The following is a 115343-nucleotide window of genomic DNA, read 5'->3' on the forward strand; positions in this document are numbered from 1 at the left end:
ACGTGAATGCGGGCACCACGGGCAACGCCGGAGGCGAATCCTAATCCCCACCGCGCGGGAGTTTTTGTCCAGATAATCCCCACCCGCACCCTCGCCTCGCAAGCTCGGCCAGGGAACCCTGCGGGCGTGGCCCCAGCCTAAAATGAACGACGGCGGTCCCCACCCACGGTGGGGGCCGCCGTCGTCCGTTTGGGGTGCTTCCCCAGCGCCGGAGGGGTTGTGATGCAGCACAAGCGAAGTTGTAGCCTTTGCACAAAATGGAGCTTGTCCCGCAGGCACCGTATGCTCGGATTATGCCCGAGCCGTCCCCTGCCCCTGCACCGCGCAAACCGTCCTCCCGCACCATGTCTCCGGAGAAGACGGAGACCCTGAAAAAGCTCAGGGCCAGCGTCGGCCAGTTGTCCACCACCACCATGCGCCAGCTGGAGAAATCGCTGCCGTGGTACAGCCGGCTCAGTTCGGACGAGCGCTCCGCGCTGGGACTCGTGGCGCAGAACGGCATCGCCGCATTCGTCACTTGGTACGAGCGCCCCAGTTCCCCGTCCTGGATTCTTTCCGACGTTTTCGGTACTGCCCCGACGGAACTGACCCGGTCCATCAGCCTGCAGAAGGCGCTTCAGCTCATCCGGATCGTCGTGGAAGTGGTGGAGGACCAGGTCCCGGTAATCGCTCCCGAAGCGGACCAGCCCTCCCTTCGCGAAGCAGTCCTCCGGTACTCGCGCGAAGTGGCATTTGCCGCCGCCGACGTGTACGCCCGGGCCGCGGAATCCAGGGGATCCTGGGACACGCGGCTCGAAGCCCTGATCGTGGACGCCATCCTGCGCGGCGAAAACACCGACGCGCTGCGTTCCAGGATCGCCGCGCTCGGCTGGAAAGCACAGGAACGCTTCACCGTGATGGTGGGAAACTCGCCGTCGGAACCCAGCGCCAGCTACGTGAGCGAACTGCGGCGCATGGCGGGCCGGTACGCGGAGGATGCCCTCGTGGGGATCCAGGGCGACCGCCTCATCCTGATCCTGGGCGGCGTGCACGACCGGGAGACCGCGTATGTGAAGCTCAGCGAGATGTTCGCGCCCGGTCCGGTGGTTTACGGCGCGGAGGCCAGCTCCCTGCTCGAAGCCAGCGGCTCTGCGCAGTCAGCCTTCGCCGGGCTCACCGCCGCCCGGGCGTGGCCTGCCGCCCCGCGCCCGGTGGCAGCCGACGATCTCCTGCCGGAACGGGTCATTTCCGGGGATGATGCTGCCCGGCGGTCCCTGGTGAAGAACATTTACCGGCCGCTCCTCGCGGCGTCGAATGGGCTGGTGGAAACGCTCGGCACCTATCTGGAGCTGGGGCATTCACTCGAGGCGACAGCGCGTGAACTCTTCGTCCACGCCAACACCGTGCGGTACCGGCTCAAGCGGGTTTGTGACGTGACAGGCTGGGATCCGCTGCTCCCCCGGGAAGCTTTCGTGCTGCAGGCAGCCCTTGTGGTGGGGCGGCTTTCCACTCCCCCGAAGCCCGCCGTCGAGCGTGTTGCCGTGCGGAACACGAACTGAACCGTTGTAGACTTCCTACAATCTGACCCCGTGAGGTTGGTGTACGCAAACACCAATGAATCACCCGGTAATTTGGAAAGCTGGATACGTGCTTGCAATCGTCTGCCCTGGACAGGGCTCACAGACCCCCGGTTTCCTGGCCCCGTGGCTGGAACTGCCTTCCGTAGCAGGCCATCTGGCCTCCCTGAGCGAAATTGCAGGCATCGACCTCACGGCGCACGGGACCACCTCTGACGAGGAAACCATCAAGGACACTGCCGTCGCGCAGCCGCTGATCGTGGCGGCCGGACTGGTGGCCGCCAAGTCGCTGTTCGACGTCGAACTCAGCACGCTGCCGGTCATCCTGGCCGGACACTCGGTGGGCGAGATCACGGCGTCCGCACTGGCCGGCGTGCTCACCGAAAAGGAAGCCATGACGTTTGTGCGCGAACGCGCCAACAGCATGGCCGCAGCCGCTGCCGTTACCCCCACCGGCATGAGCGCCGTGGTGGGTGGCGACCCCGCCGAGGTCCTCGCCGCCATTGAGGCCGCCGGCGCGACGCCCGCAAACGTCAACGGCGCGGGCCAGACCGTCGCCGCGGGCACCTTCGAACAGCTCAAGGCCCTGGCCGAGAATCCGCCCGCCAAGGCGCGCGTGATTCCGCTGAAGGTCGCCGGCGCATTCCACACCTCGCACATGGCTCCCGCGGTGAGCGCCCTCGAGGCGCTCCGCCCGGAACTGCAGCCGCAGGCACCTGCCGTGCCGCTGCTGTCCAACTTCGACGGCCAGGAGGTCACCGCGGGCAACGCCGCCGTCGACAGCCTGATCGCCCAGGTCTCGCGCCCGGTCCGCTGGGACCTGTGCATGGAGACCCTCGTGAACCGCGGTGTCACCGGCGTGATCGAACTCGCTCCGGCGGGCACCCTGGCCGGACTGGCAAAGCGGGGCATGCCGGGGGTCAAGACCGTTGCTGTCAAAACGCCGGACGACCTGTCCGCGGCCCTTGCACTCTTCGCAGAACTGGAAGGACAGGCATGAGCACGCCGGTACTGAAGCAGACCCCGGTCAACGAGCACACCCGGATCCTGGGCATCGGCGCGTACCGCCCCGACGTCCTGGTCACCAATGAGGACGTGTGCCAGTGGATCGATTCCTCCGATGAGTGGATCCGCCAGCGCACCGGCATCGTCACCCGCCACCGCGCACCCGCCGACGTCAGCGTGATCGACATGGCCGAGGGCGCGGCCCGTGAGGCCATGGAGAAGGCAGGGATCGAGGCATCCCAGCTTGGCGCCGTCATCGTCTCCACGGTGACCCACCCGTACGCCACGCCGTCGGCTGCCGCGAGCCTCGCCGACCGGCTGGGCGCCACGCCTGCCCCCGCCTTCGACATCTCCGCTGCCTGTGCCGGCTACTGCTACGGCATAGCACAGGGCGATGCGCTGGTCCGTTCGGGGGCCGCCAACTACGTCCTCGTAGTGGGCGCCGAAAAGCTCTCCGACGTCATCGACAACCGCGAACGCACCATCTCGTTCCTGCTGGGTGACGGCGCCGGAGCCGTTGTCATCGGCCCGTCGGACACCCCCGGCATCGCTCCCTCGGTGTGGGGTTCGGACGGCAGCAAGTGGGATGCCATCGGCATGACCCGCTCCATGCTGGACGTCCGCGACCTTGGCATGGCGGCACGCCGGTCTGACTCCACCGGTGACCTCGCGCTCCTCGAAGAGGCGCAGGAGCTCTACCCGACCCTCCGCCAGGACGGCCAGACGGTGTTCCGCTGGGCGGTCTGGGAGATGGCCAAGGTGGCCCAGCAGGCGCTGGAAGCCGCCGGCGTCCAGGCCGAGGACCTGGTGGCCTTCATTCCGCACCAGGCCAACATGCGGATCATCGATGAGATGGTAAAGAAGCTCAAGCTGCCCGAGACCGTTACGGTCGCGCGGGACATCGCCGATGCCGGCAACACCTCGGCGGCATCGATCCCCCTGGCGACGCACCGCCTGCTCCAGGAAAACCCCGCACTCAGCGGCGGACTGGCCCTGCAGATTGGCTTCGGCGCCGGACTGGTCTTCGGCGCCCAGGTGGTTGTCCTTCCGTAGCAATTCCGATAACCAAGCCGCAACCGCGGTTTGCCCCATTTCCGGCATCCCCTGCCGGCAATAACAAGAAAAGGAGCCATCAATGGCTAGCAACGAAGAAATCCTGGCCGGACTGGCTGAAATCGTCAACGAAGAGACCGGCCTGGCCCCCGAGGCTGTCGAGCTGGACAAGTCCTTCACCGAGGACCTGGACATCGACTCCATCTCCATGATGACCATCGTCGTCAACGCCGAAGAGAAGTTCGGCGTCCGCATCCCCGACGAAGAGGTCAAGAACCTCAAGACCGTCGGCGACGCCGTGGACTTCATCTCCGGCGCCCAGGCGTAAGCAGGACACGCCTTCGTTGGCGTCAGCCTCTACAGGCTCCAGCCCTCGCGGCTGAACCCGGCTGGCCGGACCGGACGCACGTATTCCGGACCGGCCAGCCGATGCACCACCCCTAAATTTTCTTGCAGAATTCCCCGCACGCCACCCACTCAGGCCTCCGGCCAGCAGCACAGGACACGGCAGGCGCACCGACAGAGAGTGATCCCATGACACGCAAAGTAGTCATTACAGGTCTGGGTGCCACCACGCCCATCGGCGGCGACGTACCCACTATGTGGCAGAACGCGCTGAAGGGGGTTTCCGGAGCCCGCACCCTCGAGGATGAGTGGGTCGCCAAGTACGAACTGCCGGTCCACTTCGCTGCCCGGTGCACCACGCCCGCCCTTGACGTCCTGTCCCGCGTTGAAGCCAAGCGCATGGACCCCTCAACGCAGTTCGGCGTCATCGCCGCCCGCGAGGCCTGGGCCGACTCCGGCATCACCGAAATCGACCCCGACCGCCTGGCCGTCGCGTTCGCGACCGGCATCGGCGGCGTCTGGACGCTCCTGGACGCGTGGGACACGCTGAAGGAGAAGGGCCCCCGCCGCGTCCTGCCCATGACGGTTCCGATGCTCATGCCCAACGGCGTGGCCGCCGCTGTCAGCCTGGACCTGGGCGCCCGTGCCGGTGCGCACACCCCTGTCTCCGCCTGCGCATCCGGTACGGAAGCCATGCACCTCGGACTGGACCTGATCCGCTCCGGCAAGGCCGACGTCGTGATGTGCGGTGGCGCCGAAGCCGCCATCCACCCGATGCCGCTGGCGGCGTTCTCCTCGATGCAGGCACTCTCCCGCCGCAACGACGATCCCGAGCACGCCTCGCGTCCGTACGACCTTGACCGTGACGGCTTCGTCATGGGCGAAGGCGCCGGCGCGCTGGTGCTTGAAGCCGAGGAGCACGCCCTCGCCCGCGGCGCGCGCATCTACGGCGAACTCGCCGGCACGTCCGTGACCGCCGACGCTTACCACATCACGGCACCGGACCCCGAAGGCCTGGGCGCCACCCGCGCACTCAAGGCAGCCATGTTCGATGGCCGCATCCAGGCGGAGGACGTGGTCCACGTCAACGCCCACGCAACGTCCACGCCGGTCGGTGACAAGCCGGAGTACACGGCCCTGAAGGCAGCGCTCGGCAGCCACGTCGAGAACGTTGCCGTCTCGGCTACCAAGTCGCAGATGGGCCACCTGCTCGGAGCCTCCGGCGCCGTCGAGGCCGTCCTCACCGTCCTGGCGGTGCACGAACGCAAGGCCCCTGTCACGATCAACCTCGAGAACCAGGACCCGGAGATCCCGCTCGACGTCGTGACTTCCGTCCGCGCCCTGCCGGCCGGCGACATCGTTGCGCTCAGCAACTCCTTCGGCTTCGGCGGGCACAACGCCGTCGTTGCCATCCGCAGTGTGTGATGTGACCTGATTGGACGCTGAAGCAGCCCCCGCCAGTTAACTGGCGGGGGCTGCTTCGTTGCTATGGGGGATTGCTGCTGGCTGTCGCGTCAGCCTGCTCAGCAGTGTTAGCCGGGCTGCCCTCAGCCGACCTGGTGCAGCCAGCGCACCGGCGCGCCTTCGGCGGCGTGCCTGAAGGGTTCCAGCTCCTCGTCCCACGCCTCGCCGAGGGCAAGCGACAGCTCGTGGTAGACGGCGGAGGGATCGCCGGCGCCGGCCTCGTAGGCGTAGCGGATCCGGTCCTCGGACACCATGATGTTGCCGTGCACATCGGTCACGGCATGGAAAATGCCCAGTTCAGGTGTGTGGGACCAGCGTCCGCCGTCCACGCCCTGGCTGGGTTCTTCGGTGACCTCGAAACGCAGATGCGCCCAGCCCCGGAGGGCAGACGCGAGCTGCGCACCGGTCCCCTGCGCGCCGGTCCAGGACAGCTCCGAGCGGAACATGCCGGGCGCGGCGGGCTGAGGGGTCCATTCCAGGTCCGTTCGCTTGTCCACGACGGATCCAATGGCCCACTCAACATGAGGGCACAGTGCGGTAGGGGCCGAGTGAATAAACAGCACACCGCGGGTCATTGCAACAGACATTCCATCCTCCATAGCTGTAGGTACGTCTTCCCCAACGACCTGCATGGACGGGATACTTGCTGCTTTGGGCGCCGCGTGGTGCCGGTGATTCCTGCCAATCTATGAAATTACCTGCCGGGCTGACAAGAAGCGCCTGAAGACAGGTGCTTCAAGCACAACTTGAAAGTTGCCGAACTTGGATCTTATTGTGCCGTACACCGTCTAATTACGCCAGTGCAATTCGGCGTGGTGTAGAAGACGCGCCGGTGTAAAGCGCCTAGGCGCGCGGATGGGCCTGCTGATAGCTCTTCCGCAGCCGGTCCACCGACACGTGGGTGTAGATCTGGGTGGTGGCAAGGCTGCTGTGACCGAGGATCTCCTGGACCGCCCGGAGGTCGGCTCCGCCATCGAGCAGATGCGTGGCGGCGGTGTGCCGCAGGGCGTGCGGGCCGGTAGCCGATGTATCGCCCAGCGCCTCGAACAGTCCCTTCACCACGCTCCGGACCTGGCGCTGGTCCACGCGGCGGCCGCGCATGCCGAGGAACAGGGCCGGGCCGCTGTCCGGGACTGCTAGGTTTCCCCGCCCGCGGCGGAGCCAGTCGTCGACGGCGAGCGCAGCCGGGAGCCCGTACGGCACCGTCCGTTCCTTGTTGCCTTTGCCGAGCACACGGAGGGTTCTGCGGTCGGGGTCGAGGTCATCGACGTCCAGACCCGCCAGCTCACCGACCCGGACACCCGTGGCGTAGAGCAGCTCGACCATGGCCCGGTTGCGGAGGGCCACGGGATCACCGTCTTTCGCTGCTTCATTGAGGTCGTCCAGCAGCCGGGCGAGCTGCTGCTGCTGCAATACCCCCGGCAGTGAGCCGTCGCGCTTGGGGGCCTGCAGGCGCAGGGCAGGATCAGTTTGGATAAGTTCTTCCCGCAACGCCCAAGCGGTGAAGCTCCGCGCCGTCGCGGCGCGGCGCGCAAGGGTGGAACGTGACGCTCCAGCCTCGCTCTGGCTGCCCAGCCAGCGCCGCAGGGTTCCAAGCTCGAGCCCCCCGGGATCTGTGACGCCTTCGCCTGCCGCATAGCCCAGCAGACTGGAGACATCGGACAGGTACGCACGCACCGTGTGCTCGGACCGGGCCCGCTCACCCGTCAGGTACCGTCCGAACCCCGTGACGGCCTGGGCGAGGGCCGCCGGCAGTTCCTGTTTCTCCACTCCCTTACTGTCCCAGCATTTGGCATGGAACCAAGGAACGGCACGCCAATCATGAAACCGCAGCATTCATGTAACGGCGCACCGCCCGGCGAGGGGACGTCGCCGGGCGGCAGGCGCTATGTTGATTGCTTGGTGCGCTTCCAGCCTCCCTTCTCGGATTTGGCCAGCCCCAGCAGCGACAGCCTGCCAAGGCCCGCGCGCACCGATTCAGCACCCAGTCCGGCCACACTGCAGAGTTTTTCGACGGAGCTGGCGGACCGCAGCGGGAGCGCGTCCAGCAAGATCAGGTCCTCGAGCGTCAGGCCGTCGTGATCGGCGGACTGCCCGCTCTTCTCATCAGGCAGGGACTGGCCGCTGGGCGCCGCAAGCTCGGCGATCTCCCCCGCATCGGTGACACAGACAGCGCCGCCCTCGCGCAGGAGCCGGTGGCAGCCGGCCGAGTTGGCACTGTGGACAGATCCGGGGACAGCTCCGACCGCACGGCCCAAGGTTTCCGCGTGATGGGCGGTATTCAGGGCCCCGGACCGCCACCTGGCCTCCACCACAACCGTGACGGACGCAAGGGCAGCGATCAGCCGGTTCCGCTGAAGGAACCGGTAGCGGGTGGGGGCGGAGCCGGGCGGAACTTCGGCGAGCACGGCACCCTGGTTGGCTACAGCACGCAGCAGATCCTCGTTGCCGGAGGGATAGAAACGGTCCACGCCCCCAGCCATCACGGCTATGGTCGGCATGGCATCCGAGCCCCCTGCCAGTGCTGCCCGGTGCGCGTGGGCGTCAATTCCGTATGCGCCGCCGGACACCACAGTGAAGCCACGCTGCGCCAGCGAGTAGGCAAGGTCACCGGTGACTGACGCGCCGTAGCTGGTACTGTCGCGCGAGCCAACCAGGGCCACCGCCTTGGCTGCCGGGGGAAGTTCGAGCTCCACGCCCCGCCACCACAGGCAGATCGGCTGGTGCAGGCCAAGGTCGTCAAGTTGCCGCGGCCAGAGCCCGTCGGCCGGGATGATCATTCGGCCGCCCAGTCGCTGCATGGTTGCCACGTCGCGCTCCGGGGCGAGGTCAGGAATTCTCGGCGCCCAGCGTTTCAGCGCCGCACCGAGGCCTGCCCATGAATTCACGGAACTGTGCTCTGCCAGCAACCCGGTGATGTCCTGTTCCAGCCCGGGCCCGTAGCTGACCTGGCCGGTGGCGATCCGCAGGGCGTCCTCGGCCCCGGCGAGATGCACCAGGGCCAAGCCCGCCACGTCCTGCGGCTCCATCAGCCTGGACAGCGCTGCCCGGGCAAGTCTCTCGTTGTGCATGTGGCATTCCTTTCACGCCGCCGCTGAGGCGGTCTGGCGGAGGCTCAGGGCCTGTCCGATATCGTTCCCGTCCGGCTGCTCCCGGCCAGCGAGGTCAGCCAAAGTCCATGCGAGCCGGAGGACACGGTCGTAGCCCCTGGCTGTGAGGACGCCCCGTTCCAATGCATGGTCCAGGATCCGGGTTGTGGCGGCCGGGAGTCTCAGCTCGCCGCGCAGGATGCGTCCGGGCACCTGGGAGTTGGTTTCCATGCCCCAGGGCTGAAGCCGCTGCAGCTGGCTTGCCCGGGCAGCCAGGACGCGGGCACCGACAGTTGCGCTGTCCTCCGCTCCCCCGGACTGGCCAAAGTCCGCCAGCGACACCCGGTCCACCTGCAGCTGGATGTCCACGCGGTCCAGGAGCGGGCCAGACATGCGCGACATGTAGCGGCGCCGCATGAAGGGGGTGCAGGTGCATTCAATGCCCTTCCCCGAGGCCTTGCCGCACGGGCACGGATTGGCTGCCAGCACCAGCTGGAACCGCGCCGGGTAGGCCGCTGCTCCGGCCGAGCGGTGGATGACGAGCTCGCCGCTCTCCAGAGGCTGCCTGAGTGCATCGAGGACCCTGCGTTCGTACTCGGGCGCCTCGTCCAGGAACAGGATTCCGCGGTGGGCCCGCGACGCCGCGCCGGGGCGGGGGAGCCCCGACCCGCCGCCGATGATCGCCGCCGCTGTGGCCGAGTGGTGGGGATTCTCGAACGGCGGCCGCCGGACCAGCTGCACCCCGGCTGAAGGGAGCTGGCACAGGGAATGGATCGCCGTCACCTCCATCGCCTCGGTATCGCGCAGATCGGGCAGAAGCCCGGGAAGCCGCTCGGCCAGCATGGTCTTGCCGGCTCCGGGCGGGCCGGTCAGCAGCAGGTGGTGCGCACCGGCGGCGGCTACCTCAAGGGCACGCCGCGCCTCTGCCTGGCCGGACACGTCACACATGTCGGGGACAGGCGCATCCACGGACACCGGCTCAGTCCCGGCTGGTTCATCCTCGGGTGCAAAGTCGAGGACAAGTTCCTGCGGGTCAGCCCCGAAATCGAACACCAGCCGCGCCAGGGTCCGGTAGCCGCGGACCCTGGCACCCGGGACGAGTTCGGCCTCGGCTGCGTTCGCATGGGCGACCACGATGTCATGGAACCCGGCCTGCACCGCGGACATCACGGCCGGCAGTATGCCGCGGACAGGCCTGAGGCGTCCGTCCAGTCCCAACTCGGCGATGAAGACGGTGCGCCCGGTGGGCCTGATGTCCTCCGCGGCACGCAGCACAGACATCGCGATGGCAAGGTCGAAGCCGGAACCGCGCTTGGGCAGGGACGCCGGAATGAGGTTGGCGGTGATCTTGCGCCGGCTCAGCGGAACACCGGAGTTCTGCGCCGCCGAGCGGATGCGGTCACGGGCTTCGTTGAGGGAAGCGTCCGGCAGGCCGAGGAGCACAAAGGCCGGCAGTGTCTGGCCGATGTCAGCCTCGACCTCCACGATGTAGCCGTTCAGGCCGACGAGGGCCACCGAATAGGCTCGCCCCAGCGCCATCACAGCACCTCCCTGAGGTGCTCAACCGTGGGTTTGCCCACGCCGTCGTCCAGCACGGCAATGACGTCCACCCGGCGCAGCGGCAACCGCAGTCCGTGGTCCCGGCACCAGGCGGAACCCAGGCGGTGCAGCCGGGCGAGCTTGTCTGCACCGACTGCTTCAAAGGGGTGACCGTAGGCGAGCGAACGCCGCGTCTTCACCTCGGCAATGACAAGGGCATCGCCGTCCAGGGCGACGATGTCGATTTCGCCGTCCGGGCAGCGCCAGTTGCGCTCCACGATCAGCATCCCCACCGATTCCAGATACTCCGCCGCGAGCTCTTCCCCGCGCCGGCCCAGCAGATCCTTGGCTTTCATATCCACCTCCGCATCAAGACTGCGGGGGCGGGATCACACGGAACAGGGCAGGGTCACGCTATGTGGGAAAGGTCGCGGGGATCATGGGGAAGGCGGCCGGAATGCCGGAGAAACACCGGCTGTGGAGGAGCAGTGCCCCGGGGAGGCCCGGGAGGGTCAGGAACCTCAGTTGCCGAGGTCGACGTCCTTGGGCAGCGCGAGCTCCTCGTTGCGGGGCAGTTCCTCGACGTTGACATCCTTGAACGTGATGACCCGGACACTCTTCACAAACCGCGCTGAACGGTAGACGTCCCAGACCCAGGCGTCCTGGAGCGTGAGGTCGAAGTAGACCTCGCCGTCGGCGCTGCGGGCCTGCAGGTCCACGTGGTTGGCGAGGTAGAAGCGCCGCTCGGTCTCGACCACATAGCTGAACAGACCCACGACGTCGCGGTACTCACGGTAGAGCTGGAGCTCCATGTCGGTCTCATAGTTCTCAAGGTCTTCGGCACTCATGGTTCCATCTTGCACCATGCAGCGGGAACCCGCGCACCGCGCTGCCCGCAGAGCAGGTTCGCTACTCGGACAGCAGGTTCCAGCTGACTCGGTGGTAGGGGCTCGGGCCGCGGGCGCGGATCGCTTCCCGGTGCAGCGCGGTGCCGTAGCCCTTGTTGACGTCCCAGCCGAAGTCCGGGTACTCGAGGTGGAGCTGCTGCATGTGCTGGTCGCGCTCGACCTTGGCCAGGACACTCGCGGCGGCGACGCTGAGGCATTGCATGTCCGCCTTGACGAGGGTGTGGACGGGCGCATCGCAGCCGGGATCAGTGACGACTTCGTCGAACAGCGAGGGCTGAACGGCGGGTGAGAGCCAGTTGTGGCTGCCGTCCAGCAGGACGACGTCGGGCGTGATGCCGGCGCCGAGGATCTCGAACCAGGCCCTGTTTCCGGCAGCCCGCAGGGCACCCATGATGCCGAGGTCATCGATTTCGCGCGCAGTGGCATGTCCGACGGCGGAGGCGACGCTCCAGGCCCGCACCAGCGGATCGAGCCGTTCGCGGTCTGCCGCCTTGAGCAGCTTGCTGTCCCGGACATCGGCCAGCAGTTCCATGTGCTGCAGGTCCACGACGGCGATTCCCACGCTTACCGGCCCTGCGAGGGCGCCGCGGCCTACTTCGTCGACGCCGGCCAGGAACCGCGCCCCGCGGGGAAGGAAGCGCTTCTCGTAGTCAAGGGTGGGTGCAACGGACATGGCTAACCTGCCGACGGCACATTCTTGAAGACGTCAGGATAGTTGTTCAGGGCGGCCCAGCGGTTCATCGGCCAGGCGATGACCGCTGCCTTGCCTTCGATGTCGGCGATGTCCACGAAGCCCCCGTTGGTGTCGGTGTGGGCACGGGAGTCCGCCGAGTGGTTGCGGTTGTCCCCCATCACCCAGACTTTGCCCTGCGGCACCACGACGTCGAAGGTCCGCACTGCGGGAACTTCGGCTGGATTGACGTACGCCTCGTCCAGCCCGGCGCCGTTGACGGTGATCTTCCCTCCGGCGTTACAGCAGACGACGTGGTCGCCAGGCAGCCCGATAACCCGCTTAACCAGATGCTGCTCGGAGTTGTCCGGCAGCAGGCCAACGAAGGTCAGCCCGTCCTCAACAACGCTGAACGGCCCGTCCGCCTTCTGCGGTGTGGGTGGCAGCCAGCCCTTGGTGTCCCTGAAGACAACGACGTCGCCGCGCTCGAGGGCAAACGGTTCCGGCACGAGGAGGTTCACGAAGATGCGGTCGTTGATGTCCAGCGTGTTCACCATCGACTCGGACGGTATGTAGAAGGCCCGGAACAGGAAGGTTTTGATGAGGAAGGACAGCACGACGGCGATCACCACCACCGTGGCGATTTCCTTCAGCCACAGCAGGAAGGGGTTGCGGGGACTGCCCTTTTCCTGACGGCGGGCACCCGCGGGAGCGGGTGACCCGGGTCCGGTTCCGCCGGGAGCGGGTACATCCGAAACGGGCTCGTGGGCGGCATGCCGTCCCGGCCCCGCAGAAGTCTGCTGCGGCTCGGAGCTCCCGGGATCGATTTCCGGCATCTACTGTCCGTCCTTTGTTGTTGTTATGGCCGCCAACGGCGGCCGCGCCACTGACGCAAATCTATCAAGCGGCCAGAGAATCTGTACCGGCCTGCCGATCACCCTGTCCAGCCGCACCATGCCGCCGCCTGGCGCCCCCAGGAGGCTGCGGGAGTCCGCGGACACCGACCGGTGGTCCCCGAGCAGCCACAGCCGGCCCTCTGGAACAACGACGTCGAACTTCTGGCTGCTCGCCGCATCACCGTCATAGAGGTAGGGTTCCACGAGCGGCTGACCGTTGACTGTGAGGCGCTTGCCGGCGTCGCAGCACGCCACGTGGTCGCCGGGAAGCCCGATGACCCGCTTTACGTATGTGGTATCACTGCCGGACAGACCCAGCCAGTGTCCTGCCGCGGCCGCCGCTTCCTGCAGCGGACCGGCCCCGCTGTTGAGCGGGGCGAACGAGCCCCGGCCGTCGAACACGACGACGTCGCCGCGGCGGATCGGTTCCGACTGGAAGGCCGTGCGGGACACCAGGATCCTGTCACCCGCGCCGAACAGCGGCTCCATTGAGGCGGACGGAATGTAATAAACGTCCAGCCACAGGGAGCGGATCAGCCCGCTGACCAGGACGGCAGCCAGCACTGCCAGCAACGCAAAACGCCAGCCCGGTTTCCCTGGCTGGCGTTTTGTGTGGTCCATGATCCGTATCCTGTGGCGCTGTTGCGGATGACTCCGGCGTTGGCCGGACACGGGTCGGGGACCCGCCGTGAAAGTCCGTTGGACTTACTTGGCGGTGCTGAAGTCGCGCTTTTCCTTGATCTTCGCAGCCTTACCGCGCAGTGCACGCATGTAGTAAAGCTTGGCGCGGCGGACGTCACCCTTGGTGACAACCTCGATCTTTTCGATGATCGGGGAGTGCACCGGGAAGGTACGCTCAACGCCGACACCGAAGGAAACCTTGCGGACGGTGAAGGTCTCGCGAATGCCGTCGCCCTGGCGGCCCAGGACGAAGCCCTGGAATACCTGGACACGGGAGTTCTTGCCTTCGATGATGTTCACGTGAACCTTGAGGGTGTCACCCGCGCGGAACTCGGGAACGTCAGTGCGCAGCGAGGCTGCATCTACGGAATCGAGGATATGCATTGATCCACTCCTGGTGAACGCCACAGGTCATCCACTTTGGGTCACGGCGGCCAAGCCCGGATATTTCCGGGAATCGCTGCCGAAGTGTTGAGGTCCGGTCCCGCCACCCTTTGGCGGTACCGGGGTGTCTTGCTGTTGGTTACGCTCCCCCTGTGGCAGGCGCGGACCCAGCAGACACAACGACTAATTTTGCCACATATGGCACGAATTGGTTAATTATGGAACGTTCCGCGCTGTACGGCTCCGCGGCTGGGCAGCGGGAGCAGCTCAGGCTTCCGGCCGGAGCCTGAGGTGACCGTCGACGACGTCGTACCCCAGATCCGCGAGGGCGGTGCGGTCCGCGCGGGGCAGGGTGCCGGCGTCGAACGTCTGCAGCAGGTCAGGACGGCGTTCCGCCGTCCTGCGGTACTGCTCGTGACGGCGCCACTGCGCGATCTTGCCGTGGTTGCCGCTGAGCAGGACGGCCGGGACCTCCCGGTCGCGCCAGACCGACGGCTTGGTGTAAACCGGGTACTCAAGCAGGCCGTCCGAATGCGACTCTTCAACGAGTGACTCGGGGTTTCCCACAACGCCGGGGAGCAGCCGGCCGATGGCTTCCACCATGGCCAGTACAGCCACTTCGCCGCCGTTGAGGACGTAGTCGCCGAGGCTGACCGGGCGGACCGTGAAGTGCTCCTCGGCCCACTCGATGACGCGCTCGTCAATGCCCTCGTACCGCCCACAGGCGAACACCAGCTGCTCCTCTTCGGCAAGCTCGTAGGCCAGCGCCTGGTTGAAGCGCTCCCCCGCCGGCGACGGGACGATCAGCACGGGTTTGGCCGCACCGGCCGGCCGGGCAGCGGCCACGGATTCGAGCGCCTGGGCCCACGGCTCGGCCTTCATCACCATGCCGGCGCCGCCGCCGTACGGGGTGTCGTCGACGGTGCGGTGGCGGTCGGTGGTGAAGGTGCGGAGGTCGTGCACGTTCAGGTCCAGCAGCCCGTCCTGGCGGGCCTTGCCGATGAGCGACAGTTCCAGCGGTGCCAGGTACTCGGGAAAGATACTGACGACGTCGATTCTCATCTACGCTTTGGCCTCCGGCTCAGCCTCTTCCCCGGCGGAGTCCTCGGCGGAGTCCGAGCCACTGGTCTCCGGGTCCTCAGCGCTCTCCTCGTTGACCTCGAACAGGCCCGCCGGCGGAGTGAGCAGGACGTAGCCCTCCTCGGTGTTTACCTCGGGGACGATCTGTTCCACGAACGGGATGAGGATTTCCTTGCCGTCGGCCGTTTCGATGACGAGCAGGTCCTGCACCGGCATGGTGTTGAGGGCGGTGACTTTACCCACAGCCTGGGAACCGACGCGGGCCTCGAGGCCCACGAGCTCGTGCTCGTACCAGCCCTCGTCGTCGTCCTCGTCGAGCTCTTCGGTCTCGATGAACAGCTTGGCGCCGCGCAGGGTCTCGGCGCGGTTCCGGTCGGCCACCTCGTCAAAGCCGAGCAGGAGGATGTCCTTGTTCCATCGGGCACTGCGCAGGGTGAGCGGCCCGGCTGAGGCGGGTTCCACCACAAACTCGGTGCCGGGGACGAACCGGTCCTCGGGCGCGTCGGTGAGCACCTGTACTGTCACCTCGCCGCGGATTCCGTGGGGCTTGCCGATACGGGCCACCTGAAGCTGCATGTGTTCCTCTGTTTTGGGCTGCGTGTTGATGTACGACTTTTGGCGGGCGTCCTGAAGACGTTCAGGGCCCAAAGCAGTCCGGCCCCTCCACCGTTACTGGTGGAGGGGCCGGACGTTAAGGCAAGTGTTGCAGGCGCGTTACCGGCGGCGGTCGGTGTCGACGACGTCGACCCTGACCTGCTCGCCATCTGCCAGCGCCGCCACGACCGTGCGCAGTGCACGCGCGGTGCGGCCCTGACGTCCGATTACCCGTCCCAGGTCTTCCTGGTGGACGCGCACCTCGAGGGTATCCCCGCGGCGGTTGTTCTTGGCACTGACTTTGACATCCTCAGGGGAGTCGACAATGCCGCGGACAAGGTGTTCGAGCGCTTCTGCCAGCAACTTACTCAGCCTCGGTGGTCTCTGCTTCAGCCTCGGCGGGGGCTTCCGATGCCTTGGCCTTCTTAGTGATGGCTTCCGGGATGATCACGGAACCCTTTTCCGGAGCAACGAATGCTTCCTTGTCGGCCTTGGTCTTCAGGGTGCCTTCCTGGCCCGGCAGACCCTTGAACTTCTGCCAGTCACCGGTGATCTTCAGGATCGCGGCGACCTGCTCCGACGGCTGGGCGCCGACGGAGAGCCAGTACTGTGCACGCTCGGAGTTGACCTCGATGTATGAGGGCTCTTCGGTGGGGTGGTACTTGCCGATCTCTTCGATGGCACGGCCATCACGCTTGGTGCGTGAATCGGCGACAACGATGCGGTAGTACGGTGCGCGCATCTTGCCGAAGCGCTTAAGGCGAATCTTTACGGCCACTTTTGTGGTCACTCCTGTTTCTGAAACGGGGTTGAACCCGCGTTCTGCACCCGTGGGGCGGGCCGTACTGGGGGGTTCGAAAAGGACAGGATCCGGACGCGGAGAGAGGGGCCACGCGGATCGAGTACCTGTTTATTGTGCCAGATCGTCCGCGTTATTTCGACTTGACATGCGGACGGGGTCTTTTTGAGTGCTAGGAAGACCAGACATAGAGGCCGGTCCGGCTGCCTTCGTCCACGGTGCCGGCGAGTTCTGCCAGCTGCTGGACGTAGTTCCTGGCTTCCCCGGCACCAAAGGGCATGTCATCCTCGGCGGCCCAGCGCTCGGCCACCTCATCCAAAACGTTGCCCTCACCCTCGGATTCGTAAGTGAGGAGCTCGGCCAGCGCCCGGACCATCGCCGCCGGTACGCCCAGAAGCGAATCGCTGGCCACGTCAACCATGGCCAGCTCGTAGTCCGCGCCCGCGGCGTGCACCGCGGCACCCGCAAGGTCGCCGAGCTGTTCGATCTCAAAATCACTGATGCCGGCAATCCGGATGCCGTCTCCGGCGGCGGCACCGCCCTCCAGCGCCTCTGCACGCTTGAGGGCGTCATTGTGGGTGGCGACAAACACTTCGGTGAAGCCCATGGATGCGTCCTCATTCCGTCGGCGGTGCATGCCCCGGCAGCGGCAGTACCGGCCGGGGCTCTTCGAAATCAGCCTAACCCAACCGCGTTCACACGACTTAGCGCACGGCGACGCGGAGGCGGTTGCGCCACGGATCGTCAAACCGGAGCTCGGCGCCGGTGTGGTGCGATTCGACTCCGGCGACCCTGAGGCGGTCGGCGAGGGCGCCGACGTCGTCACCGGACGGCACCTCGATGAGCACCTCACCCAGGCCCAGCGTGTCCCGGCGCGGGCCGGCACCCCGGCTGTTCCAGACGTTCATGGCCATGTGGTGGTGGTAGCCGCCAGCCGACACAAAGAGGGCCTGGCCGTGCCAGCCCGCCGTTTTTTCGAATCCCAGGGTGCCGACGTAGAAGTCGTGGGCCGACTGGACGTCACCCACCTGCAGGTGGACGTGCCCCACCTCCGCGTCGGTGCCGCGCTGGCCTTCCACGGACTGCTGCGTGAGGTGGTCCTGCAGGTACTTCTGCGGCGGCAGCGCCAGGCTGTCCATGACCACGTTCCCGCCGTCCCAGGACCATGCCTCGCGCGGGCGGTCCCAGTAGAGTTCGATCCCGTTTCCTTCCGGATCGGTGAAGTAGAACGCCTCGCTCACGAGGTGGTCCGCGCTGCCCGCGAAAGACTGCGGCTCGTACTGGGCCGCGCTGGCAATGGTGGCGGCCAGCGAGGACTGGTCCTCAAACAGAAGCGCCGTGTGGAAGAGGCCGGCCTCACCGCGGCCGGGGATGTTGAGGCCCGGAGCGGGAGCGAGGTGCACCAGCGGCGTCTTGAGCCGGCCGAGGTAGAGGCCGCCGTCCTGCTCGGCGACGACGTCGAGGCCGAGGGCGCGCTGGTAGTAGTCGGTCATGAGCTTCATGTCGCCCACCTTGAGCATGACGGTGCCCATGGTGAGGTCGGCAGGAAGCAAGTCCTGGCTGCTGTCTGCTGCTGTCATTGAATACTCCCGGATGTCCGGGCCACCGGATTTCGGCGACCTCTACATCTCTAAATTACTTGAAGCTTCAATTTATTCCTAATGCACGATTGTGCCCCGGAGGACCACATTCGTGAGGCTCCGGATGGTCTCCGGCACGGCTCGCGGGTCTTCCCGGCACACCACCACGTCAGCGTCCGCGCCTTCCGCCAGGCCCTCGGCCCCCAGCCAGCGGCGGGCACGCCAGCAGGCCGCGTCCAGCGCCGCACGTGCCGGAAGCCCGGCGGCGTGGAGTTCGAGGATTTCGTCCGCGACGCGGCCGTGGCGGATCACGCTGCCGGCATCCGTTCCCGCATAGATTTCGACGCCGGCCTCGTAGGCTTCCAGGACACGCTCGCGACGGCGGGCCCACAGTGCGCGCATGTGCTCCGCATACCGCGGGAACTTCTCCTCAGCCTGGCTGGCGATGTCCGGGAAGGTGGCGATGTTGATGAGTGTCGGCACGATCGGCACCTGCTGCTCAACGAACCGGGGGATGTGCCTGGGCAGCAGGCCCGTGGCGTGCTCGATGCAGTCGATGCCGGCGTCCAGCATGTCGTCCAGGGTGTCCTCGCCGAAGCAGTGCGCCGTGACCCTGGCCCCCTCGTCGTGGGCGGCCCGGACGGCGTCCCGCACGGCAGCGGCCGGGAACGACGGCGCGAGGTCGCCCGCGGTCCGGTCGATCCAGTCCCCCACCAGCTTGACCCAGCCGTCCCCCTCCCTCGCCTGCTTGCGCACCGCTTCCACGAGGCCCTCCGGCTCGACTTCCACCGCAAAGTTCCTCAGGTACCGGCGGGACCGGGCCACATGCCGGCCGGCCCTGATGATCCGCGGCGTGTCGGCCCGCTGCTGCAGCCATCTGGTGTCGCTGGCCGCTCCCGCGTCCCGGACCAGCAGCGTGCCGGCGTTGCGGTCCGTCATGGCCTGGTCATACGCCACGTCGTCGTCCACGGCACCGCCCGGACCCAGCCCGATGTGGCAGTGGGCATCGACGAAGCCGGGCAGGACCCAGCCGTCCAGAACGGCGTCCGGCCGCTGGCCAGGAGCATTGAACGTCAGCTTCCCGTCCACCGCCCAGAGCCCGCGGCGTTCCTCATCCGCCGCAGTGAGCACGGGTCCGCTGAATTCGATGATGTGCGCCATGACACTAGCCTAAGGCGCAGCTGTGGTAGCTTCGTCTACGACCACACGGGTGCCCCTGCAGGGGCTGAGATCAGGCTGGTGCAGCCTGCGACCGTTGAACCTGTCCGGGTAATGCCGGCGAAGGAAGTGAGCAGTAAATTGAGCACCCAGAAATTACAGCAGACCCCTGCCCAAAACGGTTCCGCCACCGTAACGCAGTCGCTGAAATCCCATTCACTGGCTTATCTGGAGGGGGACGGCCTGCGGGTTCCGGTAACGGAAATCGCGCTGGAGCCTTCACCGAACGGTGAGCAGAACGAGCCGCTGCGCGTTTACCGCACGGCGGGTCCGGGCAGCGACCCGGTGGTGGGCCTCGCGCCGTTCCGCGCGGAATGGATTGCGGCACGGGCGGACACGGAGCCGTACGACGGCCGTGAACGGAACCTGCTCGACGACGGCAGATCAGCCGTGCGCCGCGGCGCGGCTTCTGCCGAATGGAAAGGCGCCCGGCCGGTGCCCCGCCGTGCGGCGGACGGGAAGACTGTGACGCAGATGCACTATGCGCGGCAGGGAACCATCACCCCCGAGATGCGCTTCGTGGCCCTCCGCGAGAACTGCGATGTGGAACTGGTCCGCAGCGAACTCGCCGCCGGACGGGCCATCATCCCCACCAACATCAACCACCCGGAATCCGAGCCGATGATTATCGGCAAGGCGTTCCTTGTGAAGATCAACGCCAACATCGGCAACTCGGCCGTCACCAGCTCAATCGCCGAGGAGGTGGACAAGCTGCAGTGGGCCACCCAGTGGGGCGCGGACACCGTGATGGACCTGTCCACGGGCGACGATATCCACACCACCCGTGAGTGGCTCATCCGCAACTCCCCCGTCCCCATCGGCACGGTCCCGATCTACCAGGCCCTGGAAAAGGTCAACGGCGAGGCGAACGCCCTGACCTGGGAAATCTTCCGCGACACCGTCATCGAGCAGTGCGAACAGGGTGTGGACTACATGACCATCCACGCCGGCGTGCTGCTGCGGTACGTCCCACTCACGGCGAACCGTGTCACCGGCATCGTCTCCCGCGGCGGCTCGATCATGGCCGGCTGGTGCCTGGCCCACCACCAGGAAAACTTCCTGTACACCCACTTCGACGAGCTGTGCGAGATCTTCGCGAAGTACGACGTCGCCTTCTCACTGGGCGACGGCCTCCGGCCGGGCGCGACGGCGGACGCCAACGACGCCGCACAGTTCGCCGAACTGGACACCCTGGCTGAGCTGACCCAGCGGGCCTGGGAGTACGACGTCCAGGTCATGGTGGAAGGGCCCGGGCACATCCCGTTCCACCTGGTGCGCGAGAACGTTGAGCGCCAGCAGGAGCTCTGCAAAGGTGCACCCTTCTACACATTGGGCCCGCTGGTCACGGACGTGGCCCCCGGCTACGACCACATCACCTCGGCCATCGGCGCCACCGAAATCGCCCGGTACGGCACAGCCATGCTGTGCTACGTCACGCCAAAGGAACACCTGGGCCTGCCGAACAAGGACGATGTGAAGACCGGCGTCATCACCTACAAGATCGCCGCCCACGCGGCCGACCTTGCGAAGGGGCACCCCGGCGCGAACGAGCGGGACGATGCGCTGTCCAAGGCCCGGTTCGAGTTCCGCTGGCGCGACCAGTTCGCGCTGTCCCTGGACCCGGTGACGGCCGAGTCCTTCCATGACGAGACACTGCCTGCCGAGCCTGCCAAAACGGCGCACTTCTGCTCCATGTGCGGTCCCAAGTTCTGCTCCATGCGGATCAGCCAGGACATCCGGAACGAGTACGGCTCAGCCGAGGCGCAGGCCGCCCTCGCGGAGATGGCGGAGGGCATGCGCGAGAAGAGCCAGGAGTTCCTGGCTGCAGGCGGAAAGGTATACCTGCCGGAGCTGCGGCTTCCGGAGTCCGCGAGCAACTAGCGGGCGTTGGAGACCACGTCCGGCTGGCATTGGGGGCCGGCCGGACGTGGGCGGCGGAACGCTGCTCAGGAGGCCGGGCCTTTAGGAGGCCTGGGGCTGCTCCCGGCGGCTGACCGCGGCGATGAATGACCGAATGTAGCGGTCACCCTCGGGTGAATCGTGGGGCCGGTGCCCTCCGGCAGCGATGCGGTGCAGGGCACCGGTCTCGCGCAGGTAGCCGGCGATTTCCTCGTACAGCGGCTCCCAGCCGCCGGTGAGGACCAGGGTGGGAACACCAGGCACGATCTGCAGCGGCGCCTGCCACGGCGGTGCCTGCAGCCGCAGTCTCCTGGCCGCGCGCCTAGCCTCGGGGGTGCTGGGCTCCGGCGTGTCCGCGGCGAAGGCCCGCCGCAGGAACTCACGCTCGTAGTCGTCGTCGCCAAGCTGGTGCCGGACTTCGAACAGCGGCTCCATCAGGGCACGGTGCGCGGCGGTGGCCGGCAATTCAGCGGTAAGCGACAGGCATGCCGGCTCCACGAGCGTCAGCGAGAAGACAAGGTCAGGGCGTTCGACGGCGGCCATCATCGCTGCGATGGCCCCCTGCGAATGCGCCACCACGTGGCCCCCGGCGGCCCCGCGGCCGTCGTCAGCCAGGGACCGCAGCACGATGCGGGCGTCCTCGGCGAAGTCGGTTTCCAGCGGCTCTGCCTCGGCGTCAAAGCCGTGGCGCCGCAGAAACAGGGCGTCATACTGCAGGGCCATGCCGTGCTGGCGCGGCCACGCAACGGAGCCGAAGTTACCGGCACCGTGGACGAACACTACCCGCTGCTTAAACATGACCCAACCTTATGGCAGCAGTCTGACATCGGCGCCGGCCGACATGACCGTGCTCCCTATTTGCCGCCCATGAACTTGTCGAAGCCCTTGGGGAGGTTCAGCTGGGACGGATCAAAGTCGCCCGACTGCTGGCCGAAGGCGGCTCCGGTAGGCACCGCCTTGGCCCCGGCGGCCCGCCTGGCCTCGGCCTCGCGAAGCTCCTGCGCCGCCTTGGCCGGGTTGCCGGAACGCGCCTTCTTCTTGGGCGCGTTCTTGCCGCCGCCCTTCCGGGCGCCGCCTGCCCCCATCCCGGGCATCCCGGGCATTCCCGGCATGCCGCCGCCCTGGGCCATCTTCTTCATCATCTTCTGGGCCTGGGCGAAGCGCTCCAGCAGCCCGTTGACCTCGGATACGTGCACGCCGGAGCCCCGGGCGATGCGGGCCCTGCGCGAGCCGTTGATGATCTTGGGAGCCACACGCTCGTGCGGGGTCATGGAGCGGACAATGGCCTCCACCCGGTCGATCTCGCGCTCGTCGAACTGCTCCAGCTGCTGCCGGATGTTCTGCGCACCGGGCATCATCATGAGCATCTTCTTCATGGAGCCCATTTTGCGGATCTGCTGCATCTGGGCGAGGAAGTCGTCGAGGGTGAAGTCCTCCTGGTCGGCGAACTTCTTCGCCATCCGGGCGGCTTCGTCCTTGTCCCAGGACTTTTCAGCCTGCTCAATGAGGGACAGGACGTCACCCATGTCCAGGATGCGCGAGGCCATCCGGTCCGGGTGGAACAGTTCGAAGTCGTCCAGGCTTTCACCGGTCGAGGCGAACATCACGGGCTTACCGGTGACCGACGAAACGGACAGCGCGGCACCGCCGCGCGCGTCGCCGTCGAGCTTTGACAGCACGATGCCGGTGAAGTTCACGCCTTCGTCGAAGGCGGTCGCCGTGTTGACGGCGTCCTGGCCGATCATGGAGTCGATCACGAAGAGGACTTCGTTGGGCACAATGGCGCGGCGGATCTGGCGCGCCTGCTCCATCATGTCGGCGTCGACGCCCAAACGCCCGGCGGTATCCACGATGACGACGTCGTGCAGCTTCTGGCGTGCTTCCTCGATGCCGGCCCGTGCCACGGCGACGGGATCGCCGGCCGGGTGCGCCAGTTCGGAGGTGGCGCCCGGGTGCGGAGCGAAGACCGGAGCTCCCGCGCGCTTGCCCACTACCTGCAGCTGCGTGACGGCATTGGGGCGCTGGAGGTCACAGGCGACGAGCAGGGGGCTGTGGCCCTGCGCCTTCATCCACTTGGCGAGCTTTCCGGCCAGGGTGGTCTTGCCCGCACCCTGGAGGCCGGCGAGCATGATGATGGTGGGGCCGGTCTTGGCCATCCGGATGCGCCGCGTCTCGCCGCCGAGGATCTCAACAAGTTCCTCGTTGACGATCTTCACGATCTGCTGGCTGGGATTCAGTGCCCCGGAGACCTCGGCGCCAAGCGCGCGTTCACGGACCTGCCCGGTGAACTCGCGGACCACGGGCACGGCAACATCCGCGTCCAGCAGGGCGCGCCGGATCTCGCGGACTGTGGCGTCGACATCTGCCTCGGTGAGGCGGCCCTTGCCGCGAAGGTTCTTGAAGGTTGCTGTCAACCGGTCAGAGAGTGAATTGAACACGCGCCGTGCACTTCTTTCAGTGGATGTACGGGACTCGACTATCTAGGGTATCAAGACACGCCTGCAAGGTGGCATGCTGGCAGGGTGACGAGCCAAACGACTGTGAAAACCCTGCTCATCCTCGGTGCCTCCGGCGATCTCACCGGACGGCTCCTCCTTCCCGGCCTGGCCAGGCTGGTGGCCACAGGACGTGCCGCCGGCCTGTTGCTCGTGGGAGCCGGCTCGGACCCGTGGTCACCTGAACAGTGGCAGGAACGTGTGCACACCGCCTTTGACGCTGCCGCCGAAACGGCGACGGACGCCGGCAGGGACGCGCTGGCGGCCATGGCAAAGTCCACGCAATACCACCAGGCCGACGTCACCGCGGACGGCCCGCTCGCAGAACTCCTGGCAGGCCTTGAGGGGCCCATTGCCGTCTACTTCGCGTTGCCGCCGCAGGTGAGCCAGAAGGCCTGCGAGATCCTGCGCCCGGAGCAGGTCCCCGCCGGGACCCGTCTGGTCATGGAGAAGCCCTTCGGCGCCGGCGAGGAGTCGGCCCGCGAACTCAACCGGACACTCCTGTCCCTTGTTCCGGAGGACCACATCCACCGGGTGGACCATTTCCTGGGCAAGGCCACTGTCCTGAACATCCTTGGCCTGCGGTTCGCCAACAATTTCCTGGAGCCGGTCTGGAGCCGCGACCACATCGCCAAGGTGGAAATCATCTTCGACGAGGACCTGGCCCTGGAGGGCCGTGCACGCTATTACGACGGTGCGGGCGCGCTGCGCGACATGATCCAGAGCCACCTGCTGCAGATCATGGCGCTGCTGGCCATCGAGCCGCCGGCCACCATCGGCGAGCGCGACCTCCGCGACGCCGTCGCCGCCGTCCTGCGGGCCAGCAGCATCAAGCCGCCCTACACGGACAGCACCCGGCGGGCGCGCTACCTGGCGGGACGCCTCGGCGGCAAGGAAGTCCCCGATTACGCAGGGGAAGAGGGCGTGGACCCGGACCGGAACACCGAGACCCTGGCGGAGGTGCACGTGCACATCGACAACTGGCGCTGGAAGGACGTGCCGTTCATCCTTCGTTCCGGCAAGGCCCTCGGGACCAAGCGCAAGGAGGCTGTGGTCACCTTCCGGCCGGTTCCGCACCTGCCCGCCGGATTCACCGGCAGGGACACGCCCAACACGCTCCGGATCGGCTTCGGCCCGGACACCTTGGAGCTCGACGTCGACGTCAACGGCCCCGGGGACATTTTCAGCCTGGACCGCGCCGCACTCGTGGCCGAGCTCAACGCCTCCGAGCTGCTGCCGTACGGCGAAGTGCTGGAAGGCGTCCTGACCGGCGATCCCCTGCTGTCGGTCAGGGGCGACACCGCCGAGGAATGCTGGCGGATCGTGGAGCCGGTGCTGGCTGCCTGGGCAGCAGGCAAGGTGCCGCTGGAGGAATACCGGGCCGGCTCCGGCGGCCCCGCGCCCAAACAGGCCTAAGCGCCCAAACAGCCTAAGCGCCCAAAGGCTTAGCGCGGAGAGGGCCGGTCACCGTTGTGGTGACCGGCCCTCTCGCTGCGTTGGGCTGCTGGCCGGTGCTAGATGGCGGCTACGCCGCGTTCACCCGTCCGCACCCGCACTGCTTCGAACACATCGACCGTCCAGACCTTGCCGTCGCCGGCCCGGCCCGTGTTGGAGCTGGCGATGATGACATCCAGGATGTCGTCAGCCTGTTCGTCCGTGGCGAGCACCTCCACGCGGATCTTGGGCAGCAGGTCCACGTTGTACTCGGCGCCGCGGTAGACCTCGGTGTAGCCGCGCTGCCGGCCGTAGCCGCTGGCCGCACTGACCGTCAGGCCCTGGACCCCGTAGGCCTCCAGGCCTTCGCGGATCGATTCGAGCTTCTCCGGACGAACGATTGCTGTGATCAGTTTCATGCCCCCACGCTTTCCTTACCTGTTGCTGCTGCTGTGTTCTTGCCGTCGCTGCCTGCGGGAACAGCGTCGGTGCCGCTGGTCTGCCCGCCGGTGATCAGCTCGTGCAGGGGCTGGAAGCTGCCCCCGTGGCCGCCGACGCCGAACTCGTAGGCGGTTTCTGCGTGCAGGCTGAGGTCCACGCCCACGGCTTCCTGCTCCTGGGAGACCCGGAAGCCCATCGTCTTGTGGATGGCCACTGCGATAATCGCGGTCAGGACAGCCGAGTAGGCGATGGCGATGCCGGCTGCGGCCAGCTGGGCCCAGAGCTGGGCGAAGCCGCCGCCGTAGAAGAGGCCGCCGCCGACGCCGTCGGCCGGAAGGGCGATGAAGCCGAGGGCAACGGTGCCGATGATGCCGGAAACGAGGTGGACGCCGACGACGTCCAGTGAGTCATCGAAGCCCCAGCGGAACTTGAGGCCGACAGCGAGGGCCGAGGCCACACCGGCGACAACGCCGAGTCCAAGGGCACCGACCGGGCTGACGTTTGCGCAGGCCGGGGTGATGGCGACCAGACCGGCGACCACACCGGAGGCAGCACCCAGCGAGGTGGGGTGGCCATCACGGACGCGTTCGGTGACCAGCCAGCCGAGCATGGCCGCAGCCGGAGCAGCCAGGGTGTTGACCCAGATCAGGCCGCCCTGCTCCGCGGTGGTGGCGGCGCCGCCGTTGAAGCCAAACCAGCCGAACCACAGAATGGCCGCGCCGAGCATGACGAACGGGATGTTGTGCGGGCGGTGGTTCGGGTCCTTGCCGAAGCCCTTGCGGTTGCCGATGATGAGGACCAGGATCAGCGCGGCCACACCGGCGTTGATGTGGACCACGGTGCCGCCGGCGAAGTCGATCGCGGGGCCGAGAGCCTTGCCGATGGCGCCCTCGGGTCCGAAGAGGCCGCCGCCCCAGACCATGTAGGCGAGGGGGCAGTACACCAGCGTGACCCAGACGGGCACGAAGACGCTCCAGGCGCCGAACTTTGCGCGGTCCGCGATGGCGCCGCTGATGAGGGCGACAGTGATGATCGCGAACGTGGCCGCGTAACCGACCTTGATGAGGCCGTCAGGGGTGGTGATGCCCTCGAGGCCGAACGTGGCGAACGGGTTCCCGACAATCTGCAGGAATCCCTCGCCGGAGCTCATCGATGCGCCCCAGAGTACCCACACCACGCCGACCATGCCGATGGAGATGAAGCTCATCATCATCATGTTCAGTGCTGCCTTGGCGCGCGTCATGCCGCCGTAGAAAAATGCCAGACCTGGTGTCATGAACAGCACGAGTGCCGCCGCCACCATGAGCCATACGTGACCTGCGGTAAGTTCCATGGTGCACGTCCTCTCTTGATCGAATGCTGCGGAGTGATCCGCCTGCCCAACGCCTTTTTGCGTCCTGGACCAAGTTTTGCCCCGGTGTGTTTCGCTGGCGGAGGATTTAGATTGCCGGTCTGTTACAACAACCTCCCTGACGTAAATGGTGCATATCCTGCTTGTTACGGTTATGTTTCATCGCCCCCAAACGCCCGCCGTGCCTGTTCAGCAAGGATCCGCCGCTTCATGAGCCCACTCCCCCGTAATGCCGCGGGCAAACTTCGTTTCACCGCGGTCCGCCGCGCCGACGGCGCTCCGCTGCCCCGTGACATCAAGGTGATGCTTGTCGCAGCCTTCCTGATTGCCCTGGGCTTTGGCCTGGTGGCGCCGGTGCTGCCGCAATTCGCCACCACGTTCGACGTCGGCGCGACGGCCGCCGCTGTCATCGTCAGTATCTTTGCTCTCATGCGGCTGCTGTTCGCCCCCGCCGGCGGCGCCCTTATCGGCAGGCTCGGCGAGCGTCCGGTCTACGTCGCTGGACTGCTCATCGTGGCGGCGTCCACGGCCGCCTGCGCCTTCGCCCAGAGCTACTGGCAGCTGCTGGTGTTCCGCGGGCTTGGCGGTGCCGGATCGGTCATGTTCACGGTGGCATCGATGGCGCTGGTCATCAGGCTGGCCCCACCGGAGAGCCGCGGCCGGGTGTCCGGCGCGTACGCGTCGGCGTTCCTGATCGGCAACGTCTGCGGGCCCATCGTCGGCGGCCTGCTCGCCGGCTTCGGCCTGCGCATCCCGTTCCTGGCCTACGCCGGCGCGCTCGTTCTGGCTGCCCTGGTGGTGCAGACGCAGCTCAGCCATGTTCCCGGCTCTGCCCGCGGCCAGGCAGCGGCTGCGCCGGCCATGAAACTCGGCGAGGCCTTCGGCGACAGCGCCTACCGGGCAGCCATGCTCTCCAGCTTCGCCAACGGCTGGGCTACTTTCGGTGTGCGCATGGCCACGGTGCCGCTGTTTGCCGTTACGGCCCTGAACTCCGGGCCCGGGGCGGCGGGCTGGGCGCTGGCAGTCTTCGCCGCCGGGAATGCCCTCGCCCTGACCGTGTCGGGCCGGCTGGCCGACAGCCTGGGCAGGAAGCCGATGATGGTGGCGGGGCTCGTGGTCACGGGCGCGGCGACGGCCGGGATTGGCCTGACTCAGGGGCTGGGGTGGTTCCTGGCCGCCTCGATGCTGGCGGGAGTGGGAGCGGGAATGCTCAATCCCGCGCAACAGGCGGCGGTTGCCGATGTGATTGGCCGCGAACGTTCCGGCGGACCTGTACTGGCGGCCTACCAGATGACCTCGGACATCGGTGCCATCCTTGGGCCGGTGCTCGTCGGTTTGCTGGCCGACCGGCTGGGTTACAGCTGGGCCTTCGCAGCCACGGGCGCGGTGCTCCTGGCCGCCGCGGCAGGCTGGCTGGCCGCGCGGGAGACGGTGCACCGCGAGCCTGCAGACGCCCCCTAAACGCATGTAGGTAGCAGCAGGGGGCGTTCCCAAGACTGGGAACGCCCCCTGCTGCTACCTAGTTGGGAGAGCGACTAGTTCAGGAGGGCGTCGACGAAACCCTCCACCTCGAACGGCGCGAGGTCGTCCGCACCTTCGCCTAGGCCGATGAGCTTCACTGGTACTCCGAGGCTCTTCTGGATGGCGACGACGATGCCGCCCTTCGCGGTTCCGTCCAGCTTGGTCAGCACGATGCCGGTGATGTTGACGACCTCCGCGAAGACCCGCGCCTGGTTGAGCCCGTTCTGGCCGGTGGTGGCGTCCAGCACCAGAAGGACCTCGTCCACCTCGGCCAGCTTCTCCACAACGCGCTTGACCTTGCCGAGCTCGTCCATCAGGCCGACCTTGTTCTGAAGGCGGCCGGCAGTGTCGATCATGACGACGTCGACTTCCTGGTCGATGCCGGCCTTGACGGCCTCGTACGCCACGGATGCCGGGTCCGCACCGTCGATGTCGGATTTCACGGTGGGAACGCCCACGCGCTGTCCCCAGGTGGCCAGCTGCTCTGCCGCGGCGGCACGGAAGGTGTCGGCCGCGCCGAGGATGACGTCCTTGTCCTCCGCCACGAGCACGCGGGCCAGCTTGCCCACCGTGGTGGTCTTGCCGACGCCGTTGACGCCCACCACCATCACGACGGCCGGCCTGTCCGCGTGCCGGTCTACCCGCAGGGTCCGGTCCATGGACGGGTCCACGATCTTGATGAGCTCTTCGCGGAGCAGCGCCTTGACGTGCTCGGGGTCGCGCGTGCCCAGGACCTTCACGCGTTCGCGGAGCGCGTCCACAAGCTGCATGGTCGGTTCGGTGCCAAGGTCGGCCAGGAGCAGGGTTTCCTCCACCTCATCCCAGACGTCCTCGTCGATCTTGTCGCTGGAGAGCAGTGCCAGCAGGCCCTTGCCGAGCACGTTGTTGGACTTGACTAGGCGTTCCCGGAGGCGGTTGAGCCGCCCCGCCACGGGCAGCGGCGTCTCCACCGGGATGGTTTCCAGGCCTGCGGCGTCGTCCGGGACCTCGGTTTCCAGGCCTTCGATGTCGACGGCGTCCGGGTCCTTTCGGACTGCAGGCGCAGCAGGCGCAGCCGCGCGGTCCTCCAGGAGGGTCCCTCCGCCGCCGTGCGGCGCAACGGGGTCGTTGGCGTCCCGGGTGCCGAGGTATTGCGTGCGGGATTTCCGGGCCTTCATCAGCACCGGGACCAGCCCGCCGATCACTACCAGGGCAGCCAGAATGGGCAGAAGAATGGGGATAATGTCATTCACACCCCTAGCTTCTCACAAGCCACACGTCCCTATACGTCCGCTCCGAGCCGCTGGCTGATGACCGTGGACACGCCATCGCCCCGCATCGTCACACCGTAGAGCGCGTCAGCCACTTCCATGGTCCGCTTCTGGTGTGTGATCACGATCAGCTGGCTGGATTCGCGGAGTTCTTCGAAGATCGTAATGAGCCGGCTCAGGTTGGTGTCATCCAGCGCCGCTTCGACCTCGTCCATGACGTAGAAGGGCGAGGGCCGGGCTTTGAAGATAGCCACGAGCAGGGCCACCGCGGTGAGTGACCTTTCGCCGCCGGAGAGCAGCGACAGCCGCTTGATTTTCTTGCCCGCGGGCCTGGCTTCGACCTCGATGCCGGTGGTGAGCATGTCCGTGGGGTCGGTCAGGACCAGCTTTCCCTCCCCGCCCGGGAAGAGCCGGCCGAAGACCCGCACGAACTGGGCCGAGGTGTCCGCAAATGCCTCAGAGAAGACCTTCTGCACGCGGTCATCGACTTCCTTGATGATGTCCAGCAGGTCCTTGCGGCTGGCTTTGAGGTCCTCCAGCTGGGTGCTGAGGAACTGGTGGCGTTCCTCCAGTGCTGCGAACTCCTCCAGCGCCAGGGGGTTGACCTTGCCCAGCGATGACAGGTCCCGTTCCGCCTTGCGGAGCCGCTTTTCCTGCTCCTCACGGACGAACGGCACGCCCTCCACCACGGGCTGGCCCTCGGTATCGACCGGCGCCCGCAGCGCCGCCCACTTGTCCGTGGAAGCGGCGGCGGGCAGGGGCACCGGCTGGTCCGGGCCGTAATCCGCCACGAGCTGGTCCGCCGTCAGCCCCAGCTCCTCCACCGACTTCGTTTCCAGCGCCTCGATCCGGAGCCGCTGCTGGGCACGCGCCAGCTCGTCGCGGTGCACCGAGTCGGTCAGTTCCGCCAGTTCGCGGGCCAGCGCGTCGTTGGCCGTGCGGATAGCGGAGAGTTCCCGGTCCCGCTGCTCCCGGACCTGCTCGGCAAGGTCCCGCTCCCGGCCGGCCAGCTCAACGGAAACGTCGCTGAACCGGATCAGGTGCTCCGCCGCGGCCGAGACTGCCGCCGCCCGCTTGGCCTGGATCCTTCGGCGGCGGGCCCGTTCGGCGGCCTGTTCACGCGCCCGGCGTTCCGAGGCCGCCGCACGTTCCAGCGAGGCGGCCCGGTTGCTGATGGCCGTGAGCTGCTCCTCCCGGCTGCGCAGGGACAGCCGGGCTTCCATTTCGGCCGACCGTGCCTGGGATGCGGCCAGGGCCAGCGCGTCCCGCTGTTCCGTGGACGGTTCCTCCTCGGCGGGCGCGTCCTGGGCGGCCGCCAGCCGCGATGCCACCGCCGTCAGCGCCTCCTGCTCGGCCACGATGTTTGCCTCCGCACGGGCCAACGACGCGGCCAGCCGTTCGCTTTCGCCGACGGCGCTGCGAAGGACCGAGTTGAGGTGGCCCAGCCGTTCGGCCACCGCTGCCAGCCGGGCGTCCGATTCATGCAGGCGCTCCAGCGCGGCGTCCGCGCGTTCCTGCGCCTCGCCGCGCCGGGCCTCGGCGGCCGCCAGGGCAAAGCGGCCCTGTTCCAGCCCCGCCGTGACCGCCGCCAGGCGGGACGCGGCGTCGTCGACGGCGGCCTGCACCTCAAGCAGCGAGGGCGCCTTCGCGGAACCGCCGGTGACGGTCCAGGCGGTGAATACGTCGCCGGCGAGCGTCACGGCGGTAAGGTCAGGACGCCCGGCGACCAGGTCCGCCGCCGCTTCATGATCGTCGACGACGGCGGTGGCAGCGAGCAGCGTACGCACGGCCGCCGCCGTGGTTCCGGAGGCCGTCACCAGGTCCGCCGCCGGGCGGGCCCCGGCTGGCAGGGCACCGTTTCCTGCAGCGGGTATTCCTGCAACGGGTATGCCTGCGGCAGCGGGCGCCGCTGCCGGAGGTGGCGCGGCCTCGAGCAGCAGCGTGGCACGGCCGGCGTCGTCCTCCCTGAGCAGGCGCACCAGTTCTGATGCCGTTCCGGCGTCCCGCACCACGATGGCGTCCGAAGCGCTGCCCAGTGCTGCAGCCACGGCGGCCTCATAGCCCGGTTCAACGGTCAGTGCAGTCGACAGCGGGCCGACGGTACCGGCCACCCCGGCATTGAGGACATGCTCAGAGCCGTCCTTGCGGTTGAGGCCCAGCTGGAGGGCCTCGTGCCGTGCCTTCAGCGCGTCCCGTTCGCGGACGGCGTCCCGCTCGGTGCTTTTCAGCGAATCAATTTCCGCCAGGATGCCGTCGAGGGCGGCGCTGGCGTCCTCGTATTCGGCATCAAGGGTTTCCTCGCCGTCCTCGACCCCCGCTACCTGCGATTCCAGCGCGGTGAACTCGGATTGGGCATGCCGGCGGCGCTCATCGCCTGCTGCCAGGGATTCGCGCAGCCTGCCCACTTCAGCCTGGGCAGATTCCACCTTTGACCGCGCCGCGCCCACCTGGCCGGCGAGCCGCGCCAAGCCCTCACGCCGGTCTGCGGCTGCGCGCAGCGCGGCGGTGAGCCGCTTCTCCTCGGCCGCGGCTGCATCCTCAGCCGCTGATTTGGCGGCGGTGGCAGCCTCCAGCGCGGCGCGCCCGGCAAGGATGTCCTGCTCCAGCTCCGCCTGCTCGCCGCGGACGCGCGCCGCCTGCCGCTCCAGCTGGTCCGGGTCCCGGCCGGGCTCCGGCGCTGGATCCGCGGATCCCAGCAGGCGGCAGCGTTCCTGGGCCAAAGATGCGAGGGAGCGCAGCCGCTCGCGTCCTGCGGACAGCTGATACCACGTGTCACGGGCGGCGTTCAGCTGCGGGGTCGCCTCCGCCGCAAGCTGTTCCAGGGAGGCCTGCCGCCGGCGGCCCCCCTCAAGTTCGATTTCGACGACGGCGCGCCGTGCCTTGAGCGCGGACTCGTCGGCGATGTCCTGCGCAAGGGTGTTCTGGAGCTGGACCACGTCATCTGCCAGCAGCCTGGCGCGGGCATCGCGGACCTCGAACTGGACGGTCTGCGCACGCCGTGCCACCGCTGCCTGCTTGCCGAGCGGTGTAAGTTGCCGGCGGATTTCCCCGGTCAGGTCGCTGAGCCGCTGCAGGTTGGCCTGCATCGCCTCCAGCTTGCGGACGGTCTTCTCCTTGCGCCGCCGGTGTTTGAGGATGCCGGCGGCTTCTTCGATGAAGCCCCTGCGGTCCTCGGGAGTGGCGTGCAGGACGCGGTCCAGCTGTCCCTGCCCCACGATGACGTGCATTTCGCGGCCGAGCCCGGAGTCGGAGAGCAGTTCCTGGATGTCCAGGAGCCGGCACGCCGAGCCGTTGATGGCGTACTCCGAACCGCCGGTGCGGAAGAGCGTGCGCGAGATGGTGACTTCGCTGTACTCGATCGGCAGGGCGCCGTCGGCGTTGTCGATGGTGAGCGAGACGTGCGCGCGGCCCAGGGGCGGGCGGCCGGACGTGCCGGCAAAGATGACGTCCTCCATCTTGCCGCCGCGGAGGGTTTTGGCGCCCTGCTCCCCCATGACCCACGCCAGGGCGTCCACGACGTTGGACTTGCCCGAGCCGTTGGGCCCGACGACTGCCGTGACGCCAGGCTCGAAGTCGAACGTCGTGGCCGACGCAAACGACTTGAAGCCCCGGACGGTCAGACTTTTGAGGTGCAAGGTTTTCAGATCTCCATAGGTGGCTGCAGCGGGTGCTGGTCCTCCACCAAATCTAGTGGCAAACGGGCAGGAATCCCCGGATTTGCGGCGTTCCGGGCCTTCCCGACCAAGGTGTCCATGGTCACCAGCGGCCGTTGCGGGGCCGCGGCTGGCATACGGGGCAAGTGTAGGAGGAACGGTTCATGAACTGCTCGCGCCTCATGATGCTGACGATCCCGGCGGCAGCACAGCGCCGGCATTCCTGCCCCTCCCTGCCGTAGGCATTGAGGGACCGCTCAAAGTAGCCGGACGCGCCGTTGACGTTGACGTACAGGGAATCGAAGCTCGTACCGCCGGCAGCCAGGGCATCGGCCATCACGTCGCGGGCAGCGGCGAGGAGGCGTTCGGCTTCAGCCCGACGGAGTGTGTCGGTGGGCCGCGCATAATGCAGTTTTGCCCGCCACAGGGCCTCGTCAGCGTAGATGTTGCCGATCCCGGACACGAGCCCCTGGTCCAGCAGCGCGCGTTTTAGCCCGGTCTTCCGCTTCCGGAGGCGGCGGTAGAAGGTGTCAAAGGAAAAATGCGGGTCCAGGGGGTCACGCGCGATGTGCGTGGCTTCCTCCGCAATGACCGGCAGCGGGTCCTCCGCAGTCCCGCCGGGTCCGCCGTCGTCCGTGGGAACAAGGGTGGTGATGAACAGGCCGCCGAAGATCCGCTGGTCCACGAACCGCAACTGCTCCGGCATGGCTTCCTCCGGACTCAGCCGCAGGCGGACCTTCAGGTGTTTCTCGTCCGGAACGGAGCTGTCCTGCATCAGGAGCTGGCCGCTCATGCCGAGGTGGGCCATCAGCGCGACGCCGGGCAGCCCCGAACCGCCGCTACCGGTGCTGCCACGGGACACACCGTCTTCCTGCAGCGGCATCCAGAGGAACTTGCCCCGGCGGACGACATCGAGGATTTTGGCTCCCTCAAGGTTTCCCGCGAAATCCTCGGGCCCCAGCGCGTGCCGGCGCACGGATCTCGGGTCCACAACGTCGACGCCGGTGACGGTCCGGCCGCGGACCCAGTTGACCAGGCCGCGCCGGACCACCTCCACTTCGGGAAGTTCAGGCACCGGTGCTTAGCTGCCCGCGGCGGAATCCGAGGGAGCCGCCGCTGCGTCTGCCGGTGCAGGCTCCGCGTCGGCGACCTTGACTGCCGCGCCCGAAAGCTTCCGCCAGGCGTCCGCGGCAGCTTCCTGCTCGGCTTCCTTCTTGGAGTGGCCGGAGCCTGTGCCGTAGGCGGTTCCGCCGATCTGAAGTTGGGCGACGAAGGTGCGCGCGTGGTCCGGGCCGGAGCCCTCAACGGCGTAGTAGATGCTGCCCAGCTGACGGCCCGCGGCCAGCTCCTGGATGCTGGTTTTCCAGTCCGTGCCGGCACCGAGCGCCGCGGCGTCCTTCAGGAGCGGACCAATGAGGCGCATCACCAGCTGGCGTGCGGTCTCGATGTCGTTGGACACGTAGGTAGCGCCAATGAGGGCTTCCATGGTGTCAGCCAGAATCGAGGCCTTGTTCTTGCCTTCGGTGAGCTTCTCCCCCTGGCCAAGGTAGATGTAGTCCCCGATGCCCAGACTGCGGCCGATACCGGCGAGGGCACGGGTGCTCACCACCGCCGACCGGCGCTTGGCCAGATCGCCCTCAGGGAGCGTCGGGTTGTCGCGGTACAGCGCATCGGTGACGGAGAAGCCCAGGATGGAGTCACCCAGGAACTCAAGGCGCTCGTTGGTGGGTATGCCGCCGTTTTCGTAGGCGTACGAACGGTGTGTCAGAGCAAGACGAAGCGTCCCGGCGTCAATGAAGACACCGAGACGCTTCAGAAGCTCTTCAGTTGAAGACATCCTGATCGACTTGTAGGCCGATTAGACGTCCGCGACCTTGCGGCCCTTGTACTCAAGGAACAGCGCAGTGCCAGCCGAGTCGGTGACGACCTTTGCCTGGTGCGGCAGGCTGTAGGTGACCTGGCCGTTCTCGACGGTCTTCACCAGGTGGGGGGCAGTTGCCTTCCACTGGGAACGACGGGCGCGGGTATTCGAGCGAGACATTTTCCGCTTGGGAACAGCCACGGCTAACTCATTTCTCTCTAGAAAAACACTTACAAATCAATTTTGCCGGTCAGGCTTAGCCAGATCAGCTAGGGCAGCCCAGCGAGGATCTACGACCTCGTGGTGGTGCCCCGGCTCGTCTTCCAGGCGCGCTCCGCATTCGGAACACAGACCCTGGCAGTCTTCCCGGCACACCGGCTGGAACGGCAGCGCGGTCACGACTGCGTCCCGCAACACCGGCTCAAGATCGATCAGATCGTGCTCGACTCGACGTTGCTCTTCATCGTCTTCCCCGTCGGAAAGCAGTACGCCTTCGTAGAGGAAAAGTTCTTGCACATTGACCTCAAGGTCATACGCAAGGGGATCCAGGCATCGGCCGCACTCACCGTTTACTTCGGTAAGGGCGGTTCCTGATACCAGAATTCCTTCGTGTACGGCCTCAAGCTTCAGGTCGAGCTCGATATCCGAGCCTTCCTGAACGCCAATGAGCGCCACGCCGAGATCTTTCGGCGCGGGTAGATGTTCCGTCAGTGTACGCATGCTCCCCGGGCTGCGCCCGAGGTCCTTGACATCTAACATCAAGGGCGAACTTGCATCTCGCTTAATGAGAACTCCTGTTGAACATATGACCGACGTACCATCTTAGCCTGAACTCCCTGACGGACTCAAACCGGATGCCACGCCGGGGCACGCGGCCGGCGTGCACCGGAAACGTACCGGACAAGCCTACCCCCTTCAGGGCTGGCGGGCCTAAGGCGCGCCGCCAGCCAGAAGCCGTTTCAGCACGGACCTGGGAACGTACTCGGAGACGCTGCCGCCCAGGCTGGCAACTTCCTTGATCAGGGTTGATGACAGGTGAAGGTAGTGCGCCTCTGCCGGAAGGAACACGGTCTCCACCCCGCTCAGCTGGCGGTTCATCGTCGCCATGGGAAGCTCGTAGTCAAAGTCCGACGACGACCGCAGCCCCTTCACGATGGCGGACACCCCGCGCTGCCGGCAGTACTCCGCCAGGAGTCCCTCCCCGACGGGTTCCACGACGATGCCGCGCAGGGAGGCCAGTGTCTCCCTGGCCATCTCAATCCGTTCCTCCAGCGGAAACCGGTACTTCTTGGCGTAGTTGGTGGACACGGCGACTATCACTTCATCAAACAGGCTCGCGGCTCTGGCGATGACCTCGAGGTGTCCATTGTGGATGGGGTCGAAGGAGCCTGGGCATACGGCGCGTCTCATGCTCCGAACCTACCGTATCCGCAGGCCGGGATACCATGACTGGGGCACGGCCGCGAACGCGCCCGCGGCTGAAAAGAGTGCCGAACAGACAGGCAGGAAACCAATGACAGAAACCCTTCCGGCTCCCTGGCAGCGTGCGGCCACCGGAGCGAACCTGCTGGCGGGGAACGGCACTTTGGGTGTGACCATCTTCGAGGAGATGACCACGCTCGCCATGCAGACCGGTGCCATCAACCTGGGGCAGGGATTTCCTGACGAGGACGGCCCCGCGGAGATCAAGGCGGCCGCCCAGGCCGCGATTGCCGAGGGCTCCAACCAGTACGCGCCCGGCAAGGGGGTCCCCCAGCTCCGGAAGGCCGTGTCCGCACACCAGAAGAGGTTCTACGGGCTGGAGCCGGACCCGGACACTGAAATTATCGTCACCACCGGAGCCACCGAGGCAATTGCCGCGTCACTGCTGGCCTTCGTCGGCCCCGGCGATGAGGTCCTGACCTTCGAGCCGTTTTACGACTCCTACGGTGCGATCATCGGGCTCTCCGGCGCCACGCATGTCACGGCCCCGCTGCTGGCCCCCGATTTCCTGCCCGACTCCGCAGCCCTGGAGGCGGCGTTCACCGACCGCACCAAAGTCGTGCTGCTGAACAACCCGCACAACCCGACCGGTGCGGTCTTCCCGCGCGAGGTGCTTCAGCGCGTCGTCGACCTAGCCCGGAAGCATGACGCGATCATCATCACGGACGAGGTTTACGAGCACCTCACGTTCGGCGTCACCCACATTCCGGTGGCCACGCTGCCGGGGGCCGCCGACAGGACGGTCACCATTTCCTCGGCAGGCAAGACGTTCTCGTTTACGGGCTGGAAGGTCGGGTGGCTGAGCGGCCCTGAGCACCTCGTAGCGGCGGTCCGTACCGTGAAGCAGTTCCTCACCTACAGTTCCGGCACCCCGTTCCAGAGTGCCATCGCCACCGGCCTGGCCCTGCCCGACGAATTCTACCAGGGCATCTCCGCCACGCTGCGGAAAAAGCGCGACATCCTGAGTGAGGGGCTGCGCGCGGCCGGACTGGAGGTGTTCACCCCCGACGGCACCTACTTCGTCAACGTGGACACCTCCCCGCTGGGCATCCGCGACTCGGTGGACCTGGCCCGCCGCCTGCCCGCGCTAGTGGGAGTGGCGGCCATTCCGGTGCCCGTGTTCTGCCACCCCGAGGGCGCGGAGCGGACGCGCAGCCTGCTGCGGTTCGCGTTCTGCAAGCGCGACGAAGTCCTCGAGGAGGCCGCCGCGCGGCTGGCGACCCTCCGGGACAGGCTCTGACCATGCCCGGCGGAGCCCGGGCATCGCGCTTTCTGCGCGCCACCGGCCAGCACGCCGTCATCGAACCGGATACCTACACTGACGGGGGTTTCGTGCTCAGCATCGGCGGCGCCGAGCAGTCCCACGTGGACCTGGCCGACCCCGAGGACATCTTCTACGAATACCTGCGCCGTGTCGGGCACGTCGTGGACCTCGCCGCTCCGTGGGGTGAACCCATCCGTGCCCTGCATCTGGGGGCCGGGGCGCTGACCCTGGCACGGTACATCCAGGCGACCCGCCCCGGCTCCGTCCAATACGCCGTGGAACTGGAACGGGAGCTGCTGGACTTCGTGCTGGAGCGGCTGCCGCTGCCGGACGGAACCGACCTCCACACGGTCATCGGCGACGCCCGCGCCGCCCTGGCCGAGCTGCCGCCGGACCTGCGTTTCGACGTTGTCATCCTGGACATCTTCTCCGGGCCGGAGGCACCGGAACACATCGCCTGCACCGGGTTCTACCAGGAGGCCGCGGCCCTTCTCTCGGAGCGGGGCGTGTTGATTGTGAATGTGGGCGACGAGCCGGGCCTGACGCTCGTCCGGAGCCAGGTGGCTGCGCTGCGCAGGGCCATGACCGACGTCGCAGCCTGCGCCGAGGCGGGCATGTTCGCGGGCAAGTATCCCGGGAACATCATCCTTGCCGGCACCCGCAGGCCGTGGCCGCCCGAGTGGACCGCCGCCCTGACAGCCCGCGGCCCCCATCCGGCCAAAGTCCTGGCCGGTGTGGAACTGGACGGGTTGTCCGACTAGGAGCTAGTCCTCGGCCTCCAGCGCGAGGTCCACATCCTGGCCGCTGGACGGTTCGGCGTACCACAGCCGTGTCTCGCCGTACTTCTTCTCGGCAAAGCGCTCCAGGCCTCCGGGCCACCCCGGTTCGGTAGAGCGCGACGACCGTTCGACCACTACCACCGCCCCGTCGCTGAGGTGCGGGGCAAGCTTTTGCAGGACGGACGCCAGCGCGGGCTCGTCGAGGGGGTAAGGCGGGTCCAGGAACGCGACGTCCCATGCGGTGTCCGCGGCCGTCCGCTCGAGGAAGGATTCCACTTTGGAGCGGTGCACCGTGACGGCCTTGCGGCCCAGGACTCCGTTGATGAGGTCCGCGTTCCGCTGGCACACGGCGCTGGCCTTCGCGTCGAACTCCACGAGATCGACCGTTTCCGCCCCTCTGCTGGCGCTCTCGACCCCCAGCGCACCGGATCCCGCGTAGAGGTCCAGGACGCGGGCGCCGCCGAGCACGTTAAACGCGTCCAGCCGGGAAAACAGCGCCTCCTTGACCCGGTCCGTGGTGGGCCGCGTCATTGAACCTGGCACGTTGGCCAGCGGGGTTCCGCCCGCGGCGCCGGCAACGATCCTGCTCATGCGCCGGCCCCCGCGCTGTCCCCTGCCTGCGGCAGTGCGGGTGGCAGGGTCATCGTGCTAGCCGCGTTCAAGGAACGCCTCCTTCTCGGGGTTCAGGTACTCGTCAATGGCCTCTGCAAGTGCCGCCTGGCCGGCCAGCGCAGGGTCTGTGCCCACAATCTTCTGGGCGTCCTGCCGGGCCCGGGCAATGATGTCCTCGTGCTCCAGGACACGGAGCAACTTCAGCGTGGACCGGCCACCGGACTGCGAGGCGCCGAGGATGTCGCCCTCGCGGCGCAGCTTCAGGTCCTCCTGGGAAAGCTCGAAGCCGTCGGTGGTGGCGGCGACGGCGTCCAGCCGGCGCCGGCTCGGGTGCCCCGGTTCGAGGGTGGTCACGAGCAGGCACGTGCCCGGCAGCCCTCCCCGGCCCACGCGCCCGCGGAGCTGGTGAAGCTGGGAGATGCCGAAGCGGTCCGCGTCCAGGATGACCATCAGGGTGGCGTTATGCACGTCCACGCCCACCTCGATGACGGTGGTGGATACCAGCAGCTTGGTCTTGTTGGCCGTGAAGGAGGCCATGGTCTCCGACTTCAGCACCGGGTCCTGGCGCCCGTGGAGTGGCGCCAGCGCCACTCCGGCCAAGGCCGGTTCCTCCCTGAGGTGTTCGACGACGGCGGTCACGGAGGCCAGTTCGCGCGCGGCTCCGTCTCCCTCCAGTTCCCCGGGGTCGGGTTCCGCTTCACCGGGAGTGAAGTCGCCGTCGTCGTCCGCCCCGATCTTGGGGCACACGACGTAGACCTGGTGGCCCGACTCGATCTCTTCGCGGGAGCGGGACCAGATGCGGCCGGCCCAGGCGGGGTTTTCCGCGAGGCCGACGACGTGCGTGGTGATGGGTGCCCGGCCGGCGGGCAGTTCGTCAAGCACGGATGTTTCAAGGTCGCCGAACACCGTCATGGCCACGGTCCTGGGGATCGGGGTGGCGGTCATGACCAGCAGGTGCGGCGGCTTGCTGGCCTTGGCACGCAGGGCATCGCGCTGTTCCACGCCGAAACGGTGCTGCTCATCCACCACGATGAGGCCCAGGTCAAAGAAGGTGACGTTGTCGCTCAACAGCGCGTGGGTGCCGATGACGATCCCGGCAGTGCCGGACGCGGCGTCGAGCAGCGCCTGCTTGCGCGCGGCAGTCGGCATGGAGCCGGTAAGCAGGCTGACCTGCACCGAATGGTCGCCCAGCCCGCCCAGGAGCCCGTCGCGGGACAGCTCGCCAAGTGTCCGCCGGATGGAATCGAAGTGCTGTGCCGCCAACACTTCCGTGGGCGCCAGCAGCGCTGCCTGTCCCCCGGCGTCGACCACCTGGAGCATGGCCCGCAGCGCCACGATGGTTTTTCCGGAGCCTACCTCGCCCTGCAGCAGCCTGTTCATGGGCCAGTCCTGCGACAGCTCCTCCGAGAGGGTCTTGCCGACGGCGGACTGGCCCGCGGTCAGGGTGAACGGCAGCTGGCGGTCGAAGGCCGCGAGCAGCCCCTCCGGCACGGGACGCCGGGCGGTGGCCTCCTCGGAAGCGAGCTGGGCCCGGCGCCGGGCCAGAGCCGACTGGAGGACCAGGGCTTCCTGATAGCGGAACCGGTCCCTGGCATTGCGCCAGTCCTGCGCGGTCTCCGGGGCGTGGATGAGCCGGTAAGCCTCCGGCACCGGAAGGAATTTTTCCCGCGCTGATATGGCCGCCGGCAACGGGTCCGGCAAGGCGTCCAGGTCCGCGGTTTCCAGCAGGGCTTTCACGACCTTCTGGATGGACCAGCTGGTAAGGCCTGCGGTGGCCGGGTAGATCGGGATGGGCATGGCCGCGAGCTTTTCAGGGTCCATGTCCGGGACATCCGGGTCCTTGTCCAGCAGTTGGTAGTTCGGGTTGGTCAGCCCCAGTGAACCCTGGTAGCGCGTCACCTTCCCGGAGAACATGGCCCGCCGGCCGGGATGCAGCTCGGCCCTGGCGAGACGGCCGTTGAAGAAACTGATTTTCAGTGTGCCCGTGCCGGCGTCATCGGTAACGACGACGTCGGTGATGGAGCCTTTCCGCGCGCGCATCTGCCGGGTGCTGTTGGAGACGACGCGGGCGATCAGTGTCGCTTCCTCATCGAACGGAAGTTCGCTGATGCGCGTCAGCTCACCGCGGTTGAGGTAGCGGCGCGGGAAGTGGTTCAGCAGGCCGCCGACGGTGGTGATGCCAAGGTGCTTCTCGATGGCCGCCGCGGAGCGCTTGCCGACCCGGCGCTCCAGGCCGAGTTCCAGTTCGGCGTTCATCGTCCTTCGGCGCCCACTTCTCCCGACGGGTCCCGGGGCAGGGCGAGCTCGCTGACGGAGACGTCCGCCGGATTGCCCAGCGACCTGATCACGCCAAGGGCCGGAGCGGGGTCAGGGACGTGCACGTGGACACGCCACCGGTACCGGCCCTCGGCATCGGCGGAAGGGCCAGCCTGGCTCATGATGACGGAGTCGCCGAGTTCATCCAGGCGCTGCCTGAGGGTGGCGGCGTCCAGCGGGGACAGGCTGATGGTGCACATGACCTCCACGCCGTCGTCGTCCGGCATGCCGGTGTGGATGTGGGGGTCCTGGAGGTCGTACCCGTGCAGGCCGTCCAAAAGCTCGCTGCGGAGTTCCTCGCCGAGCACCGCCGAGCGGAGGCAATCCAAGATCAACAGCATTCCCACGCCGCCGGCGTCCACCACGTGCGCGGCCTGCAGGGCATCAAGCTGCCCCTCCGTGCGGACCACGGCCTCGAGGGCAGCCGCCACGGCCGCATCCAGGACCAGGCCCAGGGCATGGTTGCTGTCGTTGCCGTTCTGGCCGGCGTCGACGGCGGCCGCGGCCCGCCCCGCCGCCTCCATCACGGACAGCATGGTGCCGGGAACGGGGTCGCTGAGCGCTGACCAGGCCCTGATCTGCGCCCGGTTGAGGGCAGCTGCGAGGAGCGAGGAGGTGAGCCTGGCGTGTCCGGCCAGCGGTTCGGCCGCTGCGCAGAGGAAGACGGAGAACAGCGTGCCTGAGTTCCCCTTGGCCTGCTCCATGGCCGCCTGCCCGGCATGCGCCAGAACGGCGCCCACGTCATTGAGCTGTGCCGGGTGCCCGGCCTGCTCCGGCACCTGCATCTGCATCTGCATGGGGCCTGCGTCTGCGGGGACGGCGTCCTGGAGCGCCCGGTGGGCGGCGCGGACCGTGAGGTAGAGGTTGGTACCGGTATCGCCGTCGGCTACCGGGAAGATATTGATGGCGTTCAGGCGGTCGCTGTGGTTGCCCAGTGCGGTTTCGGCCTTGCCCAACCACCGCTTCATCGCTTGCGCGTTCGCGGCAACCTTAGTCTGCAAAGTGATCCCATCCCACGGAGTCAGCGGGCCGTCCCGCGATCGTCACGCCGGGCGCCTTGTCGGCGCCGCAGGCTTGTACTGAGCCTATCCCAGTAAAGCCGGGCGGCACCTGCATGCCCGCCGGGAATGTGGCCAGGAGCCCGTGGTCTTCCCCGCCGCCGAGTACCCACGCGCGCGGGTCGGCACCCAGGAGGGTGGCCGCGGGGCGGAGGGGCTCGGCGAGCTGGCCAAGGTGCCCGGGATCCAAGTCCAGCACAGCGTGGCTGGCCACCGCCATCCTGGTTCCGTCCCGCACCAGGCCGTCGGAAATGTCCATCATCGCTGTGGCTCCGGACATGCGTGCCAGCGGCCCGGCCTCCAGGGGCGGCTCCGGCCGGCACTGAAGCTCAAGGAAGGACAGCAGGCCCGGTGAAAGGGAACCCACCTGATGGGCGGACTCCAGCAGTGCCAGCCCGGCGGCAGCCCAGCCTGCCCGCCCGGCGATGGCCACGGTATCGCCTGCCTGGGCGCCGGACCGGAGTACCGGCTTGCCACCGTCGAGCGTGCCGAGGACCGCGACGGTGACGGACAGTTCGCGGCCGCGGCCAAGGTCGCCGCCCGCGACAGAACAGGCACGCGCGCCCAGCTTGCTGATGGCGGCCGTGAGGCCGTCCGCCAGGTCCTCCACCCATCCGACCGGCGTGCGAGGCGGCAGGGTCAGGCTCACCACCATGGACGTTGCCGAGGCACCCATGGCGTTGATGTCGCTCAGGTTCTGCGCCGCGGCCTTCCACCCGACGTCATATCCGGTGGTCCGGTAGCCGTTGCGCCACTCAAGCCGAAAATCCTGGTCCTGGACCTGGGTGTCGATGCTGATGACCGTTCTGCCGTCCGGAACAGCAATAATGGCGGCGTCATCGCCCGGTCCAAGGAGCACGGCGGCACTGTGCAAGGCATTGAGTTCCAGGCGCGGGAAGATCCGTACCAGAAGCTCCGCTTCGGACAGCTGGGCGACAGTCAATGGTGTTTGGGGCACGCCACTACGCTACCGCCACGGACGGACATTCTTTGGCTGGCCGGGTTTCCGGGCCCGGCCAGCACGAAGTGCGGGCGTCATTCGGCGGTCAGTCCGGCTCTGCGCGGAACGATAGGCTTGAAGGATGCAATACCCGCCTGCCGAGAACCCTGTCCAGAAACCCATCCGCAGGCTGACAGTGGCCGTGGGCACCGCGCTGACTGGACTGGTGCTGGGCGGCTGTTCACCCGCCGTCGATGTTGCCCCCGCCGCCGACGCAGCCAATCCGGCCTGCGCCCCGATGATGGTGGCCCTTCCGGATGCGATCGGCGAGGCCCGCCTGCGGAAGACGAACAGTCAGGCCACCGCCGCCTGGGGCGACCCCTCGCAGGTGGTCCTGCGGTGCGGCGTCAACGTCCCCGGACCCACCACGGACCGCTGCGTCAGCGTCAACGACGTCGACTGGGTCATCAAGGAGGGCAGCCCCGTGTGGACGCTGACCACCTACGGCCGGGAACCCGCCACGGAAATCCTGATGGATCCGGACAAGATCAGCTCGGCCACCGTCCTGGCTGACCTGTCCGCCGCAGCCGCAAAGATCAAGGCCAGCCGCAACTGCGTGGGCCAGGAGGATCTGCAGGACCTGCCCACCAGCAAGTAGCGGGCCAGGTCCCACATGTCAGCGCAGGCCGGTCTTGCGGGTCAGCGCCAGGTAGATCAGCTCGTCGATCAGTTCCGGATAGCTCAGTCCGGTGGCCGCCCACATTTGCGGGTACATGCTCTTCGGCGTGAATCCGGGCATCGTGTTGATCTCGTTGATGATCAGGTCGCCGTCCGGAGTGTAGAAGAAGTCGACCCGGCTCAGGCCCTCCGCTCCCACAGAGTCGAACGCCGCTGCAGCGAGCTCGCGGACGCGGGCAATCGCTTCCTCGGGCATGTCCGCGGGGCAGCTCAGGGCGGCCGCGTCATCCACGTACTTGGCCTGGAAGTCGTAGAACTCGTGCCCGCCGCCGGCCACGGAGATCTCGCCGGGCAGGGACGTGCGCGGCGCATCGCCACCGCGGCCCTCGAGCACGGCGCATTCGATTTCCCGGCCCACGATGCCGGCCTCGATCACCAGCTTCGGATCATGTTCGCGGGCCGCCTCTATCGCGGCGTCCAGGCCGTCAAGCGAGTCAACTTTGGAGATCCCCATCGAGGATCCGGCGCGGGCGGGCTTGACGAACACCGGGAAGCCCAGCAGGTCAACCTGCTTGCGGACAGACTCGGGGTCGTTGCGCCACTGCCTGTCGGTCACGGCGATGTACGGGCCCACCTTCAGGCCGGCGGCCTCGAAGACCACCTTCATGAAATGCTTGTCCATGCCCACCGCCGAGGCGAGCACGCCGGCACCGACGTAGCGGGTGTCGGAGAGTTCCAGAAGCCCCTGGATGGTGCCGTCCTCGCCGAACGGCCCATGCAGCAGCGGGAACACCACATCCACGGATCCAAGTTCCTGCGGCACCTCGTTGGGAGCCGTCACGATGAGCTTGTGCTCCCCCCCGATCTCCGTGATGCTCACTGTCCTAGCCGACGGGGCGACCTCCGGAAGCGAGGTTGCGGACAGCGACCACTGTGCCGTGTCCCCCGGCGGGAGGACCCACTGGCCGGACTTGGCAATACCGATGGGAACGACGTCGTACTTGTTCCGGTCGATGGCCCCCAGCACTCCGGCAGCAGTTACGCAACTGACGGCGTGCTCGCTGGAGCGGCCGCCAAAGAGGACGGCCACCCGCGGCTTGGGCTGGCTACCGCCGTGGGCGGCCTTGGTCTGGCTGGTGTTGTCCGCTGCGGTCAAGTTTTCTTCCGACACTGTCAGTAATCGCCTTCGGCTTTAAGTTCCCGGGACAGCAGTAGCGGCCCGAGTTGGTCAACGGACAATTTTCCGGCGAGGACCGCGACGACGGCCGCCGTGATGGGCATCTCGACGCCGAGCTTGCCGGCCAGTTCGTGGACGGCCTGGCCGGATTTGATGCCTTCGGCGGTCTGGGTCATTTTCTGCGCGACCTCGTCCAGCGTCAGGCCCTGTCCCAGCAGGCGGCCGGCAGTGTGGTTCCGGGACAGCGGTGACGAGCACGTGGCCACCAGGTCCCCAAGCCCGGCCAGGCCCGCCATGGTGTGGGCCTTCCCGCCGAGCGCCAGGGCCAGCCGGGAGGTTTCGGCCAGGCCGCGGGTAATGACGGACGCCTTGGTGTTGTCCCCCATCTGCTTTCCCTCGCAGATGCCCACGGCCAGTGCGATGACGTTCTTGACGATGCCGCCGATCTCCACACCCACGATGTCCGAGGTGGTGTAGGGGCGGAAGTATGGCGCCGTGCAGCTTCTCGCGATCCAGCCGGCGACGGCCGAGTCGGGACAGGCGACCACCGAGGCTGTGGGCTCCTCCCGGGCGATCTCCATCGCCAGGTTGGGGCCGGAGACGACGGCGATTCGGTCGGCCGGGATGTCCAGTTCCTCAGCGATCACCTCGCTCATCCGGACGTCGGTGCCCAACTCAAGGCCTTTCATCAGGGACACCACGAGGGCGTCGGGCCCGATCAGGGGCTTCCACTTGCGCAGCTGGAGGCGAAGGGACTGCGCCGGTACGGCAAGGACAACCAGGTCGGCTCCGGACAGCGCGTCCGCCACGTCGGTGGAGGCGGAGATGCTCGGCGGCAGGTCAATGTCTGCCAGGTACTGGGGGTTGCGGTGGTTGCCGTTGATCTCGGCGACGACTTCCTCGCGGCGCCCCCAGAGCCGGATGCTGCGCTCCACGCCGGAGGCGGTGGCTGCGTCGGCCAGGATTTTCGCGAACGTGGTGCCCCACGAGCCGGCGCCCAGGACTGCCACGGATACCGCGGAGCCGGGCCGGGCGTGAACAGGCGTCACTTCCCGCCCCGCTCGACGTCGCGGCCGTGCTTCGTCTGGTTGTGGGCGGTGGGGTCCCAGCGCCGGGCCGGCGGCTGCTCCCCACGGAGTTCGGCCAGGAGACCGGTGACGGCATCCATGATGACATCCGTGGCTTCGGCCAGGGTGGCCTTGTCGCGGGACCGGCCCGCGAAGCGCGAGAGGTCGACGGGGTCGCCGATCCGGATCCTGGACGTCTTCCGCGGAAACAGGTGGAACCGCTTGGCGTAGCGGGGAAAGAGCTCGTGCGCGCCCCAGTGCGCCATCGGCACCACGGGGATGCCCGTTTCGAGAGCCAGGCGGGCGGCGCCGGTGTGGCCCTTCATCGGCCACAGATCGGGGTCGCGGGTCAGCGTACCCTCCGGGTAGATGATGATCGCTCCGCCCTCCGCCACAATCTCCTGGGCGAGCTGCAGCGAGCGGTTAGCCCCCGCCGTCGAGCGTTCCACCGGAATCTGCTTGGTGGCATGCAGTACGGCGCCCACCACCGGGACCTTGAAGAGGCCCGACTTCGCCAGGAAGTGCGGGGCGCGCTTGTTGCTGTACAGCATGTGCCCGATCACGAGGGGGTCGATCTCGGTGCAGTGGTTGGGCACGGCGATGAAGCCGCCGGCGGGAAGCTTGTCCGTGCCCTCCCATTTTTTGCTCATGATCAGGTTCAGGACCGGCCGGACAATGCCGGCGATGATCACGAACGTTGTATGGCTTTTGGCCGATTCTTTCACCGGGCCCCCGCTACTTCGCCGGTGAAATGTCGAAGTCGGCGCCGAGCCCGGCCAGCTTCTCGGTGAACCGCTCGTAGCCGCGGTTGATGATGTCGATTCCGGTCACGCGGGAAGTTCCCGTGGCGGCCAGGGCGGCGATCAGGTGGCTGAAGCCGCCGCGGAGGTCAGGTACGTCGATGTCGGTTCCCTTGAGCTGGGTGGGGCCGGAGATGACGGCGGAATGCAGGAAGTTCCGCTGTCCGAAGCGGCACGGCACGCTGCCCAGGCATTCCCGGTGCACCTGGATGCTGGCGCCCATGCGGATGAGTGCCTCGGTGAAGCCGAAGCGGTTCTCGTAGACGGTCTCGTGCACGATGGACACGCCTTCGGCCTGGGTCAGGGCTACGACGAGGGGCTGCTGCCAGTCGGTCATGAATCCGGGGTGGACGTCCGTTTCGAGGACGAGGGGACTGAGCTTGCCGCCGCGGTGGTAGAAGCGGATGCCGTCCTCGCCGATGTCCATGCCGCCGCCCACCTTGCGGAAGGTGTTCAGGAAGGTCATCATGTCCCGCTGGGAGGCGCCTTCAACGAAGATGTCGCCGCGCGTCACCAGCGCCGCGGACGCCCAGGAGGCCGACTCGTTGCGGTCCGACAGCGCGCGGTGGTTGTAGCCGCCCAACTCGCGGACACCCTCGATCCGGATGGTGCGGTCCGTCTGGACGCTGATGATGGCGCCCATCTTCTGCAGCACGGCGATGAGGTCAACAATTTCCGGCTCGGTGGCGGCACCGGAGAGTTCGGTGATGCCTTCGGCGCGCGTGGCACTCAGGAGAACCTGCTCCGTGGCGCCGACGGAGGGGTACGGCAGGGAAATCTTGGCCCCGCGCAGGCCCTTGGGCGCCGAAATGTGTATGCCGCCCGGACGCTTTTCGACGACGGCGCCAAACTGCCGCAGCACGTTCAGGTGGTAGTCGATGGGCCGGTCCCCGATCTTGCAGCCGCCCAGGTCCGGGATGAAGGCCTCGCCGACCGCGTGGATCAGGGGACCGCACAGCAGGATGGGGATCCGGGAGTCGCCGGCGTGGGCGTCTATGGCCGTGCTCGGCGCAGTCTTGGCACCCTTGGGATCCAGGGTCAGGTCACCGGTGACGGGATCCTTGTCGACGGTCACGCCGTGGAGCTGGAGCAGGCTGGTGACTACCTCGACGTCCTTGATTTCCGGAACGTTCCGCAGCACGGAAGGCTCGTTGCCCAGCAGCGCGGCCACCATGGCCTTGGGCACAAGGTTCTTGGCACCGCGGACGGTGACACGGCCAGTTAGCGGGACGCCTCCGCGGATTGTCAGAACACTACTCATTTACCGGTTTCCTCACGACTACTCGCCCCCAAATCCTTACAAAGGCACCAGCTAAGCATATGAGCTCGCGTTACCGAACCGAAATACTGACGCGGGCGCGTGGGCTCCCAGGGCCGCACCGGGGGCAGCGGAAAGGCCCGCCGCGGCTATGCACGGCGGGCCTTTTTGGCGATGTTTATGCGGTCAGGAAGTCCTGGCCGGGAGTGTAAGCGGCTTGAAGGACGGCCGGGTGGCTTCGTAGGCCGTAATGTCCTCCTCGTGCTGCAGGGTCAGTCCGATGTCGTCGAGGCCCTCGAGCAGGCGCCAGCGCGTGTAGTCGTCGATCTCGAACGGCGCAACCACGCTGCCGCAGGTGACGGTCTTGGAGGCGAGGTCAACGGTCACCTCGGTTCCCGGTGCGTTCTCGAGGGTCTTCCAGATGAGCTCGATGTCATCCTGGGCAACCTGGGCGGCGAGGAGTCCCTGCTTGCCGGAGTTGCCGCGGAAGATGTCCGCGAAGCGCGAGGACAGCACAGCTTTGAAGCCATAGTCCTTGAGCGCCCAGACGGCGTGCTCCCGGGAGGACCCGGTGCCGAAGTCCGGCCCGGCCACCAGCACGGAGCCGGCGTTGAACGGTTCCTGGTTCAGGATGAACGCCGGGTCCTTGCGCCAGGCCGCGAACAGCGCATCCTCGAAGCCGGTGCGGGTGATGCGCTTGAGGTAGACGGCGGGGATGATCTGGTCCGTGTCGACGTTGCTCTGGCGCAGCGGGACGCCGATACCGGTGTGGGTGGTGAACTTTTCCATGGCGTCTTCCTAGGCGGCGTCGGTGGTGAGGGCTGCGGATGCCGGTGCCGGATCGAGGTCCGACGGCGAACTCAGCGTTCCGCGGACGGCCGTGGCGGCTGCAACCACAGGAGAAACAAGGTGCGTGCGGCCTCCCTTGCCCTGCCGGCCCTCGAAGTTGCGGTTGGAGGTGGAGGCGCACCGCTCCCCCGGCTCCAGCTGGTCCGGGTTCATGCCCAGGCACATGGAGCAGCCGGCAAAACGCCACTCGGCGCCGAAGTCCTTGAAGACCTTGTCCAGGCCCTCGGCCTCGGCTTCGAGGCGCACCCGGGCAGAGCCGGGGACCACCAGCATCCGGACTTTCGGGTCCTTCTCGCGGCCGCGGACGATGTCCGCCGCGGCCCGCAGGTCCTCGATGCGGGAGTTGGTGCAGGAGCCCAGGAAGACGGTGTCCACGCGGATGTCCTTCATGGGCGTTCCGGCCGCCAGGCCCATGTACTGCAGGGCGCGTTCCGCGGCGGCCTTGGCGTTCTCGTCGCCGAAGTCCTCCGGGGACGGTACCTTTGCCGACAGCGAGACGCCCTGGCCGGGGTTCGTGCCCCAGGTCACGAACGGCTCAAGGGTGTTGGCGTCCAGGTCAACCTGGACGTCGAAGACGGCGTCGTCGTCCGTGCGCAGCGTGTTCCAGTATTCGACGGCGGCGTCCCACTCGGCGCCCTGCGGCGCGTGCGGGCGCCCGCTCATGTAGGCGTAAGTCGTCTCATCCGGAGCCACCATGCCGGCGCGCGCGCCTGCTTCGATGGACATGTTGCAGATGGTCATCCGCGCGTCCATGGACAGCGCGCGGATGGCCGAGCCACGGTATTCCAGGACATAGCCCTGGCCGCCGCCGGTGCCGATCTTGGCGATGACGGCCAGGATAATGTCCTTGGCGGTCACGCCGGGGCGCAGCGTGCCCTCGACATTGATGGCCATGGTCTTGAAGGGCTTGAGGGACAGCGTCTGGGTGGCCATGACGTGCTCCACCTCGGAGGTGCCGATGCCCATGGCCAGCGCGCCGAACGCGCCGTGGGTGGACGTGTGCGAGTCACCGCACACCACGGTCATGCCGGGCTGGGTCAGTCCAAGCTGCGGACCTACAACGTGCACGATGCCCTGCTCGGCGTCACCGAGGGAGTGCAGGCGGACACCGAACTCCTCGCAGTTGTTGCGGAGGGTCTGGATCTGGGTCCGGCTGGTGAGGTCGGCAATCGGCTTGTCGATGTCCAGCGTCGGGGTGTTGTGGTCCTCGGTGGCGATGGTGAGGTCCGGGCGGCGCAGCTTGCGGCCGGCCAGGCGGAGACCCTCGAAGGCCTGCGGGGAGGTCACCTCATGGACGAGGTGGAGGTCGATGTACAGAAGGTCCGGCTGGGCGTTGGCGCCTTCGCCGTTGCCTTTGCGCACCACGTGCGCATCCCAGACTTTCTCGGCCAATGTTTTGGCCATGGCCATCTCCCTTCGATGCTGTTTGCTGTTAGGTCCACTGAAACAGCAGACCCCTGTAATAAGCCAGTCAAATGATTTGCATCTCAGATAATGAGACGGCAATATCAATACATGGACAATTCTAGTGGAGTCGGCGTCATTGATAAAGCAGCGCAGGTGCTCGACGCGCTTGAGGCCGGGCCCACCACTCTTGCGCAGCTGGTCGCTGCCACCGGACTGGCGCGGCCCACCGTGCACAGGCTCGCGCTGGCACTGGTCCACCACCGCCTCGTCAGCCGGGACATCCAAGGCCGGTTTGTCCTCGGCAGCCGCCTCGTCGAGCTTGCCTCCGCCGCCGGCGAGGACAGGCTGATTGCCTCCGCGGGGCCGGTTCTCATGCAGCTTCGTGACGCCACCGGCGAAAGCGCCCAGATTTTCCGCCGCCAGGGCGACTGGCGGGTCTGCGTCGCCTCCGCCGAACGGCCCATCGGCCTGCGCGACACGATCCCCGTCGGAACCCAGCTGTCCATGAAGGCCGGTTCGGCCGCCCAGGTCCTACTCGCCTGGGAGGACCACGACCGCCTGCTGGAGGGCCTGCAGTCCGCGCGTTTCACGCCCACCGTTCTGGCGGGAGTACGACGGCGGGGCTGGGGCCAGAGCCTTGGCGAGCGGGAGCCCGGGGTCGCCTCCGTCTCGGCACCCGTGCGGGGACCGTCCGGCAGGGTGATCGCCGCCGTCTCCATCTCCGGCCCGATCGAGCGCCTCACCCGGCAGCCCGGCCGGCTGCACGCGGAGGTCGTCTGCAACGCCGCCCGCGTCCTGACCGAAGCGCTCCGCAAGAACAACGACTAGCCCCACGTTCCCCAACTAGGTAGCAGCTCGGGGCGTTCTCAGGGCTGAGAACGCCCCGAGCTGCTACCCAGTTTCGCTCCTGGACGCCGTCCTGAAAAGTTTCCTGATCCTGTCCGGATCTGAGCTCGAGCGGCCTTAATATTCCGCGTACCTGACGCCACTGGTCTCGACGTCGATCCGTACTTCCGATTGCCGTACGACGATGATCTCGACGCCGCGTATCTGGCAGTGCTTCCGAAGGACCCGTTTCCCGAGGCCCTGTTCGCAGACCGTCCTTTTGACGAGGACCTTCCTTTTTGACGACGGACCGTACTCAGACGCCGCTGCCGTGGCCTCTACAACAGCGTCGGGCTGGGTTCTCCCGGCAGCCGATCTCACCGCCGACGGTCCCGGGCTGATTAACCAGATCCGCGGCTAGGAGAACGTCAAGTGCTGGGCGGCCGGGCAACAGGCCAGGCTTTCTGTGACCTACGAGGCCCGGCTCCGCCAGGAATCCACCGACCGACCGCCCCTGGCCGCAGAGGAGCTGGGAAAGGACCCCGAAAAAGACCGGGGCAGGGGCGCGGCGGAGCAGATCGCGCTGGCCCGCGGAGAGTCCCCACACCGCGGAGGCCGGCTGCTCGGCATGGCCAAGGCTCTGGTCAGCGAGATGCCGCACGCCTTGGGGGCCTTGGATACCGGCCAACTGAATGAAGAGCGCGCCATGTTTTTCGTGAAAGAAACAGCCTGTCTGACCGTCGAAGACCGGACTGCCGTCGATGAAGAGTGGGCTGCGGATACGGGGACCTTCACCGGTGTCGGAACCCGCGGCGTCATCGCCGCGGTAAAGGCAGCCGCCGCCCGGAGAGACCCGCCCTCGGTCACTCAACGCGCGAGCCACGCCGCCTCGGAATGGTCCGTGAGCCTGCGCCCGGCACCGGACTGCATGGCCTATTTCACCGCCCTGCTGCCCGCCCACCAAGGTGTCGCCGTGTACACCGCCCTGACCCGGCAAGCCGATGCCGTTCGCTCCGCCGGCGACCCGCGGACGCTGAACCAGATCAAGGCCGACGAGCTCGTCGAATGCACCACCGGCTCCCCCGGCGGGATCACCGGGATAGACCTCAACCTCGTCATGACCGACCGCGCCCTCTTCCAAGCGGACAGTGAACCCGCCCGTCTCACCGGCTACGGCATCGTCCCCGCCACTTGGGCCCGGGAACTCCTCAACCGAGAAGAAGCCCAGGAACGCGCGCCAGAACACCCGCGGACGCAGGGAAGTAACCCTCGCGTTGGCAGCTCAAACGCATCCGACTCCCACGCCGGCCAGAACGATGCGGTGAAGGAACTGGAGATCTGGCTCCCGCGCCTGTACACCGCGCCGGAAACCGGCGACCTGGTAGCCATGGACTCCCGACGCCGACTCTTCCCGCCACCACTGCGCCGCTTCATCCAACTCCGCGACGACACCTGCCGGACCCTCTACTGCGACGCCCGATCCGCCACCTTGACCACATCATCCCCTGGCACGACGACGGCCCAACATCCCTCGCCAATGGTGCCGGGCTCTGCGAAGCGTGCAACCACACGATGGAACTCCCCGGCTGGAAAGCAAAACCGAGGCCCGGGCCACGGCACACCTTCGAAATCACCACCCCAATCGGGCACACCTACCGGTCAATGGCGCCACCGCTGCCGGGAACCCAATTAACGGAGAATGGAGCCCGCGAGGCGCCTCAATCGAAGCAGAGCGGCCCGGCGCCGTAACGGGCAGTAGTCTGGGCGCATGACCAGCTACGCAGTGTTCCTCCGCGGCATTAACGTGGGCGGCATCAACATTAGGATGGCGGACCTCAAGGAAGCCCTGAAGTCGGGACCGTTCACCGGTGTGAAGACGCTGCTGGCCAGCGGCAATGTGGTGCTGGCCAGCGAACTTGAGCCTGCCGCCGTCAAGAAGGAATTCGAGACAGCCCTGCGGAAGGCCTTCGGCTATGACGCCTGGGTGGTGGTGCTGACCTCAGACCGCGTGTCGGACCTCGTTGCGGCCTGCCGCTATCCGGCAGACGACAAAAGCACGCACACCTATCTCACGCTGGCCTCCGACGCGGCCGCACTGGACGAGCTGTTCACCGCGGGGGAAGCATTGGATGGCGCCGAGCAGGAGCGGCTGGGTCCCGAGGCCATGGCCTGGCTGGCGCCCGCTGGCGGCACGCTCGAAAGCCCGTTCAGCAAACTTTCGGCCAAGCCGAAGTACAAGGCCTCCACCACCACCCGAAACCTCCGCACCATGATCAAGGTCCGGGACGCTGCGGCAGCCCTGCAGACGGCAGCCGGCTGAGTAGAACTAGCCGGCTGCGGCCCGCAGCGCCGCGTTGAATGCCTCCAGCCGACGGACCTCCGCCTCCACGGGTTCCACCACAAGCCGGCCAGCCACCTCTGCCACGGCGGCGTTGAGCCGCTTCCTGGCCCTCGCGCCGCGGCGGCGGGCGACCCCGGCAGAGATGAATCTGGCCGTCACGGCAAGCAGGATCCCCAGTGCAGCTCCGCCGCCAATCAGCAGGGTGGGGACCGGCCAGCCTTCTACCCTGGGCACCTCCGGAACAGGCAGCTGCAGGTAGCCTAGCCCCGCCAGTACACCCAGCCAGCCCAGCCCCGCCACGGCCGCGACCAGCGCGAGCCACTGAATCACGTTAAACGCCCCCCACCACCAGGACTTCCGTCCCGCAGCGAGGTCAGCGCCGGCGATCGCCTGGTCAAGGGCATCAGGCAGCCGGTCCCTTCCCGCCCGGGCCGCCGCGCGGATGGACGCCCGCCAGGGGCCAGGGGCACCGTCACTGGCGGCGTCAGCAAACTCGCGGACCGCAGCATCGGTCCGCGCGCGCTCGGGAGCCCCGGCGGACGGCAGTGATGTCCGGTTTACCTCCGCGCTAGCGTTGCGGCGCAGGTTGAGCCGGCGGAGGGGGTCAGACCTGAAACGCACAAGCCACCGCGTCACCGGCCAGCCCGTGCGCCGGGTGGACTCTATCCGGTAGGACGCGGACACTGCAGCGGCCACCAGGGGTACGTTGGCCGCCGTCGCCAGTTCGTCACCAAGCCGCGCGACGGTCCCGCCCCTCACGCCCGCGGCGTCGCCGCGGCCCGCTGCTTCCTCCAGCTGCGCCGCCGCCTTGGTCACATCCGCGGAAAGCCGCAGCGACAGCGCTTCCCGCTGCGATACCACGCGGCGGATGGCGGCTCTGACGCCGTCTACACCCACTCCGGTCAGCGCGGAGGCCGCCAGGACCTGGACCTTGCCCAGCCCGTCGCGCGCCAAGAGTCCCCGCAGCGACTCGAGCACGGGCGCGACATCCCCCGCCGGAAGCCTGTCCACCTGGTTGAGGACCACCAGCGTTACGGCGCCGTGTGACGCCAGCGGCGCCAGGAAGCCGTTGTGGACGGCGTCGTCGGCGTACTTCTGCGGGTCCAGCACCCAGACCAGGACATCCACCATCCCCACCAGGCGCTGCACAATCTCCCGGTTCGCGGTGCGCGTCGAGTCGAAGTCGGGCAAGTCCAGCAGAATCAGCCCGGCGTCCTCGTCGGCGAACCCGTCCACGGCATCTGCATGGTGGCGGGCCCGGACATCAAGCCAGTCCAGCAGCGGCTCACTGCCGTCCGCGCCCCACACACTTGCCAAAGGTTCGGACGTCGTGGGCCGCCGCGCCGCCGCCGTCGCGATTTCAGCGCCGTTCACGGCGTTGAACAGGGTGGATTTTCCACTTCCGGTCGCCCCGAAGAAGCCCACCACCGTATGGTCGGCGGAAAGCGCCCGCCGCGACCTGGCACGTTCCAGCACCCCGACGACGTCCTCCAGGGCGGCGCCGGGAAGCACGCCTTCGGCCAGCTCCCGGGCCCTGCCCAAAGCCTCCAGGCGGCCCTGCAGCCGCGTCTCTTCCTTGGCCCTCCCCCGGCGGTTCACGTGGCATCCGCCAACCGTGTGAGCGCCCGTGCGTGTTCGGCGAGCCCCACGGCGGCCTGCCCGGCTTCCGGGGCAAGCCGGTCCAGGAAGCGCTGCTGCTCAGCCGCCAGCAGGGTTCGGCACCTGCTGCTCAAATCGTCACGGGCGGTACGTGCAAGCCTTCGGACGGCGTCCTCACCGAAGACGGCTTCGAGCAGTTTCTGACCCACGACGGCGGTACCTCCGGCGACGCCGATCTCAAGGCCGGTCAGCCCGGCAGTCATGGAGAACACCACGATCATCAGGGCCGCACCGAGGCCGTTGATACCGAAAGAGAGCCAGCGCGCCTGGGTCCGCTTGTCCTGCCCTTCGGTCCTGATAAGTTCCATGAGGCCGGCCTGCCAGTCGCGTATTTCCGCAGCCACGAGGTCCGCAAAGCCGGGGCTCGTGCCCGAGAGGTCGTCCGTACCTAGAAGCTGCCGGCCTGCGGGATCCGAGCGCCAGCGCTGGTCTGCGTCCTCCGCCGCCTTGGCGGCCTCATCCACTATGACCGCGTGGAGCCCCGTTTCAATGGCGGTTTCCACTTTCACTGCGGGCGCGGGCTCGCCGCGGAAGAACGCCCCAAGCCGATGGCGGAACCGTCCCACGTTCTGCTCCAGGCTGCGGAAAAACTCACCCGTTCCCACAAAGTCCTGCCAGCGGGCCAAGACCTCGCCGCGCAGGAGCGCCCCGTCCTTGGTGGCGTCGATGATCCGGGTTCCGGCGTTCTGGTAGGCCGCCCGTACGTCGTCGCCCAGCAGCGTGGCCGCGCGGCCCTGTTCCGTGGCCGCGTCGGCGATGCGGCCGACGCGTTGGCCGAGCTCGCGGACGGCACCATGCAGCGTCCGCCGTGCGATGTCAGCGCGGGCTGCGGCGTCGTCGGCAAGGCCGCGGAGCCAGGCTTTCAGGGGCTGCACGGTTTCCGGCGGCAGCATGCCGGAGCTGCCGAGGGCGACTTCCGGGATGACGAACAGACGGGCGGCACCAAGGCCTTCCCGCGCCAGCATGCTGCGCAGGTCCTCGCTCACTTCGGCTTCCGCCGCGGGCGGCACGCGGTCGAGGACCACCGCCACCATGATGTCCCTCGACGCCGCGTTCAGCAGCAGCTTCCACGGAACCGCGTCAGCGTAGCGGTTGGCGGTGGTCACGAAGATCCACAGGTCGGCTGCCGCCAGCAGCTGCCCGGCGAGCCTGCGGTTCTCGTCGGAGACGGAGTCCACGTCCGGAGCATCGAGCAGTGCGATGCCCTCGGGCACGGCAGCCTCTCCCACGAGGACCAATGACGTGACGGGCGCGGTGTCCGTTGCCGGTCCGGCAGGGCCGGCTGGTGCAGCAGTGGCGGCAGGCGTCGCGGCGGCCGGGATCACGGTTCCGCGGATCCGGCTGAGGCCGGGCAGGACCCGCTGGTCCTCGAACCAGTCGGCTTCCGAGGGATGGTGCAGGAGGATGGGCTGGCGGGTGGTGGGCCGGATGGCGCCGGCCCGTGTGACCGGATGGCCCACGAGCGCGTTCACGAGTGTCGACTTGCCGGCTCCGGTCGAACCGCCGACGACGGCCAGCAGCGGAGCGTCAAGGCTGCGGTAGCGGGGCAGGACGTAGTCATCGAGCTGGGCCACGGAGTTCCGGATCTCCAGCCGCGCCTGTTCGGCCGTCGGCAGGGCCAGCGGCAACGAGACGGCTGCCAGATCGCGGCGGACGTCCTCCAGGAGCCGCACGCCGGCAGGCTGCGTTTCCATGTCCTGGCCTTGGGCTGGCGGGATCCGGTCGGAGGTCACAGCCTCATCATGCCAGTTCAGCCCGGGTTTAGGTCGGACCCGCGCACAGCGGCCGCTAAACACCCAGGCGGGCCCACGGAATTTTCCGGCAAAACAAAACCGGCCCCGGGCTGTTGCCCGGAGCCGGTTACTTGTGACCCCAGCGGGATTCGAACCCGCGTTACCGCCGTGAGAGGGCGGCGTACTAGGCCGCTATACGATGGGGCCGTGTACTTTCCGATCAGCGTCTCCGCCGATCAAGCCAAGTTAGTGTTTCACACATTTGGCTTCGTTCCAAATCGATGATTTTCGATTCGCAACACCTGAAATTCTGCGGAAAATCCGAAGAAATTCAGAGCTGGGATACCAGGACTCGAACCTAGAATGACGGTACCAGAAACCGTAGTGTTGCCAATTACACCATATCCCATTGGCACTTTCGGGCCGGTCGAAAGTCTTTATCTTTCGCTCCGTGCCCCTCAGCACGAGTAATTACTCTACCCGAGAGTTTTGCCCCGCACAAATCGGCGGGCCGTTACCTGCGCCACACTTTGAATAGTCCGCAATGGGCGCAGGCGACGGACCGGGCAGACTAGCTGGACCCGGCCGGCAGAGCCAGCAGTTCCAGCAGCGAGGCAATCTCTTGCCCCTGGAAACCCGGAGCCTGTTCCCCGCTGCGGTTCAGCCAGATGCCCAGCAGTCCTGCCGCCGTCGAGCCCTCTGCGTCCAGGAGCCGGTTGTCCCCGATGTAGAGCGTGGTGGCGGGTGTGCTGCCGATCAGCCGGACGCCCTCGAGGTAGATGGCAGGGTCCGGCTTGGGGACGCCGACGGTATCGGTGCCCACGAGGAACCGGATGCGTTCCAGGCCGGCGCTGTCCAGCTTCACCCGCTGGTAGTCGTGCACGTTGTTACTCACGGCCCCGTACGGGATGCCGGCATGGTCCAGGGCGTTGAGGAACGGCAGGACGTCCTCGTAGGCCCGAACGTAGCTGGGCTGCAGCCGCGAGTAGGTGCTGAGCCAGTTGTGCGACTCCTCCCCCTCGCCCATTTCGACGCCGAAGTGGCCCAGGGCGGCGCGGCCCCGGAGCAGTCGCTGCTCATTGAAGGTCAGCTCACCGGCGAGGTAGCGGTCGTAGTAGTGGGTGGTCTCGTGGGTGAAGATCCGCCCCACCTTCTCCCACCCGGCCTCGTCCAGGCCGGGAAGGAGGTGTTCGCTGGCGTCCCGCAGCGCCGTGGTCATGGCGTAGGCAAGGTCCACAAGGGTGTCGTCAATGTCGAACAGGACACCGCTGACCGCCCCGAGGCTGCGGGACAGGACGGTGGTTTCCACTGCAGGCTGTGACATCAGCCGCGGAAAGCCCGCAGGCGGGCCAGGGACGATTCCTTGCCCAGGATGACCATGGACTCGAACAGCGGCGGCGAGATCCGGCGGCCGGAGATGGCGGTGCGTACGGGGCCGAACGCGAGCCGGGGCTTGATGCCCAGGTCCTCCACCAGCGCCTGCTTCAGCGCGGACTGGATGTTTTCAGCATTCCAGTCGCCGATCGGCTCGAGCGCGGCCAGCGCCGCGTCAAGAACCTCGGTGACGTTCTCCGGCAGGCCCTTGCGGGCGTCGGCGGCGACGTCGATCGCGTCGTCGGATTTGAACAGGAACGCCAGCATCTCCGGGGCTTCGCCGAGGAGGGTGATTCGCTCCTGGACCAGAGGTGCGGACTCCGTCAGGATTTCCTCCTGGCGGTCGGTGAGGGTCTCCCCCACCAGGCCGGCGTGACGGAGGTACGGGACCAGCCGCTCGCGGAACACCGCAGGGTCCAGCAGCCTGACGTGTGTTCCGTTGATCGCTTCGGCCTTCTTGAGGTCGAAGCGGGCCGGGTTGGCCAGAACATCGTGGATGTCGAAGTTCTTCACCAGCTCTTCCACCGTGAAGATATCCTCGTCGGCGCTCAGGGACCAGCCGAGCAGGGACAGGTAGTTCAGCAGCCCCTCGGGGATGAAGCCGCGCTCCCTGTGCAGGAAGAGGCTTGATTCCGGGTCACGCTTGGAAAGCTTCTTGTTGCCCTGGCCCATGACGTAGGGCAGGTGACCGAACTCGGGCATGTATTCCGCGACGCCCACCGCATACAGCGCCCGGTACAGGGCGATCTGGCGCGGCGTGGAGCTGAGCAGGTCCTCGCCGCGGAGAACGTGCGTGATCCCCATGAGGGCGTCGTCCACCGGGTTGACCAGCGTGTACAGCGGTGCACCGTTGGCGCGCACCACGGCGAAGTCGGGGACAGAGCCCGCCTTGAAGGTGATCTCGCCACGGACCAGGTCGGTGAACGTGATGTCCTCGTCCGGCATCCGCAGGCGCAGCACGGCTTCCCGGCCCTCGGCCTTGAACGCCGCGACCTGTTCGTCGCTGAGGTCACGGTCAAAGCCGTCGTAGCCCAGTTTCGGGTCCTGACCGGCGGCGCGGTGGCGCGCTTCGATCTCATCCGGCGTCGAGTAGGACTCGTAGATATGGCCGCCCGCCCTGAGTTTGGCGATGACGTCCTGGTACAGCTCGCTCCGCTGCGACTGGCGGTACGGCGTGTGGGGCCCGCCCACCTCGACGCCCTCGTCCCAGTCGATGCCGAGCCACTTCAGGGCATCCAGCAGCTGGTGGTAGCTTTCCTCACTGTCGCGCGCCGAGTCCGTGTCCTCGATGCGGAAGATCATCTTGCCGCCGGTGTGGCGGGCGTAGGCCCAGTTGAACAGCGCCGTGCGGATCAGCCCGACGTGCGGGGTGCCCGTGGGTGACGGGCAGAAGCGGACGCGGACGGGCGTTTCGGCGGTGACGGCAGGAATGGCAGCAGGAGCGGCGGAGGGGGTAGTCATAGTGATACCAACTTTACCAACCGGGCACCGCTGCCCCGTCCCCGGCTGCGCTGCCCGCAGGCAGCGCCGCCGGGTGCGCAGCTAGCGGCGGACGACGGGGTTCGACAGACGGCCTATGCCCTCGATCTCCACTTCGTACCGGTCGCCGGCCTGGACGAGGCCCACGCCTGCCGGGGTGCCGGTCATGATGACATCCCCGGGCAGCAGGGTGAACGCGCTGGAGACGATGGACACCAGCTCGCGGACGCCGCGGATCATCTGGGTGGTGCTGCCGTCCTGGCGGAGTTCGCCGTTGAGCCGGCCCTTGATGGACAGGTCCTCGGGATCAAGTTCGGTTTCGATCCACGGTCCAAGCGGCGCGGACGTATCGAAGCCCTTGGCCCGCGCCCATTGCAGGTCTGTTTTTTGGATGTCGCGGGCGGTGAGGTCGTTGCCGCAGGTGTACCCGAAGATGACATCGTCGGCACGTTCTTCGGGGACGTCCTTGCAGATGCGGCCGATGACGACGCACAGCTCCGCCTCGAAGGAAACCTCCTCGGAGAACTCCGGCAGGACAACGGGATCGTTCGGGCCCACTACGGAGGTGTTGGGCTTCAGGAACAGCAGCGGCTGCTGGGGCACCTCATTGCCGAGTTCGTGGGCGTGCTCCACAAAGTTCCGTCCGACGCCGATCACCTTGCTGCGCGGAATGATGGGGGCCAGCAGGCGGACATCCTCCAGCTTGTGCCGCACGGAGGTGCGTTCAACGCCGTTGAAGAACGGGTCGCCGTTGATAACAGTGATTTCCTCACTGCCGGGCTGGCCTTCAACAACGCCGTAAAGGGGATCAGAATCGACTACAAACCGGGCAATACGCATGGCCCCAAGCCTACAGTCTCAGTCCCTCTCCCTCAGGAGGCGCAGGTATTCCAGCTGTGCCGCCACGGAATTCTCGGCGGCGCGCCGGACGGAGGGGTCGACGTCGGCATAGACAACGGTGGTCACGTCACCTACGGCGGCATCCGGGCCGAGGCCGGCGAGGGCAGTCCGGATCTGGGCCAGCCGGTCCAGCCGGTGGTCCCGGTAGGCGCGGACCACCGCGTCGAGTGCGGGCAGGACGGGGCCGTGGGCAGGCAGGACGGTGGCCGGCCCCAAGCGCTCCAGTTGGTCGAGGGAAGCGAGGTAGTCCGCCAGTGTGCCGTCCGGATGGTCCAGCACTGTGGTCCCCCGGCCCAGGATGGTGTCGCCGGTCAGCACGGAGCCGGCAGGCCCGTCAAGGGGCAGGTGGAAGCAGACGGAGTCGGACGTGTGCCCCGGCGTGGCAACCACCCGGATCTCAGTCCCGCCGGCAGCGATCGTTTCCCCGGACTGCAGCACGGCTCCCCCATGGCAATGCGCGGCAGCAGCGGCCCGGACGGGCGCGCCGGTGATTTCGGCGAGACGGGCCGAACCGGCGGTGTGGTCCGCGTGCCGGTGCGTGACCAGGATGAGCTCCACGGGTCCGGCCGCAGCCAGCGCCTGAAGGTGGGCCTCATCAAGCGGACCCGGATCAACCACCACTGTTGCCGCGTGACCCGGCTCCCCGACGATGTAGGAGTTGGTCCCCTCCAGGCTCATGGGCCCCGGATTGGGCGCGAGGCGGAAACGCGTCAGCGGGCTGCTGCCGGTGAAGGCGCTGGTGGTGTCCTGGTTCACGTGTTTCATTGTGTCATCCCGGAAAAGCGACCGGCAGCAGCACAACGACAGGAGCAAAAAGACAGCAGAACGACGACGGGCGGCCGGTGAGCTGCCGAAACAGCCCAGCCGGCCACCCGCCGTCGTTCTAAAAAGAGTCAGCCGAAACGGCTAGGCGAGCCGGGTCAGCCAGCCGTGGGTGTCCTCCACGGCGCCCGTCTGGATGCCAAGCAGCTGGGCGCGGATGGCCATGGTGGTCTCCCCGGCCTTGGCGTCCTCGGAGCCGATGTACTCCGTGGCGTCCTTGAGGACGCCGATGGGCGTGATCACAGCGGCGGTGCCGCAGGCGAAGACCTCGGCGATGTCGCCGGAGGCAACGCCGTCGCGCCACTCATCCAGGGTGATCTTCCGCTCGGTCACCTCGCGGCCCATGTCCTTGGCGACCTGCATGATCGAGGACCGGGTCACGCCCTCGAGGATGGTGCCGCTCAGCGCGGGCGTCACCAGCGAGCCGTCCTTCATGACGAAGAAGACGTTCATTCCGCCCAGTTCCTCAACGGCGTTGTCGTTGAACTGGTCCAGGAACAGCACCTGCTTGCAGCCGTTCGCTTCGGCCTCCTGCTGCGCGATGAGCGACGCGGCGTAGTTGCCGCCGCACTTCGCAGCGCCCGTGCCGCCGCGGCCTGCCCGCGCGTACTCGCGAGAAATCCAGATCGAAATCGGCTTGAGCTCGCCGCCGAAGTAGTTCCCGGCCGGCGAGGCAATGACGCGGAACGACACCTCACGCGCTGCCCGCACGCCCAGGAATGCCTCGGTAGCGATCATGAACGGGCGCAGGTACAGGGCCTCGCCGTCACCGGAAGGAACCCATTCCTTGTCCGCCGCCACAAGCTCGCGGATGGCGCCCAGGAAGTATTCGGCCGGAATCTCCGGAAGCGCCAACCGGCGGGCGGACTTGTTCATCCGGGCGGCGTTGGCCTCGGGCCGAAAGCTCCAGATGGAGCCGTCCGCGTGACGGTATGCCTTCAGTCCCTCGAAGATTTCCTGCCCGTAGTGCAGCACAGCGGCCGACGGGTCCAGCATGATCGGCCCGTAGGCCTCGATCCGAGCATCATGCCATCCGCCCTGGCCGCTGGCGTCGACCGTGTAGTCAACAATCGCAGTGTGGTCGGTGAAGTGGTCGCCAAAGCCTGGGTTCGCCAGGATGGCTGCACGCTCCTCAGCAGACTTCGGGGTGGCCGAAGGCTGCTGGGTGAATTCGACGCCATGGGCAGTCTGAGTCATGGTTCCTCCACGGTCGGCTGCCTGGCATCTGAACGTGGTTCAGCATCGGACCACGGCAGCGATTGGTAATTCAGGTCAAGCTTACGCCTGCTGGCGGAGGCTAAACGGCCGCCGCAATGGCGTCACCGATGGCGCTTGTGCTGCGCACTTCGCCGTTGCGGCTTTCGACGTCGGCCACCACCGCGGACTCAATCTTCCGGGCCGCATCGGGGTAGCCCAAGTGCTCCAGGAGGAGGGCCGCGGACAGGATCGCAGCGGTGGGGTCCGCCTTCTGCTGGCCGGCAATGTCGGGCGCGGAACCGTGGACCGGTTCGAACATGGACGGTGCCGTGCGGTCCATGTTGATGTTGCCCGAGGCGGCCAGTCCGATTCCGCCGGTGATAGCGGCAGCAAGGTCGGTAATGATGTCGCCGAAGAGGTTGTCGGTGACGATGACGTCGAAGCGGGCGGGATCGGTGACCATGAAGATGGTCGCGGCATCGATGTGCAGGTAGTCGTGGGTGACCTCGGGGAATTCCTTGGCCACGGCCTCGACGGTGCGCTTCCACAGGTGGCCGGCAAAGACCAGCACGTTGTGCTTGTGGACCAGGGTCAGCTTCTTGCGCGGGCGCTCGTTGGCGCGCCGGAACGCGTCCCGGACCACGCGCTCCACGCCGTGGGCAGTGTTCAGGGAAACCTCGGTGGCCACCTCGTGTGGTGTGCCGCCGCGCAGGGTGCCGCCGTTGCCCACGTAAGGACCCTCGGTTCCTTCACGGACAACAATGAAATCGATGTTGCCCGGTTCAGCCAGCGGGCTGCCCACCGTGCCGTAGAGCCGCGAGGGGCGCAGGTTGACGTAGTGGTCAAGGCTGAAGCGCAGCTTGAGGAGCAGTTCGCGTTCAATCAGTCCGGACGGGATGCGGGTGTCCCCCGGCGCTGCGCCGATGGCACCGAAGAGGATGGCATCCCGCGACTTCAGGTCCTCGAGGACAGCCTCCGGAAGGGTCTCGCCGGTCTCAAGCCAGTGCTGGGCACCGAGCTTGTAGTGGGTCTGGTCGAGGGTGACGCCCTCGGCGGCCACCACCTTTTCGAGAACCTTCAGGGCTTCGGCGGTGACCTCCGGGCCAATGCCGTCGCCCGGGATGACAGCGAGATTGATGGTAGATGCGCTCATCTTTTCAGGGTAGCCAAGCCATCCACATTCTGGTCAAGCCGTCTCAGCATCCGAACAGCGGTCCCGCGCTCACGCTCCTGCTGGTGACGCCACCACAGCCACGTTCCTGCCCCAAAGGTCCTCCGTATAGCAACTGATCAGGACCAGGCGGTTGGGGACGACGTCCCAGATCGGGCTGTCCTTCAGGGTTGACTTGGTGTAGGTGGTCACTGAGTCAACCCTGTACTTGAGTTGCCCTGCCGCCGTGTGCACGGTGAACACGTCTCCGCGCCCGGCGCGCGTGCTGAGCCGGTTGAATGGAGCGTCAAGGCCTTCCCAGCTGTGGCCGACGACGTAGGTGGTGTTCCGGGAACCGGAACCGGGCATCCCGTACGGGGTGAGCCAATAGCCGTCCAGGGTCACCGGAGGGACGATTGACTGCGATTGCACGTCGCTGCTGCTGGGTTTCAACGGGTGCACCGGGACGTCCATCCCAATGTCCGGATAGACAATGCGTTGTGGAGCAGATCCGGGACGGCCCGCCACCCCTGCTGTGGATGCCTTGCCCGCCGCAGCCGTGGACTGGGCGGCCGGACTGGCGTTGCCCGCAAGGCTGAGTGCCGGCGGCTCGGCCGACACCGCGGGCGGTGCCGCCGCTGCGTGCAAGGCGGGAACCTGACCGGCCGGCGGGTGCGCCGTTGTGCCGGCGTACAGCAGCCACGATCCCAACAGCCCCACAAGACAAAACGTCAGCACTGCCAGCTCTACGCGGCCATATGCCAGCATGCGCCTGCCAACCCAAATCCGGAGACGGCTGCGGCGCCGCCGGGCGGGTTCCACTCCGGGCAGGCGTTCTTCCCGCTGCCGGCGATGGGTTGCCATGAAACTCCTCGGGCTAAGAGGCGCTGTTCCTGTGGTGAAGGACCGGTCCTCGGGGTGGTCCTGTGCGGGTGCCCGTGGGCTCAAGGCACCCGCACGACTGCTTGTTATGCCTTATGTTTCCTGGCACGGACCCCGCTCTTGACTAGCACACCGCCTGAAAGCGCGGCAAACAGTCCCGTCACCGCAGCCAGCCAGGCCGGAATGCCGGCGTCATGTTCGGAGCCCGCGGCGGCGGCGGTCTGCACGTTGAAGCCGGCGTTGGGCGCGGGCGGGACAACAGCAGCCACCGCGGGAGCCGGCTGCGCCGGGGCGGCCACGACAGGCTTGACCGCCTGCGGCTTCACCACAGGTTTGACGACAGGCGTAACTGCTGGCGGCTTCACCACAGGCTGCTGCTCAACCGGCGGCTGCTCAGCAGGTGGCTGCTCGACCGGCGGCTGCTCGACCGGCGGCTGCTCAGCAGGTGGCTGCTCGACCGGCGGCTGCTCAACGGGCGGTTCCTCGTACGGGGGTCCCTCGGACGGGGGTTCCTCGTACGGCGGCTCTTCGTACGGCGGCTCCTCGTAGCCTCCGCCCGGTCCCTCATTGCCGCCCGGCCCTTGGTTGTCGCCCGGTCCCTGATTGTCGTCCGGTCCTTCATTGCCGCAGTCGTCGTCGCTACCGCCCGAGGAGCGCTGGATACTGACAGTCAGCGCGGAGAAGTCGTCATCGGAGCCGAACACCTGGCAGTTCTGGCCTGAACCCCCGCTGTCATCGCCAGATTGCGCAAGCGCAGCAGGAAGTGAGGTGCCGAGGAGTCCCACACCCACAAGAGCAGCCGTTGCTAAAACTCGTTTCATTTTCTGTCCCCTCCAGGTCCGTTTTAAACTGACCAGTCGGGGGAAGAGACCGTTCCTGATTCGCTCGGCACCTGGTGGTTGGGACCACGGCGACCACTAGCGGTGTGGAACCGGAACCCCCGAATGAGATGCCAGTTTGCTTGTTCCTTCAGGGTAGGTTTGCCGTTTTATCCGCGTCCCGAGTAGCCGGTACCTGTTTGTACAGCCCGTCCCACTTGCTTCACTGGTAACACCACTCACATGCGCATCAGGGTACCGGGGCTACATGGCGAAGTGGGCTGTCAGGCGTCCGCGGGTTCCTCGTACTTCGGGAACACCGGCGCGGGGGCGGGCAGGTCGGTGCCGGCGGCGATCGGCGTCGCGATGGCGGAGAACTCCCGGGCCGCCCCTTCCGGCTGGCCGAGGTACCCGAGCAGCGCGGCGGTGGCAGTGGGCATGACCGGCTGGGCGAGGATCGAGACGATGCGCAGCACCTCGAGGGTCACGTACAGCACCGTCTGCATGCGTTCGACGTCGGTCTTCCGCAGCACCCAGGGTGCCTGGTCCGCGAAGTACGCGTTGGTGTCCCCCAGCTCCGTCCAGATCGCCTCGAGGGCACGGCTGAACTCCTGCTTTTCGAAGGCCGCACGTGCCTGCTCCAGCAACGCGTTCGCCTGGCCCAGGATGGCAGTGTCCGCGTCGCTGAACGCGCCCGGCACGGGTACCCGGCCCTCGCAGTTCTTGGCCACCATGGACAGTGAGCGCTGCGCCAGGTTTCCGAAGTTGTTCGCCAGGTCCGAGTTCATCCGGCCGACGATGGCCTCGTGGTTGTAGCTGCCGTCCGCGCCGAACGGAACCTCGCGCAGGAAGAAGAACCGGACCTGGTCCAGGCCGTACTGGGCCACGAAGTCCGCCGGGGCAACGACGTTGCCGAGGGACTTGGACATCTTGACGCCGTTGTTGTGCAGGAAGCCGTGGATCATGACCCGCTTGGGCAGTTCGAGGCCAGCGCTCATGAGGAAGGCGGGCCAGTAGATGGCGTGGAAGCGCGAGATGTCCTTGCCGATGATGTGGACATCGGCGGGCCAAAACTTCTTGAACGACTCTGATTCGACGTCCGGGTAGCCGGCGCCGGTGAGGTAGTTGGTCAGGGCGTCCACCCACACGTACATGACGTGCTTTTCATCGCCGGGGACGGGCACTCCCCAGTCGAAGGTGGTCCGGCTGATGGACAGGTCCTCCAGGCCGCGCTTGACGAAGCTGATGACCTCGTTGAACCGGGACTGCGGCGCGCCGAACTCCGGCTGTGCTTCGTACAGGGCCAGCAGCTTGTCCTGGTAGGCGGACAGCCGGAAGAAGTAGCTTTCCTCGGCGGTCCAGGTCACCGGGGTGTCCGTCTCCTTGGTGTACCGGGCGCCGTCCTCCTTCACCACGGTGTCGTCCTCACCGTAGTAGGCCTCGTCCCGCACGGAGTACCAGCCCTCGTACTTGGACAGGTAGATGTCCCCGTTGGCTTCCATCTTCTTCCAGATGGCCTGCGAGGCGGTGTAGTGGTCCGCGTCCGTGGTGCGGATGAACCGGTCGTAGCTGATGCCGAGGGCGGCGTGCGCGGCTTTGTAGATTTCCGCGTTCCGGTCCACCAGTTCCTTGGGCGAGACACCTTCCTTCTCCGCGGTCTGCGCGATCTTCAGCCCGTGCTCGTCCGTGCCGGTCAGGAACTTCACGTCGTAGCCGTCGAGCCGCTTGAACCGGGCCATCGCATCCGTGGCGATGTACTCGTAGGCGTGGCCGATGTGGGGCACGCCGTTCGGGTAGGTGATGGCCGTAGTGATGTAGAAGGGGCTCTTGTCTGAGGAAGTCACGGGCGGAACGGTACCTTTATGCGGAGGGATGGAGCTAGATCAGTTCGGTCAGCGTATCGCTGAGCCGGACCAGTTCGTGGTCATGTGACGCCACGAGGACTGCAATGCCGTCAGAGGTTGTGTCCTTGAGGATGCTGATGATGCGGTTGGCGGAGGCCCGGTCCAGGCTGGCCGTGGGCTCGTCCACCACCAGGACGCGGGTGCCCAGGATCAGGGCGCGGGCGATGGCCACGCGCTGGCGTTCACCGCCGGAGAGCTGCTCGGGACGGTGCCGCATGCGGCGGCCGAGGCCCACGAGGTCCAGCAGGTCCTTGGCCATCTCACGCCGCTGCTCCACCTCGCCGTCCGGAACCGCCGGCAGGAGCACATTTTCAAGCGCACTCATGCCGTCGATCAGGGCACCGCCCTGATCCACATAACCGATCAGAGCACGGCGGCGGTCGGCGATTTCGTCGTCGCTCATGGTTTCGAGCGAATCACCCTCCCACAGCACCCGGCCCGACGTCGGCAGGGTCAGGCCCGCTCCGACGGTCAGGATGCTGGTCTTGCCCGAGCCGCTGCGGCCTGCCACGCAGTGCATCTCCCCCGCGTTCAGGGTGAGGTCAAAGCCCTCCACGACGCTGACCGCGTCGGAGCCGTTCTTGCCCCCGCCGTAGCGGATGGTGATGTTGCTCAGCTCCAGCGGGGTGGCGTGGTCGGCTTCCTTGACGATGGTGTTGGCCCGGGTCTGGACCGGGGTTACAGCCTCATTGTTCCCGCGCACGCGGCGAAGGTTCAGGTCGTTAGTCATTTGACCACTTTCGTTGCAATCGGAATCCAGCAGAGAACAGCCACGAGCCCGGCCACGGCGGCCCACAGCGCGGCGTAGGGGGCAAGAACAAGGCCGATGCCCAGGGCGCCGAGGATACCCAGCGGGACGGCAACCGCGCCTACTAGGGCGTTTTCGAAGAAGCGGACCTGGCCAAGCATGTCGGGGTTCCAGCCCATCGCCTGCAGCGTGCCGAGGTACCGCCGCTTGGCCTTCAGCTCGAAGCGCCCGGTGACCAATGTGAGCAGGAGCCCCACCGCCACGCCGGACAGGCCAAGGATGATGCTCGGCAGGGCCACGCTGGCGGCGGCCAGGCCACTGAGCGCACTGGCACCGGCGGCACGCGGGATATCGATCAGCAAGGCGATCAGGCCGCCGACTGCCGAGCCGAACACGCCAACGGCAACGGCAAGCGAGATGGCGTTGAAGCGGTGCGTGCCCAGCTGCCGGTTCGCGAAGGTCAGCGGCGAATCGACGGCGATGAGCTTTTCGTCGTGCTGGGGCTCCTGGTCGACCACCTCGCGGTGGCGCAGCTGCTGGGCGGCGAAGAAGGCCGCGCCCAGGTACAGGGCCAGCACGGACGCCGAGACGATGGCGGTGGCGATGTTCCAGCTCAAAAGGCTGAGCACAATGCCTGCCACCGCCAGCAGTCCGGCGCCCACAGCAAACTCCTCCAGCACCCAGGACCGGATCCGTCGCTGGGTCCAACCCATGGCGCGCAGGGTGCCGGCTTCGCTGCGGCGCAGCCGCACGTAGCTGACCGTCGAGGCGCCAGTCAGCAGCGCGGCACCGCAGAGCGTGAGGAACAGCAGCGTCAGGTTCGTCGTCGTCAGCGAGCCGGCCACGGCGTCGGCCGCGTTCTGCCTGACCCAAGACTGCTGGACGGTTCCCAGGGCGGACTCCTTGCCGGCGTCGTCCTTGGAGTAGCCGGGAACGAAGATATTGGCGTCCTCGCGGGCAGAACCGGCCACAACGGTGGCTTCAAGACCCATGTCCCGGATTTCGGTGGCGAGCTTGTCCACCTCGGGCTGGACCTGCTTCCAGCTGCCGGCGGCGCTGGCCCGCACGCGGACGGCGTCGATGACGGAGGCGTTCTTCTCGTAGCCGCGGGCAGCAGCCAGGCCGTAATAGTCGGTGATAGCGCCGGCTGACTGGCTGACGAGTCCGGTGGCGCTCAGGGAAGGCTTGAGCGCGGTGTCCGTAACGTCCTTGCCCTGCGCGTCCTTGGTCAGCGTCATAGGCGTGGGATCGTAGCCGCCGAGCGGAAGCCGGTTGACGTCCCCGGCCGCTTCCTGGACGGCGGCGGGATCGAAGGTGCCGTAGACCATGGCGAGCGGGGTGGCCAGCTTCTTGCCCGTTTCCAGGTTCTCCCGGTAAGAACGCTCGTCCACGGGATTGCGCTGTGTCTGGTCCACAGCCTCGCCGTTGGCGCTCTTCTCCGGCAGGCGATTCACGGTGACCCACTCGCCCGGGGTGGCGGTCTTGTCCTCGGCACCGTTGCCTGCGGTGGAGCCGTCCGTGTATTTGGGGGCGGAGGCGAAGTTGGTGCTCCAGGTGGCAGGGCTGTAGAGGCCGCGGCTGAAGTTGGCCGAGTTGCCGAGCAGCTTGGAGTAGTCCGTGGACCCGGGCCAGGACAGGGCGAAAGGCGACTTGGAGACGAACGGCAGGTAGTCCTTGTCCAGGGAGCGCTCAGCGGTGCCTACCTCCTTGACCACGTTTCCGGAATCGTCGATCTCCTCGATTTTCACGGAGTACTTCAGGTCGACCGACGTGCCGGAACGGACGATCAGCGGGATGGCCTGGGAATCCTCGGTGAGCTGCCCGTTGCGCTTGGCCTGCTGGTACTGGGTCATGATGGGCGCCCAGTACTTGAGCTTGACGCCAAGGAAGTCAGGGCCTTCCTCGAGTTCCTTCATGCCGATGCCCGTGGTGAAGAGGCTCTCCAGGTGCTGGCCCACCGCCTCGGCGCTGCGGGCGTCGGCCGGCGGTGCCTTCTCCAGCGGCGCCAGGAAATCACCCGAGGTGCCCAGCAGGGCACGCTCGGAAACGGGGTCGACGGCGACCACGGACTCCGTGACCTCCGGCGCCATGGGCAGGGCAACAGTGAGGTTGAACAGGTTGTGCTCGGACCCGCCGGCCGGGGCCGGGAACTTGATCCCGGTCTCGCCTTCAGGACCGGCGATCTGGATGCTGTTGCCTCCCTCGACCTGCTGCTCCACGAGCTTGCCCTTGCCGAGGGCGCCCTCGGCAGTGGACTTGAAAAGGGTGTGCTGGGAGGACCCGTCGGAGCTAGTGGCGCTGGCCGTCAGGCGGTACTTCTTGGGGGTGTCGCTGAGCACGGACTGGGCTTCGGGCCATTTGCTGGGATCGGTGCCGCCGGGCTGCCCCGCGGTCGCGGTGCCGACGAGTCCGGCGTTGAAGCCCAGGTAGTCCATGGCCTCCAGGCGCGGCGTCTCGAGGTTTTGCGTCACGCGCGAGACCAGGCTGATGGGCGCGGCAACGGAGGTGCCGGACAGATCCCGGATCTTCTGGAGCTGGTTGAAGCTGATGCCGCCCTGCCCCGTGGCAATCTCGGGCTGCATGAGCGAACCGTCGGAGCCCGCCTTGGCCTGGACCAGGATGTCGTAGAGCCCGCGCGAGTTCTGGTCCACGGTCCGGTTCAGCGCTGCCTGCGACTGGGTCTGGACGAGGACTGACAGGCACATGGCGAAGATCAGAATTGCAGCGGTCAGCAAAAGCACTTTGCTTCTGATGAACCTCTGGACGGCGTTCATTGGGCTCCCTGAAACCTGGATTGCGTGCGCACGCCACGATGACCGCAGAAATGTGTGGGTGTCCCTTGCGGGCGTGCAAAAAGTATTGGCCGGCCTGCCGGCTGGATCCTTAAATTCGAACCTAGCTATTGTAAGCAGACCGGCCAATCATACTTGGCCGGGGAGAACTCCAAGGGACAAGGAGTTCACCCCGCGTTGGGGACCTGGCCGTCGCCGGCCAGGGTTCGTCGGACTAGTCCTCGAGGTCCACTTCGCGCACCATTTCGGCACCGATGCCGGCCTTGATGGCGTCCAGCACCTGCTGCGGGACGGAGCTGTCGATGGTGAGCAGGGCCAGGACCTGGCCGCCCTCCGCGCTCCGTGCCACCTGCATGCCGCCGATGTTGATGTTGTTCATGCCCAGGATGTGGCCGATGGTGCCGATGACGCCGGGACGGTCGGCGTAGGAGACCACCACGAGGTGCTCGCTGATCGGGATCTCGACGTCGTAGCCGTTGACGCCGACGAGCTTCTGCACCTGCTTGGGTCCGGTCAGGGTGCCGGACACGGAGATCTGTGCACCGTCGCTCAGGGCGCCGCGCAGCGTCAGCACGTTGCGGTAGTCCTCGGCTTCAGGGGTGGTGATGAGGCGGACGTTGATGCCGCGCTGCTCGGCGATCACGGGGGCGTTGACGTAGGACACCTGCTCGGTGACGACGTCGGCGAAGATCCCCTTGAGGGCGGCGAGCTCCAGGACCTTGACGTCAAGCGCGGCGATTTCGCCGGCAACCTCGACGTCGATCTGGGTCACCGAGGCGTGGGTCAGCGCCGTGAAGATGCGGCCCAGCTTCTCGATCAGCGGGATCCCCGGGCGGACGTCGGGGGCGATCAGGCCGCCGGCAACGTTCACGGCGTCCGGAACCAGTTCCCCTGCGAGGGCGAGGCGGACGGACTTCGCCACGGAGACGCCGGCCTTTTCCTGCGCCTCGTCGGTTGACGCGCCCAGGTGCGGGGTGACCACAACATTGTCCAGTTTGAAGAACGGCAGGTCGGTGCTGGGCTCCTGGACGAAGACGTCCACGGCAGCACCGGCAATCTGGCCGTCCTGCAGTGCGGTGTAGAGGGCTTCCTCGTCCACGAGGCCGCCGCGGGCCACGTTGACCACGTAAGCGGTGCTCTTCATTTTCTTGAAGGCTTCGGCGCCGAGCATGCCGACCGTTTCCGGCGTCTTGGGCATGTGGATGGTGATGAAGTCGGACTGCGCGAGCAGCTCGTCCAGGGTGACGAGCTTCACGCCGAGCTGGGCGGCGCGCGCAGAGGTGATGTAGGGGTCGAACGCGAGGATCTCGGTATCGAAGCCCTGCAGGCGGGCGGCGACCAGGGCGCCGATGCGGCCCAGGCCGATGATGCCGATCTTCTTCTCGAAGAGTTCGATGCCGGTGTACTTGGAGCGCTTCCACTCGCCGTCCTTCAGGGCGGCGCTGGCCTGCGGGATGTGGCGGGCCAGGCTCAGGATGTGGCCAACGGTCAGTTCCGCGGCGGAAACGATGTTCGACGTCGGGGCGTTGACCACCATGACACCGGCCTGCGTGGCCGCCTTGATGTCCACGTTGTCCAGGCCGACGCCGGCGCGCGCGATGACCTTCAGGTTCTTCGCGGCGGCAATGGCCTCGGCGTCCACCTTCGTGGCGGAGCGGACCAGGATGGCGTCAACGTCCTCGATGGCAGAGAGCAGCTGGGAACGATCGGCGCCGTCGGTCTGGCGGATTTCAAAGTCCGGGCCAAGGGCCTCGATGGTGGCGGGCGAAAGTTCTTCGGCAAGCAATACTACGGGTTTTGACACAGCTGATCCTCTGCGTTGAAGTCCTGGGGGTACATAAAGTCTAGGCGTACGGAAAGGCCGGGCTCACATTGTTAAGTGTGAACCCGGCCTCACCGCCGTGCTTTGAAGGGCTCAGCCTTAGCGGGCTGCGGAGCCTTCCACGTAGTCCTCGTCCTGCTGCTGCCAGGAGAACAGGGAGCGCAGTTCGCGGCCAACTTCCTCGATCGGGTGCTGCTCGGCCTTGGCACGCAGCTCCTTGAACTCGGCGCCGCCGTTGTCCTGGTCGTCAATGAAGCGCTTGGCGAAGGCACCGTTCTGGATGTCGGCGAGGACAGCCTTCATGTTTTCCTTCACCTCGGGGGTGATGACGCGCGGGCCGGAAACGTAGTCGCCGTACTCCGCGGTGTCGGAAACGCTCCAGCGCTGCTTGGCGATGCCGCCTTCCCACATGAGGTCAACGATGAGCTTGAGCTCGTGCAGCACCTCGAAGTAGGCGATCTGCGGCTGGTAGCCGGCCTCGGTCAGGGTCTCGAAGCCGTACTGGACCAGCTGGGACACGCCGCCACACAGGACGGACTGCTCGCCGAAGAGGTCCGTTTCGGTCTCTTCGGTGAAGGTGGTCTTGATGACGCCGGCGCGGGTGCCGCCGATGGCCTTGGCGTAGGACTTGGCCAGCTCCCAGGCGGAGCCCGAAGCATCCTGCTCAACGGCAATGATGTCCGGGATGCCGCGGCCGGCTTCGAACTCGCGGCGCACGGTGTGGCCGGGAGCCTTCGGGGCGACCAGGATGACGTCAACGCCTTCCGGGGCCTCGATGTAGCCGAAGCGGATGTTGAAGCCGTGGGCGAAGGCCAGGGCCTTGCCGGGGGTCAGCTTGTCTTTGATGGAGTCTGTGAAGATCGCGCGCTGGTGCTGGTCCGGCGCCAGGATCATGATGACGTCGGCCCATTCGGCGGCGTCGGCAACGTTCTTGACCGTGAAGCCTGCGTCCTCGGCCTTGGCGATGGACTTGGAGCCTTCCTTGAGCGCGATGACAACCTCGACGCCGGAATCGCGCAGGTTCTGCGCGTGGGCGTGGCCCTGGGAGCCATAGCCGACAATGGCTACCTTGCGGCCCTGGATGATCGACAGGTCTGCGTCGTCGTCGTAAAACATTTCAGTCACTTGCGTAACTCCTCTTGAGTGGATTTTTTGTAGATGTATAGCTTCGGTGCTGCGTTTGCGGGCGAAGCGCGCCGCCTGGGCTGGGCTCTAGGCTGTGCCCTGAGCTGTGCCTTTAGGCGCTGCGCAGGGCCCGATCACTCATGGAGCGGGATCCCCGTCCAACGGCCAAGGTGCCGGACTGCACAATTTCGCGGATACCGAAGGGCTCCAGCACCGAGAGCAGTGCCGTGAGCTTTTCGGGATGGCCAGTTGCTTCAATGACCACCGAGTCTGTGGAGACGTCGACCACTGAAGCACGGAACAGGTCTGCAGCCTGGGTCACCTGCAGACGAGTTGCGGCATCCGCACGTACCTTGACCAGGATGTGGTCGCGCTGTACGGAAGATTCGGAAGTCAGTTCAACAATCTTGATCACATTGATCAGCTTGTTCAACTGCTTGGTGACCTGTTCGATCAGGTCGCCGTCGGCGTTGACGACGACGGTCATCCGGGAGATGCCTGGAACTTCCGTCGGGCCGACGGCCAAGGAATTGATGTTGAAGGCGCGGCGGGCGAAAAGGCTGGCCACGCGGGTCAGCACACCGGGCTTGTCTTCGACCAGAACGGACAGTGTGTGGCGGCTCATGATCAGTCCTCCTCTTCCCATTCCGGGGTCATGTTGCGGGCAACCTGGATCTGGTCGTTGCTGACCCCGGCGGGCACCATCGGCCACACCATGGAGTCGGGGCTGACCACGAAGTCGATGACCACGGGGCGGTCATTGATCTCCAGCGCCTTCTGAATTGTTGCGTCGATGTCCTCGGCCCGCTCGCACCGGAAGGACGCGCAGCCGTAGGCCTCGCCGAGCTTGACGAAGTCCGGGATGCGGATGGTCTCGTGGCCGGTGTTCAGGTCCGTGTTGGAGTAGCGTCCCTCGTAGAAGAGGGTCTGCCACTGCCGCACCATGCCCAGCGAGGAGTTGTTGATGACGGCAACCTTGATGGGGATGTTGTTGATGGCGCAGGTGGCCAGTTCCTGGTTGGTCATCTGGAAGCAGCCGTCGCCGTCGATGGCCCAGACCACACGGTCCGGCTCGCCCACCTTGGCGCCCATGGCGGCCGGAACGGCGTAGCCCATGGTGCCGGCACCGCCGGAGTTCAGCCAGGCATGCGGGCGCTCGTACTTGATGAACTGCGCGGCCCACATCTGGTGCTGTCCCACACCGGCGACGTAGATGCCCTCGGGGCCGGTCAGGGCACCGATGCGCTCGATGACCCGCTGCGGTGCAGTGAGGCCGTCCTCCGGTTCGGTCCAGCCCAGCGGGTAGGTGTCCTTCAGGTTGTTCAGGAAGGCCCACCAGCTGGCCAGGTCCGGAGTCCCGGAGGCGCCGAACTGGGTCCGGACAGCTTCCGTCAGTTCCGGAATGATCTCCTTCACGGAGCCCACGATGGGAACGTCGGCCGTGCGGTTCTTGGAGATTTCGGCGGGGTCGATGTCGGCGTGGATGACCTTGGCGTTGGGCGCGAAGGTCTTCAGGACACCGGTGACGCGGTCATCGAAGCGCGCACCCAGGGTTACCAGCAGATCCGCCTGCTGCAGCGCGGTAACAGCCGAGACCGTACCGTGCATGCCGGGCATGCCCACGTGCTGCGGGTGCGAGTCCGGGAAGACACCGCGGGCCATGAGTGTGGTGACCACGGGTGCACCGGTCAGTTCGGCCAGCTCGCGCAGTTCAGCCGCCGCATGGGCCTTGGACACACCGCCGCCGACGTACAGGACGGGCTTGCTGGCCGCGGAGATCAGCTTTGCTGCCTCGCGGACCTGCTTGTTGTGGCCACGGACCACCGGGCGGTAGCCCGGCAGGTCGATCTTGGGCGGCCAGGAGAAGGTCATCTGCCCCTGCTGGGCGTCCTTGGCGACGTCAACGAGGACCGGGCCCGGACGTCCGGTCGAGGCGAGGTGGAAGGCCTCGGCCATGACGTGCGGAATGTCGTTGGGGTCCGTCACCAGGAACGAGTGCTTGGTGATGGGCATGGTGATGCCCACGATGTCGGCTTCCTGGAAGGCATCGGTGCCGATTACTCCGCTGGAGACCTGGCCGGTGATGGCCACGAGCGGAACGGAGTCCATGTGGGCATCCATGATGGCGGTGACGAGGTTGGTGGCACCCGGGCCCGAGGTGGCGATGCAGACGCCCACCCGCCCGGTGACCATGGCGTAGCCTTGCGCGGCGTGGCCGGCTCCCTGTTCGTGACGGACCAGAACGTGGTTCATTTTGGAGGCCATCAAGGGGTCGTAGGTGGGCAGGATCGCGCCACCGGGCAAACCGAAAATATCGTCGACGCCGAGTTCTTCGAGCGCACGGACAATTGCTTCTGAGCCGGTCATCACCGTCGGGGGTACGACGTTGTTCGGCCCAAGGACAGGAGAGGCGGCTGCAGCAATGTCGACCCCGGCCTCAGCCGGCTTGTCGACGCGTTCCGGAGCCTTGGCGGCTCCAGCGGACTTTGAAGCCATCAGCGAGGGGCTGATGGGCGATCCTTTGCTCATCGAACTCTTCCTTAGTGGATCTTGAATTGGTGTGGTGCTAGGGAAAACTGAACGTTCCGTCCCGCCCGGAAAATAAAAAAACCCCTCAGCCTGGTGGCTTTTCGAGGGGTTGCGCGTGACAGTTCGTTACCAGTCGGGCTATGGAGCCACGCGCTGAGTAAGTACGACGACGGTGCCGACGGTAACGAAGATCATGCGTTCAGTTTTCCCTCTGGTGGATAGCGTGTCAACGAAGCGGCCCGCGATCTCACCATGTGGACATCAGTGTCCACCAAATGGTCCCCGGGGTGGGGACCACTCGTTGCGGCGGGCTCCACCAGCGTCCGCTGGTTGAGCCCGCCGAAACCGTACTACCCGCAGTAGGCGCCGGTGGAGGCGCTGTGCACCAGCTTGGCGTACTTGGCCAGGACGCCCTTGGTGTACCTGGCCGGCAGCGGCGCCCAGCCTTCCTTGCGGGATTCGAGTTCTGCGCTGTCTACGAGCAGGTCGAAGCTGCGGGCGGCGATGTCCACGCGGATCCGGTCGCCGTCCTTGACGAAGGCGATGGGGCCGCCGTCGACCGCTTCGGGGGCGACGTGGCCGATGCAGAGGCCGGTGGTGCCCCCGGAGAAGCGGCCGTCGGTGAGCAGCAGGACATCCTTGCCCAGGCCTGCACCCTTGATGGCGCCGGTGATGGCGAGCATCTCGCGCATGCCCGGACCGCCCTTGGGGCCTTCGTAGCGGATCACCACGACGTCGCCCTTCTGGATCTCGCCGTTGTCCAGTGCATCCAGCGCGCCCTGCTCGCGTTCAAAGACGCGGGCAGTGCCCTCGAAGACGTCGGCGTCGAAGCCGGCGCTCTTCACGACGGCGCCTTCCGGAGCCATGGAGCCGTGCAGGATGGTGATGCCGCCGGTCTTGTGGATGGGGTTGTCCAGCGCGCGGAGAATCTTGCCGTCCACGTCCGGCGGGTTGATGGCCTCAAGGTTCTCCGCTACGGTCTTGCCGGTGACGGTGAGGCAGTCGCCGTGCAGCAGGCCGGCGTCGAGCAGGGCCTTCATGATGACCGGCACGCCGCCGATCTTGTCGACGTCGGTCATGACGTAGCGGCCGAAGGGCTTCAGGTCACCCAGGTGCGGGATCTTGTCGCCGATGCGGTTGAAGTCGTCCAGGGTCAGTTCGACCTCTGCCTCGCGGGCGATTGCCAGCAGGTGCAGGACGGCGTTGGTGGATCCGCCGAAGGCCATGGTGACGGCGATGGCGTTTTCGAAGGCCTTCTTGGTCATGATGTCGCGGGCCGTGATGCCGTGGCGGAGCAGGTTGACCACGGCTTCGCCGGACTTGCGGGCGAATTCGTCACGACGGCGGTCTGCCGAGGGCGGGGCTGCCGAGCCGGGCAGGGACATGCCCAGGGCCTCACCGATGCAGGCCATGGTGTTCGCGGTGTACATGCCGCCACAGGCGCCTTCGCCGGGGCAGATGGCCTTCTCGATGCGGGTGAGGTCTTCCATGCTCATCTTGCCCGCGGCGCACGCACCGACGGCTTCGAAGGCGTCGATCAGGGTGACTTCCTTTTCGGAGCCGTCCTCCAGCTTGACCCAGCCCGGCATGATGGAGCCGGCGTAGAGGAATACGCTGGCGAGGTCCAGGCGCGCAGCGGCCATGAGCATGCCCGGGAGCGACTTGTCGCAGCCCGCCAGCAGCACGGAGCCGTCGATGCGCTCTGCCTGCATGACGGTCTCCACCGAGTCGGCGATGACTTCGCGGGAAACCAGGGAGAAGTGCATGCCCTCGTGGCCCATGGAGATGCCGTCGGACACGGAGATGGTGCCGAACTGCATCGGGAACCCGCCGCCGGCGTGGACGCCTTCCTTGGCGCCCTGGGCCAGCCGGTTCAGGGACAGGTTGCAGGGAGTGATTTCATTCCAGGAGCTCGCGACGCCGATCTGGGGCTTGGCGAAGTCATCGTCGCCCATGCCCACGGCCCGGAACATTCCACGGGCGGGAGCTGCGTGAATGCCGTCAGTGACAACCCGGCTCCGGGGCTTGATGTCAGGCTTGTTATTAGTCGCGATCTGGGTGTCCTCACTCATGGGTCAAAGTCTATGACTCCTGAAAGGCCGCCAACGACCGGAAGTGACCGGTTTCGCCCAATTTTCAGAAAAATTCGATCAAATAGTGGACTCACGTCTCACATTTTGAGACGGAGGGGCTGCGTGCCCCCTCCCCCATCGGCGTTGCCAAGCCTAGACAGCCCTATTGACACCGACGTACCGTCAAGCAACGGCAACCTCGTGTGACGGATGAAAGGTTTTGCTATGGAGTGGATTATCTGGGTCATTGTCATTGTTTTGATCATTGCCGTTGTCTGGTGGCTGCTGAATCGGAACTCGCGGGGAACGGCAGCCGACGCGGCACGGACCGAACAGGTGGCGCCCCGTGCCGGAGCCTCTCCCGCAGCGTCAACCGGAACGCAAGAGACGCCGTCGGCCGTTTCTGCCGCAGCAGCGGCGGCGGGACCTCCGTCAGCCACCACCCGGACCGTACCGGAAACAGTCCGCCTGGCAGAGCCTGAAACAGTGCCGGACGCCGGGCCGGACGCCGGGCCGGCGGCCGCGGAAGCCGCGCCGCTGGTGGGCCAGCCCACCCCTGCAGCCACGCGCCCGGACCCCGAGGACGTGGAACCGGACATCGAATCCTGGGAAGCCGCCACCGCCCGCCCTTCCTCGGCGCGGCCCGCCGGAGGAGATGTTGACGACTGGGACGACGACCAAGATAAGGCCGAATGGGATGCCCAGTGGTCGGATGCCGGCAGTGCAGAAACAGGCAGTGCAGAAACAGGCAGTGCCGCTGCAGGCAGTTCCACTCAACCCGCAGCACAAGAGCGTGCCGCACAGCCTGCCCCGCCGACGCATCACGCGGAGTACACGGAGCCCCATGCCCCTACCCTTCCGGGCGCGGAATCCGCAGCCGCCGAATCGATGGACGCTGAGGCCGAAACCCGGCAGCGGATCCAGTCCTCCGCCGCCACGGAAGCCGGAGCCAGCCACGAGGCCCAGCCCCACCACCGCGAACTCCAGCCGCATCATCTGGAACAGGGCTTCGGCGCGGAACGTGGTTTCGGCGAACAGCCCATCCATCGTGAACGGGTCGCCGATGTGAGCGAAGCAGCCGCAGGGGATCAGCCGTATGGCGAGGGATCGGCCGCGCCCGCAGCGGACGGCAGCGCCCCGGACGGATTCGCCGTCAAGGGCGACGTCAGCGCCATGACCTATTACGACGAAGACAGCGCCGGCTACGAGGACGCCCGGGCGGAGGTCTGGTTCCAGTCCCCGGCACACGCCGAGGCTGCAGGGTTCCGGGCGCCGCGGCGGTCCCGGCGCTAACGCCCAGCGGCGGTGGCAGATTGCGGACGGAGTAGGCGGATGACACGCAACCGCGCCGGGAAACCCGCAACGGCTGCAGCCGCCATGGCCCCGCCGTGCCTCCGGCAATTGACCGCGCGCGCGTATTCCGCCTTCGCGTTGTCCCTGGCCCTGGCATTGCCCCTGTCCGGCTGCACCGGTGACGGCGCTCAGCCTGGTCCGGGCAGCACGGGCTCCGCGGCCACCGGGGTTCCCGCGCCATCCGCCCCCGGCTCCGGCACACCGGGAACGCGTACCCCCGGCACGAGTGCACCGGCTACTTCCAGTGCGGCTCCGACACCGCCGCGGGCACCGGAAGTACGGAGCAGGATCGAGGGGCTGCAGGTTCCCTGGTCCACGGTGTTCCTGCCGGACGGCACGGCCGTCATCTCCGAACGCGATACCGCCCTGCTCAGATCTGTCCGGGACGGCAAGGTCAGCACCATCGGGTCCGTCCCCGGCGTCGTTCCTGGCGGTGAGGGCGGATTACTGGGCCTGGCACTGTCGCCCGGCTTTGCCTCGGACCGCTATCTCTACGCCTACTTCACTGCGGCCGATGACAACCGGATTGCCCGCATGCGCCTGGACGGCAGTGGGGCAGCTGGTGGTGCGGGCTTCCGCCTGGGTGAGCCGGAGGTGATCTTCTCCGGCATGTCCAAGGCCTCCACCCACAATGGCGGCAGGATCCGGTTCGGCCCGGACGGGTTCCTCTACGTCGGCACGGGAGACTCGCAGCGCCGGGAGCAGCCCCAGGACCGGAACGCCCTGGGCGGCAAGATCCTGCGGCTCACCGAGGACGGCGCCCCCGCGCCCGGCAATCCCTTCCCGAACAATCCCGTCTACAGCCTTGGCCACCGGAACGTGCAGGGCCTGGCGTGGGACAGCCAGGGCCGGCTCTGGGCCAGCGAGTTCGGACCCGACGTCAATGACGAACTCAACCTAATCCAGCCCGGAGGAAACTACGGCTGGCCGGAAGTCACGGGAGCGCCCCACCGCGACGGATTCATCGACGCCAAGATTGTCTGGCCGTCCACCGCAGACTCCTCCCCCAGCGGGCTTGAGATCGTCGGCAGCACGGCCTACCTTGGCGCGCTGAGGGGCCAGCGCCTGTGGGCTGTTCCGCTCGACGGCGAAAACGCCGGCAACCCTGTGGGCTATTTCACGCAGCAGTTCGGGCGGATCAGGAACGTTACAGTGGCCCCGAACGGGGATTTGTGGGCTCTGAGCAACAACCAAAACCCTGATTTTGCGCTGATTTTGCGGATTCCACGCTAAGCGGCACCATCCGCCCACTTCGATTTCACACCAGCCAAAACTTCGTGTAGAGTTTCATGTCGTTGCGGAGGTCAACGAGGGAAATAAAAGCCCTCGGACGAACTAAACAACAGATGCACCTCTAGCTCAATTGGCAGAGCAATTGACTCTTAATCAATGGGTTCCGGGTTCAAGTCCCGGGGGGTGCACCACCGAAGCCCCGCCTTCAAGGCCACGAGCCTGAAGGCGGGGCTTTCTCGTTCCCGGAATGTGCGTGGTGCTGGCCACCAGGCACGAGTTGTCGCAGCCGAAACTTCGTGTAGAGTTGGATGTCGTTGCGGAGGTCAACGGGGAAACTAAAGCCCGCGGATGAACGAAGCAGCAGATGCACCTCTAGCTCAATTGGCAGAGCAATTGACTCTTAATCAATGGGTTCCGGGTTCAAGTCCCGGGGGGTGCACCACCGAAGCCCCGCCTTCAAGGCCCCCTTGCCTGAAGGCGGGGCTTTCTCGTTCCCTCGGCATGGCCTCACGCGCGGCGCGCCTGCGGAGGATCCTAGTCCGGAGCACTGCCCGAGGATCCCCTGACCTGCAGCTCGCTGCTGACCAGATGCGTCCGGCCCGGCAGATCCGGGTTGCCCAGCCGCTCCAGGACGAACTTGCCGGCCTGGACCCCCACCGCGAGATTGCCGTTGTCCACAGAGGTCAGGGACAGGTGCCGGATGCGGGCCAGATACGTGTTGTCGTAGCCGACCAGGGAAATGTTCCCCGGAACAGTCACCCCCGCGTCCGCTGCCGCGGACAGCACGCCCATGCAGGCGATGTCATTGAAAGCGAAAATCGCCGTCGGCGGGGTGCCCGCGGCCAGCAGGGTGCGGGCTGCAGCGTAGCCGCTTTCCTCACTCATGCCGCCGGCCACCGTGCGCGGTTCCAAGCCGGCCGTTCGCATCGCCTGCTCGTAACCCGACCGCCGCAGGCGCCCGATCCCGTCGGGCCCCTGGAGGTGGGCGATGCGCTTGTGCCCGAGCGCAATGAGATGCTCGGTGGCCTTCCGCGCACCCGCGGCGTCGTCATTGACCACCACATCCACGCCCGGCAGCTCCGGATCAAGCGTGCCTGCCAGCACCACGGGAACCACGGCGGAGGCGGCCCTGATGGCGGTGGACTCCGTGGTTGTCCCCACCACTACCAGGCCATCAATCCGCTGCTCCAGCAGCGCCTCGACGGATGGTCGGCCGATCCTGCGGTCCGTGTAGGAGTCGGCGAGGACGGGGGAAACGCCGGCGGCGTGCAGGGAGGCGGAAAGACCCTCCAGGAGCTCAATGAACCAGGGGTTCCGGAGATCGTTGAGCAGAACGCCAACGGTCCCGGTGCGCGGCATCGAGAGCCCGCGGGCGAGTTTGTTGGGCCGGTAACCCAGTTCGTCCATCGCCTCAAGCACCGCCCGCCGTCGGGCATCACTGACGTTCCCGGAACCCTGCAGAACCAGCGAGACGAGTGACTTGGACACCCCGGCCCGGTCTGCCACATCACGGATGGTGGGCTTCGCCGGGGGCTGACCGCTGTAGGGGAACGATGGGCTCAACAGTGCTCCTCTTCACGTCATGGCAGCTGGTGCTGCCTGTCCGGTTCCAGCCTAAGGGGTTGACGAACCGGGCCTGTGCCATTGATTATGGACCGATCCAAGAAAATTCCAAAGAGCCAAAGAGGATCTTGATGAGTGAACCGCACGCACGGCAGTTGGTGGCCGGAATGGTTGGCGGCGGCGCAGGGGCAGACATCGGCAAGACGCACCGCCGCGCGATGCGTCTGGACGGCGAATATGACCTTCAGGCCGGCGTCTTTGGCCGCGATAGGGCCCGCTCCGCTGCCCTGGCGTCCCAGCTCGGCGTCCCAGAAGACCGGCACTACGCCGGTTACCGTGAGATGGCGGAAAAAGAAGCGCGCCGGGAGGACGGCGTCGATGTAGTGGTTGTTGCGACCCCGAACGACAGCCACTTCGAGATCGCCCGCACATTTCTCGAGGCCGGCATCTCGGTGGTATGCGAGAAGCCGCTGACCCGCGACTCAGTGACCGCCGCGGAACTGGTGCGGATCGCCGCTGACAACGGCGCCGTCCTGGCGGTTCCGCACGGCTACTCGGCCTACGCCATGGTGCGCCACGCGGCCCGGATGGTGCGCGACGGCCAGCTGGGAACGGTTACGTTCGCGGACGTAGAACACGCCTCTGGCTGGGCGGCCACTCCCCTGGAACAAGGCGGGCACAAGCAGGCCACCTGGCGGACGGACCCGGACATCGCCGGCTTCCCGAGCGTCGTTGGCGACCTCGGCACGCATGGCTTCCACCTCCTTCGCTACATCACCGGGCTCGAGGCCGAGAGGGTCTCCGGACGGCTGAAGACCCTGGTTCCGGGCAGGCGGGTCTTCGACCACGCCACGATCGAACTGCAGCTCTCTGGTGAGGTTCCGGGCCGGTTATGGGCCAGCATGGCCGCCGCCGGTCACAACCACGGCCTGCGGATCCGGGTCTTCGGCACGAAGGGAAACCTCGAGTGGCAGCATGAGGACCCACATCACCTGTTGGTGCAGGACCTCGACGGGACCACCACGGTGCTGACGGAAGGGCTCAGCACCCTGTCAGAGGACGCCTCCCGGCTCACCAGGGTGGGGTTGGGGCATCCCGAGGGATTCCTCGAAGCGTTTGCCAACTTCTACCGCGATCTCGCCGCAAAACTGCGCGCCCGCCGGGACGGCACCCTGCCGGAGACCCGGGAACTGTCCTTCCCCACCGGTTACGACGGCCTTGTCGGCGTCCGGTTCGTCGAAGCGGTCGCCGCTTCGAATGCCCAGGATGCCGCCTGGGTAATCCCGGCTGGTGCCGCGGAGAAGGTGGGGGTCTGACCATGCAGCGCTTCGCACTCCTCGGCGCAGGCTTCATTGGCTCGGTTCACGCCGCCAACCTCGCAGCCCACCCGGCCGCTGACTTCCGCTTGGTCTTCGATGTGGACCAGGACCGCGCGAAGGCCCTGGCTGCCAAGCATGACGCCCGGGCTGCCGCGGGCCTGGAGGAGGTGTTCGATTCCTCCTCCATCGACGCGGTGTTCATTGCCTCGTCCACCGACACCCATGCCGCACACCTGCGCCGTGCCGCCGAAGCCGGCGTGGCAGTGCTGTGCGAGAAGCCGATCGACCTGGACCTCGGGCAGGCCAGGGAGACTGCAGCCTTCGCCGCCAAGCACGCGGTGCCGGTCATGGTGGACTTCAATCGGCGCTTTGATCGCGACTACGCCGAGCTCAAAAGGATTGTCGACGCCGGGGAAATCGGAGATGTAGAGCTTATCCAGCTCACCAGCCGCGGCCCGGCCATGCCGCCGCTCTCCTACATCGCCACGTCGGGCGGACAGATGCGGGACCAGACCGTTCACTTCTTCGACCTCGCCCGCTGGCTTACGGGAGCGGACCCGGTTGAGGTCTTCGCCACCGGATCGGCCCTGGCCGAACCGCGGCTGGCCGAGTACGGCGATGTGGATACGTCCGTGGTGTCACTCCGGCTTCCCGGCGGCGCCCTGGTCCAGATCGACTGCGTCCGCCGCACCGGTTACGGCTATGACGAACGGATCGAAATCATGGGCTCTGAGGGCATGGCCGAGGCCGGCCGCCAACGTGCCGGCGCTGTGTCCCGCTACTACTCAGGGAAGGTGGTGGACGACGGCATGCACCCCGGCTGGTTTGAGCGGGTTCAGCCGACCTACGCCGCGGCCCTGGCCCACTTTGTGGCCGCGCTGGAGAATGGAACAGCGGGCGGCGGCGGTTCAGCCGTCACGCCGTCACTCGAGGATGGCTTGAAGGCCCAGGCCATCGCCGAAGCGGCAACGCTGTCTCTGCGCACCGGCAGAACGGAGACGATCCAGTACTGATCCGACTCCCGGCACCGGCTCCCCCGACTGCAGCGATGCCTGGGCAGCGTCCGCCACCATGGACGCTGCGACGGCGTCCTCCGGCGTGCACGGGTTCGGCCGCTGCCCCAGCACTACTTCCACGAAGGCCGCCATCTCGGCACGGTAGGCCGTGTGGAACCGCTCGGCGAACGTCAGGTGCGGCGGCCCAGCCGGGAAACCGACCCCGGGCTCGGCAGAAGACATCGCCATCTGCTCATCCATCCCTACCATGACGGACCCTGCAGAGCCCTGGAGTTCCAGCCGGACATCATGGCCCGCCCCGTTGTAGCGGGTGGCCGAGACCGTTCCGACGCTGCCGTCGTCGAACGTCACCACAGCCAGCGCGGTATCGACGTCGCCCACGGCACCGATTGCGGGGTCACCGTTGTTGGACCCCTTGGCGAAAACCTCCACGATTTCCTTGCCGGTGAGCCACCGGAGGATGTCGAAGTCGTGGACGGAGCAATCACGGAAGAGCCCGCCGGACGTCGCGAGGAATTCCACCGGCGGCGGCGTCACGTCGCAGGTGACCGCCCTGACCGTGTGGAGCCATCCCAGCTCCCCGGCGTCGAAGGCGCGCTTGGCCTCCAGGTAGCCTGGATCGAACCGGCGCTGGTGGCCGATCTGCACCGTGCCGGCCGCGGTCCGGATGTGGTCGAGCACAGGCAGTGATTCCTCGACATTCACGGCGACGGGTTTCTCGCAGAACACCGGGATTCCCGCGTCCACTCCCGCCCTGATCAGGTCCGGATGCGTGGCGGTTCCGGTAGCAATGACCAGACCATCGATGCCGGAGTCAAGCAAGGCTTCGGCGGAGGGCAGGAGCCCGGCACCAATTCCGCCGGCCAGGGCCCGGGCATGCTCCGCGGCAACGTCGGTCAACTTGAGGTTCACCGTGATGCCCTGCGGCTTCATCAGCCCATTCAGGCCGGTGATGTTGCGTGCGTGCATCGCACCGATCCTGCCCACTCCCACAAGTCCAAGAGTTACTTCTTTGATGCTGCTGCTGCTTGTCACGGCTCCCCTACCCCGATGCCCGGCTGGTGTCGGCAGTGGAGTCAGTCACGCCGGCGACCTCGGCCTGGACCTGCTTGACGACGTCCCCGTGGCCGCCGAGCTGTTCGAGTTCGTGGGCCAGTTCGGCCAGTTCGGCGCCGCCTGCCATCTGGGCGGTGAGTTCGTCGAGGGTGATGTCCTTCTTGTCGTAGTAGCCAATCGACCTGCCGCGCTTGAGCAGCAGGAACCGGTCTCCGACGGGGAAGGCATGGTGGGGGTTGTGGGTGATGAAGATGACGCCCAGTCCGCGGTCGCGTGCCTGCAGGATGTAGCGCAGCACGACGCCGGACTGCTTCACCCCCAAAGCGGCGGTGGGCTCGTCCAGGATCAGGACCTTCGCGCCGAAGTACACGGCGCGGGCGATCGCGACGCACTGGCGTTCACCGCCGGAGAGCTGGCCGATGGGCTGCTCGACATCGCGCAGGTCGATCCCCATGTCCGCGAGTTCCTTCTTGGTGATGTCCTTCATGGCCTGGACGTCCATGCGCTTGAAGGGACCGAAACCCGTGGTCAGCTCGGAGCCGAGGAAGAAGTTGCGCCAGATGGGCATCAGGGGAACGACTGCGAGGTCCTGGTAGACGGTGGCGATGCCGGCATCCAGGGCGTCACGGGGCGAATCGAATTTCCGCTCCTCGCCCATGATGTGGAGGACACCTTCATCGTGCTGGTGCAGGCCGGCGATGATCTTGATCAGCGTGGACTTGCCCGCACCGTTGTCCCCGAGCACGCAGGTCACCCTGCCGTTGTCCACAGCCATCGTGACGTCCGTGAGGGCGACGATGTTGCCGTAGTGCTTGCCCACGCTGTCCAGTGAGAGCAGGTGCACCGGGGTGTGGGTCAGCGGATCCTTCTCGTCCCGGAGGAGTTCCTGCTGGTCGATTTGTTTGGCGTCCATGGTGTTCAGCCCTTACTTGAGTCTGCGCGGCGCTTGACGATCAGGTTCACGATGGTGGCAAGGAGCAGCATCAGGCCGAGGAAGAACTTGAACCAGTCCGGGTTCCACTGCGCGTACACGATGCCCTTGTTGGCCATGCCGAAGATGAAGGCGCCGATCGCGCCGCCCACTGCGGATCCGTAGCCTCCGGTCAGCAGGCACCCACCGATCACGGCGGCGATGATGTACAGGAATTCGTTGCCAACGCCCTCGCCGGACTGGACGGCGTCGAATGCGAACAGGTTGTGCATGCCCAGGATCCAGCCGCAGAAGCCCACGGCCATGAACAGGCCGATCTTGGTCGCCTTGACGGGAACGCCCACGGCACGGGCGGCGTTGGCGTCGCCGCCGACGGCGAAGATCCAGTTGCCCACCTTCGTGCGAAGCAGCACCCAGGAGGCGATGGCAACCAGGGCGATCCAGATGAAGACGGTGTTCTTCACGTCCACGCCGCCGATGTTCACCGACGAGGAGAAGATGGCCTGCGCGGACTCATAGCCGTCCATGTTGGAGATGGACGGTGATGAGACGCCGCCGCCGATCATGCGTGTCAGGCCCAGGTTCAGGCCGGTCAACATCAGGAACGTGGCGAGCGTGACGATGAAGCTGGGGAGCTTGGTCTTCATGAGGATCCAGCCGTTGATGAAACCGATGCTCAGCGACACCACAAGCGCCAGGATCACACCGACCCAGACGTTCATGCTGAAGTACCAGCTGAACATCGACGCCGTGAGCGCGGAACTGATGACCGCGACGCCGGTGGACAGGTCGAACTCGCCGCCAATCATCAGCAGCGATACCCCCACCGCCATGATGCCGATGGTCGAGGATCCGTAGAGCACGGTGGCGAACGCGTTCGGCTGGGTAAAGGTCTGGGACACCGCAGCAAAGAATATGAAGAGGACGATGGCTCCCACAAGGGCGCCCACCTCGGGACGGCCAAGCAGCTTCTGCAATGGATTGCGCCTGCCGACACGTTCGTCGGTCACCGCCGGTTTGGAAATTGTCTGGGTCATGGTCATTGGAATGCTCCTTGCTGCCCGGTCCGGCGTTTCCGCCGGGCCGGGCTGGCGGACTGCTAGCGGATACCCTGCTGGGCGAAGGTGAGGGCGTTGGCTGCGCCGGCCTTGTCCACGATGGTGGGGCCGGTCAGGACAGGCTGCCCGCCGCCGAGCTTGAAGCCGCCGCGCTTGGCCTGCCACAGCGCGTCCACCGAGCCGTAGCCCTGCAGCCAGGGCTGCTGGTCAACGGTGAATTCAACGGTGCCGTCGGCGATCTTCTGGGCGAGTTCGGCGTTCATGTCGAAGGAGGCCACCTTGGCTTTGCTGCCGGCCGTGGTCACCGCTTTAAGGATGGTGAGCGTGTAGGGCGCACCCAGCCCGATGATGACGTCGGCATCAGCGGTGGCCTGCAGTTTGGCGGTCACTGTGGAGGACACCTGGGTCATGTCAGTGCCCTGCACGTACAGGATCTCGGTGGCCGGAACCTTGGACTTCACGCCAGCACAGCGGGCTTCCAGGCCGACGTGGCCCTGCTCCTGGATAACGCAGACGGGGTGCTTGAGTCCGAGGGAGTTGAGCTTGTCACCCACTGCTTCACCGGCGAGTTTCTCATTGGAGCCGAAGTGCGTGAACGCCCCGAGCTGGGCGAAAACGGATTCACCGGCGTTGAGGCTCACCACGGGGATGCCGGCGTCGGTTGCCTTCTTCAGGGCGTCTTTCAGGGCGTCCGGCTTGGCCAGGGTCACAGCGATGCCGTCCACCTTCTGGTCCACGGCCTGCTGGATCAGCTGGGCCTGGCGGCCGCCTTCGGGGTCCGAGGTGTAGAGCAGCTCAACGTTGTCCTTTGCGGCGGCTTCCTCAGCTCCCTTGCGGACGATGTCCCAGAAAGTGTCTCCGGGAGCGGCATGCGTGATGAGCGCGACCTTGATCCGCGGCGTCGACGCAGCCTGCCCGCCGCCTCCGGCGTTTGCGTTCTCCTCCGGCCTGCCACCGCTGGACGAACAGGCGCTCAGCGCCATCATCGGCACGACGACGGCTACCAGCGCCGCCCTCCGCCATGAAAATTTCTTCACCGAAAATCTCCTTTGATTCGGGTTCCGGCCGTGCCACGCCTCACCGGCCGGAATGTTGATATCTCTGATCATCGTGACTCGAGTCACAGTTGTCAATCTTTGTCCTAACATTAGGACGATATTAGTTTTGCTGCTGACCTACTCGCCCGTGAAGGCGTGCCGGAAGGCCGCCAGAGCCTTGTCCCCTGCGGCGACTCCTGAACCGCCCGACGCAGCGGCCTCAAGGCCAATGACGCCCGAGTAGCCGACGTCGGCAAGCGCCTTGGCGACGGCACTGTAGTTGACCTCCCCCGTTCCGGGCTCGAAGCGGCCCGGGACATCGGCCACCTGAATTTCCCCGATCCACGGCTGAGCCCCGCGAACAAGTTCAATCAGGTTTCCCTCGCCGATCTGGGCATGGTAGAGATCCAGCATCATCCTTACGTGCGGGTGGTCGGCTGCGGACACCAGCGCCAGGGTGTCCTTGGCCCGCGCCAACGGTATGCCCGGGTGGTCCAGGACCGTGTTGAGGTTCTCAAGTGCAAAGACCACACCATGCCGCTCACCGAGCCGGCCCAGCCGCTCCAGGGTGCGGAGGCCGGTCAGCCACATCTGGCCGGTGGAGCGGTGAAGGGGCCGCACGGCAACCCCGCCGTCGCCGAGTTCCGCCGGGTGCACCACCATGCGCTCGACACCCAGCTCCAACGCGGTGGGAATGAGTTTCTCCGCCGATTCAACGACCCGGTCCGCGCTGTCCGGGTCAATGAGGCTGCCGCCGAAGTAACCGCTCATGGAGGAGAAGCGGGCACCCGTCGCGGCGAGCGCTGAAATGTCCCGGTTCCGTGTGTCCCAGAGTTCCACCTCGAACCCCTGCCCATGAATGCGCTGTACCCGTTCGACGAGGGGCAACTCGCCGTAGATCATTTCCGCGCATGCTGCCAGCCGGAAGGTCATGCGCCTTGTCCTGTGGAGTGCAGCCCTGCGGAGTGCTGCCCTGTGAGATGCAGTTCGGTGGGCTGCAGCTCGGGCTCGGCCGCCTGCAGGTGCGCCACAGCCGAAACGTCCACCGGGAGGCCGCTCTCATGCGACCGGATCGCCGCCAGTGCCACGGCGAGCGCATTGCGGGCATCGACGCCGCCCGGAACAGCCGCTCCCGCTGCGCGTCCGGCCCGGCGGGCCGCAACGCCCTCGACGAAGCGGGCGAGTTCAGCGGTGTAGGCGTCGTGGAAGAGGTGGATGTTCAGCCGCACGGTGTCCGAGGCAATGCCCGCGGCGGTGTAGCTCACGGCACTGGATGCCTGCGGCCCGCCGACGGCGACCATGCCGGCGGATCCGAACACCTCACCCCTCACGTCATAGCCATAGAGGGCGTTGAAGTTGGCTTCGGCCACTGCGATGGCCCCGTTGCTGTAGGTCACCGTGACCACCGCCGTGTCCAGCAGCCCCCCGGCTTTCGCTTCCGGCGCCACCAGGGCGTCAGCCACTGCATGCACCTTCACCGGAACCGCTCCCGGGTTCAGCCAGTTCAGGGTGTCGAAGTCATGGATCAGCGTCTCCAGGAAGATCGTTCCGGGCGCGATCCGCTCCGGGGACGAGATTCCGGCCGCGGTGCCCGGGTCCCGGGTGAGGGAGCGCAGCAGCTGCGGGGTGCCCACGGCGCCGTCGTCGATGAGTCTCCTGGCGGCGGCGAAGTCCGCCGCGAAGCGCCGGTTGAAGCCAAACTGGACGTTGACCCCGGCGGCGTCCGCGGCGGCCAGTGCCTCATCCAGTTCTTCGACGGTGCGGCCGCCCGGTTTTTCGCAGAACACGTCTTTCCCGGCCCGGGCCGCAGCTGCGATGAGACCTGAGTGGAACTTTGCCGGCGATGCCACCAGGACCGCGTCAATGTCCGGGTCGCCGATCACGTCCGCCGGATCTGAGGTGATTCTGGCAACCCCGAGCTTGCCTGCCAGTGCCTCGGCGGCGGGAAGAGCAGGGTCAGCGATGGCATCCAGCCGTGCATTGGGAATCCGGCGGGCCACTGACTCGGCGTGGAAGGCGCCGATCCAGCCGGCTCCAATCAGGCCGAGGCGGACGGGGCGGTTGTCGCCGGCCGTTTGCTGGACGTAGGTCATGTTGCAATCCTCTTCTCAGGGCATCTAGATCGTTCTAGTGGCATGATCGTGGCACAGTTTTTAGCCATCTGTCTAGATCGTTCTATAGACTGCTGGCAGCAAGGAGGCACATGTCTGAACAGCAACGGCGCCCCACCCTCGTGGACGTAGCCCACGCGGCCGGCGTATCGCGGGCCCTGGTTTCCATCGTGATGCGCGGCGCCCCCGGCGCAGCCGTTGCCACAAGGCAGAAAGTGCTGGACGCCGCACGCGAACTCGGCTACCGGCCCGACAGCCGTGCCCGGCTGCTGCGCAGCACCCGGACCAAACTCCTGGGCCTCAGCTTCTCGACGGGCCACGCGTTTCACGCCGAAATTGTGGACGCCGCGTACGCCGAGGCCAGCGCCAAGGGCTACGAACTCGCACTGGGCGGTGTCACCAGTGGCAGGCCAGAGGACCGGACCATCGAGGCCCTGCTGGATTTCGGGTCCGAGGCGCTGATCCTGATCTCGCCCACGCTCAGTAGCGACGAACTGGCCCGGTACGCCGGCCAGGTGCCGGTGGTGAGCCTGCTCCGCAACGACGTCGGCGAACTCACCGATTCGGTGAGCAGTGACGATGACGAGGGCATCCGGATGGCGGTGGAACACCTTGTGTCCCTGGGGCACCGGCGGATCGTCCATGTAGACGGCGGCACCGCGGTCTCCGCCGAACCGCGCCGGTCCGCCTTCCGGGCGGAGATGGAACGCCGCGGCCTGGAGCCGGCCATCATTGCTGGCGGTGCAATGGAGGAAGACGGAATGACTGCCGGCAATGCCCTCGGCCCGGACATGCCGACGGCCGTCATTGCCTTCAACGACAGGTCAGCCCTGGGACTCATCGAGAGTCTCCGGGCGCAGGGCCTGAAGGTCCCGGCAGATGTGTCAGTGCTGGGCTACGACGACAGCCAGTTCGCGCGGCTCAGCTATGTGCAGCTGTCTTCGATCAGCCAGGACGCTCCGCTTCTTGCGGCAGCAGCCGTGGACCGCGCCGTGGCCCGGATTGAGGGAACGCAGCCGCCCGGGCATGTTGTCCGGACCCCGCACCTGGTTGCGCGCAGGACCACGGCGGCCCCCGCCGCCGGCGGGTAGTCGCCGGTGCAGGAACTTGACTCGACCTAGGAATTTGCCTCGACGGTCAGCCCGGCGTCAGCTCCGGCCACGATGGCGTTGGTCTCAGGCGATGCGAAGCGCTTGGCCAGCTCCCGGACCACGGCCTGGAGTTCCTGGCGGAGCCGGTCCGGGTCGATGGAGGCCGCGGCCAGGACCGACCGCTCCATGTCTGCTGCAGCCATGACGGCTTCGGTGCCACGCTCCGTCAGCGATACGACGTGGCTGCGCCGGTCCGACGTGCTGCGCTGGCGCACGATGTGCCCGTGCGACTCGAGGCGGCTCAGCGTCTTGCCCATGGTCTGGGCCTGCACCCGCACAAGCTGGGCAAGCTGCGCCTGCGTCATGGGACCGCTGTTGTAGAGCACCTCGATGGCGATGACGCCGGCATGGGTCAGGCCAATGGCACCCAGCTTCTCGTTCCAGGAGTGCTCTACGAGGCGGGCCGCCGTGGACAAGAGACGCCCTGTGGGCCAGCGATCCATATCAGGCATACCACCAAGTATAACTAAGCCTGATTAGTACCCGGGACGACGCCTCACTAAGCTGGAATGTCCTGCACGAAAACAAGGAGACAACGTTGGCTGAAAAACTTACGGCGGGCGACACTGCCCCCGGCTTCACACTGAAGGACGCAACGGGAGCAGACGTCAGCCTCAGCGACTTCCGCGGCCGGAACACCATCGTTTATTTCTACCCGGCCGCCGCCACGCCCGGATGCACCAAACAGGCCTGCGACTTCCGGGACAGCCTGGCATCCCTTCAGGCTGCCGGCTACGAAGTGCTGGGGATCTCACCCGACCCGGTGGGCAAGCTGGCCAGCTTTTCCGACGCCGAGGGCCTCACCTTTCCCCTCCTGTCGGACGAAGACCACGCCGTTGCCGAGGCATACGCCGCGTGGGGCGAGAAGAAGAACTACGGCCGGACTTACGAGGGCCTCATCCGTTCCACCGTGGTGGTGGACGAGGACGGCAAAGTCGCTGTGGCCCAGTACAACGTCCGGGCCACCGGGCACGTCGCCAAGCTGCGCAAGGACCTGAAGCTCGAAGAGGTCGGTCAACCCGGCGCCTAACCACCAAGGCCTCACCTGCGGCGAGGACCGCACAGGTGACGGTACAATTGAGGCTGGCATCCGCCGTCGTACGTCTTCCTGCTGGTGACAGCAGGCAGGGCAGCGCGCGGAGCCGGGCGCGAGTGGTGAAATTGGCAGACACGCAGGATTTAGGTTCCTGTGCCTTCGGGCGTGGGGGTTCAAGTCCCCCCTTGCGCACAAAACTAAAGAGTAGGAAATCCCGGGTTACGGCCCGGGATTTCCTCGTTTAAAAGACCGCCAGAAATTTTTTCGCGGTTCACCCATCCGCTGCTGCCGGCCAGGCGAATACCCAGTGAGACACCGCCCAAGCCTGGAACTACAGGCCGGTGCCCCACCCAGTCGGAAAAGGATCACCGGAGGGCTCCGCAGCCCCTCCAATCCCGTTCGTCGGCACAACTAAGGAGAATCGAAATGCAGTCTTTCAAGCGCTCAACCTTCACCGTCGCAGGCATTGCAGCCGCAGCCCTGCTGAGCCTCACCGCATGCGGCGGCTCCGCAGGCACGACCAGCAGCTCGTCGGCCGCCGCCGAGCCGTCTGCTTCCAGCATGGCGCCGTCACCGTCAGAGACCGCGACGGCGGCCATGGATCCGGCGGCCAACCTCGCTGGTCCGGGTTGTACCGACTACGCCAAGCAGGTCCCCAGCGGCAAGGGTTCCGTCGCAGGCATGGCCCTGGACCCCGTGGCCGTCGCAGCCTCGAACAACCCGTTGCTGAAGACCCTGACAGCCGCTGTCTCCGGCAAGCTGAACCCCAAGGTCAACCTCGTCGACACCCTGAACGGCAGCGAGTTCACGGTGTTCGCGCCCGTTGACGATGCTTTCGCCAAAGTGGATGCCGCAACGATCGAGACCCTCAAGAAGGACGATGCCCTGCTGAGCAAGATCCTCACGTACCACGTGGTCCCCGGCCAGGTCACCCCGGACAAGATCGTGGGCACGCACAAGACCGTGCAGGGCGGATCGGTAACCGTGACCGGGACCAAGGATGCCCTCAAGGTGGACGGCGCCAACGTGATCTGCGGCGGCGTCCAGACGGCGAACGCCACCGTTTACCTCGTGGACTCGGTGCTGATGCCCAAGTAGGCGCTGGGCCTGATCCGGGGGTCGTCCCGGGCAGAGGCCGCGGTTCGCACCCGACAGTGCGGACCGCGGCCTTTTGCTGCTCCGGCCCCCGGCGTGTCCTGGCTCACGCATAAGCCAGGGGTCCGCGATCCGTCAATTAGACTGGGTGGCGGGCAACAGCCGCCCACGCGCACCCCAGCAGTCCAGAGGTGGTATTCGAGTGCCCAGCAGCAGTATCCCGCGCCGTACGGCCCTCAAGACCGGCGCCGTCCTTCTGGGCCTGTCGCTCACTTCCTGCACGAGCGAAGCCCAGCCCACGCCGTCGTCCGCTGCGGCAAGCACCACGACGGCAGCCGCTGCCCCTTCAGAAACCTTCACGTTCGGCACGGCCTCGCAGCCTCTGGGCCTGGACCCCGCCCTGGCCAACGACGTCGAATCGCAGCGGGTCACCCGGCAGATCCTGGAAGGGCTGGTGGGCGTCGACCAAACGACGGGCGAGCCTACGCCACTGCTGGCAACGCAGTGGACGGAATCGCCGGACGGCCAGGCCTATACCTTCACCCTCCGCCCAGGCATCAGGTTTCACGACGGTTCCCCTTTCAACGCCGACGCCGTCTGCACCAACTTCGACCGCTGGTTCAACTTTTCCGAGGCCCTTCGGAAGCAGGCTCCGGGAACCACCTTCAAAGGGGTCTTCAAGGAGCACGCCGACCATCCGGAGCTGTCCGTTTTCAAATCCTGCACCGCCCTGTCGGCGCTGCGCGTGCGGATCAGCCTCACGGAACGCTTCACCGGGTTCCTGCAGGCCCTGACGCTTCCCGCGTTTGCCATCTCCTCCCCCAAGGCACTCGCCGCCGGGAAGGCCGATCAGCCCAGCCTGCGGCGCGGCAGCCAGGCACTTTCCGCTTACGCCACCCATCCCGTGGGCACCGGACCCTTCCGCTTCTCCGCCTGGGACAGCGCGGGGGTCACACTCACGGACAACAAGGAGTACTGGGGCACCCGGGGACAGATCGCCACGCTCAAATTCGTCACCTATGACCACCCGCAGACGCGGCTGCAAGCCCTGCTGGACGGCAGGATCGACGGCTATGACTCCGTGACGGTGGGAAACTTCGACCAGCTGGTCAAGCGCGGCAAGCAGATCATCCAGCGGGACCCGTTCTCGGTGATGTATCTCGGCATGAACCAGGCAATTCCGGTACTGAAGGACCTCAAGGTCCGCCAGGCCATCGAGCTGGCCATCGACAAGGACACGCTGATCAGGCGCTTCTTCATCGACAACACCGCCCAGGCTTCGCAGTTCGTTCCGCCCAAGCTGAGCGGGTTCAACAACAACGCACCCGCACTCGGCTACGACCCCCGCAAGGCGAAGGAACTCCTGGCAGAGGCCGGCTACAAGGGCCAGGCCCTGAAGTTCTACTACCCCATGAACGTCACCCGGCCGTACCTGCCCACCCCGGAAAAGGTTTATGCGGAGATCAGCCGGCAGCTCACGGCGGTGGGCCTGAACATCCAGCCCGTCCCCGTGGACTGGACGGACGGCTACCTGCAGAAGGTGCAGAACCCCGGCGACCATGCCCTGCACCTGCTCGGCTGGAACGGCTCCTATTCCGACGCCGACAACTTCCTCGCCCCGCTCTTCGGCGAGAAGAACGGCGAGTTCGGCTACCAGGACCCGCAGGTGTTCTCCAAGATCGACCGCGCCCGCGGGCTTCCGGACGGCCAGGAACGCACGCAGCAGTACCAGACCATCAACGCCCAGATCGCGGAGTCCCTGCCCGCCGTCCCCATCGCTTTCCCGATCTCCGCACTGGCCCTGTCCGACCGGGTGATCAGCTATCCTGCTTCGCCGGTATTAAATGAAGTTTTCACGAAGGTCCAGCTGAGGCCTTGACGCCGGGGCGCAATTTCAGTTAGAGGGCGGTACAGGGATATTCTGTGACAGCCAGAGCCGCCTACGGGAGACTGATTGTGACCTTCATTTCCAAGACCCAACATGCCGACGTCGTCCTGATTGGCGGCGGCATCATGAGCGCCACGCTGGGTGCGTTCATCAAGCAGCTCGAACCCAACTGGACCGTCTCGCTGTTCGAGCGGCTCGACGAGGCCGGCCTGGAGAGTTCAGGACCGTGGAACAACGCCGGCACGGGGCACGCCGCGCTGTGTGAGCTTAATTACTCCCCCGCAGCCAAGGACGGCTCTGTCAATCCTGCCAAGGCCCTGCACATCAACGAGCAGTACCAGCTGTCCCGCCAGTTCTGGTCCCATCTGGTGGACAACTCCCTGATCGGCTCGCCCAAGGGCTTCATCAACACGGTTCCGCACATGAGTTTCGTCATTGGCGACGACAACTCCACCTTCCTCAAGACCCGGTACAACGCGCTCAAGGAGCACACCCTGTTCCGGAGCATGGAGTTCTCCGAGGACTTCGCGCAGATCGCCAAGTGGGCGCCGCTGATCGTCAAGGGCCGCGACACGAAGCAGCGCGTCGCGGCCACCCGCGCCGCCGAAGGCACCGATGTCGACTTCGGTGCCCTGACCCGCGAGCTGACCGGATACCTTGCCAACAACGGGGTCGAAATCAACTACGGCCACGACGTCACCGATCTCCGCAGGGCGTCCGACGGCGGCTGGGACCTTTCGCTCAAGCACCCCGCTTCCGGTGAGCGCGGCAGCATCCGGGCCAAGTTCGTCTTCGTCGGCGCGGGCGGCGGAGCGCTGCACCTGCTGCAGGCTTCCGGCATCCCAGAAAGCAAGGGCTTCGGGGGGTTCCCGGTTTCCGGCCAGTTCTTCCGCTGCACGGACCCGTCCCTGGCGTCCCAGCACAACGCCAAGGTTTACGGCCAGGCGTCCGTCGGCGCACCGCCGATGTCCGTGCCGCACCTGGACACGCGCTACGTCAACGGCAAGCGCTCCCTCCTGTTCGGCCCGTACGCCGGCTTCTCGACGAACTTCCTGAAGAACGGCAGCTACCTCGATCTCCCGCTGTCCATTCGGCCGAGCAACATCATCCCGATGCTCGCCGTGGCCAAGGACAACATGGACCTGACCGCCTACCTGGTCAAAGAAGTGGCCAAGCGCCACGGTGACAAGGTGGAGGCGCTGCGCGAGTACTACCCCGAGGCCAAGGACGGCGACTGGGAACTCATAACCGCCGGCCAGCGCGTGCAGATCATCAAGAAGGATCCGAAGAAGGGCGGTGTGCTGCAGTTCGGCACCGAGGTGATCGCCGCCCGCGACGGTTCCGTCGGCGCCCTCCTCGGCGCTTCACCGGGAGCCTCCACGGCCGTGCCCATCATGATCGAGCTCCTGCAGAAGTCCTTCCCCAAGAACTTCAAGGGCTGGCAGTCCAAGCTCAAGGAAATGATGCCGGGCTACGGCGTCAAGCTCAACGAAAACCCGGAGCTGGCGGCGGAGCTCGAGAAGGCCACCGCCAAGAGCCTCCAGCTGGAAGCATCGCCCGCAGTCCAGCGGTGACCCTCCAGCGCTGACCGGCGCGGGTTGCGGCAGGCACCACCGAAGGCAAACAGTCCGTCAACCCAGGAGAGCATGCGATGTTCCGGCTGGCCCAACTATCCCTCGGGAACCGCGCGCTCATCGCGCTGATCACCATCTTCGCCTCGGTTTTCGGCGTGATCACCATGTCCTCGCTGAAGCAGGAACTCATACCCTCGGTTGAGTTCCCGAGGATCACGGTGATCACGTCGATGCCCGGGGCGTCCCCCGAGGTGGTGGACAAACAGGTCAGCCGTCCGCTGGAGACGGCGCTGAACGGCGTCGAAGGCCTGGAGTCGACGTCGTCCACCTCCCGCAACGGCGTCTCGCAGATCAGCCTGGTGTTCACCTACGGTTCCAACCTGGACCGGGCCCGGAACCAGATCGACCGGGCGATCTCCAACGCGAAGCGTACGCTCCCGGACGACGTCCAGCCCCAGGCTATCGCCGGCAGCATCAGCGACTTCCCGATCGTCTTCCTCGCCGTCTCCTCCGACAAGCCGCTGAGCGAGCTGAACACGGACCTTCAGCGGCTGTCGGTACCGCGGCTGCAAAAGCTCGACGGCGTCCGCGGCGCCGACGTGACGGGCGGCGCCAACCGGCACATCCTGATCCAGCCGAACGCGGCCAGCATGGCCGCCGGCGGTGCCAGCATCCAGGCGGTCCGGGACGCCCTGACCAACAACGGCGATCTCGTTCCGGCGGGCACGATCGAGGAGAAGGGCCAAAGCCTCTCCCTGCAGATCGGCAGCCCGGTCGACTCGGTGGCCGCGGTGAAGTCCCTGCCGCTCACCGGCGCCACAGCCGGCACCACCATCGGTTCCGTAGCCGACGTCAGCATTCAGGATGACGTGCGCACCTCCATCACCCGGACGAACGGCCTCGAAACACTGGCCATTTCCGTGACGAAGAAACCCGAGGGCGACACCGTGGCGATCTCGCACGCGGTGAAGGATCTGGTGCCCCAGCTCGAGGCGGAGCTTGGCTCGAACGCCAAGTTCACCCCCGTCTTCGACCAGGCGCCCTTTATCGAGAAGTCCATCAAGGACCTCACCACGGAGGGCCTCCTGGGCCTCGGTTTCGCAGTGGCCATCATTCTGCTGTTCCTGATGTCCGTCCGCTCCACCCTGGTCACCGCCGTCTCCATTCCGCTCTCTCTGCTCATCACCTTCATCGGCCTGTCCGGCACGGGGTATTCGCTGAACATCCTCACGCTCGGGGCGCTGACCATCGCCATCGGCCGGGTAGTTGATGACTCGATCGTGGTGATCGAGAACATCAAGCGGCACCTGAGCTACGGCGAAGCCAAGCTCACCGCGATCCTCACGTCCATCCGCGAGGTGGCCGGCGCCATCACCGCCTCCACACTGACGACAGTGGCTGTCTTCCTCCCGATCGCCTTCGTCGGCGAACTCACGGGGGAACTGTTCCGGCCGTTCGCCCTGACGGTCACCATTGCGCTGCTCTCCTCGCTCCTGGTGTCGCTGACCATCGTTCCCGTGCTCGCGTACTGGTTCCTGAAGAGCCCCGCCAACGGTGCCGGCGAGGCCCCGCGCTCCGCCCGGGAAGTCCAGGCACAGGCACACGAGGCCGAGCAGCGCAGCCTCCTGCAGCGCGGCTACCTTCCCGTCCTGACCAAGACCCAGAAGCACCCCGTGCTCACCCTCATCGCCGCGGTCCTGGTCCTCGGGGGGACCGCTGCAATGACGCCACTGCTCGCCACCGACCTGCTGGGACGCTCAGGCGAGAACAGCATGACGGTCAAGCAGGAACTGCCCGCCGGCACGAGCCTCGAGGACACCAGCGCCGCGGCCCGGAAGGTCGAGGACGTGCTCCTTGGCATCGACGGCATCAGGGACGTCCAGGTGACCTCCGGCAACGCGCAGGCGGGCTTCACCGCGCTGACGTCCTCGGGCGCCTCCAACTCCTCTTTCACCGTGGTCACCGAAGAGAAGGCAAACCAGGGCAAGCTGCAGGAGACCGTCCGCAGCGAACTGGCGGCGGCAGGTGCTGCCGGCAAGATCTCCGTCGGTTCCCAGCAGGGAGGCTTCGGGACGTCCTCCACCGTGGACGTCACCCTGAAGGCTGCCACCTCCGAAGATCTAAGGAAGGCCAGCGACTCCATGGTCAAGGCATTGACCGGAGTGCCCGGAAGCAGTGAGGTGACCACCAACCTGGCTGCCAGCCAGCCCGTGGTACAGGTGAAGGTTGACCGGGCCAAGGCCGTTGCCGCCGGCCTGACCGAAGAGCAGGTGGCGGGCGTCCTCGCCTCCACCATCAGCCCCGTCCCCGCAGGCACCGTGCGCATCGACACGGACGATTTCCCGGTCCAGATCGGCGAAGGAAAACGCTTCACCAGCATCGCCGCCGTCCGCGACATCCCGCTCCCCACCGCTTCCGGCGCGGTCCCGCTCAGCCGGATTGCCGCCGTCGAACAGGTCGACGTCCCGGTCTCCATCACCTCCAGCAACGGCCAGCGGACCGCGCAGGTGTCCGTCACGCCGTCGGGATCCAACCTGGGAGCCGTCAGCGCGGAGGTGCAGCAGCGGCTCAAAGCCGTGGACCTTCCCGCCGGGGTGACCGCGGCGATCGGCGGCGCCACCACCCAGCAGGCGGAGTCCTTCCGGCAGCTCGGCCTCGCACTGCTGGCCGCCATCGCCATCGTCTACGTGATCATGGTGGCGACGTTCAAGTCCCTGGTGCAGCCGCTGATCCTCCTCGTTTCGGTGCCGTTCGCCGCCACCGGAGCGGTTGCCCTGCTTCTTGTCACGCGGGTCCCCCTGGGGCTGCCGTCGCTGATCGGCATGCTGATGCTCGTTGGCATCGTGGTGACCAACGCGATTGTGCTGATCGACCTGATCAACCAGTACCGGAATCCGCGCGGCGGCAATCCGGGGATGAGCGTTGCCGACGCCATCACCCACGGCGCCCGGCAGCGACTCCGGCCCATCCTCATGACCGCGCTGGCCACGGTCTTCGCGCTGACCCCCATGGCCCTGGGCATGACGGGCGGCGGCGGGTTCATTTCGCAGCCGCTGGCCATCGTGGTGATCGGCGGCCTGGTGTCCTCCACCGCGCTGACGCTGGTGCTCGTCCCCGTCCTCTACCGGCTGGTGGAGGGGCGGAAGGAGAAAAAGGAGCTCATGCGCCAGCTCAAGCAGCGTCCCGGATTTTCCCCCGCCGAAGACGACGTCGACGCCGAGTTCGCGGACTGGACCACCGGCATGGTGCCCAAGCTCAGCGGACGGCGTGCCGCCCCCGGCTCCCCCGAATAACCCGGCGCCTCCCCACTTCTCCTCCCCACCCAACTAGGTAGCAGCAGAGGGCGTTCCCAGCGCTGGGAACGCCCTCTGCTGCTACCTAGATCACGTGCCTGCCGCGCGCCCTGTGGATAACCCAAATCCCGCCTCTCGTTTTTGGCACGATGGGGCCATGAAATATCCGAGCCCGTTGCCGGAGCATCTCTCGGCCGTGGCCTTCACCGTGGATGAGGCGCTCAACGCCGGAGTTACCCGGGCCCGGCTGAAGAACGGCGGCCTCGTGACTCCCAGCCGGGGCATCCGGATGCCTTCGGGAGCCGGCACCAGCCCCGAGTGCCTGGTGCAGCTTGCACAGTTGGCCAGGCCGCACACGCTGGTGGCCCGCCTTTCGGCCGCGTCACACGCCACGGCGTTCCTGCTGTGGGAGTTCCCCGGCTTTCTCCCGGGCGCCGACAGGCCGGGCATCCACATTTCCCGTCCGGATGCGGTTAGTATCACCCGGCGCCGGGGTGTGGTGGGCCACCGCGGGCAGTTCTTTCCGGACGAAGTCGTGGAACTCTACGGGGTGTTCGTGACCAGCAGGGCCCGGACGTGGCTGGACATCGCACGGCGGATGAGTGTCGACGAGCTGACGGTGGTGGCTGACCACCTCCTGCGCCGTCCCCGCCCCGAATTCGAGGGTAGGTCCGCAGCCCATGCCACCAGCGACGAACTCGCCGACATGTTGGACAGGCACAAAGGAACGCCCGGGATCAGGAAGGCCCGACCGGCACTGGAACAGGCGCGCGTCGGCGCGGATTCTGCCCCCGAGACACGGCTCCGGCTTGCCTTGGCCCGCCGTCGCCTTCCCGAAGCTGACGTCAACGTCCCTGTAACGCTGGTTGGCGGCGTCGTGCGCCAACCCGACCTTTCCTACCCGGAGTTCCGTGTGGCGGTGGAATACGACGGTGAAGGCCATTCGGATCCGGCTCAGGTGCTGAGGGATATCAGCCGCGACGAGGATTTCGCGGCCGCGGGCTGGATTCTGGTGCGGATCGGGAAGGCGCACATGGAGAGCAACGCGCGGGCGGCCGTCCGAAGGTCCGCTTGGCGCTCCTGGCGCGTGGCTGGTCCCCATCTGAGTAGCAGTTCAGGACGTTCCCGGCGCTGGGAACGCCCTGAACTGCTACTCAGTTGGGAAGGCCGGGAATAACCTGACGCTGAAGACGTTGAGGGCAGTACATGCAAATGCATGGAAATCGGGTACACTGTTAACACAGGCCCGAACAACCTCGGCGAACGGAAGGCTCATCATGCAGATCGGCGTATTCAGCGTCAGCGACATCACCCAGGACCCCACCACGGGCCGGACCCCCACCGAGCACGAGCGCATCAAGGCATCCGTGGCGATCGCCAAGAAGGTCGAAGAAATCGGCATGGACGTCTACGCCATCGGTGAGCACCACAACCGGCCGTTCTTCTCCTCCTCCCCCACCACCACGCTCGCGTACATCGCCGCGCAGACCGAGCGCATCACGCTGTCCACCGCCACCACTCTGATCACCACGAACGATCCGGTCAAGATCGCCGAGGACTTCGCCATGCTGCAGCACCTCGCCGACGGCCGCGTGGACCTGGTGCTGGGCCGCGGCAACACGGCCCCGGTCTACCCCTGGTTCGGCAAGAACATCCAGGACGGGATCGAGCTCGCCATCGAGAACTACAGCCTGCTGCGCAAGCTGTGGGATGAGGACACCGTCAACTGGTCCGGAAAGTTCCGCACGCCGCTGCAGAACTTCACCTCCACCCCGCGCCCGCTCGACGGCGTGTCCCCCTTTGTGTGGCACGGCTCCATCCGCAGCCCACAGATCGCGGAAGTGGCTGCCTACTACGGCGACGGGTTCTTCGCGAACAACATCTTCTGGCCCAAGGAGCACTACCAGCAGCTGATCAGCCTCTACCGCGAGCGCTACGAGCACTACGGCCACGGCAAGGCGGACCAGGCCATCGTGGGGCTGGGCGGGCAGTTCTTCATGAGGAAGAACTCCCAGGACGCCGTGAAGGAGTTCCGGCCGTACTTCGACAACGCCCCCGTCTACGGCCACGGCCCGTCACTGGAAGACTTCACGTCCCAGACGCCGCTGACCGTCGGCAGCCCCCAGGAGGTCATCGAGAAGACCCTCACGTTCCGCGAGTTCTTCGGTGACTACCAGCGCCAGCTGTTCCTGATCGACCACGCAGGGCTGCCGCTGAAGACCGTCCTGGAGCAGCTGGACCTGTTCGGCGAGGAAGTCCTGCCGGTCCTGCGCAAGGAGTACGCAGACCGCACGCCGGCGCACATCCCGGCTCCGCCCACGCACGCCGGACGCGTTGCCGCACGGATCGCAGCCGAAGAAACCGCTGCCTCCCCGACGGAGACGCGATGACACCCCGGACAGCGTCGGGGACGTCGGGGCCGTCGATGTCCACAGTCCGGCTGGCCGCCGAAACCTGGGAGTCGCTGTTCCGCGCCCAGGTGGCCGTGATGCGGCGGCTGCAGTCCGGCCCCGCTTTCCGGGACCTGGCGGTGAACGAGTATGACGTGCTGTTCACACTGTCGCGGTGCCCGTCAGGCTGGCTGCGCCTGAACGAACTGAACGACAACGTGCTCCTGAGCCAGTCCAGCCTGAGCAGGCTGGTGGACCGGCTGGAGAAACGAGGCCTCGTGGAACGCACGCCGGCGCCGGACGACGGCCGGGGCGTGTTGCTCAAACTCACCGAGGAGGGCGCCGCGCTGCAGAAGGAGATCGGCCGGGAGCACGTGCGGGACATCGCCGAGCTCGTTGGCCCGGCACTGACGGCGGCAGAGCAGCGGGAACTGCTGCGGCTCACGGAGAAGCTGCGCGCGTCGCTGCCGTCCCGTTAGTCACTGCCGTCCCGGCAGCGGGACGGCAGGCGGCGCCGCCGTCGGACGGCCGACGCCGGGACGCCAGTTAAGCGGATAGTTCCGGTCAGCGGATGAAGGCCAGCTTGTCCGGATCCTCCGCCGGCAGCTCGCCGTCCACCGTGGCCATAACCCGGATTTCCCGGAGGGAGAGGCTGCCGCCCACGGTGGACAGGAAGGCTGTGTCCGAGGAGTCGCGCCCGGCCGTGATGCGCAGCATGGCCTCCCTGGGCGCGAGGCCGGTGGGGTCGATCACGTGCCACGCCCCGTTGATATGGGCCTCGGCCACGGCGTGGAAGTCCATCGGGGAAAGGCCCGGCGCATAGACGGCCGCCAGCCTGGCAGGCACGTTCTTGGCGCGCAGCAGCGAGATGGCCAGGTGCGCATAGTCCCGGCAGACGCCCCGCCGGTTCAGGAGGGTCTCCACGGCGCCGTCGGTTCCCCGGGAGGAGCCGCTGACGTAGCGCAGTTCGTTGAACACCCAGTTGCGGACGGCGTGCAGGAGCTCCTCGCCCTGGAGTCCGCCGAACTCCGCATACGATGTGGGGAGCAGCCGGTCGGACTCCGCGTAGCGGCTGGGCCGGACGTAGCGGATCAGCTCCATCAGCGCGGCATCCTCAGGTTCGGCCCGGCCTCCGACGGTCGCGGAGTAATCCACCGTGACCTCCGTGGGCTCGGCGAACTCCATGTAGTGGAACCTGCCGCCGTGGTGGTCCGAAAGCTCAGTCAGCGGAACCTGTTCCCCGCCCGCCGTCACGCTGAGGTTTTCCTCGAAGGACGTGTAGCCGGCGTTCCTCGCCACGGAGATGGCCATTGCCACCTTGGTGTCGGCCACGGTCTTGAATACCAGGCGGGCAGCAACAGTTCGTTCCATGGGTCTCCGGGGTGTGAGGCGGCGTCAGCCAGTCGCGGCTGCGGGCGGGGGATGCCGGAGGCGCAGCGGGACTAGTTCTTGATCTTCAGAGACATTAGCATCCGCTGGACATTGGCGAATTCGGAGCCCTCGTTGACATAGCCGGCGGCCTGGTCAAGGGTGTCGAAGGCCTTGGCCGGGGCCACCCTTTCATCCGGGGCGAACGCCTTCAGGGAGCGCACGTCGCTGAACGCGTAGTTCCCCTTGCCGGCCAGGCCCTGCACCACGTTCTGCAACTGGCAGGCCTTGGAATCGGCGCCGCCCACCAGGTTGGTGATCCCGTAGGAGCCGAAGTAGCGGTAACCCTGGATCACCCTGAACACCACGTGCGGGTCGATGGTCCCCCGCCCGCCGCTGTGCGGCAGCTCGACGGGGACACTGCTGACGACGACGTAGGATTTGCGGGCGGAGGCGGCACACGTTGCTGCCGATGCCTCCGGCAGGCCCGTCTGCAAGGTGGCCAGATAGCCGCCTTCCGCGTCCTTGACCTCGATCTTCACCGCGCCGGGAAGGGTTCCCTTGTCCGGTTCCACCGACTGGGCAATCCAGTCCTGCGGAAGCTCGAAGCTCACGGTCTTGGCAGGGTCGGTGAAGACCTTCCAAGCCGCTGCCGTGGCGCCGGGCGAGGCCGAGGCACTGCCCGATGCAGTGCCGGTGGGGCTCGCGGAACCCGACGCCGCCCCGGCAGCCGGGCTCGTGCCAGGCTCCACTGTCCAGACGGGCGCGCCCTTGCCGTCGCTGCTGCAGCCGGCGATCAGTCCTGCAGTCAACAGCACGACGGCGGCGATGCCCGTGCGTCCAGAGGCCGTGATCCCTGTCATGGCTCCAGCCTAGCCCGGACGCCGGGCCCGACCCGGGGATGCCCGCCAGCGTTTCGACCGTGAATTAGCAACTAGGCTGAGGTCATGGCCGAACATGAGCTGGACGCAGCCGAGCAGACCCTGGCGGGCATGTCCGCCGTCGACATTGCCGACTGGCGGCTGCGGACCTTCGCCCTCTATGACACTGTGCGCAAGATCGCCGCGGACAGCCCCGAGGAAGCGCACGCCTACTGGCGCCAGGAGCGCGACCGCATGTTCGGCACTCATGCTGCGTCGGCCCTGACGGCCGAGGCCAAGGCGTCCTTCTACGGGCTCAAAACGGCGGACTATGATCCCATCTACCGCTTTTACGTACCCCTGACCAAGGAAGGGGCCGGGCGGGAAATGACCGTGGAAACTGGGACGGACGGGCTGGTCAGGTTTGTCCGGCTGGGAACATTCGACCTTCCCGAGATGGGGCAGCTGGCCGTGTGGAAACTGATGGGCTACGGCGGCGGGATCTTCGTTCCGTTCCGCGACGCCACCGCCGGAAAGCCCGGCGGAAGCTATGGTGCCGGCCGCTACCTTCTGGACACCATCAAGGGCGCGTTCCATGGCGTCCGCGGCTCCGGGCCCGACGCCCAGTACGTGCTGGACTTCAACTTCGCCTACAACCCCTCGTGTGCCTACAACGAGGCCTGGGCCTGCCCGCTCGCCGGCCCCGCCAACCGGCTGGCCGTGGAGATCCCCGTCGGCGAGCTGTACTGACGTCACGTAGTTCGGGGCCGCTCCGCAGGAATTCTTCACAGGACACATACGCACAGGGCACATACGATGGCTCAATGACCCCAGCTTTTCCGCGGCGGATCGCCCGCGTCCGCCCCCTCGCCCCTGCCCCGTCGTCGTCCCCGTCCTCAGCCCCGGGGACAGACTCGGACAAAGGACAGCTTTCCGAACAGTTCTTCGTGGCCAACGACGCCGCGGACTTCGCGGGCATCGCCGGCCGGACCTGGACAGTAGTAGAGTCGCCGTTCCCCGGCTCGCGCGCCAATGCCGGCAGCGCCCACCGCAAGGGATGGGAACCCGGAGCTGAGGTTCCCGAAGACAGTTTCACGTTCCTGGCACCGAGCGTCCCGGCCAACGTCCTCGGGATGGCACACAACACGGGGCAGGCCGGCCGGAACCTTCCCGCGCAGGCCTTCCACAAGGCGGCCACCAGCGTGATCGGCCCGGGCGAGCCGATTGAACTGCCGGCGGGAATCGGACTGGTGGAGCCGGAGGCGGAACTGGCCGTCGTCGTCGGCCGGACAGTGAAAAACCTGACCCTCGGCAGCGCGCGGACGGCGGTTCTGGGCTACACCATCGGCAACGACGTCACCGCGCGCAAGCTGCAAAAGTCCGACGAGCTCTGGCTGAGCGCCAAGAGCCAGGACACCTTCACGCCGGCCGGCCCCTGGATCGTGACCGGACTGGACCATGCGGACCTGCCTGTCGGCGTCGTCCATAACGGTACCGAACTGCCCACGGCCAGCACCGCGGACCTGGGCTGGAAGGTGGATGAGATCCTGGTCTACCTGACGTCATTCATGACCCTGCATCCCGGCGACCTGGTGCTCACCGGGTTCCCGGCGGCGAGCGCTGGCATCCAGCCGGGCGACACCGTCACCTGCCGGGTGGGCGGGATCGGAGAGCTTTCCAACCCCGTCACGGCCCCCAGCTGACCGGCACCTTAACCCGGAATCAGGCCCAGGTTCCGGACGCTTCCGACGGCGGCCGTCACCGCCGCGGCGGCCGCCTCCAGGTCCGCGGCGGTCACCGACGAATCAAAGCTGAACCGCACGGCGGTCTGCGCCACCTCCGTTTCGATGCCGAGTGCCACCAGCACCGGCGACGGCGCATCGGAGCCGGCCGCGCACGCCGAGCCGCTGGAGCACACCACGCCCTGGCGCTCGAGTTCGAGGAGCACGGATTCTCCGCTGGTGCCCGGGAAGCAGAACGACGCCACGGAGGGCAGCCGCTCAGACGGATGGCCGGTCAGCAGCGCACCGGGAATGCTGCCCAGCACGGCGGCAATAAAACGGTCGCGCAGTCCCGTGACGCGGGCCGCGAGCGCAGGCTGGTCGGCGTGCGCCAGGGTGAGGGCGGTGGCCAGCGCCACGGCACCGGCAACGTTTTCGGTGCCCGAGCGCCGGCCGCGTTCCTGGCCGCCGCCATGCACCAGGGGCTCGATGCGGGTCCGGCCGCGAACGAACAGGACACCGTTGCCCTTGGGCGCCCCGAGCTTGTGCCCGGAGATGCTCAGCGCGTCCACGCCGAGTGCCCGCACATCCAGCGGCAGCCAGCCGGCGGCCTGCACGGCGTCGGTGTGGAACGGGATCCCCCGCCCCCGCGCCAGGTCCGCAAGCTTGGCCACCGGCTGGACGGTCCCCACCTCGTTGTTGGCGTACATGATGCTGACCAGCGCGGTTTCGTCCCGCAGCACCGCGGCGAGTGCCTCCGGGGTCACGGTTCCGTTCCCGTCCACCGGCACGACGTCCACGGCGATACCGTGGAAGCGTTCGAGGTACCGTGCGGACTCCTCCACAGCAGGATGCTCGACGGCGCTGATCACTACCCGGTTCAGCGCCGGGTCCGCGGCCTGCCGGGCCAGGGCAATCCCCTTGACGGCGAGGTTGTCCGCCTCCGTGCCGCCCGCCGTGAAGGTGATCTCCCCTGGCCGGCAGCCGAGCACCGCGGCCACAGTCTTCCGGGCGTCCGCGAGTGCCCGCGCGGCGGAGTCACCGAGCGAGTGGTGGCTTGACGGGTTGCCGAACTCGCCGGTGAGGTAGGGCCACATGGCCTCCAGCACCTCCCGGCGGACCGGTGTTGTGGCTGCTGCGTCCAGGAAGATCATGGTGTGCTCACCCCACTGTCAGTTCGACGTCCAGGCCGAGGTCCAGGGCCGTGACGCTGTGCGTCAGGGCGCCGACCGAGATGACGTCCACGCCGGCGGCGGCGATGTCCGCCACGGTGCGGAGGTTGACGTTGCCGCTGGCCTCGACAATGGCCCTCCCGGCCACCTGCCGGACGCCGGCACGGAGTTCCTCCGGGCTGAAGTTGTCCAGCATGATGGTGTCCACGCCCGCGGCCAGGACGGGTTCGATCTGCTCAGCGCTGTCCACCTCCACCTCGAAATGCGTGGTGTGGCCGAGCTGGGCCTTCGCGTCGGCGAGCAGCGCGGTCAGCCTTGCCGGGTCTCCCCCTGTCATGACGGCCAGGTGGTTGTCCTTGGCCAGGACGGCGTCGGACAGGCTGTAGCGGTGGTTGGCGCCGCCGCCGCAGCGGACGGCGTACCGTTCCAGCACCCGCAGGCCGGGGGTGGTCTTGCGGGTGTCCGTGATGCGGGCCTTGGTGCCGGCAGCCAGTGCCACGAATTCGGCTGTCTTGGTGGCGATGGCACTCATTCGCTGCGCCAGGTTCAGGCCCACCCGCTCGGCCAGCAGCACGCTGCGCGCCCGGCCGGTGACCCGTGCCAGCTTTGTCCCTGCGGCGAAGGTTTCGCCGTCGGCCACGAGCAGCTCCACCTGCGTGTCCGGGTCCACCATCAGCATGGCGTCGCGGAACACGCTGCCGCCACTGAAGACGCCCGGGACGCGGGCGTTGAGCACCGCGGTGGCGCTGGCCTCGGCTGGGATCAGCAGCTGCGAGGTGATGTCACCGCTGGGCGCATCCTCCGCGAAGGCCCGCTCCAGGATCTCGCGGACGGGTGCTGCAGGGAGGGTCAGGCTAGTCATGGACAAGGCTCGCTTTCGGGCTCATTCTGAATTCTTCGTCAAGGTCGCCGACTGGAAGATCTGCCGGCTGGCTGTCATCCCGGTAATGCGCGCCGAGCGACACCTGCCGCTCTCGCGCCGCGTGGACCAGCAACTGCGCGGCGAGCAGCAGGTTGGCGTCCTCGTGGGTCCGCGGGTCTACCGACTGCGGCACCGCTTCAGGACGCACGACGGCGGCCCACGCCCCAAGCGCTGCCCCCGCCTCCCGCAGAAGCTCCCCACTGCGCAACACCCCGGCCTTGGCAGTCATCAGCCGCCGCAGGGCGTCCCGAGAGAACTCGCCGGGAACCGCGGACACATCACGTTCAGGACCATCTCCCCGCTTTTTCCCGGGGTAGGGCGGAGCGTTTTGGTCGTCCGCCACGAAGTCGCGGGACAGTGCAACGGAAGCGTGCGTCAAGGGGAGGCCGCTAGCGGCTGAGCTAGCACGCGGAGTAGTGCTGTCTTGCGACGGTTCCGCCAGGAATGCTTCTACAGCCCGCCGGCCGAACACCAGTCCCTCGAGAAGCGAGTTACTGGCAAGCCGGTTGGCGCCCTGGACGCCGGTGCAGGCTACTTCTCCGGCGGCATACAGCCCGGGGACGGTGGTGCGGCCGTGCAGGTCGGTGGAGACGCCGCCCATCCAGTAGTGCGCGGCCGGTGCGACGGGAACGGGCTCCCGGGTCCAGTCGATGCCGGCTTCGCGGGTGCCCCGTGTGATGGTCGGGAAGCGGCGCTTGAGGAACCCTGCTCCCCTGGCGTCTTCGAGAACCCGGGCGTCCAGGTAAACGTGGCCGCTGGGGTTACCGAGCGCGGCAAGGTGCAGGGCAATGCTACGGGAAACGACGTCGCGCGGGGCGAGTTCGGCGTCGGGGTGGTACCCATGCAGGAAGCGGTGGCCGTGTGTGTCCACGAGGACGGCACCCTCACCGCGGACGGCCTCGGAAATCAGCAGCGGGTCCTGGCCGCCGTCGGACTTTGCTCCCTTGTCCTGGCGGACGAGGCAGGTGGGGTGGAACTGGAAGAACTCCAGGTCTGCCACGGCGGCACCGGCGCGCCAGGCGAGGGCCAGTCCGTCCGCGGTGGCAACGGATGGGTTCGTGGTCTGGGCGAACAGCTGACCCGCCCCGCCGGTGGCCAGCAGCACCGCGTCGGCCTGGATGCTGCCGGGCCGGCCGTCCTGCAGGAACTCAACGCCGGTGACCCGCCGGCCCTGCTGGAGGAGGGCTGTGACGCTGGCGTGGCCCAGCAGCCGGATCCTGCCAGTGGCCTGCGCGGCCAGCACGGCGCAGATCAGGGCGTTGGCGATGCCCGCGCCGGTGGCGTCGCCGCCGGCGTGCAGGATCCGCGGCGCGGAGTGGGCCGCCTCGAGCCCCAGGGCGGGGTCGCCGTCGTCGTCCAGGTCAAAGCGGACGCCGAAGCGTCCGAGCCCGGCGATGTCCCGGCGCGCCTCGGTGCACAGCACCCGGACAGCCGCCGCGTTGCAGTGCCCGGCGCCAGCCCTCAGCGTGTCCGCGATGTGGGCGGCGACGGTGTCGCCGGGCGACGGCTCGTCCAGGACGGCGGAAATGCCGCCCTGGGCGAAGTACGTATTGCTGTCCGCGAGCGCGCCCTTGGTCAGCAGCACCACATCGGCGCCTGCCTCCGCCGCGAGCAGCGCGGCGTAGAGGCCGGCGATGCCGCTGCCGACGACGGCGAGCCGCTGCCGGCCGGCGGTGCCGTTTTCGCTGGGGATGGTCATTGCGGGCTCCCTATTGGGGCTTGGAAGCGAGCATGCGCTCGAGCGCGGTCCTCGCGTCCTGCTGCACGTCGTCGTCCACGGTGATGCGGTTGACAACGCGGCCGGCGACAAGTTCTTCGAGCACCCAGGCCAGGTAGCCGGGGTGGATCCGGTACATGGTGCTGCAGGGGCAGATCACGGGGTCCAGGCAGAAGATGGTGTGCTGCGGGTACTGGGCCGCCAGCCGGTTCACCATGTTGATCTCGGTGCCGATCGCGAACACCGAGGGCTCGGTGGCCGCCGCGATGGCCTTCTGGATGAAGTCAGTGGACCCGGCGGAATCGGCCGCGTCCACCACCTCCATGGGGCATTCCGGGTGCACGATGACGTTGACGCCCGGGAAGTCGGCGCGTGCCTTCTCGATCTGGGCCACGCTGAAGCGCTTGTGGACCGAGCAGAATCCATGCCAGAGGATCACGCGGGAGTCCAGCAGGGCCTGCTCGTCGTTGCCGCCAAGTTCCTTGCGCGGGTTCCACATGGGCATCTGCTCGAGCGGAACGCCCAGCGCCTTGGCCGTGTTCCGGCCGAGGTGCTGGTCCGGGAAGAACAGGACGCGCTGGCCGCGCTCGAAGGCCCACTCGAGGACCGACTTGGCGTTGGAGGACGTGCAGACGATGCCGCCGTTCCGGCCACAGAAAGCCTTCAGCGCCGCGGAGGAATTCATATAGGTGACCGGGATGACCGGAACTCGGCCTTCTGCGTCGGGCTCGGTGCCGAAAATCTCCTCGAGCTGCTCCCAGCAGTCCTCCACGGAGTCGGCGTCGGCCATGTCCGCCATGGAGCATCCGGCAGCAAGGTTGGGCAGGATGACCGCCTGCTCCGGCGTGGAGAGGGTGTCAGCGGTTTCGGCCATGAAGTGCACGCCGCAGAACACGATCGCTTCGGCATCGGGCCGGGTCAGCGCGGCGTTGGCCAGCTGGAATGAATCGCCGACAAAATCGGCGTACTGGACAACCTCGTCGCGCTGGTAAAAGTGGCCCAGGATGACGGCGCGGTCCCCGAGCGTGGCCTTGGCAGCCCGGATCCGGGCATCGAGTTCAGCTTCGCCGGCAATCTTGTACTCCTCGGGAAGCTGGCCCTGGCGCGGCGTGGAGGCAGGCGCGACGTCCGCGCTGGAGGCGCCGGGACCGTAGGCGGGAACGCCGGCGAGCGTTTCCGCGAGGTCGTATTCCCAGGGACCCTTGGCAAGCGCCGGGCTGCAGGTGCCGGCGGTGCCGGCAGCCTGGGCCAGCTCGGCCTGTTCACGCGTGATCAGCTGGATGGCAGTGTTGACGCTGCTCATGGGGTGCTCCTGTTATCTGGGTCAAGGCCGGGGCGGCCGGTAAAGCGGTAAAGACGCGGCGGGCGGTGCTTGCCGCCCTGCAGGTATTCACCGGTTTCTTCGATTTCCGGCGTCGACTTGATCTGCCGGCGGAAGTTGGCGGGGTCCAGTTGCGTGTCCAGCACGGCTTCGTAGACCTCGCGGACCTGGGCGAGGGTGAAGTATTCCCCCAGGAAGTGGTAGGCGATGGAGCCGTAGGCCAGCTTGTTCCGCAGGCGCCAGAGTGCGTAGTCCACTATCCCGTTGTGGTCGAAGGCCAGGCTGCCAAGTTTGTCGGCGCGGAACCACCGGACGTTCTCGGATTCGTCCGCGAGCGCCGCTTCGGTGGGCTGGACCAGCGCCCAGTAGACGATGGACACCACGCGCTGCGTGGGCGAGCGGTGCAGGCCGCCGAAGGCGTAGAGCTGCTCGAGGTAGCTGGGCGCCAGCCCGGTTGTTTCCCTCAGGTTCCGCGAGGCGGCGTCCTGCAGGGATTCAGCGTGGGTCAGCGGACCGCCGGGCAGGGCCCAGAGCCCCTTGAAGGGCTCCCGGATCCGCCGGACCAACGGAATCCACAGGGTGGGTCGGCCTGAGGACTCGCTGGGACGGAGGGCGAAAATCACCGTGGAAATGGCGAGCGACGGCGGCGCGGACTGCCGCTCGGCCACGTTGGCTGAGGTGGTGTACACGGTAATCACCCGCTTCGCTGCGATCGGCGGGCCCGTCTGGTGCCCGCCCCAGTTAGTTATAGTCAAGTTGACTCAAACTGATTCTACGACCGGTCGTCCGGGATGCAAAATGTTTCGCCGGAAGTTGGGTGTAAATTCAAAAGGTCCCAAAAGGACCAGTTCCCCAACCCCAAGAAGGTACGCAGCATGACGACGAAGTCCACGGCGGAGCGACCCGCAGTACAGCTCCGCCACAGCATGAAGCCGAGGCAACTCACCATGATGGGCCTGGGCAGCGCCATAGGCGCCGGGCTTTTCCTGGGCTCCGGCGCCGGCGTCCAGGCGGCCGGCCCGGCGGTCTTGGTTTCCTACCTTGTGGCCGGCACGCTCATCATCCTGGTCATGTGGGCGCTCGGCGAAATGGCGGCAGCCAACCCCAACAGCGGAGCCTTCTCCGTTTACGCCGAACGCGCCATGGGCAAGACCGCTGGGGCAACAGTGGGCTGGCTCTGGTGGCTGCAGCTGGTGGTGGTCATCGCCGCCGAGGCGCTCGGCGCCGCGGGGCTGCTGTTTTCAGTTTGGCCGGTGGTTCCGGTATGGGCGCTCTCCCTGGTGTTCATGGTGGTGTTCACTGGCATCAATCTGGCCGGTGTGAAGAACTTCGGCGAGTTCGAGTTCTGGTTTGCCATCCTCAAGGTGACCGCCATCGTCCTGTTCCTGGCCATCGGCGCCGCGCTGCTGCTGGGCCTGCTGCCGGACGCGGCATCCCCGGGCCTGGCCAACGTCACCGGGGACTTCGCGCCCTCGGGCCTGGCCGGCATTGCAACCGCACTGTTCGTGGTGATCTTTGCGTTCGGCGGCACGGAGATCGTCAGTGTCGCAGCGGCTGAGACCGAAAACCCCGAGCACAGCGTCACCAAGGCCATCCGGACGGTCGTGTGGCGGATCCTCGTCTTCTACATCGGCTCCGTCTTCGTGATCGCTGCCGTTCTTCCGGCCACCTCGGAGGCCCTGTCCTCGCCGTTTGCCGGCGTCCTGGATGCCGCCCGCATCCCGGGTGCCGCCACCGCCATCACCCTGGTGGCCGTCGTCGCACTTTTGTCCGCCCTGAACGCCAACCTGTACGGGGCGTCCCGCATGGTGTTCTCACTGGCAGAGCGGGGCGAGGCTCCCGCGTTCCTGTCCCGGCTGAGCGGCGCGGGCGTGCCGATGGTCGCGGTCGGCGTCTCGGTCGCGTTCGGCTTCATCGCCACGGTCCTGGAACTGCTGTTCCCCGAGCGCATCCTGCCGGCCCTGTTCCAGCTCGTCGGGTCAACGTGTCTGGTGGTCTGGGGTTCGGCGCTGGTCTCCCAGCTCATCCTGCGCCGGCGGGCAGACCGTGACGGCACTCCCCTGCCGCTGCGGATGAGGGGCTTCCCCGGGCTCACGGTGTTCGGCCTTGTGCTGCTGGGGCTGGTGTTTGCCGTGGGTTTCAGCGCCGAGAGCAGCCGCATCCAGCTGATCAGCACGCTGCTGCTGATTGCAGGCATCGCGGCCGCCTGCTGGGCCGGTGCCCGGATCGCGGGATCCCGGCGCGCCCGGCGCTCCTAGCCGTGGATTTTCCCGCTCCGCCGGCAGGTAGAGTGGTGCCCATCCACGGCGGACCGGCGACGAAGCAGTCCCGGCGAGCCCAGTACATGATGAGGACTGAGACTTGACGAGGACTGAGGCGATGAGCGGCAGACACACCGGCGAACAGCACTCCCACACGGTCGAGGGCACTGACCCGCAGCTGTACGTCGCGGTGCACGACCCCCAGAACGACGCTGGACTCCGCCCCATCCTGCTCATCCACGGCTTCTCCGCGTCCAGCAAGCTGAACTGGG

General features: G+C 66.9%; 103 protein-coding genes, 5 tRNA genes, 1 pseudogene and 1 riboswitch (2 of these 110 running past the window's edge). Of the genes and pseudogenes, 37 read left to right on the plus strand and 72 right to left on the minus strand.

All coding sequences use genetic code 11. The features are described 5' to 3' along the window. The 6 genes from aceE to fabF form a co-directional block, all read left to right on the plus strand. Positions 1–44: the end of a pyruvate dehydrogenase (acetyl-transferring), homodimeric type gene (gene aceE, locus LFT45_RS13355; protein ID WP_236803747.1), read on the plus strand. It extends 2698 nt beyond the left edge of the window; only the last 44 of its 2742 coding nucleotides appear in the window; the start codon falls outside the window, past its left edge; the stop codon is at positions 42–44. A 249-nt stretch (positions 45–293) separates the two neighbouring features. Next, on the plus strand, positions 294–1538 hold the full coding sequence (locus LFT45_RS13360) for a PucR family transcriptional regulator (protein ID WP_272912716.1): 1245 nt from the start codon (positions 294–296) through the stop codon (positions 1536–1538). Between the two features lie 88 nt (positions 1539–1626). Beyond that, positions 1627–2556, plus strand: coding sequence for an ACP S-malonyltransferase (locus tag LFT45_RS13365; protein WP_180987325.1), 930 nt, complete (start codon positions 1627–1629; stop codon positions 2554–2556). Then, positions 2553–3614, plus strand: coding sequence for a beta-ketoacyl-ACP synthase III (locus LFT45_RS13370; RefSeq protein WP_236803748.1), 1062 nt, complete (start codon positions 2553–2555; stop codon positions 3612–3614). The genes LFT45_RS13365 and LFT45_RS13370 overlap by 4 nt, the downstream gene beginning before the upstream one ends. A gap of 82 nt (positions 3615–3696) precedes the next feature. Next, positions 3697–3942 (plus strand): acyl carrier protein, encoded by a 246-nt coding sequence (locus LFT45_RS13375; protein ID WP_190602322.1) that lies wholly within the window; start codon positions 3697–3699, stop codon positions 3940–3942. Between the two features lie 206 nt (positions 3943–4148). After that, positions 4149–5384, plus strand: coding sequence for a beta-ketoacyl-ACP synthase II (gene fabF / locus LFT45_RS13380; RefSeq protein ID WP_236803750.1), 1236 nt, complete (start codon positions 4149–4151; stop codon positions 5382–5384). Between the two features lie 122 nt (positions 5385–5506). Here fabF and LFT45_RS13385 read toward each other — a convergent pair whose 3' ends face one another. The 17 genes from LFT45_RS13385 to LFT45_RS13465 all read right to left on the minus strand — a co-directional run bounded on the left by LFT45_RS13385 (position 5507) and on the right by LFT45_RS13465 (position 18804). Further along, complete coding sequence (locus LFT45_RS13385; protein ID WP_003806074.1) at positions 5507–6010, minus strand: DUF3145 domain-containing protein; 504 nt, start codon at positions 6008–6010, stop codon at positions 5507–5509. 256 nt (positions 6011–6266) lie between these two features. After that, on the minus strand, positions 6267–7193 hold the full coding sequence (locus LFT45_RS13390) for a tyrosine recombinase XerC (protein WP_236803751.1): 927 nt from the start codon (positions 7191–7193) through the stop codon (positions 6267–6269). A gap of 116 nt (positions 7194–7309) precedes the next feature. Continuing rightward, entirely contained in the window at positions 7310–8494 is a 1185-nt protein-coding gene (dprA, locus tag LFT45_RS13395; protein WP_236803752.1) for a DNA-processing protein DprA, read from the minus strand. A gap of 12 nt (positions 8495–8506) precedes the next feature. Beyond that, the gene (locus LFT45_RS13400; RefSeq protein ID WP_236803754.1) at positions 8507–10051 is read right to left on the minus strand and encodes a YifB family Mg chelatase-like AAA ATPase; all 1545 of its coding nucleotides are present in this window, start codon (positions 10049–10051) and stop codon (positions 8507–8509) included. After that, positions 10051–10407, minus strand: a complete 357-nt coding sequence (locus tag LFT45_RS13405) for a YraN family protein (protein WP_236803756.1) — start codon at positions 10405–10407, stop codon at positions 10051–10053. The genes LFT45_RS13400 and LFT45_RS13405 overlap by 1 nt, the downstream gene beginning before the upstream one ends. A gap of 165 nt (positions 10408–10572) precedes the next feature. Continuing rightward, positions 10573–10899 (minus strand): DUF2469 domain-containing protein, encoded by a 327-nt coding sequence (locus tag LFT45_RS13410; RefSeq protein ID WP_003806068.1) that lies wholly within the window; start codon positions 10897–10899, stop codon positions 10573–10575. Between the two features lie 61 nt (positions 10900–10960). Further along, the gene (locus LFT45_RS13415; RefSeq protein WP_236803758.1) at positions 10961–11632 is read right to left on the minus strand and encodes a ribonuclease HII; all 672 of its coding nucleotides are present in this window, start codon (positions 11630–11632) and stop codon (positions 10961–10963) included. Positions 11633–11634: 2 nt separating this feature from the next. Continuing rightward, positions 11635–12465, minus strand: a complete 831-nt coding sequence (gene lepB / locus LFT45_RS13420; protein ID WP_236803759.1) for a signal peptidase I — start codon at positions 12463–12465, stop codon at positions 11635–11637. After that, entirely contained in the window at positions 12466–13146 is a 681-nt protein-coding gene (gene lepB, locus LFT45_RS13425) for a signal peptidase I (RefSeq protein ID WP_236803761.1), read from the minus strand. Positions 13147–13230: 84 nt separating this feature from the next. Continuing rightward, positions 13231–13590 (minus strand): 50S ribosomal protein L19, encoded by a 360-nt coding sequence (gene rplS / locus LFT45_RS13430; protein WP_111905994.1) that lies wholly within the window; start codon positions 13588–13590, stop codon positions 13231–13233. 267 nt (positions 13591–13857) lie between these two features. Continuing rightward, complete coding sequence (gene trmD, locus LFT45_RS13435; protein ID WP_236803762.1) at positions 13858–14652, minus strand: tRNA (guanosine(37)-N1)-methyltransferase TrmD; 795 nt, start codon at positions 14650–14652, stop codon at positions 13858–13860. Further along, complete coding sequence (rimM, locus tag LFT45_RS13440) at positions 14653–15246, minus strand: ribosome maturation factor RimM (RefSeq protein ID WP_236803764.1); 594 nt, start codon at positions 15244–15246, stop codon at positions 14653–14655. It abuts the gene before it with no gap. Between the two features lie 138 nt (positions 15247–15384). Then, positions 15385–15627: an RNA-binding protein gene (locus LFT45_RS13445; RefSeq protein WP_076802241.1), complete on the minus strand. Its 243-nt coding sequence runs from the start codon at positions 15625–15627 to the stop codon at positions 15385–15387. Between the two features lies 1 nt (position 15628). After that, complete coding sequence (rpsP, locus tag LFT45_RS13450) at positions 15629–16042, minus strand: 30S ribosomal protein S16 (protein ID WP_102972220.1); 414 nt, start codon at positions 16040–16042, stop codon at positions 15629–15631. A 193-nt stretch (positions 16043–16235) separates the two neighbouring features. Then, positions 16236–16670 carry a hypothetical protein gene (locus LFT45_RS13455; protein WP_236803766.1) on the minus strand — a complete coding sequence of 145 codons (435 nt, stop codon included), beginning with the start codon at positions 16668–16670 and terminating at the stop codon, positions 16236–16238. A 97-nt stretch (positions 16671–16767) separates the two neighbouring features. Further along, positions 16768–17643 carry a VOC family protein gene (locus LFT45_RS13460; RefSeq protein WP_236803768.1) on the minus strand — a complete coding sequence of 292 codons (876 nt, stop codon included), beginning with the start codon at positions 17641–17643 and terminating at the stop codon, positions 16768–16770. A gap of 78 nt (positions 17644–17721) precedes the next feature. Beyond that, positions 17722–18804, minus strand: a complete 1083-nt coding sequence (locus tag LFT45_RS13465; RefSeq protein WP_236803770.1) for an amidohydrolase family protein — start codon at positions 18802–18804, stop codon at positions 17722–17724. Between the two features lie 35 nt (positions 18805–18839). Next, a riboswitch (TPP riboswitch) is annotated at positions 18840–18947 on the plus strand. Between LFT45_RS13465 and thiC the strand changes: the two genes are divergently transcribed. Beyond that, positions 18943–20742 carry a phosphomethylpyrimidine synthase ThiC gene (thiC, locus tag LFT45_RS13470; protein WP_272912839.1) on the plus strand — a complete coding sequence of 600 codons (1800 nt, stop codon included), beginning with the start codon at positions 18943–18945 and terminating at the stop codon, positions 20740–20742. (Overlaps the previous riboswitch by 5 nt.) Positions 20743–20823: 81 nt before the next feature. On the opposite strand, the gene LFT45_RS13475 is transcribed toward thiC, so the two are convergent. Together LFT45_RS13475 and ffh are read right to left on the minus strand one after the other, a co-directional pair. After that, positions 20824–21558 (minus strand): alpha/beta fold hydrolase, encoded by a 735-nt coding sequence (locus tag LFT45_RS13475; protein ID WP_236803771.1) that lies wholly within the window; start codon positions 21556–21558, stop codon positions 20824–20826. A gap of 56 nt (positions 21559–21614) precedes the next feature. Then, the gene (gene ffh / locus LFT45_RS13480; RefSeq protein ID WP_236803773.1) at positions 21615–23198 is read right to left on the minus strand and encodes a signal recognition particle protein; all 1584 of its coding nucleotides are present in this window, start codon (positions 23196–23198) and stop codon (positions 21615–21617) included. Between the two features lie 84 nt (positions 23199–23282). On the opposite strand from ffh, the gene LFT45_RS13485 reads away from it, so the two are divergent. Continuing rightward, positions 23283–24671 (plus strand): glucose-6-phosphate dehydrogenase, encoded by a 1389-nt coding sequence (locus tag LFT45_RS13485; protein ID WP_236803775.1) that lies wholly within the window; start codon positions 23283–23285, stop codon positions 24669–24671. 98 nt (positions 24672–24769) lie between these two features. On the opposite strand, the gene LFT45_RS13490 is transcribed toward LFT45_RS13485, so the two are convergent. Together LFT45_RS13490 and LFT45_RS13495 are read right to left on the minus strand one after the other, a co-directional pair. Beyond that, positions 24770–25108: a P-II family nitrogen regulator gene (locus LFT45_RS13490; protein WP_003806050.1), complete on the minus strand. Its 339-nt coding sequence runs from the start codon at positions 25106–25108 to the stop codon at positions 24770–24772. Next, positions 25105–26463, minus strand: a complete 1359-nt coding sequence (locus tag LFT45_RS13495; RefSeq protein WP_236803777.1) for an ammonium transporter — start codon at positions 26461–26463, stop codon at positions 25105–25107. The genes LFT45_RS13490 and LFT45_RS13495 overlap by 4 nt, the downstream gene beginning before the upstream one ends. Positions 26464–26691: 228 nt before the next feature. Between LFT45_RS13495 and LFT45_RS13500 the strand changes: the two genes are divergently transcribed. Continuing rightward, a complete protein-coding gene (locus tag LFT45_RS13500) occupies positions 26692–27942 on the plus strand; it encodes an MFS transporter (protein WP_442863558.1) in 1251 nt (416 codons plus the stop codon). Between the two features lie 74 nt (positions 27943–28016). Here LFT45_RS13500 and ftsY read toward each other — a convergent pair whose 3' ends face one another. The 7 genes from ftsY to coaD all read right to left on the minus strand — a co-directional run bounded on the left by ftsY (position 28017) and on the right by coaD (position 36176). Further along, a complete protein-coding gene (ftsY, locus tag LFT45_RS13505; protein WP_236803779.1) occupies positions 28017–29234 on the minus strand; it encodes a signal recognition particle-docking protein FtsY in 1218 nt (405 codons plus the stop codon). A 29-nt stretch (positions 29235–29263) separates the two neighbouring features. Beyond that, positions 29264–32887 carry a chromosome segregation protein SMC gene (gene smc / locus LFT45_RS13510; protein ID WP_236803781.1) on the minus strand — a complete coding sequence of 1208 codons (3624 nt, stop codon included), beginning with the start codon at positions 32885–32887 and terminating at the stop codon, positions 29264–29266. Between the two features lie 121 nt (positions 32888–33008). Then, positions 33009–33980, minus strand: coding sequence for a bifunctional DNA-formamidopyrimidine glycosylase/DNA-(apurinic or apyrimidinic site) lyase (mutM, locus tag LFT45_RS13515; protein ID WP_236803783.1), 972 nt, complete (start codon positions 33978–33980; stop codon positions 33009–33011). Between the two features lie 6 nt (positions 33981–33986). Beyond that, complete coding sequence (rnc, locus tag LFT45_RS13520; RefSeq protein WP_236803785.1) at positions 33987–34742, minus strand: ribonuclease III; 756 nt, start codon at positions 34740–34742, stop codon at positions 33987–33989. Positions 34743–34763: 21 nt separating this feature from the next. Further along, positions 34764–34967 carry a 50S ribosomal protein L32 gene (rpmF, locus tag LFT45_RS13525; RefSeq protein ID WP_009356569.1) on the minus strand — a complete coding sequence of 68 codons (204 nt, stop codon included), beginning with the start codon at positions 34965–34967 and terminating at the stop codon, positions 34764–34766. Positions 34968–35003: 36 nt separating this feature from the next. Beyond that, positions 35004–35528: a YceD family protein gene (locus LFT45_RS13530; RefSeq protein WP_236803788.1), complete on the minus strand. Its 525-nt coding sequence runs from the start codon at positions 35526–35528 to the stop codon at positions 35004–35006. A gap of 168 nt (positions 35529–35696) precedes the next feature. Further along, entirely contained in the window at positions 35697–36176 is a 480-nt protein-coding gene (gene coaD / locus LFT45_RS13535) for a pantetheine-phosphate adenylyltransferase (RefSeq protein ID WP_236803789.1), read from the minus strand. A 103-nt stretch (positions 36177–36279) separates the two neighbouring features. Between coaD and LFT45_RS13540 the strand changes: the two genes are divergently transcribed. Next, on the plus strand, positions 36280–37488 hold the full coding sequence (locus LFT45_RS13540; protein ID WP_236803791.1) for an aminotransferase class I/II-fold pyridoxal phosphate-dependent enzyme: 1209 nt from the start codon (positions 36280–36282) through the stop codon (positions 37486–37488). Between the two features lie 2 nt (positions 37489–37490). Next, complete coding sequence (locus LFT45_RS13545; RefSeq protein ID WP_236803793.1) at positions 37491–38273, plus strand: spermidine synthase; 783 nt, start codon at positions 37491–37493, stop codon at positions 38271–38273. Between the two features lie 3 nt (positions 38274–38276). Here the strand turns inward: LFT45_RS13545 and rsmD are convergent, their stop codons facing one another. The 4 genes from rsmD to thiL are packed head-to-tail and all read right to left on the minus strand — an operon-like array spanning position 38277 to position 43235. After that, positions 38277–38882: a 16S rRNA (guanine(966)-N(2))-methyltransferase RsmD gene (rsmD, locus tag LFT45_RS13550; protein WP_236803795.1), complete on the minus strand. Its 606-nt coding sequence runs from the start codon at positions 38880–38882 to the stop codon at positions 38277–38279. Between the two features lie 57 nt (positions 38883–38939). After that, a complete protein-coding gene (locus LFT45_RS13555) occupies positions 38940–41159 on the minus strand; it encodes an ATP-dependent DNA helicase RecG (RefSeq protein ID WP_236803797.1) in 2220 nt (739 codons plus the stop codon). Next, positions 41156–42187 carry a DAK2 domain-containing protein gene (locus LFT45_RS13560; RefSeq protein WP_236803799.1) on the minus strand — a complete coding sequence of 344 codons (1032 nt, stop codon included), beginning with the start codon at positions 42185–42187 and terminating at the stop codon, positions 41156–41158. Before LFT45_RS13560 ends, LFT45_RS13555 begins: the two co-directional genes overlap by 4 nt. 22 nt (positions 42188–42209) lie before the next feature. Then, entirely contained in the window at positions 42210–43235 is a 1026-nt protein-coding gene (thiL, locus tag LFT45_RS13565) for a thiamine-phosphate kinase (protein ID WP_236803800.1), read from the minus strand. Positions 43236–43359: 124 nt separating this feature from the next. Between thiL and LFT45_RS13570 the strand changes: the two genes are divergently transcribed. Then, positions 43360–43875 carry a DUF3515 family protein gene (locus LFT45_RS13570; RefSeq protein ID WP_236803802.1) on the plus strand — a complete coding sequence of 172 codons (516 nt, stop codon included), beginning with the start codon at positions 43360–43362 and terminating at the stop codon, positions 43873–43875. A gap of 18 nt (positions 43876–43893) precedes the next feature. On the opposite strand, the gene LFT45_RS13575 is transcribed toward LFT45_RS13570, so the two are convergent. From LFT45_RS13575 to leuC, 6 genes are all read right to left on the minus strand, one after another. Further along, a complete protein-coding gene (locus LFT45_RS13575) occupies positions 43894–45051 on the minus strand; it encodes a D-alanine--D-alanine ligase family protein (RefSeq protein WP_236809349.1) in 1158 nt (385 codons plus the stop codon). Between the two features lie 17 nt (positions 45052–45068). Then, positions 45069–46121 (minus strand): NAD(P)H-dependent glycerol-3-phosphate dehydrogenase, encoded by a 1053-nt coding sequence (locus tag LFT45_RS13580; RefSeq protein WP_236803804.1) that lies wholly within the window; start codon positions 46119–46121, stop codon positions 45069–45071. After that, complete coding sequence (locus LFT45_RS13585; protein ID WP_236803806.1) at positions 46118–46864, minus strand: lysophospholipid acyltransferase family protein; 747 nt, start codon at positions 46862–46864, stop codon at positions 46118–46120. The genes LFT45_RS13580 and LFT45_RS13585 overlap by 4 nt, the downstream gene beginning before the upstream one ends. 10 nt (positions 46865–46874) lie before the next feature. Then, positions 46875–48200 carry a UDP-N-acetylglucosamine 1-carboxyvinyltransferase gene (murA, locus tag LFT45_RS13590; protein WP_236803808.1) on the minus strand — a complete coding sequence of 442 codons (1326 nt, stop codon included), beginning with the start codon at positions 48198–48200 and terminating at the stop codon, positions 46875–46877. 183 nt (positions 48201–48383) lie between these two features. Beyond that, positions 48384–48986: a 3-isopropylmalate dehydratase small subunit gene (leuD, locus tag LFT45_RS13595; protein WP_236803810.1), complete on the minus strand. Its 603-nt coding sequence runs from the start codon at positions 48984–48986 to the stop codon at positions 48384–48386. 9 nt (positions 48987–48995) lie between these two features. Next, positions 48996–50450 carry a 3-isopropylmalate dehydratase large subunit gene (gene leuC, locus LFT45_RS13600; protein WP_236803812.1) on the minus strand — a complete coding sequence of 485 codons (1455 nt, stop codon included), beginning with the start codon at positions 50448–50450 and terminating at the stop codon, positions 48996–48998. A gap of 111 nt (positions 50451–50561) precedes the next feature. Here leuC and LFT45_RS13605 point away from each other — a divergent pair, with 111 nt between their 5' ends. The 4 genes and pseudogenes from LFT45_RS13605 to LFT45_RS13620 all read left to right on the plus strand — a co-directional run bounded on the left by LFT45_RS13605 (position 50562) and on the right by LFT45_RS13620 (position 53598). After that, positions 50562–51281, plus strand: a complete 720-nt coding sequence (locus LFT45_RS13605) for an IclR family transcriptional regulator (RefSeq protein WP_043420062.1) — start codon at positions 50562–50564, stop codon at positions 51279–51281. A gap of 277 nt (positions 51282–51558) precedes the next feature. Beyond that, complete coding sequence (locus tag LFT45_RS13610) at positions 51559–51699, plus strand: hypothetical protein (RefSeq protein WP_236803814.1); 141 nt, start codon at positions 51559–51561, stop codon at positions 51697–51699. 93 nt (positions 51700–51792) lie between these two features. Next, a pseudogene (locus tag LFT45_RS13615) lies at positions 51793–53027 on the plus strand (HNH endonuclease). Positions 53028–53046: 19 nt separating this feature from the next. After that, positions 53047–53598: a DUF1697 domain-containing protein gene (locus tag LFT45_RS13620; RefSeq protein ID WP_236803815.1), complete on the plus strand. Its 552-nt coding sequence runs from the start codon at positions 53047–53049 to the stop codon at positions 53596–53598. Between the two features lie 6 nt (positions 53599–53604). Here LFT45_RS13620 and LFT45_RS13625 read toward each other — a convergent pair whose 3' ends face one another. The 11 genes from LFT45_RS13625 to LFT45_RS13675 form a co-directional block, all read right to left on the minus strand. After that, complete coding sequence (locus tag LFT45_RS13625; RefSeq protein ID WP_236803817.1) at positions 53605–55218, minus strand: GTPase; 1614 nt, start codon at positions 55216–55218, stop codon at positions 53605–53607. Then, entirely contained in the window at positions 55215–56972 is a 1758-nt protein-coding gene (locus LFT45_RS13630; protein WP_236803819.1) for a dynamin family protein, read from the minus strand. The genes LFT45_RS13625 and LFT45_RS13630 overlap by 4 nt, the downstream gene beginning before the upstream one ends. A gap of 173 nt (positions 56973–57145) precedes the next feature. Further along, a tRNA-Glu gene (locus tag LFT45_RS13635) sits at positions 57146–57218 on the minus strand. Between the two features lie 130 nt (positions 57219–57348). Then, positions 57349–57420 (minus strand) — tRNA-Gln (locus LFT45_RS13640). Between the two features lie 162 nt (positions 57421–57582). Continuing rightward, positions 57583–58335 (minus strand): HAD family hydrolase, encoded by a 753-nt coding sequence (locus LFT45_RS13645; RefSeq protein ID WP_236803822.1) that lies wholly within the window; start codon positions 58333–58335, stop codon positions 57583–57585. Beyond that, positions 58335–59846: a glutamate--tRNA ligase gene (gltX, locus tag LFT45_RS13650; protein WP_236803824.1), complete on the minus strand. Its 1512-nt coding sequence runs from the start codon at positions 59844–59846 to the stop codon at positions 58335–58337. The genes LFT45_RS13645 and gltX overlap by 1 nt, the downstream gene beginning before the upstream one ends. Before the next feature lie 81 nt (positions 59847–59927). Further along, complete coding sequence (locus LFT45_RS13655; protein WP_236803826.1) at positions 59928–60704, minus strand: fumarylacetoacetate hydrolase family protein; 777 nt, start codon at positions 60702–60704, stop codon at positions 59928–59930. An 18-nt stretch (positions 60705–60722) separates the two neighbouring features. Further along, positions 60723–61529 carry an MBL fold metallo-hydrolase gene (locus LFT45_RS13660; protein ID WP_236803828.1) on the minus strand — a complete coding sequence of 269 codons (807 nt, stop codon included), beginning with the start codon at positions 61527–61529 and terminating at the stop codon, positions 60723–60725. Positions 61530–61670: 141 nt separating this feature from the next. After that, complete coding sequence (locus LFT45_RS13665) at positions 61671–62783, minus strand: branched-chain amino acid aminotransferase (protein WP_236803830.1); 1113 nt, start codon at positions 62781–62783, stop codon at positions 61671–61673. Positions 62784–62883: 100 nt separating this feature from the next. Then, positions 62884–63936: a 3-isopropylmalate dehydrogenase gene (locus LFT45_RS13670; protein WP_236803832.1), complete on the minus strand. Its 1053-nt coding sequence runs from the start codon at positions 63934–63936 to the stop codon at positions 62884–62886. A gap of 69 nt (positions 63937–64005) precedes the next feature. Continuing rightward, positions 64006–64797, minus strand: a complete 792-nt coding sequence (locus tag LFT45_RS13675; RefSeq protein ID WP_236803833.1) for a class F sortase — start codon at positions 64795–64797, stop codon at positions 64006–64008. Between the two features lie 212 nt (positions 64798–65009). On the opposite strand from LFT45_RS13675, the gene LFT45_RS13680 reads away from it, so the two are divergent. Then, entirely contained in the window at positions 65010–65537 is a 528-nt protein-coding gene (locus LFT45_RS13680; RefSeq protein WP_236803835.1) for a hypothetical protein, read from the plus strand. Between the two features lie 380 nt (positions 65538–65917). Here LFT45_RS13680 and metG read toward each other — a convergent pair whose 3' ends face one another. The 8 genes from metG to ilvD all read right to left on the minus strand — a co-directional run bounded on the left by metG (position 65918) and on the right by ilvD (position 78625). Continuing rightward, complete coding sequence (gene metG, locus LFT45_RS13685; protein ID WP_236803837.1) at positions 65918–67477, minus strand: methionine--tRNA ligase; 1560 nt, start codon at positions 67475–67477, stop codon at positions 65918–65920. 34 nt (positions 67478–67511) lie between these two features. Continuing rightward, entirely contained in the window at positions 67512–68267 is a 756-nt protein-coding gene (locus tag LFT45_RS13690) for an ABC transporter ATP-binding protein (protein WP_111905958.1), read from the minus strand. Further along, a complete protein-coding gene (locus LFT45_RS13695) occupies positions 68264–71059 on the minus strand; it encodes an ABC transporter permease (RefSeq protein WP_236803839.1) in 2796 nt (931 codons plus the stop codon). The genes LFT45_RS13690 and LFT45_RS13695 overlap by 4 nt, the downstream gene beginning before the upstream one ends. 232 nt (positions 71060–71291) lie before the next feature. Next, a complete protein-coding gene (gene serA, locus LFT45_RS13700; protein ID WP_236803841.1) occupies positions 71292–72881 on the minus strand; it encodes a phosphoglycerate dehydrogenase in 1590 nt (529 codons plus the stop codon). 117 nt (positions 72882–72998) lie between these two features. Further along, positions 72999–74024, minus strand: a complete 1026-nt coding sequence (gene ilvC / locus LFT45_RS13705; RefSeq protein ID WP_236803844.1) for a ketol-acid reductoisomerase — start codon at positions 74022–74024, stop codon at positions 72999–73001. 112 nt (positions 74025–74136) lie between these two features. After that, a complete protein-coding gene (ilvN, locus tag LFT45_RS13710; RefSeq protein WP_190602218.1) occupies positions 74137–74649 on the minus strand; it encodes an acetolactate synthase small subunit in 513 nt (170 codons plus the stop codon). Positions 74650–74651: 2 nt separating this feature from the next. Continuing rightward, the gene (locus LFT45_RS13715) at positions 74652–76553 is read right to left on the minus strand and encodes an acetolactate synthase large subunit (protein ID WP_236803846.1); all 1902 of its coding nucleotides are present in this window, start codon (positions 76551–76553) and stop codon (positions 74652–74654) included. A 350-nt stretch (positions 76554–76903) separates the two neighbouring features. Then, positions 76904–78625: a dihydroxy-acid dehydratase gene (ilvD, locus tag LFT45_RS13720; protein ID WP_236803848.1), complete on the minus strand. Its 1722-nt coding sequence runs from the start codon at positions 78623–78625 to the stop codon at positions 76904–76906. A gap of 225 nt (positions 78626–78850) precedes the next feature. Between ilvD and LFT45_RS13725 the strand changes: the two genes are divergently transcribed. The 4 genes from LFT45_RS13725 (at position 78851) to LFT45_RS13740 (ending at position 81653) form a co-directional block, all read left to right on the plus strand. Then, entirely contained in the window at positions 78851–79918 is a 1068-nt protein-coding gene (locus LFT45_RS13725) for a sunset domain-containing protein (protein WP_236803850.1), read from the plus strand. A gap of 84 nt (positions 79919–80002) precedes the next feature. Further along, positions 80003–81211: a PQQ-dependent sugar dehydrogenase gene (locus tag LFT45_RS13730; RefSeq protein WP_442863628.1), complete on the plus strand. Its 1209-nt coding sequence runs from the start codon at positions 80003–80005 to the stop codon at positions 81209–81211. A 115-nt stretch (positions 81212–81326) separates the two neighbouring features. Beyond that, positions 81327–81402, plus strand: a tRNA-Lys gene (locus tag LFT45_RS13735). Positions 81403–81577: 175 nt separating this feature from the next. Next, positions 81578–81653: transfer RNA gene (locus LFT45_RS13740), tRNA-Lys, on the plus strand. Between the two features lie 92 nt (positions 81654–81745). Here LFT45_RS13740 and LFT45_RS13745 read toward each other — a convergent pair. Then, positions 81746–82774 carry a LacI family DNA-binding transcriptional regulator gene (locus tag LFT45_RS13745; protein ID WP_236803854.1) on the minus strand — a complete coding sequence of 343 codons (1029 nt, stop codon included), beginning with the start codon at positions 82772–82774 and terminating at the stop codon, positions 81746–81748. A 131-nt stretch (positions 82775–82905) separates the two neighbouring features. Here LFT45_RS13745 and LFT45_RS13750 point away from each other — a divergent pair, with 131 nt between their 5' ends. Further along, positions 82906–84090 (plus strand): Gfo/Idh/MocA family protein, encoded by a 1185-nt coding sequence (locus tag LFT45_RS13750; RefSeq protein ID WP_236803856.1) that lies wholly within the window; start codon positions 82906–82908, stop codon positions 84088–84090. A gap of 2 nt (positions 84091–84092) precedes the next feature. Then, positions 84093–85106, plus strand: coding sequence for a Gfo/Idh/MocA family protein (locus LFT45_RS13755; protein WP_236803858.1), 1014 nt, complete (start codon positions 84093–84095; stop codon positions 85104–85106). On the opposite strand, the gene LFT45_RS13760 is transcribed toward LFT45_RS13755, so the two are convergent. The 6 genes from LFT45_RS13760 to LFT45_RS13785 all read right to left on the minus strand — a co-directional run bounded on the left by LFT45_RS13760 (position 85017) and on the right by LFT45_RS13785 (position 91284). Further along, positions 85017–86126 (minus strand): Gfo/Idh/MocA family oxidoreductase, encoded by a 1110-nt coding sequence (locus LFT45_RS13760; RefSeq protein WP_236809350.1) that lies wholly within the window; start codon positions 86124–86126, stop codon positions 85017–85019. The two genes, LFT45_RS13755 and LFT45_RS13760, sit on opposite strands and share 90 nt — an antisense overlap. A gap of 25 nt (positions 86127–86151) precedes the next feature. Beyond that, positions 86152–87078, minus strand: a complete 927-nt coding sequence (locus LFT45_RS13765; RefSeq protein ID WP_236803860.1) for an ATP-binding cassette domain-containing protein — start codon at positions 87076–87078, stop codon at positions 86152–86154. A 5-nt stretch (positions 87079–87083) separates the two neighbouring features. Continuing rightward, positions 87084–88139 (minus strand): ABC transporter permease, encoded by a 1056-nt coding sequence (locus LFT45_RS13770; protein WP_236803862.1) that lies wholly within the window; start codon positions 88137–88139, stop codon positions 87084–87086. Between the two features lie 56 nt (positions 88140–88195). Beyond that, positions 88196–89191: a substrate-binding domain-containing protein gene (locus tag LFT45_RS13775; RefSeq protein WP_236803864.1), complete on the minus strand. Its 996-nt coding sequence runs from the start codon at positions 89189–89191 to the stop codon at positions 88196–88198. A gap of 138 nt (positions 89192–89329) precedes the next feature. Next, entirely contained in the window at positions 89330–90124 is a 795-nt protein-coding gene (locus LFT45_RS13780; protein ID WP_236803866.1) for a TIM barrel protein, read from the minus strand. After that, entirely contained in the window at positions 90121–91284 is a 1164-nt protein-coding gene (locus LFT45_RS13785) for a Gfo/Idh/MocA family oxidoreductase (protein ID WP_236803868.1), read from the minus strand. The genes LFT45_RS13780 and LFT45_RS13785 overlap by 4 nt, the downstream gene beginning before the upstream one ends. 110 nt (positions 91285–91394) lie before the next feature. Between LFT45_RS13785 and LFT45_RS13790 the strand changes: the two genes are divergently transcribed. Then, positions 91395–92393 carry a LacI family DNA-binding transcriptional regulator gene (locus tag LFT45_RS13790; protein ID WP_236803870.1) on the plus strand — a complete coding sequence of 333 codons (999 nt, stop codon included), beginning with the start codon at positions 91395–91397 and terminating at the stop codon, positions 92391–92393. A gap of 26 nt (positions 92394–92419) precedes the next feature. Here LFT45_RS13790 and LFT45_RS13795 read toward each other — a convergent pair whose 3' ends face one another. Beyond that, positions 92420–92905 (minus strand): MarR family winged helix-turn-helix transcriptional regulator, encoded by a 486-nt coding sequence (locus LFT45_RS13795; RefSeq protein WP_236803872.1) that lies wholly within the window; start codon positions 92903–92905, stop codon positions 92420–92422. Between the two features lie 86 nt (positions 92906–92991). Here LFT45_RS13795 and bcp point away from each other — a divergent pair, with 86 nt between their 5' ends. The 9 genes from bcp (at position 92992) to LFT45_RS13840 (ending at position 104208) form a co-directional block, all read left to right on the plus strand. Next, positions 92992–93483, plus strand: a complete 492-nt coding sequence (gene bcp / locus LFT45_RS13800) for a thioredoxin-dependent thiol peroxidase (protein WP_236803874.1) — start codon at positions 92992–92994, stop codon at positions 93481–93483. A 116-nt stretch (positions 93484–93599) separates the two neighbouring features. Further along, a tRNA-Leu gene (locus LFT45_RS13805) sits at positions 93600–93681 on the plus strand. 234 nt (positions 93682–93915) lie between these two features. Beyond that, positions 93916–94587, plus strand: a complete 672-nt coding sequence (locus LFT45_RS13810) for a fasciclin domain-containing protein (protein WP_236803876.1) — start codon at positions 93916–93918, stop codon at positions 94585–94587. A 199-nt stretch (positions 94588–94786) separates the two neighbouring features. After that, complete coding sequence (locus tag LFT45_RS13815; RefSeq protein WP_236803878.1) at positions 94787–96463, plus strand: ABC transporter substrate-binding protein; 1677 nt, start codon at positions 94787–94789, stop codon at positions 96461–96463. Positions 96464–96540: 77 nt separating this feature from the next. Then, a complete protein-coding gene (locus LFT45_RS13820) occupies positions 96541–98046 on the plus strand; it encodes a malate:quinone oxidoreductase (protein ID WP_236809352.1) in 1506 nt (501 codons plus the stop codon). 77 nt (positions 98047–98123) lie between these two features. Continuing rightward, on the plus strand, positions 98124–101339 hold the full coding sequence (locus tag LFT45_RS13825; RefSeq protein WP_236803880.1) for an efflux RND transporter permease subunit: 3216 nt from the start codon (positions 98124–98126) through the stop codon (positions 101337–101339). 157 nt (positions 101340–101496) lie between these two features. Beyond that, complete coding sequence (locus LFT45_RS13830; protein WP_236803882.1) at positions 101497–102516, plus strand: hypothetical protein; 1020 nt, start codon at positions 101497–101499, stop codon at positions 102514–102516. A 100-nt stretch (positions 102517–102616) separates the two neighbouring features. Continuing rightward, positions 102617–103729, plus strand: a complete 1113-nt coding sequence (locus LFT45_RS13835) for an LLM class flavin-dependent oxidoreductase (RefSeq protein WP_236803883.1) — start codon at positions 102617–102619, stop codon at positions 103727–103729. Further along, positions 103726–104208, plus strand: a complete 483-nt coding sequence (locus LFT45_RS13840) for a MarR family winged helix-turn-helix transcriptional regulator (RefSeq protein ID WP_236803885.1) — start codon at positions 103726–103728, stop codon at positions 104206–104208. The genes LFT45_RS13835 and LFT45_RS13840 overlap by 4 nt, the downstream gene beginning before the upstream one ends. Before the next feature lie 85 nt (positions 104209–104293). On the opposite strand, the gene LFT45_RS13845 is transcribed toward LFT45_RS13840, so the two are convergent. Together LFT45_RS13845 and LFT45_RS13850 are read right to left on the minus strand one after the other, a co-directional pair. Continuing rightward, on the minus strand, positions 104294–105100 hold the full coding sequence (locus LFT45_RS13845) for a transglutaminase-like domain-containing protein (RefSeq protein ID WP_236803887.1): 807 nt from the start codon (positions 105098–105100) through the stop codon (positions 104294–104296). 71 nt (positions 105101–105171) lie between these two features. After that, entirely contained in the window at positions 105172–105960 is a 789-nt protein-coding gene (locus tag LFT45_RS13850; RefSeq protein WP_236803889.1) for a hypothetical protein, read from the minus strand. An 84-nt stretch (positions 105961–106044) separates the two neighbouring features. Here LFT45_RS13850 and LFT45_RS13855 point away from each other — a divergent pair, with 84 nt between their 5' ends. Further along, positions 106045–106707, plus strand: coding sequence for a DUF1684 domain-containing protein (locus LFT45_RS13855; protein WP_236803891.1), 663 nt, complete (start codon positions 106045–106047; stop codon positions 106705–106707). A gap of 74 nt (positions 106708–106781) precedes the next feature. After that, positions 106782–107660 (plus strand): fumarylacetoacetate hydrolase family protein, encoded by an 879-nt coding sequence (locus tag LFT45_RS13860; protein WP_236803893.1) that lies wholly within the window; start codon positions 106782–106784, stop codon positions 107658–107660. A gap of 8 nt (positions 107661–107668) precedes the next feature. Here the strand turns inward: LFT45_RS13860 and LFT45_RS13865 are convergent, their stop codons facing one another. From LFT45_RS13865 to LFT45_RS13885, 5 genes are read right to left on the minus strand one after another with little or no spacing between them, the layout of a single operon-like run. Continuing rightward, positions 107669–108832, minus strand: coding sequence for a cysteine desulfurase family protein (locus tag LFT45_RS13865; protein WP_236803895.1), 1164 nt, complete (start codon positions 108830–108832; stop codon positions 107669–107671). Between the two features lie 7 nt (positions 108833–108839). Continuing rightward, positions 108840–109712, minus strand: a complete 873-nt coding sequence (gene nadC, locus LFT45_RS13870) for a carboxylating nicotinate-nucleotide diphosphorylase (protein WP_236803897.1) — start codon at positions 109710–109712, stop codon at positions 108840–108842. Continuing rightward, positions 109705–111471 (minus strand): L-aspartate oxidase, encoded by a 1767-nt coding sequence (gene nadB / locus LFT45_RS13875; protein WP_236803899.1) that lies wholly within the window; start codon positions 111469–111471, stop codon positions 109705–109707. The genes nadC and nadB overlap by 8 nt, the downstream gene beginning before the upstream one ends. Positions 111472–111481: 10 nt before the next feature. After that, the gene (nadA, locus tag LFT45_RS13880; protein ID WP_236803901.1) at positions 111482–112792 is read right to left on the minus strand and encodes a quinolinate synthase NadA; all 1311 of its coding nucleotides are present in this window, start codon (positions 112790–112792) and stop codon (positions 111482–111484) included. Beyond that, a complete protein-coding gene (locus LFT45_RS13885) occupies positions 112789–113499 on the minus strand; it encodes an NUDIX hydrolase (protein ID WP_236809353.1) in 711 nt (236 codons plus the stop codon). The genes nadA and LFT45_RS13885 overlap by 4 nt, the downstream gene beginning before the upstream one ends. 186 nt (positions 113500–113685) lie before the next feature. Here LFT45_RS13885 and LFT45_RS13890 point away from each other — a divergent pair, with 186 nt between their 5' ends. After that, positions 113686–115068: an amino acid permease gene (locus LFT45_RS13890; protein ID WP_236803903.1), complete on the plus strand. Its 1383-nt coding sequence runs from the start codon at positions 113686–113688 to the stop codon at positions 115066–115068. 121 nt (positions 115069–115189) lie between these two features. Beyond that, positions 115190–115343 carry the beginning of an alpha/beta fold hydrolase gene (locus LFT45_RS13895; RefSeq protein ID WP_236803905.1) on the plus strand. The gene runs 674 nt beyond the window's last position, so only the first 154 of its 828 coding nucleotides appear in the window; it begins with the start codon at positions 115190–115192; the stop codon falls past the right edge of the window.

This window comes from Arthrobacter sp. FW305-BF8, assembly GCF_021789315.1.
Classification (GTDB): domain Bacteria; phylum Actinomycetota; class Actinomycetes; order Actinomycetales; family Micrococcaceae; genus Arthrobacter.

Bases quoted from the DNA above. Each gene is read 5' to 3' on its own strand.
- LFT45_RS13360 (WP_272912716.1), top strand. From the start codon at position 294: ATGCCCGAGCCGTCCCCTGCCCCTGCACCGCGCAAACCGTCCTCCCGC.
- LFT45_RS13370 (WP_236803748.1), top strand. From the start codon at position 2,553: ATGAGCACGCCGGTACTGAAGCAGACCCCGGTCAACGAGCACACCCGG.
- LFT45_RS13375 (WP_190602322.1), top strand. From the start codon at position 3,697: ATGGCTAGCAACGAAGAAATCCTGGCCGGACTGGCTGAAATCGTCAAC.
- fabF (WP_236803750.1), top strand. From the start codon at position 4,149: ATGACACGCAAAGTAGTCATTACAGGTCTGGGTGCCACCACGCCCATC.
- LFT45_RS13385 (WP_003806074.1), bottom strand. From the start codon at position 6,010: ATGTCTGTTGCAATGACCCGCGGTGTGCTGTTTATTCACTCGGCCCCT.
- dprA (WP_236803752.1), bottom strand. From the start codon at position 8,494: ATGCACAACGAGAGACTTGCCCGGGCAGCGCTGTCCAGGCTGATGGAG.
- LFT45_RS13400 (WP_236803754.1), bottom strand. From the start codon at position 10,051: ATGGCGCTGGGGCGAGCCTATTCGGTGGCCCTCGTCGGCCTGAACGGC.
- LFT45_RS13405 (WP_236803756.1), bottom strand. From the start codon at position 10,407: ATGAAAGCCAAGGATCTGCTGGGCCGGCGCGGGGAAGAGCTCGCGGCG.
- LFT45_RS13410 (WP_003806068.1), bottom strand. From the start codon at position 10,899: ATGAGTGCCGAAGACCTTGAGAACTATGAGACCGACATGGAGCTCCAG.
- LFT45_RS13415 (WP_236803758.1), bottom strand. From the start codon at position 11,632: ATGTCCGTTGCACCCACCCTTGACTACGAGAAGCGCTTCCTTCCCCGC.
- lepB (WP_236803759.1), bottom strand. From the start codon at position 12,465: ATGCCGGAAATCGATCCCGGGAGCTCCGAGCCGCAGCAGACTTCTGCG.
- lepB (WP_236803761.1), bottom strand. From the start codon at position 13,146: ATGGACCACACAAAACGCCAGCCAGGGAAACCGGGCTGGCGTTTTGCG.
- rplS (WP_111905994.1), bottom strand. From the start codon at position 13,590: ATGCATATCCTCGATTCCGTAGATGCAGCCTCGCTGCGCACTGACGTT.
- trmD (WP_236803762.1), bottom strand. From the start codon at position 14,652: ATGAGAATCGACGTCGTCAGTATCTTTCCCGAGTACCTGGCACCGCTG.
- rimM (WP_236803764.1), bottom strand. From the start codon at position 15,246: ATGCAGCTTCAGGTGGCCCGTATCGGCAAGCCCCACGGAATCCGCGGC.
- LFT45_RS13455 (WP_236803766.1), bottom strand. From the start codon at position 16,670: ATGGGCTTCACCGAAGTGTTTGTCGCCACCCACAATGACGCCCTCAAG.
- LFT45_RS13460 (WP_236803768.1), bottom strand. From the start codon at position 17,643: ATGACAGCAGCAGACAGCAGCCAGGACTTGCTTCCTGCCGACCTCACC.
- LFT45_RS13465 (WP_236803770.1), bottom strand. From the start codon at position 18,804: ATGGCGCACATCATCGAATTCAGCGGACCCGTGCTCACTGCGGCGGAT.
- LFT45_RS13475 (WP_236803771.1), bottom strand. From the start codon at position 21,558: ATGTTTAAGCAGCGGGTAGTGTTCGTCCACGGTGCCGGTAACTTCGGC.
- LFT45_RS13490 (WP_003806050.1), bottom strand. From the start codon at position 25,108: ATGAAACTGATCACAGCAATCGTTCGTCCGGAGAAGCTCGAATCGATC.
- LFT45_RS13495 (WP_236803777.1), bottom strand. From the start codon at position 26,463: ATGGAACTTACCGCAGGTCACGTATGGCTCATGGTGGCGGCGGCACTC.
- LFT45_RS13500 (WP_442863558.1), top strand. From the start codon at position 26,692: ATGAGCCCACTCCCCCGTAATGCCGCGGGCAAACTTCGTTTCACCGCG.
- rnc (WP_236803785.1), bottom strand. From the start codon at position 34,742: ATGTCTTCAACTGAAGAGCTTCTGAAGCGTCTCGGTGTCTTCATTGAC.
- coaD (WP_236803789.1), bottom strand. From the start codon at position 36,176: ATGAGACGCGCCGTATGCCCAGGCTCCTTCGACCCCATCCACAATGGA.
- LFT45_RS13540 (WP_236803791.1), top strand. From the start codon at position 36,280: ATGACAGAAACCCTTCCGGCTCCCTGGCAGCGTGCGGCCACCGGAGCG.
- LFT45_RS13545 (WP_236803793.1), top strand. From the start codon at position 37,491: ATGCCCGGCGGAGCCCGGGCATCGCGCTTTCTGCGCGCCACCGGCCAG.
- rsmD (WP_236803795.1), bottom strand. From the start codon at position 38,882: ATGAGCAGGATCGTTGCCGGCGCCGCGGGCGGAACCCCGCTGGCCAAC.
- LFT45_RS13555 (WP_236803797.1), bottom strand. From the start codon at position 41,159: ATGAACGCCGAACTGGAACTCGGCCTGGAGCGCCGGGTCGGCAAGCGC.
- LFT45_RS13560 (WP_236803799.1), bottom strand. From the start codon at position 42,187: ATGAAGCGGTGGTTGGGCAAGGCCGAAACCGCACTGGGCAACCACAGC.
- LFT45_RS13570 (WP_236803802.1), top strand. From the start codon at position 43,360: ATGCAATACCCGCCTGCCGAGAACCCTGTCCAGAAACCCATCCGCAGG.
- murA (WP_236803808.1), bottom strand. From the start codon at position 48,200: ATGAGTAGTGTTCTGACAATCCGCGGAGGCGTCCCGCTAACTGGCCGT.
- leuD (WP_236803810.1), bottom strand. From the start codon at position 48,986: ATGGAAAAGTTCACCACCCACACCGGTATCGGCGTCCCGCTGCGCCAG.
- leuC (WP_236803812.1), bottom strand. From the start codon at position 50,450: ATGGCCAAAACATTGGCCGAGAAAGTCTGGGATGCGCACGTGGTGCGC.
- LFT45_RS13605 (WP_043420062.1), top strand. From the start codon at position 50,562: ATGGACAATTCTAGTGGAGTCGGCGTCATTGATAAAGCAGCGCAGGTG.
- LFT45_RS13620 (WP_236803815.1), top strand. From the start codon at position 53,047: ATGACCAGCTACGCAGTGTTCCTCCGCGGCATTAACGTGGGCGGCATC.
- LFT45_RS13630 (WP_236803819.1), bottom strand. From the start codon at position 56,972: ATGGAAACGCAGCCTGCCGGCGTGCGGCTCCTGGAGGACGTCCGCCGC.
- LFT45_RS13645 (WP_236803822.1), bottom strand. From the start codon at position 58,335: ATGTCACAGCCTGCAGTGGAAACCACCGTCCTGTCCCGCAGCCTCGGG.
- gltX (WP_236803824.1), bottom strand. From the start codon at position 59,846: ATGACTACCCCCTCCGCCGCTCCTGCTGCCATTCCTGCCGTCACCGCC.
- LFT45_RS13655 (WP_236803826.1), bottom strand. From the start codon at position 60,704: ATGCGTATTGCCCGGTTTGTAGTCGATTCTGATCCCCTTTACGGCGTT.
- LFT45_RS13660 (WP_236803828.1), bottom strand. From the start codon at position 61,529: ATGAAACACGTGAACCAGGACACCACCAGCGCCTTCACCGGCAGCAGC.
- LFT45_RS13665 (WP_236803830.1), bottom strand. From the start codon at position 62,783: ATGACTCAGACTGCCCATGGCGTCGAATTCACCCAGCAGCCTTCGGCC.
- LFT45_RS13670 (WP_236803832.1), bottom strand. From the start codon at position 63,936: ATGAGCGCATCTACCATCAATCTCGCTGTCATCCCGGGCGACGGCATT.
- LFT45_RS13675 (WP_236803833.1), bottom strand. From the start codon at position 64,797: ATGGCAACCCATCGCCGGCAGCGGGAAGAACGCCTGCCCGGAGTGGAA.
- LFT45_RS13680 (WP_236803835.1), top strand. From the start codon at position 65,010: ATGTTCGGAGCCCGCGGCGGCGGCGGTCTGCACGTTGAAGCCGGCGTT.
- LFT45_RS13690 (WP_111905958.1), bottom strand. From the start codon at position 68,267: ATGACTAACGACCTGAACCTTCGCCGCGTGCGCGGGAACAATGAGGCT.
- LFT45_RS13695 (WP_236803839.1), bottom strand. From the start codon at position 71,059: ATGAACGCCGTCCAGAGGTTCATCAGAAGCAAAGTGCTTTTGCTGACC.
- ilvN (WP_190602218.1), bottom strand. From the start codon at position 74,649: ATGAGCCGCCACACACTGTCCGTTCTGGTCGAAGACAAGCCCGGTGTG.
- LFT45_RS13715 (WP_236803846.1), bottom strand. From the start codon at position 76,553: ATGAGCAAAGGATCGCCCATCAGCCCCTCGCTGATGGCTTCAAAGTCC.
- ilvD (WP_236803848.1), bottom strand. From the start codon at position 78,625: ATGAGTGAGGACACCCAGATCGCGACTAATAACAAGCCTGACATCAAG.
- LFT45_RS13725 (WP_236803850.1), top strand. From the start codon at position 78,851: ATGGAGTGGATTATCTGGGTCATTGTCATTGTTTTGATCATTGCCGTT.
- LFT45_RS13730 (WP_442863628.1), top strand. From the start codon at position 80,003: ATGGCCCCGCCGTGCCTCCGGCAATTGACCGCGCGCGCGTATTCCGCC.
- LFT45_RS13750 (WP_236803856.1), top strand. From the start codon at position 82,906: ATGAGTGAACCGCACGCACGGCAGTTGGTGGCCGGAATGGTTGGCGGC.
- LFT45_RS13755 (WP_236803858.1), top strand. From the start codon at position 84,093: ATGCAGCGCTTCGCACTCCTCGGCGCAGGCTTCATTGGCTCGGTTCAC.
- LFT45_RS13765 (WP_236803860.1), bottom strand. From the start codon at position 87,078: ATGGACGCCAAACAAATCGACCAGCAGGAACTCCTCCGGGACGAGAAG.
- LFT45_RS13770 (WP_236803862.1), bottom strand. From the start codon at position 88,139: ATGACCATGACCCAGACAATTTCCAAACCGGCGGTGACCGACGAACGT.
- LFT45_RS13780 (WP_236803866.1), bottom strand. From the start codon at position 90,124: ATGACCTTCCGGCTGGCAGCATGCGCGGAAATGATCTACGGCGAGTTG.
- LFT45_RS13785 (WP_236803868.1), bottom strand. From the start codon at position 91,284: ATGACCTACGTCCAGCAAACGGCCGGCGACAACCGCCCCGTCCGCCTC.
- LFT45_RS13790 (WP_236803870.1), top strand. From the start codon at position 91,395: ATGTCTGAACAGCAACGGCGCCCCACCCTCGTGGACGTAGCCCACGCG.
- LFT45_RS13795 (WP_236803872.1), bottom strand. From the start codon at position 92,905: ATGCCTGATATGGATCGCTGGCCCACAGGGCGTCTCTTGTCCACGGCG.
- LFT45_RS13810 (WP_236803876.1), top strand. From the start codon at position 93,916: ATGCAGTCTTTCAAGCGCTCAACCTTCACCGTCGCAGGCATTGCAGCC.
- LFT45_RS13825 (WP_236803880.1), top strand. From the start codon at position 98,124: ATGTTCCGGCTGGCCCAACTATCCCTCGGGAACCGCGCGCTCATCGCG.
- LFT45_RS13830 (WP_236803882.1), top strand. From the start codon at position 101,497: ATGAAATATCCGAGCCCGTTGCCGGAGCATCTCTCGGCCGTGGCCTTC.
- LFT45_RS13835 (WP_236803883.1), top strand. From the start codon at position 102,617: ATGCAGATCGGCGTATTCAGCGTCAGCGACATCACCCAGGACCCCACC.
- LFT45_RS13840 (WP_236803885.1), top strand. From the start codon at position 103,726: ATGACACCCCGGACAGCGTCGGGGACGTCGGGGCCGTCGATGTCCACA.
- LFT45_RS13845 (WP_236803887.1), bottom strand. From the start codon at position 105,100: ATGGAACGAACTGTTGCTGCCCGCCTGGTATTCAAGACCGTGGCCGAC.
- LFT45_RS13850 (WP_236803889.1), bottom strand. From the start codon at position 105,960: ATGACAGGGATCACGGCCTCTGGACGCACGGGCATCGCCGCCGTCGTG.
- LFT45_RS13855 (WP_236803891.1), top strand. From the start codon at position 106,045: ATGGCCGAACATGAGCTGGACGCAGCCGAGCAGACCCTGGCGGGCATG.
- LFT45_RS13860 (WP_236803893.1), top strand. From the start codon at position 106,782: ATGACCCCAGCTTTTCCGCGGCGGATCGCCCGCGTCCGCCCCCTCGCC.
- LFT45_RS13865 (WP_236803895.1), bottom strand. From the start codon at position 108,832: ATGATCTTCCTGGACGCAGCAGCCACAACACCGGTCCGCCGGGAGGTG.
- nadC (WP_236803897.1), bottom strand. From the start codon at position 109,712: ATGACTAGCCTGACCCTCCCTGCAGCACCCGTCCGCGAGATCCTGGAG.
- nadB (WP_236803899.1), bottom strand. From the start codon at position 111,471: ATGACCATCCCCAGCGAAAACGGCACCGCCGGCCGGCAGCGGCTCGCC.
- nadA (WP_236803901.1), bottom strand. From the start codon at position 112,792: ATGAGCAGCGTCAACACTGCCATCCAGCTGATCACGCGTGAACAGGCC.
- LFT45_RS13890 (WP_236803903.1), top strand. From the start codon at position 113,686: ATGACGACGAAGTCCACGGCGGAGCGACCCGCAGTACAGCTCCGCCAC.